The following is a 115,343-nucleotide window of genomic DNA, read 5'->3' as shown; positions in this document are numbered from 1 at the left end:
CGATTTTGTTTGGAGCATGGACTGGTAATTCTTAGCTGTGGAGGATATGGAAATGTGATTCGCCTTCTTATGCCGCTTTCTACTGATGTAAACGATTTGGAAATTGGACTTTCTATCATTGAAAAAGGACTCAAGACATTATAAAGACAGCGTAGGTTTTTATTCCGATGGTTTTTGCAATAAAATTTCTTTCCCCAATGGATAAAGGGGGGGCCGGTTCGATTTCCAAATTTTTTTGGAACTGATGATGAAGGTCTGCCTTAATACGTAGGTTTATTCTCATCTGGATCAGAGGTTGCATCTTTATGCATCTCTTTACTTGTTTGCGAAATATGCAAGCCATCAGTAAAATCCAAATAGCTCGCAATGATGCGAGCAACATCTTTTGACAACGCATTTCCCTTAAACAGTCCCATAAGTGCATGTTGGGTCAAATTATTGAGTTTCTCTTCTTCTTTACTCAGAAAATCCTTCATTTCCTGGCCAGTTGCCAAATCAATTGGTTTTGAGGAGTAGCCTTGGCTAAAATCTCTATCTTGAGTAAAGGGATGAATGTAGAAAGGGAGCTTAAGTAACGCCCGTTTTTGTACTTTAGATAGATTTTTAAAGAGGCTTTTAATTTCCGCTACATTACCTTCTTCGATTGACTTAATATAACCTTCAATAGTTGATTTCTTCAGTTTCAATGGTTCGATAAATATTGGCTGGCTTATAAGTTCTCCCTTAGAGTATTTATAAGTACATTCATCTGCAAAATATTGGCCACCATTCAAACTAATAATTTCATTAACTGATTTGGGAATTGCAATTACTGGCCTACTATTTTCTAATACTAAAGATTTTTCACAAAAACCATTCTTTTTAATATAAAGTCCAATATTCACATTAGTAGACTGACTAATTTTTAGAGACATCACCCAAGAATGCGAGCTATTCACTGTTCCAAGGGAAAAAATAAATGTTCCAATTGGCTTATATGTCAGAGCTTTTTCAATTTGCTGTTCATTAAGATCCAATTGTTTCCACGTCATTGACAGCAAAGAAGAGCCTCGCAGACTGTCCATTCCTTTCACTGCTTCAATTTGATTAAAGGGAATCCAGTTTCTCTCCCTGGTAAGTCGTAACACCATCGTTTTGAGATCTTGGAAATTGCCTGGATAATTTTGTAGGGTAAGCGTTTGCTCATCAGCTGGATTTTGGGTGACTAACAAATGAAGCACCTTAATTTCCGAAGATTTTCCTCTTATCACAATACTCAATGCAGCAACGGCATCTTGTTGACTAGTGGGCCGCAATAAAAAGGTTCCAAAGGGCATATTCATGAGACGCTTTTCAGCTTCTTTGCGGTCAATATTATAATAACATGCGGGGGTGTCATAATGATCTTTCTCTGGCATCAAAGATAACCCAATGTAGTTGGTTTTGTATCATGTTAGTATATTACATGATTTTAATTTAATCAATTTGTTCTTTTTTGGTTGCTAGAAAAAGTAAAATAGAACAGCAAAAAATATTTAATCATCATCGTTAGTGGATCTGGTTAGATACGGCCTTTAAAACAAGTCGAATTTTCCAAAAATGCTCTCTTGTTTTTAAGACCTCTAACAGAATATGAGCAATATTATCTATTTTGAGGGATTTCAGGGTTAACATCGGTAAAAGGAAAAGCATTTATTTCCAGATTAAGTTGACCATGTGCTTGAATCATAATTTTGTCGAACTCACCTAAAAAAGGTTTTCCTTCTTCCCTATAGTTTTCGTGTAATTCTTTTTGCCTTTGGGCAAGTATTTTTGAAATTTGCCCTAACTCATTCCCGTGACCAGCCTCATCGAGTTCTCTTAATCCCAAATAAAATGTTATGTGCTAACTCTGATTTTTTTGATGAAAAAAATGGTGGAAGAGTAATTACATTAGATAAGAGTTTATGAACACTATCCCAAAACTGATTGCGCAAATAATAAGCTTCAAATTTCTTCGCAATATCGCTCGCTACACTCATTTCAGAAAAGCCAGGGGCATTTAACTCATTTAACGACTTTAATAGTGTGGGAATGGTATATTTTTCAGTAGGAAAAAAGTTTTCTGCAGATAAATTATACATGAACTCTTGATCATCAGAAGATTGCAGGTGTAATGAAAGGCTACTGACTTTAGATTTAGCTAATTTCATTTTTTCCATATAATTTAGTTTAGGATCATCTTTGATTGCACTCAGTTCTGTTTTGAGGTCTGTAATATAATCTCGTTGAGTAGGATTAAGTGTACGATTATTGTCTGAATGAGCAGTAAGCAAATCAATGACCTCCTCAATATATTGGAATGAGTGACACACTTTACGTAACTGGCGATATAAATAAGATTCTTGCTGATTGTAATTTTTTAAAAACAGAACAACTCTCATTAGTTCATTTTTTAAAATTGGTGTTGCACTGTTGTCATCCATATTGGCGGTTTTATCCAAACAGTTCTGTAGACGGTCTAAGGCAAATTTGATGGGGACTGAATTATTTTCCTTGAGATGTTTTTCATAATTAGTTACCGAAATTATTGCTTGCTCAAGAAAAGAACGCTCATCATCGACTAAAGTGGCTCCCAATGGACGACGAAAATAGAGTGTTACTTTTCGTGGTTGAGGTAAAGGGCTTTTCTCTTTAATATGATTAACTTTGCAAAATTTTTGGTAAAACGCTTCGTGTTCCTCACACAATTGATTTAACTCCCTACGTACGTCTGTTGCATCAATAGTCTTTCCTTCATAGAACCTTTGATATAGCTTAGGATACAGTTCCTGGAACAATTCGCCATGTTCCTGATTCACAAATAAGCGATGATCCTGACTATAATGCCTATGGTTACTTAGAACTTGTCGGGCGTGGAAGGCAGTGCCTTTCGAGTAGAGCCACCAGCAATCCCGCATCTCATTGTAATATTCAAAACGTTTCTCCCGGGATAAGGACTCAGCTGGAATATCTTGAAATTCTGTCCATTGATTATTCATGACCATCTTATAGGGGGGACGGAGGGCGTTTTTAGCCAAACTACCTGTTTCCTGACAAAAGCGATACAAATCATCATGTAATAATTTGGGGACATGATTCGTTTTTTCCTCTGGAGTTAACAACATCGCTTTACCATGCCAACCAGGATATACTTTTATAGCAACTTTTGTCGTATGCAGGCTTGCAAAAACATACCTGCTTCTATCTTGAGGATCAAAACCAGGTTTATATTCATGCAACATTACTGCTGCCTCGAGTCTTTGTACGTTTTTAGGAATAATGTAGGAATTGGGATCATCGGCCCTCCCGGCACCCGGTACATGATCGACCAAAAATAAATTTACTTTGACATCAGGGTACAAATTATCCAGTAAATTAGCCAACCTCACACAGGCATCAGCGCTTAGTAAACGTGGCCCTGCTTTTTAAATTTTCCCGATTGGCAAAATATACAAAGGTTCTTCTTGGATACCCAAGATTGTTTTAACTTGATTTCCATCAAATGCACCTATGGATACAGTCCCAAGATTTAATGATACAGATTGTAAGCGCTCCAAGAACCACAGGCTTACAATTTACAACTTAGGGGTATAATCTAAGCCAATATTCCAAGGCAACAGTTTTTCATAATCATCAACACTGTTGCAAAGAGGAGCGTTCTTTAACAACATGACATAGTAATGATAAGGGTCGAGATTGTGTAATTTAGCCGTTCTGATGATACTGAAGTGTAAACACAAGGCCTCAGCACCTTCAACAGAGGCGCAAAACAAGAAGTTCTTTCGAGCAATGACCAAGGGTTTGATTTCTTGTTCAGTAAGATTGTTATCGATTTCCAGACGCCCATCATCTAAAAAGCGCATCAGTCCATCTCTATATTTAACACAGTAATTGAGTGCTTTCCCAAGCGGTGATTGGGGCAAAGTTGTAGGATAGACCTTATCAACCCATGTATTAAAGGCTTCCATGAGTGGTTTGGATTTTTCCTGACGCAACTGGTGACGTTGGTCTGGATTCAGTTGATTATTTTTAGCCTCACGCTCTATTTTATAAAGCTCTTTAAAAAAGCGCATGGCTTCTTTGGCAATGCCTTTGCCTTTATTAGATTGGGCAATAGGTTCAAATTTTCTGCGCGCATGCGCGTTGCAATTGACAATGTGCGCATTGCTGCTACCCACAAGTTCAAAAAAATTGTCACCATCGACATGTAAATAGCCATTGAATCCGACAAACCAATCGTAAATAAATTGTTTGTGCTCCACATCGTTGTAGTCATAAAGAATAACGGATTTATCCGGTGGTCCACCCCGAATGCAATACACATAGGATTTGGTTTCTGCTTTTCTTCCAGGCTCATGCAAGACCTGCAAGGTCGTTGCATCACAACTGGCCACATCATACTCAATCACACTGTCTTTCAACAGATTATAAATGGGACGCAGTGGTGTCATTAACTCAATGAGCCAGCGCGCCATGGTTTGGCGTGAGCAATCAATACCATGTCGTTCGCTGAGTTGTCGCTCCAGATGGTACAGTGGTTGCCTGTCATCCAGCTTGCTGACCACCAGGAATGATAAAAACTCTTCTGTTGCTTTAATTTTGGGGAGAATTTGTTTGGGCGCTGCTGCGGTTACGATTTGATTCTCGCATCCTTTAGTGCAAGCAACTACTTCACGTCGTTGCTCCACAATTTCGATGACGCAAGGTTGGTAATGCAGTAGCTCTTTGGTTTCATAACGAATCACTGTTTTGCATGCACCACAGGCACATTGCTTGTCTTCATCAGATACCGGAATAATTTCAATGCGACGGGGTAGTTCTTTCTGCGCTTTTTTATTCTTCTTTCTTGTATGGGCAGCCACTGGTGTCATTTCTTCGGTCTGCTCACCGCTTGCTTCAGCCTGAGAAAAAATGCTCTGATTATTTTCAAACAAAGACAGCTGAGGATTTTCAGGGTCAATATAACGCTCAGAGCGCTTGCCAAAACGGTGACGGCGTAGCTCCATGATTTGTGCTTTTAAAGAATCATAGGCTTCCGCGTAGTGTTCATTGCGTGCTTGAGATAGAGCAAGCTCTGCTTTTAATGCGAGTATTTCGTTACTTAATTGCTCTATTTTTTCTTCGTACATCATGTTGAAATGGCACCTGTTTGCTGAGTCAATTATATCACATTACGTTGATTTTAAAAACAAATTAATCGTTTTTTGTAAATTATTTCTAATAGAAATTCGTAGCCAATACTTCCGGCAACAATGTGTGTTTTGCAAAATCCAATCCTGAGAGCAGCCAGCTTAATTGGTCATTGGTAAGGCTCATGACCGCGTCATCGTGTTTGGGAAATTTTAGTTTTCCTTGCTCCAATCGCTTATAACAGAGCCAAAACCCATTTCGCTCCCACCACAGCATTTTTATTTTATTGGCTTGGCGGTTTCTGAAAAGAAAAATTTGCCCTGATGTGGGGTTCAACTGAAGATGGTCGGAAATCAACATCACCAGTCCATCAATTTGTCGCCTAAAATCAATAGGCTTTGGATAGAGCCATATGCTTGCATTAAATGATAAAAACATGGCTAACCCCACAAGGACAACAACATTGGCAATAAAGTCTGGTCGTGAATTTTTAGCTCATGCCCATTGTTCAATACCAAGGTGCATACTGTCTCTGGAGCTCTTTGTGTCAGCTTATTTAATTGAATCGGTACTAATTTGGATGAAGCTATTTCTTCCCGATACTTTCGCTCCCAATAGCCAAATTGATGGTAGTTTAATTGATGCTTTCGACAGTACGTTACTCGCGACAAACCACTTTCTTTTTGATGCGTTACATGCTCCATCCATCTCTGTTCTTTCGTGCCATCTGTTTCTTGGGGGGATATAATTTGTGGGGATATATTCATCGTACTCTCCTCTCTAAATTGATGTTGCAGAGTATGACGAAACGGAGATAATTATTAAATTATGTAGTTGCTGGCGCGCTTACTACAGATTGCAAATAAATATTTTGTGCCGCATGGCCTGCTTCCATAAAAACAAAGGATGTTCCTTTATCACCATATTTATTTATTGTTCGAGAAAATTCAGCTGTTATGACAATATCGACAGCCCCTAATTGGATAGCCTTTTGTCCCCAGGCTGCTTTAGCAAGTTGATTCCGTACATCCTCTTCTTTTAACTTTTGCAAAAGATGCTTTGCGGGTATGTAGTGGTATATGCCTGGAGGTAATTTTTCTATGTTTCCACTCACTAAATATACTTCCAATGGATAGAGAGCTCCTGCTGAAGGAGCTGTACGCAAGCCATTATTAGAGGTTACCCCTTGTGAAGCCCAGAGTAATTGTGCAACGTGCTGTAGTGTTATTGCTTCATTTTTATACTGTCTTACTGAACGACGTTTTTTCAATGCTTCCTCAATTGAGATATGACTTGTGTATGCGGGTTTAGGTAGTTTTATTTCAATTGGAGGTTTTGATTGTGGGTTTATTTTAGGCTCTTTTGATAATTTTTTTGGCATTAGAATTAAGTAAAGACAAATCAGGACTGCGATTATCAAGAGAAATATTCTTTTGCGCCGCAAAAATTCCATTGGTCATCTCCTGATACAATTCCTCAAAAAATTCAATATATTGATTTTGAAATCTATTCTTCAGTTAACATATTAAAATGCAGGGTAAATCAATAGACTTTGATTTAGTAAATAGTCCATGATTCATACATACCCTTAGCAATAGGAAGATCGGCATCATATTGATTTATTAACGATGCATAGCTCCAAGTATAAAAAGCTAACTCATCGTCCCTTAAAATGATTACATACATTTGCTTATATTCATTATTCTTATATTTATAAGTAAATATTAAATATTCTCCATGAAATCTCTTGGGATTTTGGGGCAGCTCCATCTCCCCTTGAGCTAATAATTTGGGTTCGGTGGTATTCGCAAAAATTTGTGATTTTAAATCATCTTTCAGTTCTTGAGTAAGCGCGCCAGCAACTACATAATTTAATAATTATCTCCGTTTCGTCATACTCTGCAACATCAATTTAGAGAGGAGAGTACGATGAATATATCCCCACAAATTATATCCCCCCAAGAAACAGATGGCACGAAAGAACAGAGATGGATGGAGCATGTAACGCATCAAAAAGAAAGTGGTTTGTCGCGAGTAACGTACTGTCGAAAGCATCAATTAAACTACCATCAATTTGGCTATTGGGAGCGAAAGTATCGGGAAGAAATAGCTTCATCCAAATTAGTACCGATTCAATTAAATAAGCTGACACAAAGAGCTCCAGAGACAGTATGCACCTTGGTATTGAACAATGGGCATGAGCTAAAAATTCACGACCAGACTTTATTGCCAATGTTGTTGTCCTTGTGGGGTTAGCCATGTTTTTATCATTTAATGCAAGCATATGGCTCTATCCAAAGCCTATTGATTTTAGGCGACAAATTGATGGACTGGTGATGTTGATTTCCGACCATCTTCAGTTGAACCCCACATCAGGGCAAATTTTTCTTTTCAGAAACCGCCAAGCCAATAAAATAAAAATGCTGTGGTGGGAGCGAAATGGGTTTTGGCTCTGTTATAAGCGATTGGAGCAAGGAAAACTAAAATTTCCCAAACACGATGACGCGGTCATGAGCCTTACCAATGACCAATTAAGCTGGCTGCTCTCAGGATTGGATTTTGCAAAACACACATTGTTGCCGGAAGTATTGGCTACGAATTTCTATTAGAAATAATTTACAAAAAACGATTAATTTGTTTTTAAAATCAACGTAATGTGATATAATTGACTCAGCAAACAGGTGCCATTTCAACATGATGTACGAAGAAAAAATAGAGCAATTAAGTAACGAAATACTCGCATTAAAAGCAGAGCTTGCTCTATCTCAAGCACGCAATGAACACTACGCGGAAGCCTATGATTCTTTAAAAGCACAAATCATGGAGCTACGCCGTCACCGTTTTGGCAAGCGCTCTGAGCGTTATATTGACCCTGAAAATCCTCAGCTGTCTTTGTTTGAAAATAATCAGAGCATTTTTTCTCAGGCTGAAGCAAGCGGTGAGCAGACCGAAGAAATGACACCAGTGGCTGCCCATACAAGAAAGAAGAATAAAAAAGCGCAGAAAGAACTACCCCGTCGCATTGAAATTATTCCGGTATCTGATGAAGACAAGCAATGTGCCTGTGGTGCATGCAAAACAGTGATTCGTTATGAAACCAAAGAGCTACTGCATTACCAACCTTGCGTCATCGAAATTGTGGAGCAACGACGTGAAGTAGTTGCTTGCACTAAAGGATGCGAGAATCAAATCGTAACCGCAGCAGCGCCCAAACAAATTCTCCCCAAAATTAAAGCAACAGAAGAGTTTTTATCATTCCTGGTGGTCAGCAAGCTGGATGACAGGCAACCACTGTACCATCTGGAGCGACAACTCAGCGAACGACATGGTATTGATTGCTCACGCCAAACCATGGCGCGCTGGCTCATTGAGTTAATGACACCACTGCGTCCCATTTATAATCTGTTGAAAGACAGTGTGATTGAGTATGATGTGGCCAGTTGTGATGCAACGACCTTGCAGGTCTTGCATGAGCCTGGAAGAAAAGCAGAAACCAAATCCTATGTGTATTGCATTCGGGGTGGACCACCGGATAAATCCGTTATTCTTTATGACTACAACGATGTGGAGCACAAACAATTTATTTACGATTGGTTTGTCGGATTCAATGGCTATTTACATGTCGATGGTGACAATTTTTTTGAACTTGTGGGTAGCAGCAATGCGCACATTGTCAATTGCAACGCGCATGCGCGCAGAAAATTTGAACCTATTGCCCAATCTAATAAAGGCAAAGGCATTGCCAAAGAAGCCATGCGCTTTTTTAAAGAGCTTTATAAAATAGAGCGTGAGGCTAAAAATAATCAACTGAATCCAGACCAACGTCACCAGTTGCGTCAGGAAAAATCCAAACCACTCATGGAAGCCTTTAATACATGGGTTGATAAGGTCTATCCTACAACTTTGCCCCAATCACCGCTTGGGAAAGCACTCAATTACTGTGTTAAATATAGAGATGGACTGATGCGCTTTTTAGATGATGGGCGTCTGGAAATCGATAACAATCTTACTGAACAAGAAATCAAACCCTTGGTCATTGCTCGAAAGAACTTCTTGTTTTGCGCCTCTGTTGAAGGTGCTGAGGCCTTGTGTTTACACTTCAGTATCATCAGAACGGCTAAATTACACAATCTCGACCCTTATCATTACTATGTCATGTTGTTAAAGAACGCTCCTCTTTGCAACAGTGTTGATGATTATGAAAAACTGTTGCCTTGGAATATTGGCTTAGATTATACCCCTAAGTTGTAAATTGTAAGCCTGTGGTTCTTGGAGCGCTTACGTTCTTGAACGGTTGAGTATTGACCCTTATTTTTTTTAGTCAAAAGAGTTTGGATAGTAATCGTTGTATGATTAGTATCCTTTTTACCTCTAAAGACGACCGTTCCTTTCCCTGTTTTAATATACTCCCAGGTACTTGGATATTTAAGAGAGTATTTATTACCTTTATTTTCGAAATCGATCCATGCAGATCCCTGAGGTGTCGGATCCGTTAATAAAGCGAAGGAGTTAAGCACTATATTTACTCCTGCTCCTGTAGAACTTACCTTAATATTTAAAATCTTCCATGCTCCATCTTCCCATATTAAGCGATATTCAATCGGTGTTTTTGCACCATCTTTTGCAGTCAGGGTCCCTTTCACAATGCCTATATTATTTTCAATGATGCGCTCGTTGAAAAATGTACTCTCATTATTTTTTAATGAAGGATACTGATTTATAAATTTTTTAAAATCAGCAAGAGAAGTCGTTTTCTGGAAATCCTTTGAAGTATAGGAGTATGCTTTTTCAATGTCTCCAGTCTTTAATGCACTGAGTTGTTGATTAATAGGGTAAGTCAAGCCACTCATCAGGTAGAATAAGATTATAAATATCGTTCCTACATAGAGTAACAACCAGGCAAAAACTGCTCCAATCACCATCATTACTTTTTTAAATGGGGATGGATTTTGGGTTAGTTGAATCAAGTTGCCGTTTTTATCTTCAAACTTGTTCGTCACTAAAAGGATTAAATCGACTAAATACCAAATACCAAACCCTCCTCCGGTAATGAGCATTAATAAACCCGTATATATTTTCCCTACATAAATTCGGTGAATCCCTAAAACTCCTAAAAATAATCCGAAAATAAGAACAACGGCGGGGGATTTCTGATGGTTTGCTTGGGTGGAATATGACTTTTGTATCTGAGAAAAAGAATCTGTTTCTATTTTTGCGCCGCAATGACTACAGAACGAAGCATCTGATATGAGGTTATTTCCGCAATGTTTACAAAATTTAGGTGCGTCCATGCTTATTCTCCAATTTAATGGGTCATTCTGAATAAGCTCTAAATTCTATAGACAAGCCCCAGAATGTCAGCGCATAAAAGAAAATCTAAATAAGCTATTCTTTTTATAATAGAATAAATTTTAATAAACTCAATTAACCATTAATTGATACTGCCGAAATTACATTAATCTTAAAGAAATAAAATATAGGGCTTAAAAATTATTTTTGATCTAAACTAAGTTTATTATGGTAATTAAGAATAGCTCATTCTATTAATTTTTCAGAGATTGTTTTACGGTTATTGAATGCATCCATAATGCATTCAATAAAAAAGGATTACTAAGCATATTAATTTATAAATGGATTTTGTAATGCCACAAATTCCGGCATTTATTATTCGAAATTTGACTAAAACGTATTTAATGGGCGAGGTGGTAATTCATGCTTTGCGATCCGTTAGCCTTGACTTATATCAAGGGGAACTTGTTGTATTTTTAGGGCCATCTGGAAGTGGTAAGTCTACACTCTTAAATATAATAGGCGGATTGGATGTGCCTTCATCTGGTGAAGTCATTTATAAAGATCATATGATTACTTCATCGAGCCAACATGATTTAACCCGCTATCGACGCGAGCATGTAGGATTTGTTTTTCAATTTTATAATCTTATTTCCAACCTTACTGCTTTAGAGAATGTCTCTATCGTTACCGAAATTGCAGACAATCCAATGCATCCTGAGGATGCAATTAAATTACTTGGCTTAGAAAGTCGTATGAATCACTTCCCTTCGCAGTTATCTGGGGGAGAGCAACAACGCGTTGCAATAGCTCGTGCTATAGCTAAGAATCCAGATGTCCTTTTATGTGATGAACCTACAGGAGCACTTGATTGCGAAACCGGTAAAATTGTTTTAGGAACACTTGCTTTAGCGAACAAAAAGTTGAATACCACCGTAGTCATTATTACCCATAATATAGTGATCAGTGAGATGGCCGATCGAGTAATTCATATAGCAGATGGTTCAATCAGCAAGATATTAAAAAATAAATACAAACGAAAACCAGAAGAATTGCAATGGTAACCGTATTAAACAAAAAATTGTGGCGTGATGTTATAACACTCAAAAGCCAAATTATTACCATCGCATTGGTTGTTTGCAGTGGAGTTAGTGTTTTAATCGCATCAGTTAATACCTATGTATCATTAAAAAACGCGCAACAGGAATTTTATTCCAATTATCATTTTGCCGATGTATTTGCTTCACTGAAAAGAGCGCCGAACTATTTAGAAAAGCGAATAACAGAAATTTCAGGGGTAGCCCAAGTAGAAACTCGAATTGTAGAGGATGTTGTGCTTGACTTACCTTGGATGCCAGAGCCTGCAGTAGGTCGTTTTATATCAATATCGGATAAGCATACATCAGGTCTTAATCAATTATTTTTGCGCCAGGGAAGACTGCCCGATGCTAATCGCCAGGATGAAATATTAGTCAATGAAAGTTTTGCAAAGAGTCATAATTTAAAACCTGGTGATAGTATTTTTGCGTTATTAAATGGCTATAGAGAAAAGCTAAAAATTGTTGGTATTGTTTTATCACCTGAATATGTGTATGCCATTCGTGGGGAAGATTTGCTGCCTGACAATCGCCATTTCGGCGTATTTTGGATGAGTCGAAAGGCGCTAAGTGCTGCATTTGGAATGGAGGATGCTTTTAATGACATTAATATTAAGCTTGCGCCTAATGCCTCAGAACAATATGTAATGACTCAATTAGAAAGAATTTTTCATTCGTATGGTTTGACTATTAGCTATACACGAAAAGATCAAATATCTGATCGATTTGTAACGAATGAAATAAAACAACAAAAAATTATTGCGACCTATATTCCTCCTGTTTTCTTAATCGTGGCAGCATTTTTATTAAATTTAGTTATAGGACGTATGATAAGTAAAGAGCGCGGGCAAATAGCAACTTTAAAGGCCCTGGGCTATCGTGACCTGGCCATTGCATACCACTATATTAAAATAATTCTGGTTATTATTTTCATTGGAGCACTTGGTGGGGTGTCATTAGGAGCATGGTTTGGTAATCTAATGACCCATTTATATACCGAATATTTTATATTCCCAAAGTTTCCCTATATTTTTTCATATCTTGCAGCCATCATCGGAGTCTTAATTTGCTTTTTAGCGGCCATGTTGGGGGCATTGCGAGCGATTCATCAGGTAATAAGTCTTATGCCTGCAGTAGCGATGAAACCGCCAATCCCTATGATGTATCGAGCAACTATGATTGAAAAAATCAAATTTTTTTCCAGACTTCCCAGCAGTGTGAAAATGGTGTATCGCTATATTTTCCGCCATTTTTTACGCACGATATTAACCTGTGTGGGTATTGCATTAGCAATGGCCATCGTAATCCTCGGATTATTTTGGCAAGATGCGATAAGTTATCTCATAAATACCCAATTTATTATGGCTCAACGGGAACATGCTGTTGTTAGCTTTGTTAATCCCATCAATAAAATAGCTTTAATGGAATTGAATCAAATTATCGGGATCACGAATAGTGAAGGTTATCGTATTGTACCCACCCGATTTACTTATCAACATCGAAGCGAACTGTCTTCGCTGTTTGGTATCTCTGAAAGTGCAAAATTAAAAGTATTATTAGACAAAAATCTTCATCGCATGACTATCCCCAAACATGCGGTGTTAATCAGTGAGGGGTTAGCAGAACGATTGCATTTGGCTGTTGGCGATCGACTGGATATTGAACTGCTTGAAGGGAACAAAGCGAAAACGCAATTGAAAGTACAAGGAATTATAAATGACTATGTAGGAATGTTCGCTTATATTGAAATTGAGACACTTAACCGTTTATTAAATGAAGATTGGTTAATCAACTCAGCAGCCATTACTGTAGACACAAAACATGTCAAAAATTTATATAAAGAGGTAAAAGAAATACCTAAGATAGGTACTATTACTTTTAAGACATCGATTATTAAGACATTTGAAGAAACTTTTGCGAAGCATATCCTTGTTTTTACCACTATTCTTGCAAGTTTTGCCATCATTATTGCGGTTAGCGTTGTTTATAATAATGCGAGCATTACCTTGGCGGAACGAGCCCGAGAGTTAACGACACTACAAGTTTTAGGATTTACTCAGGGAGAGGTATCTACTTTACTTTTTTTAAATCATCTGTTTGAGATAATACTTTCTACCCCTTTAGGATTAATTATTGGGTATTTTTTGTCCTGGTCTATACTGCAATTAATGCAAACAGATTGGTTTAAAATTCCTTTTGTTATTGAGCCTAGAACTTATATTATCTCCATTATGGTTATATTTTTTTCTAGTTTAATTAGTTTTTATATTATTCAGCGTAAAGCCGGTCATCTCAATTTAACCTCTGTATTAAAGGTAGCAGACTGATGAAGATAATGAGCCTGAATCTGAAAAAACTATTGTGGTATTCGCTTGTAATCATTGTAGTTTTTGTTGTTATTCTGTGGTTCTTTTCTCATAAGGGTATTGACGTTGAAACAGCGAAAGTAAAGTATGAGCACTTTGTTCAGTACATTGAAGATGATGCGAAAACACGCGCTATAAAAATATATACTATTGTTTCTCCGGTTTCTGGCGAACTATTACGCATTAATCTGACTGAGGGTGATAAAGTAAATAAAGACGAAGTCATTGCGATCATCAAACCGAAAATCCCAACCTTGCTTGATGTTCGGACAAAGCAAGAATTAGAGCAAGAGTTAGGTACTGCCGAAGCTTTATATGAACAGGCCAATGCTGAGTCAATTCGTGCTGAAGCAGCACTTAAGACCGCTGAGTCGGATTTAAAAAGAAAGCAACCGTTGCTAAAAAAAGGGTTTGTTTCGGAAACAGAGTTAGAACATACCCAATTGGAATATCAATTAAGACAAAAAGAATACAATGCTGCATTACGTAAACTGCATGCAGCAGAGCATTATATTTTAAAAGTTAAAGCATCACTCTCCGGTACAGTTGATAATGAAAAGAACCAGCAGGATAAGGTTGAAATTCACTCTCCTGTTGCTGGCTCCGTTTTAAGGGTTATTGAAAAAAGTGAGACTACTGTAGCGCCTGGTACAAAAATTATGGATATCGCTAATGTTGTAGGCCTTGAAGTCGTCGCTGATATATTAAGCGAAGATGCAGCAAAAATTCCTCCTTATGCACGAGTAATTATAAAACGATGGGGTGGCTCTTACCCCTTGAAAGGTCGTGTGCGAGTTGTTGAACCCAGTGGTTATATGAAAATATCTGCGCTTGGAGTTGAAGAACAACGAGTCAATGTGATTATTGATATCAGTACACCCCATGAATTATGGAAGAACCTTGGGGATGGATATAGGGTCGATGTAGAAATCATTCTTTTTGAATCGGCTCATTCTCTTGTGGTGCCGATGAGTGCTTTATTTAGAGATGAAGACAATTGGGCTGTTTTTGTTGTCAAGAAGCATAGAGCTTATAAGCAGAGAATCGTTATAGAACATCATAATCCAGATTTGGCGGTAATAGAAAAAGGTTTGAAAGCTGGAGATGAGGTAATTCTTTATCCTAGCTCTTTAATCCATGAAGGGGTCTTAATTAAACAATGATGAGATGAGTCATCAATTAAATATTAATCATAAATAAATTTATCGCATTTTAATTATTTGTTGCGGGTTGGTACTCTCCATTTGAGGGGCTTTGCTGAAACCTTGTCTGTTATTCTTGCCCCGCAGCAATGACAAATATTGGCTAAATGAGCAACGACGGACTATGCTAATTTAAAGTACTACTCAGGAAGAGTCATCATGAAACATACCGTTCAGGATCGGGCTAAATCCATACACATTGCGGTAAATACTTTTATAACCCTGTTGTTATCTATAGTACTTTTATTGATCATGAATCAGGCGATTGCTCAAGGTGATCAGGTTGTCACTAAATCTGACACTGGAGCACCGCGTATCGCAGGTATTTTGATTAGTGATGTAGGGAATAGCGACGGTTATGTGAGCCAAGGCAAAGCGACTTTACCACCAACCCAAGCGATATACGTTACAGTGCAGATTTTCCATGCAATAGCTGGACTGAAGGTACAGGTATTTATAATTAATCCATCAAAAAATATTCACGAACATGGTGAAAATGTTGCCAGTATCAGTGGCAATATTGCTAAAGCCTTTAAGTTTAATGATGCTTCGGGTAACTGGCCGGCAGGTACCTATAAGGTTGAAGTAAAATTATCAACAGGCGATACTCGAATCACCAGTTTTGAGCTCAAAAAATAGAGTTTTGACCACAACTTTCTAGCTACGTCCTTTGATAGTAGGTAGCTAGAAAGTTGCATGAATTTTAAATCTAAACGTTATCACAGCTTAGAGCTGACCGAATAATTTGAATAATTTTTTTACTTACAGGATTACTATGTTTTTCTGGTCTGTAGACTAAACAAATCTCATCTCTAAATACAGGCGCATTATCTAATCGTCTAAGATGTTTGTATTGATAGGTGACCCTTGAAGGGAGAATCCCATATCCAAGACCTAAGGCTGTTAGCTTGGCTATCACCTCCAGACTGGTCGAGTTAATCACACCATTAAAAGCGGTTTTTTTATCAATTTGCTTCAGTATATATTGTGATTGAGCAAGCTTTATATCAAAAATAAGTTTATTTTGGGCATTGTTGGCGTAAAAGATTGAGACTTCATCAGTAGATAGCTTGATGATAACGAGATCAGGATGTTGTATGGGGTTAACAACTATACCAAAATCGGCTTCCCAACTGATTACTTTTTCAGTCATTTCTCTTGAATGGCCATGAATAAAATTAAAGCCAAGCTTTGGAAACTGAACCTGAAGTTTTGGCATAAAGTACTGGAGCGCGTAAAGAGCAACTGAAGGGTGAAGGGCAATGGTATAATTTCCTTGTACAAGCCCTGATTCAGGATTGGCGATGTTTTGAACCTGCTCCCATTCATATACGAGTCGATGAGCGCGTTGCTTAAACTCCTCTCCAAGTTTCGTTAGTTGAATCCCATTTTTAAGCCTGATAAAGAGCAGTCCACCCAGTTTGTTTTCTAGTCTCTTTATAGAATAACTAAGTGCAGGTTGAGATATCCCGATAATTTCGGACGCTCGGGTCACATTGAGGGTATCACTAGCCGCGATAAAATATTTTATATCATCCAATAATAGAGACATGAATCATCAAGGGAACACCTGCCATAAATAAAATTTATCACAACCATTAAAATAAATCATTTTAATTATTTATTGAGGATCGTTACTCTCTAGTTGAGGGGCTTTGTTGAAAAAGTGTCTGTCATTCCCGCGAAAGCGGAATTACATCCATCAATCAGGCACCATGCCACATTCGTGTGTCGATTCCTGCCTCTGCAGGAGTGACAGATATTCAGTTTGGCAAAAATTTTATTTTCCAAGCAATTTAGTCAACAAAATCATTTTGATGAGAGAAGGAAAATGAACAATACCGCATTTACTTTAATTACAGAGAATCTTGGCGCCGAAGGAATTGCCCAAAGAATATTAGCCGAATTAATGATTTATCGTCGTGTCCCAGAAATGATTCGCTTATGTCCTAGGGATTGTCAAAAGTGTGCTTCGTCCCATTTGCCAAAAATCATTGCCGCAGTTGAAAAAAATGAACCCGTTACGTTTATATTACCGGCTTTTCCAGGCAAGTCTCCTAATCCTGAAAAAGTTCTGGGTCCCCTGCCAGATTATGCTGAACGACTTTCTCTTAATTTTTTGGGCACACTCTGTCAGCGAATAAAACACTTTTATGTCCCCGGAATTAAAATTATTTTGTGTTCCGATGGAAGGGTTTTTAGTGATGTGATTGGAATGAAAGAAAGTAATGTGACTGCCTACCAAGTTGAACTGGATAGACTAATAAAGGAAATGTCCCTTTCAGACCTATCAATTTTTAATCTGGATGCCTTTTATAAGAATCTTCACTTTGAGCAAATGCGTGAGGAACTGATCAAACGCTATGGACAGTCCTTAGACGCGCTTAAGCTCAAGATTCGCAATGGTGCTAAATCGTCAGCAAGAGTTGATGAGCAAGAAGCAAATCGTATGTACAGTGGAATCACCCGTTTTTTATTTGAAGACGCCATGCATAAAGGGCGAATAAAAAGTCGCGCGGCCATCCAAAAAGAGTCTCGCTCTAAAGCCTATGAGGTGATCAGAAGAAGTAATGCTTGGAGTAACCTAATCTCTGAGCGTTTTCCTGAGGCAGTTCGATTGTCCATTCATCCGCAATCATGTGGCTCAAAAAAATTAGGAATTCGCTTAATAGGAAATGAAAACTGGATGACCCCTTGGCATGGCGTTGCGGTTGAAAGCAAGAAAGGGTATGTCTTGCTGAAGCGCTCGGAAGCCGAGGCTTTAGGGGCAAAATTGATTTATGCTGCTGATGGACGGCACAGTCATTATCAATTAATGGCCGAGGTGTAATATGAATTATGAAGTGACTCATCTAAAACCCTTTGGTGTGCTCATAGAATCTGTAAGCGAAAAAACGAAAGTGAACGAGTTGGATATAGAGAACTTACGTCATTTATTCAGGGAGAATCAACTCGTTGTCTTAAGAGGGTTTGAAACATTTCTAAATGGCGAGGATTTTTCCAGCTATTGTGAATTTTGGGGCGAAGTAAGTCTTTGGCCATTTGGCAAGGTACTTGAGTTAATTGAGCAAGAAGAGCCGGAAGATCATATTTTTGATCACAGTTACATGCCGCTCCATTGGGATGGCATGTATCGACCCCAAGTCCCGGAATATCAGATTTTTCATTGTGTCAAAGCGCCTTTGCCTGGACAAGGGGGAAGGACAACCTTTTCAAACACCATTTTAGCGTTAAAGTTTGCATCTCCTGAAGTCAAAGAATTTTGGACGAAAGTGACGGGTATCTATCAACGAACAATGGAATTTTATAACAGTAAGACGGTATCGCCAATTATCACCAAGCATCCTCAAAAGGATTACTTCGTTATTCGCTACAATGAACCTCCTTCTGCAGATAAAGGTCATTTTGTAAATCCACCTGATCTTCAATTTACTGGTATCAACCAGGGAGAGTTAGAGCGCTTCCATCGAAGTATAAAAACAGCACTTTATTCACCCGATAATTTCTATGCCCACGAGTGGCAAACTGGAGACATCGTCATTGCAGATAATTTTTCACTATTACATGGTCGAGAAGGATTTGTCTCTAAGTCTCCTCGCCATATTCAACGCGTCCATGTGTTGAGTCATCCTCCCTTTGATAACCCGGGTCTGGAGTCTTACGAATGAATGCCCAAGTTGCGGATGTTGTGATTGTGGGGGCTGGTCCGGTAGGGCTTATGTGTGCCTACCTCGGACAACTTTCTGGTATCCATACGATTATCATTGATAAATCGGATGGTCCTTTGGAAGTCGGTAGAGCGGATGCACTGAATGCACGCACGTTACAGCTTCTGGAGTTAGTCGATTTATTTGATGAACTCTATCCTTTAGGAAAGACCTGCAACACCAGCTCGGTGTGGGCAGACGGAAAATTTATTTCCCGGCAATCGTCATGGTGGGAGGAACTGGAAGGGTGTTTGCATAAACATTTCTTGATGCTGGGGCAGTCTTATATAGAAAAACTGTTAGATAAGAAACTTCAAGAGATTTCTGCAGCTGTAAAACGTTCAACAACTCTAGTCAATATTGAGCTAAATCAAGCGGGATGTCTCACCACCCTTGCCAATGGAGCGCATATTCAGTCACGTTATGTCATTGGCGCAGATGGCGCCCATTCGTTTGTCCGCAATCACTTTGCAATACCTTTTGAGATCATCCGCCCACAAATGGTATGGGCCGTAATTGATGGCATTATCGCCACAGATTTTCCAAAAGTTCCTGAAATCATCGTATTTCAGGCCGAAACCTCTGATGTGGCGTGGATACCAAGGGAGGGGAAAATCGACAGGTTTTACGTCAGAATGGATACTCAAGACTTTACCTTGCATGAAGCCATCGGCAAAATTAATCAAGCAATGCAGCCTCATACCTTATATTTTAAGGAGATTGTTTGGTTTTCACAATTTTCGGTTAAGGAGTCTGTCGCCGAAAATTTCTTCGTGCAGGATCGTATTTTTCTAGCCGGTGATGCATGTCATATTCATTCAGTAAATGGCGGGCAAGGGCTTAATACCGGTCTTGCAGATGCATTTAATCTCATGTGGAAGTTAAACATGGTCATGCGTTTCGCTGCCCCCAAAGAACTGTTACTAAGTTATGAAGCGGAGCGCAAACCAGTCGCTTGCGAGGTGATCAAGACTTCTGGGGAACTTGTCCGTTCGACTAAGTATTCAGCTAATGGGACCCATGCCGAAGACTATGTAACGATTATACAAAAACGTGCTGGGAATATTACGGGCATGGGGATTCGTTATGGGGGTCTAGAACTTCGTGGCTCTCGACTCTTTGATTTTGAAATTTTTAATGGCCTCGTCAAAACACGACTTTACTCTCTTTTGGACTACCGGAAATTTACCTTACTCATCTTTGGTTCTTATGAACTGGATCTCAAGGTGCCAGAAGTTGTAAACGTCATTCCAATTTATCTGAAACCATGTCATAACCATTTTTGGACAAATAACATGCAATATAAAAACCTAGCAATTTTAGTAAGACCTGATTCTTATATTCAATCCTCCGCGCCACTCGATAAAATTGAGTCCTTATTGGAGTTGATAAGGAGCATAGTCCATGAATAGGCCCGTAGTAATTGTCGATCCACTCTCATCAGGAATAGAGTTGGCTCCTGCTTTTAAAGCACGTGGGATACCTGCTATTGCCATCATGCATAAGCCAGTAGATTGGGATGGATTTGGTACAAAAATTCGAACCAACGATTTTATCGAAATCATTCCAGAGCAACCCAATTTAGTTGAGGTGCTTAGAAAGTACAACCCACTTGCCATTATTCCCGGTGCTGAGGAGGGAGTTCCCCTTGCGGACGTTTTGGCTAGTGCTTTAACCCCTCATTTCGCCAATGATCCCAAAAAATCAGCGCACAGATTGCACAAGGCACTAATGCAAAAAGCGTTACAGGAAGCCGGAGTTCCAGCCCTCAAGACGTGCAATACCTCATCGGAAGATGAAGCGGAAACTTGGATTAAGACAAACGGATTGATTCACTCGCCACTGATAATTAAACCTCCAGCTTCTGCTGGCAGCGATAAGGTCTTTCACATTCAAGCAAGAGGTGATTGGAAAAAGGCATTTAACTGCGTTTTATCTGAGCCATCTAAACTGACTGGGAAAATGAATGAATCCGTTGTTGTGCAGGAGCAGGCTATTGGAACTGAATTTGCTGTAGGTACCGTGAGTGCCCATGGAAAACATTATTTAGCGCATTTAATTAAATACAATAAGACCTTGTTTAATCGTCGCAAAACGGTTTACGACTATGTTGAGTTTGTACCTTATAGTGAAGAAATGTACGGTGAATTATTTGCTTATACTCAAAAAGCATTAGATGCTCTGGGGATTCGCTGGGGAGCGGCTCATAATGAAATAATGCTTACTAAGGACGGGCCTCGTCTCATAGAAACAGGGACCAGAATGTGTGGCGGCCCAGTGGTTGGCTTCGCTCGAGAGGCAACGGGTAGTAGTCAAGCAGATAAATTAGTTGAGATCTATACCGAAGGCGATGTGGTAACGAAAACAATGATATTCAAAAAAACAGTTATGCCTGTTTTTTTGAAATCACCCGCTCAAGGGAATATAGTGAATCTCGAAGCCCTTGCTGACATTTCTAAATTGCATACATTTTTTAATCAGCATATTTGGTTTAAAAATGGTGACCATGTTCCACAAACAGTAGATTATCTAACAAGCATTGGAATTGTTGGATTGGCTGGAGATCGAGAGTTGATTTTATTAGATTATGAAAGAATTCGAACTATGGAATCGAAATTAGTTATCCAAGAATCTTAGAATTTTCTCATGTTGAATTTGCTGAAGATTTTTTTTCAATGGTATGGCGCGTTACACTAACAAACTTCGTTATTCTAAAGCAATCGTAGTGGTTGCTTCAACCAGGATTTACCCATAGCAGAGAAATAAAGGACATTAAATTCTGGATTGGCGAGCAACCAAGCGACACTTGGTGATAGAAAATTAGATTATTGTTAATAAAGTGTTACAATTGGTCTGAAAAAAAACAGCATGAATTTAAAATTAAACATGTCAGGAATGAATTGATGGATAACGCAACTTTAAATCAAACACTCTCTACCATCCATACCTTCGAAGACTATGAACAGCTCAAGCAACATATTGAAGAAGATCTGACTAGAGCGATTATTCATAGACACCAATTCGCAGCGCAATCATTAACGCTATTTTCTGAAGGGACAAATATTGTCTTTTCGTACGGGGATAGTCACGTGATTAAAATTTTTCCGCCATTTCATCAAAGTCAATTTGAAAGTGAGCGATTAGTATTAAAGCATGTGGCTGGCAAGCTTTCGATAAAAACCCCCACTCTTGAGTATGAAGGGGAACTTTTGGGCTGGCCTTATCTAATCATCAGCAAACTTGAAGGGACTCTTTTGGAAACCCTGTGGGAAACAATGCCCCACAATAATAAACTGATCATCCTTCGCGAATTAGGAGAACTCATTCGAGAAGTTCATGCTTTACCCACAGATGGACTTGAGGCTATTGATTGTTATTGGCCGCAATTTCTGGAAAAACAAATAGCGCATTGCGTGGAGCAACATCGAACTAAAGGACTTTCAATGCCTTTATTGCAACAGCTGCCTGCTTACCTTGACTCAATCAAAGAAGCCTTACCTGAGATCAAAAAGCCAGTTATCTTGACAGGGGAATATACCCCGATGAATTTTTTAGTTCAGCAAGTGGATGGCATTTGGCACATTAGTGGATTGATTGACTTTGGAGATGCGATGTTAGGCTTACCAGAGTATGATTTGCTTGGCCCAGGTGCCTTTCTTATACAAGGTGACAAGCAATTACTTCGCACGTTTTTAATGGCTTATGGCTATTTACCAAATGAGTTGACGAACATGTTGAGTCATCAACTGACCGCATTAATGCTGCTCCATCAATACAGCAATTTGAATATTCAGGTAAGAATTCCAAATTGGAAGGATAAAGTAAGAAGCTTGAAGGATTTAGAAAATTTAGTGTGGGGCTTTTAAGCAGTAACTCGGAGGCTTAATAAAGGGATAGCATACCCAGGCTGCTTATTTTGAGCCTGGACTGACGTGCATCGTTAATCCCTCAAATAAATTGAGCGGGGCAGCTTGAGCAGCTACTACTGGCTCTGCTCTAACTTCCCACAATAAGCTTTGAGCATGGGTGACTGCGTCCCGGCTAAGAACGTTATTAATGATAACAGACGGAACCCCAGTAAACATCGGTTCTATACCTTCTTCCGCGCATTTATCCTCATAATTTTGGATTGATTGCCGAAGTAGTATCACTTGCTCGCTTACTTGATCAAAAATATCATCTGAGCTCGCCTTCAGAAGGTCTATCCCGCTTTTTTCGAACTTTCTTAATTGGTACGTTACATTTGCCATAAATTCGACATCTAATCTATGCGGCCCCATTTCACGCCCTTCGGGAACACGGTCCCCATACTGTAGCGTAATAGCAGTAGCCTCGTTGTGTCGATTATTAAGGTATCGAGTGAGTAATCCTCCCACTTCGATAGAAGAATTTTTTAGCCAATCTTCTGAAACATTCATAAAACAGCCACGCAGAATCATCTTTCCTGCGTTGTTGGGTCCAATTTTATCCCCAGGTTGGATTCGATTAGGCATAACTACATCCTTAAGTTATGTATTTAATTTAAAGTATAGGAAAGATAAAAAAATATACAAAAAATCCCGATTTATCTTGTTTGACATGTTGAGTTCAACTTGATTTAATTCACATTAAGAAAATCGTTAGGGTTCGGTACTCTTTAAGTCATCCTGACCGACCTGTCTTAAGCAGATTTTTGGTGATGGCTTTTATTGTTGACTCAATAGGAGCCATGAGCATGCCTCAAAACAAGCAGGTTAGGAAAATAACTGGTTTTAATTATCTTAAAGCTCTGTTATTGGTTGGATTATCGTTACAGGGATTTGCGGCTGAGTCTCCTGAACCACATAAACTTTTTTTGGACAAAACATTTCAACTGGCACGATTGGCTCGTCAAAAAGGAAATCATCCTTTTGGAGCGATATTAGTGTATCGAGGACGGATAATTTTAACTGCAGAAAACCTAGTTATATCCTCTCATGACGTAACAGCACATGCTGAAATGGTGCTTTTAAGAAAAGCTTCCCAAAAATTTTCTAAAAAAATTTTAAAAGACTCAATCCTTTATACCAGCACAGAGCCTTGTGCGATGTGTTCTGGAGCCATCTATTGGTCAGGAGTACCTCGCGTTGTTTATGGGTGTTCCGCGCAAGCACTAGAAGCACTTGCGCATGGAGGATTCGTCATTCCAAGTCATAAGATATTGAAGCAAGGAAAAAGGACCGTGCGGGTAAATGGTCCTTATTTTGAGCACGAGGCGATTAAAGTACATGAAGGATTTTGGGGGGCTTCTAGCTAAGATTAGACTAGAAGTTGATACTCTGTTAATCCCTTAAAAAATCTCCATGGATTTTTTAATTACAGATGAGGCAATTTGAAGTGCTGCGTCATACTCCCTTGTTAATACTTATTTAAGCTAGTTGGCCTATAATTGGACATTGTATTTTTAATCTAACACAAAGCGATGACAGACTCTAAACTAGAAACGAGTAATAATGGGGTTGCTGGAGAAGCACGTGGATCAACTACTCCAGAAATGATTGCAAAAGCAGCCTGTGCTTATTCCCGATCGTTTATCTTAAAAGGATCTTCACAACTCGTTAATAATACTTATGACAAAGCGCAGCGAGGTTCGCTATTTAGAGCCATCCTCGATTTGAGAGCACTTTGTGGTGAGTATCCGGGTTATCGTTTAGAAATTAATGAGGTGTATCAGGAGTTTTATTTTACAATTCAACAGTGCAAAAAATTTTCTCTTGGTAATTGTTATGAAATGGCACTCATGGCTCTTGATTATGTGCTTCAACATGCTTCCCCATCGGTTAATGCAGAAGTTTATGAAATTGAAGGAGGCGACCATGCCTTTCTAGTTGTGGGGAGAAAAAAAAATAGCCATCCGAAACAACCGGAAACTTGGGGTGAGGACGCTGTTATTTGTGATCCATGGTCCAATAAAGTTTATCCCGCTTCTGAATATTTAGCCCAGACAAAAAATTTTTATGAAGTAATCCATGATGGTGATTATTCTAATTGCATTGAACAGTTTGACACGAGGCGACATAAACTTAGTCCTATTCCGTGGCGCAATACGGAATACCTGAGAACAATAAACTCCCGCCCTCATCTCGATAAAATCATCGAGCTTTTTCATAAAAAGATGACCCTCATTATTAATGCATTAGAGAAGCTTGAGGGTAAATTGCGGGCTATCATGCGACGGCTTGCGCAAGAGTATCCTGATAACCCAGAAAAAAAAGTAATCATTGAACGAATGGTAAATCAGTTACATGCAACCGTTGATAAAATTAAAGAGGACATTAATCAAGACTGTAATACATTACCTTATGAGGTACTCCGTTCAACGTTAGAAAAAACATGGGGAAAAAGCATTCGTTCTTTTCAAGAATCAGTTGCAGTAAGTGAGGCGGATAAATCAATTCTAAAAAAATACAACAATGAGGATTCATGGAAAACACAACTGCTTCGTTTCTTTAACATTTTACCTAAAACAGCACGAGATACATCTAATGCATTGCACGAAGCACAGAAACAAATTGAGAAAACACTCAAGAAATAAATGCTTCATTAAGCAAACAGCTACAAGTTCGTTTGTAACCATTTAGGATGTTTTGTTACCATTTTATCCAAAATTACTTTGGGGCCAAGCAGTCCTATGCTGATGGCAACGGTAATAACCAGAGCATTTAAGCCATCATAAATTGTTTGGCTTAGTAAAGTAAAAGTAATATGTTGGCTATTCGTTAATGCCACAATCCCACTGGCCATCCGGAATAAATAGACCCCCGGGATCATAGAAACAACGGCAGCGAAGGCCAAGGCAGCGAAAGGCATCCGCTGCTTATAAGCAACCAAGGTCAGCACGATACCTACTAAAAAGCAAGCCAAGAAAGAGGCTGCAGCAATACTGGCACCAAAACTCACTAAAGCTTGCCAGCGCAACATATGCGCAAGTACTCCAACTATCATTGGCCAGACAATTAATTTTAAAGGAGTAGAGAAAAAAATGCTGTACGCTACGATAGCAATTCCCGCTGCGATCATATCTTGCCAAAGAGGGACTATATGGTGCGTAATCGGCTCAACAGGTAAACTTGCTCCCAGCAATGTCGTTCCCAGTAATACCCCCAGAGAAATGCTCACACAGATTAATCCGGCTAAAGTCAAACGCGCAATTCCCAGGTGCAAACGACTATGAATAAAATCCAAAGCGCTATTGAGGAAGTGTGGGCCTGGGACTAATACCATGCAGGGGCATAATGCGACGAGACGTAATGAAGAGCTTAAATGATAATGGACTGCCATCGCTCCAACAATCCCTGCAATTCCGGCGGCTACTAGAGGTTGAACAAACAAATTGGGTGTAATTGTTAGCAAATAACGTCGTGTTACTGCACCTAAAGCAGCACTTAAGAAGATCAAACACGCAGCTGACCATTCATTTAGGCCAAAAATCACACCCAATGCTACTGCCCCCATGGCTGCTGCTAAGGTAAATAACCACGTTTTAGAGGGGGGGTGACGATTAATTTGTAAAAGCGCTTCATAAGCATGTTCTAAGGTGATCGCTCCTTGATAAAAGGCATCTAAGGTTTGGCGCGCGGCAATAACCTTACCCATATGAACACTGGCTGGTTCTGTGACGACAATACACTCAAATCGGGCTCCGCTGGGTTCCGTCACATGTAGCCATAATTCGCCCCATCGTGTTCCAAGTAAGACATTCAGATGCAATACATGCGCTATTTTTTTTACTTCGCGAATTACTTGCGTTGTTGTTTGTCCATTGACAAAAAGCACTTTAGCGAAAGCCAAAATGATCTCCGCTTGTTTTGCAAGAGTGAGTGATTGCGTGCCTGCTGAAGGATTATTTTTTTGAGACATAGGGTGCTACCATTTTTTTCGGATCAACAATACGATCAAATTCTGCCTCGCTAATATACTTTAATTGCAATGCAGCTTCTTTCAAAGAAAGATCATGGTCCATTGCATAATGGGCGATCGCCGAGGCTTTATCGTAGCCAATCACTGGTGACAAAGCGGTGACCAGCATGAGCGAGCGATCTACGAAGGCTTGAATTTGTTGCAAATTGGGCTCCGTACCTTCGATTAAGAATTGGCGAAAATTGGTCATCCCATCTGTGAGTAAGGTAATTGATTGCATGAGATTGTAAATGATGAGTGGCTTATAGACATTCATTTCCAGATATCCTCCTGCCCCTCCAAAACCAATAGCCACATCATTTGCCATCACCTGAACACAAATCATGGTCAGTGCCTCACATTGTGTAGGATTGACTTTGCCTGGCATGATGGAGGATCCTGGCTCATTGGCAGGGATCTTAAGTTCAGCGAAACCGGCACGTGGGCCACAAGACAGGATGCGAATGTCATTCGCGATTTTATATAAAGAAACAGCAAGAGTACGTAAGGTGCCTGATAATTGTACCAGCGCATCATGTGCACCTTGGACGGTGAACTTATTGGGGGCACTGATAAAAGGTAAACCCGTGAGTTTGGCAATGGCTTCTGCCGCTTTTTCTGCGAAATCTGGTGCAGAGTTTAATCCCGTACCCACTGCTGTTCCGCCTAAGGCCAAATGATACACATTGGTTAGGGCAGACTCGAGATGGTGCAGATTATCGGTAAGCATTCCTACATAGCCAGACCATTCCTGCCCAAGCGTCAGGGGCGTTGCATCTTGCATATGGGTGCGTCCAATTTTGACAATGTCTTTCCAGTCTTTCGCTTTAACCTGCATCGCTTTCGATAATGCCTCTAATGCAGGAATCAATCGCTGTTTCATTTGTACTGCGGAAGCGATGTACATTGCTGAAGGAAAAGAATCATTAGAAGATTGTGCCATATTCACATGATCATTCGGATGCACCGGCGTTTTACTGCCTAATGGGGAGCCTGCAATCTGACTGCAACGATTGGCAATCACTTCATTAACATTCATATTAAATTGGGTCCCACTCCCAGTCATCCACACATGCAATGGGAACATATCGTGATGTTGGCCTGACAAAATTTCATCGCAGACCTCTACAATTAATTTTTTTTGTTTGGCATCCAAACGAGAACTGGCATGATTCGCTAATGCTGCAGCTTTTTTTAAAATGGCATAGGCAGTTATCATTTCTCGGGGGATTAAATCATGACCAATACTAAAATGCTGTAGAGAACGTTGTGTTTGTGCTCCCCACAACTTATCTGCTTCTACGGCAATTTCACCCATACTGTCTTTTTCAATACGTGTTACTGGCATGATTGACACTCCTTGTTCATCCATAGCCGCCAAGCTATGGGTATCTAGTCTTTCATTCTACTCTCATAAGTAAATCAGTCATCCCAATATGGGGATCGATTTTATGTTGGCAATGTTCACTGGCTGGACTCCTGCTTGTACAGCAAGGAATCCAGCTAGTGTTCCCTGCAGCAAGATTACTTTGTTGCAGGCCTAATTTAACGCCAATTTGGTATTTTCATTGAGTGATAATTTTCGGGTCCTTGATAAGTCAAAGCAACTGATTCCGGAAATAATGATGAAACAACACCACTATTAATAAAGCCACCAGTACTAAAATCCAAGGGTAAAGTCTTACTCGCATCGATGGAGTAAATCCAGGTTGCGCCGCCATCTTGGCTATTGGCTACCAGGGGATATTGAATCGAGTTGCCGAAATATAACCCGCTTGCGATACAGCGTGATCCAGAGCAATGCACACGAAGAAAAGTACCAATATCAGTAAATCCTGAAGGTAAGTTCTTGTTCTTTGCAATTGTGTAAGTCCAGGTGGTCCCCCCATCTAGGCTGGAGGCTAATAAAGGATAAAGGATAGAACCGTCGGAATATTGTCCCCCCGCGACACAATTTAACCCCGAGCAGTTCACAGTGAAAAAGAGACCGCCATCAGCAAAACCTGCAGGCAAATTCTTACCTTTCTCAATCGTGTAAGTCCAAGTCGCGCCACCATCTTGGCTTGAGGCTAATAAGGGATATATAGCAAGGCCATCGGAGTATTGCCCTCCTGCGACACAAGTTAATCCCGAGCAGCTCACACCGTAAAAAATACCGGAACCAGTATAGCCTGTAGGTAAGGTTTTGCTCTTGTCAATCACGTAAGTCCAACTGGCTCCCCCATTCTGGCTATAGGCTAATAAGGGATATTTAATAGAGCTGTCAACATATTGTCCGCCTGCAACACAATGTAATCCAGAGCAACTCACACCATTAAAAATTCCGGAACCAGTATAGCCTGAAGGTAAGGTTTTGCTCTTGTCAATTACGTAAGTCCAGCTGGTTCCTCCATTCTGGCTATTGGCCAACATAGGGTATTGAGTCAAAAGGTTATCGGTATAAAACCCTCCTGCGACACAGTTTAATCCTGAGCAACTCACCGTGCCAAGATTACTAAAATCAGAAAATCCAGAAGGTAAGTTTTTGCTCTCGTCAATCACGTAAGTCCAGGTGGCCCCGCCATTTTGGCTGTTGGCTAATAAGGGATAAAGCTTAGAAGAACTGCCGATATATTGGCCCACAGCGTTACAATTTAACCCAGAGCAACTTATACTTTCAAAATTAGCGAGTCCAGAAAATCCTGAAGGCAGAGTCGAGTTCTTATCCACCGAATAAGTCCAGGTTTCTCCGCCATTTGGACTGTAGGCTAATAAGGGGTAAAAGATAGATCCGTCGACATAACTCCCTCCCGCGATACAATTTAATCCTGAGCAGCTCGTAGTGAAAAAAGCACCTAAATTAGTTAGTCCTGAAGGCAAGTTCTTGTTCTTCTCAATCACGTAAGTCCAAGTGGAGCCTCCATTTTGGCTGTTGGCTAACAAGGGGTAAAGGATGGCACCATCGGAGTATTGTCCTCCAGCCACTTCAGGGGCTAAAAAAGTTGATTGTTTTACATTCAAAGGGGTATCAGCAGTGGTACAGCTATTTCCTTTACACAAAGCGAAAGAAGACTTCACCGGTTTTGAAATGCTAAGTAGCAGAGTACAACTACTACCGGCTGTTAAGATAATTTGATTTTGGCAATAGGCAGGGTTCGCATTTGTGACTTGAGTCACAGAAGCAGGCAGTCCTTGTATCCTATAGCCTGAACGCGTGGATGAGGTCTTATTGGTAATGGTGTAATAGGCATAAACCGTCTCGCCAGAATAAATAGAGCTTGGGAATACAGGGCCGTTCATGGGCGTAATGCTAAAATTTGCTGCAGCATAAACGAGTGAACCAGGCAGGGCACTGCATAGGGCTAACGCCAAAGATAAGTGCTTAAGATGGTATTTGTTGTTCATAAAAAACGTCCTCTGTTTCATGAGTCATTAGATAAATTAAGCCACGTAAGACAGCTGTACAATGAACTGATTGGCATAAGTGTGCGCTGTACTTAATGCAAAATCTACCGGGGCTTTGTATTGTTTGAACACCACTTGCCCTTCATCAAGAGAGGCTTTACCGAAATCGGAGAAACGATATCCCACACCAAAGCGCATTTGTTGGTTGATTGAGGTATCGACCCCAATACCCAAAGTGTAAGAAAAAGCGGATTGGGTATGATCATTAAAAGTGGGGGTGATATTGATGCTGCCTGTTTCTTCGGTGGTGGTGCTAAATTCATTGGCGTTATTAAAAGCAGCCCCTAATCCAACAGAAAGGTAAGGAAAGAACTGATGCGGGGTCCCTAAGGTCAGCTCGGTGGTAGTAAAGAGTTTCGCTACAGCCAGTACTTGTTGTGTTTGAATACGCCAAGAGTAGTGGTAAAACGTACTGGTATCTGGCTCGATACCTGCCGCATTTAGACCCTTGATGCGCACATTACCGAAGTAGTCGTATTCAATACCCGCTTGCAGAAAAAGACCATGGTGGGGAAGCTGATATTCAGAGCCAAGAAATCCCCCCACGAAACCCGTGGTTTGATTATTCTTTTTGCTGAAATAAATGAACTGCTCGTCATCCGTTCCGCTAAAAGATTGAGTCGAATTTGTTTTCACATCAAGGCCGGCAACACCGCCAAAGAGAGTAACGACCGGATGGAAACCTTGGGCTGGGGGTATTGAGCCCATGCTGCCGGCGCTGGCAAGACAAGACAGTGAAAGGCAACTGACCAAGCTAAAAAAAAAGCTCCTTGCTGACATAATTTTGGTCCTTTTATGAAATAGTAATGTTGATTGGTTTAGAAATAAATGTGTCCATTAAATGAAGTGGTTTTGAGTTTCAGCTGTTGCTCTGGATGCTGCAATTAGAAATATTAGAGCAGGATAATACATCATTTTCAATATATTAGCGGTAATCCTTTAATTAAAATAATTTGCTCTGGTGCAAACAAAAAATTGGCTAAAGCTCCACGATAAAGCGTCTATGATCATTGATTTTAAGTGCTTTATTGATTGTGATAACATGATCTTAACTATTGGTATGGATAATAGATGCAACCGTTTTAAGAGTACATTTTTTAAACGAGATGATGGCACATTGCACCAAAGGAGTCATTGCAAATCATTTTTTACAAGGAGTTTAACGGTCGTGAAACGATTTAACATCGCATTTGGATTGATTATAAGTATTTTTTCTGGGGGGGCATTAGCCGTTGAGCCAGTAAAATTGATGATCTCGGAAGTGAAACACGATGTTTCGGAACCATTAAAAAGTATGGCTTCGACTGTCCAAACAGTTCAACCATCACGCTACATCGTTCCTATGTATAGAAAACCACTAAAACTGAAGCCGATAGAAGCTAATTTTATAGACGAGGCGATTCAACCTAATACAGAGTTGCCTCTAGTGACAAGCCCTGGTCTTAGTTTTTTAGGTTTAGGGGCGGGCTTTTCAAACTTTCAACCTCAAGTTTCTCCTCCAGATCCTAATGCCTCAGTAGGCTTGACGCAAGTTGTGCAGTGGGTTAATACAAGTTTTGCTATTTTTGATAAAGCGACTGGAAACCTCATTATGGGGCCAACAGCAGGCAATGCATTATGGGCTGGGTTTGGGGGGCCATGTGAAAATCAGAATAGTGGCGACCCTATTGTAAAATATGACCAACTCGCTAATCGCTGGGTTATGACCCAATTTGCGATTCAAGACAAACAACATCAGACGCAATGCATTGCGGTTTCCACTACAGCGGATGCGACGGGGACATATTATCGCTATGCATTTGATTTTGGCACCAACTTTAATGATTATGGGAAGTTGGGCGTTTGGCCAGATGCTTATTATATGATGTTAGTCATGTTTCCCAACGAACCTCTTGAAGACCTCAGCCCTACGTTACCTACTCAGTCAGGGCCTGCTGCCTGTGCATTTGATCGTTCAAGCATGTTAGCTGGGGCTCCAGCAACGATACAATGTTTTCAACCACAACCAGAGGCAGGGATCTTCCTCCCCTCCGATCTTGATGGGAGAACACCTCCTCCTAAAGGCGAGCCAAACTATTTTGTCGGGCTGCTTCAGGATGCAAATGGGGTTACATCGCGTAACCACCTGGCAGTATGGAAGTTCCATGTGGATTGGCAAAATCCGAATAACAGCCGTTTTTGGGGGCCTACTGCACTGAGAGTGAAACCGTTCAACCCAACTATATGCAATAAAACCCCTGATAATGTAGATGGTGATTGCGCCGTGCAACAAGGAACGAATGCGAAACTTGAGGTGGTATCCGACCGACCGATGTATCGATTGGCTTATCGTAATTTTGTTACGCATCAATCCTTAGTTTTTAATCATGTTGTTCAAGTTGGCAATCAAATTGCGGCCACCCGTTGGTATGAACTCAGGGTAAATTATAGAGGCAACTTAGTTGTTCATCAGCAAGGTACATACACTCAACCTGATGGAAATGGGCGCTGGATGGGGAGTATTGCAATGGATAAACAGGGAAATATGGCATTAGGCTTTAGCGTCTCTGGCCCCGCACTGTTCCCCTCCATTCATTATACTGGGCGTAGACATTACGACCCACGTGGTATGATGCGTGGTGAACAGATCATTATGAATGGCGGTGGACATCAATTACCGTCTATAACAGGTAGGAGCAACCGTTGGGGGGATTACAGCAGTATGGCCATTGACCCGAGTGATGATTGCACGTTTTGGTATACCAATGAGTTTTTGCAGGCATCGGGAAGTAGAAACTGGAGTACTCAGATTACCTCATTCAAGTATCCAACGTGTAAGTAGATTCTAATTTTTAGTAAAGAGACAGCATGAAGGACACCTCATGCTGTTTCGTTCAGAATGAACGGTTTAATTTTTAACTTTCCGAACGGTTAACCCATGTTACAAAGCGTTTTGCCTGCTTAATCCATAACTCGGGATAGAGTAATGTAAAATGGCCATGTGAAGACGCTGTCCCCTTTTGCAAAATCCATCGCCCGTGTTTTACTTGATTCATTAAAGCGGGCATACGATAAAATTCAGGTGAATTTAAAGCATCATCAGTGAAATCTAGAGCAAATACCTTTGTTTTAATCATAGATAACAAAGGTTCTGGATTATAGTCTCTGGAGGCTGACATCACATAAATGATGTCGTTCGCGTCTTTTTTCGTGCTCTCCATGATTGCTGAATGGATGTAATGAGTTGCTTCCTTCACAGTGGGGATAATCTGCTGCATATGAGCAACCCCGTCAACCATCATCGTAACTAATGGCCAAATAGCTTTTACTCCATAAGGAGGAGTCTTATAATTTCCATTGTTCCAAGAGGGGTCATTTTTTATGCTGTTAATGACGATTTGTCGCCAAAGCAAATTTCGTCCATCAATGATTCGCGGGAGGCATACAATAGGCATAATCCCATCCATAAATTCAGGATATAATTGACTCCATATCCAGCTGTGCATGCCTCCCATAGAAGTACCGACAATCATTTTTAAATGGGAAATTTTTAAATGGTCAGAGACTAACTGATGCTGCAGTTCGACCATGTCCTGATAATTATAATTGGGGAATTGCATCCGTAAGCCATCACTGGGTTTACTTGATTGTCCTTGGCCAATGTTGTCTGGAAAAATTAAGAAATATTTGTTTGCATCAAAAGGTTTTCCTGGAGCCAATAATGCCTGTTTAAAACGCGCAAACAATTCACTACCACTGCCTCCGGTCCAATGCAAAAATAAAACCGCATTCGTTATTTCACCTTGACTGTTTATTTGGGGCGTGCCCGCAATGATATAATGGAGGCGAAGATGAGTTAATGTTTGGCCATTTTTAAAAGCATACTTAGGGAGAATAAAATGACTTTCTTTATACCCAACTATGCCTTGTGTTTTGAATGCAGGATGCATGGTATTTATTTTTCCATAAGTTGGTTGTAATTGAAAAATAAGGTAATGCCAAGGGATATTTATTTTCCCTCATTTGAATGCTTTCATTTTGATTCATTGTTATTGTTGTATCAAATCAAATAACTCTTGTCTTCAATTATCGCTATTTCCCAGAATGATTGATGTTATCAATAATTCTATCTCATGCTCTTTTCCTTATGTTTTGTCTAGAAAAATTTAGTGCACCATTATAAGATGTACTTCTGTCGAGTAGCCAATCCTGTGGGCAAAAATGATTTCAATGTTTGCAATTCCCAATTGTGATACGGTAAAAAAAGCACGTACGTTTTTAGAAAACAATAAAATTGCTTATGAGTTTATTGATTTAAAAAAAATTCCACCAACCAAAGCTCAAATACAAGCATGGGGTGAGTATTTAGGTGAACTTCCTGTCAACAAAAAGGGAACGACTTACCGAAAATATAAAGACAATTATGAGGCATTGAATATGGCGGAAAAAGTGGATTTTATTATCGCAAATCCGTCACTCATCAAGAGACCGGTTTTGGTACAAAATGGCAAAACGATCGCATTGGGCTTTGACGAAAAACAGTATAGAGCGCTCATCATAAACTCTTGAGGATAAATTGAACGCACGTTGTTGATGCATGGAGGCAGGGTTTTTTTCATTATGGAGGATGCAAGCGTGTTGTTAAATAGAACATTTAAATGGATAGGGGCAAGTTTCTTTTTCGCTTTTTTTTCATTAAGTTTTGCTGGGAAAAATAGTGGAGTTGAGCCCGCGGCGGTTATTACGTTTAATAATCCTGCGAAGTTGATTGTTTACTCCGCATATAAAACAATTACGCATCTGGATAAGCCACTTGATAAACTATTAAATTTGGCCATGAAATCAATCACAGAAGCCGATTCTCCTTCCACAGATTTCGATTATCTTAATTTGAAATTCCAAGCGAAAAAACAGGAAATAGCGCAGGTGTTGTACAAATCAAGGATATTGATGCCCCCACTTTTTCGTTATGAAATAGGTATTGAAATTAAAGAGGATGGATTTGGAAATCATGTAATGTTTGACGTGCCGTCAATCGATTTTTCTGTCTTGCTGCTAGGTAATATCCGCTCTGTAAATAGTGCAAATAACGCGATGAATCAGTTAGCCGTACTCATCCAAAAGATAGAGAGTTTGTTGCCCTCTGATACGTCAATGAGTCAATTAAATAAATTTACCAAGCCACAGGTTTTGCAGCATCCGAGTGTAAATGAAATGAGTCGCCTAACGATAATGCACGCAGAAGATGGTCGGGCTATTTTGAAGACCCTCATCGCACTTCAGCAGAATATGAAAATGGAATTACAACAACTGGTTGATCTGGCACAACTTGCCGCAAACGGTACACATACTGAACAGGAGCTGGAGGTGTTAGATAATGAATATGGACAAAAGTGTTGGTCCGTGTTTATGAGTACGTTCTCAGATGAGTATAATCCCCTTAAAAATATTAAATTGTTTCATGATATTACTTTAAATTTCGAAATGAATGGTAAAACTCGTGAGTACTTCTTCCCCCAAATCGATTTAGCGACATTAAATTTAGATACCGATAATATTCTTGATATTGAGGCATCGGCTATCTCAATACGTCATATAATATTTGCGATGACATGGATAATGGACTGGTCAATTACAGGTACCACTCGCTTATCAGAAATAGACAACCATAGTCCATTTAAAACCATATCATTACTCCATTTAGACCCTAGATTGATGGTGTTGTTAGAGAAACATTTCGGAACTCAGCATTAGGAACCAGCAAGCAATCAGCGTGCTGTTTATAAGCTATGATAAAGATTATGAACAATAAAACGAATACCAATCCAGGATACGGGTATGCCATTCTTTCTGCTGTACTGTTTGGTGCGGCGACACCAGCGGCTAAATTTTTATTAGACAAGATTGCTCCATTATTGCTAGCGGGATTACTTTATCTTGGGTCTGCGGTGGGTTTATTCATTATATTTTTCTTTCAACGATACGTAACTAAATCAAAAGCAAAAGAGGCATCTTTAAGATCCAGTGACATACTCTGGCTTAGTAGTGCCGTAGTGCTTGGAGGGATTTTGGGGCCTGTTTTTTTGATGTTAGGATTAGTGAGACTTCCTGCAGCATCTGCCTCATTATTGTTAAATCTCGAATCGGTATTTACAGCCATAATTGCATGGTTTGCATTTAAAGAACATGTTGATCGCAATATAGCTTTAGGCATGATGTCTATTGTGATTGGAAGTTTTATGCTGTCATGGAAAGGGAGTTTAACTTATCAAGGTTTTTCAGGTCCTTTACTTATCGCCGGAGCGTGTATGTGTTGGGCAATGGACAATAACCTAACAAGAAAAATCTCTGCCGCTAATCCCTTGCAAATCGCAATGATCAAAAGTCTCATTGCTGGATTAACCAATACAACAATTGCTATGGTTTTCGGAGCTATACTACCCGCATCGGTGTTTATAATTTCTGCAGGAATCGTGGGGTTTTTAGGCTATGGAGTCAGTTTATTATTGTTCATTCTAGGATTACGCCATATTGGTACGGCCAGGACTGGAGCTTATTTTGCAATGGCACCGTTTGTTGGTGCCGGATTTGCAATTATTTTTTTAAATGAGTCAGTGAGCTTGCAACAGATTCTTGCATTCCTTTTCATGGGGATTGGAATTTGGTTGCACCTTTCAGAGTATCATTCACATGCTCATCAACATGAAGTAATGGAACATGAGCATCGACATACACATGATGCGCATCATCAACATGAGCATCAACCCACAGATCCATCTGGTGAACCTCATACTCATTGGCATAAACATAAGCCGTTATATCATACTCATCCCCATTTCCCGGATATTCATCATCGACATAAACACTAGATTCAATACTCCGCTTACAAAAGGATTTCAACCCTTGCATTTGGGAATAAATTGAGTCGGTGGATAGTTTTTTAAGGGGAACAACACTAGCGCAACAAGTACTATGTTTACGGTGATGCCATGCAAAGACACTTGATGTAGAAGTTGCGAGGATTACAGCCAGTGTAGACTGGGAGCTGTATCCCTCAGCTACAAAAATTTTTATTGTAATGTATATCTTATCGAAGATAATATCCCCTGCTCCGATTGAATCAGATCGACACCCTCTCCACGCATGGCTTGTAATACGTGTTGCAATGTAAGGAATTGTTCACTAAGTTGAATAAACAAATCTGCCGTATGCTTTCCTTCTAACTCACTGATAGTGAGGTAAGCTGCTTGCCCCATTCCAGAGAAATACTCAAGGCTGACATGGCGTCTCTTGGCAATTCCTGGGAATAGCCCACAAAAAAGTAAGCTTTTATCACCCACATCCCGTAACAATTCCATTTGTAAGTTTTTTGGTCGATGCATGGACTCCAGAAAATCAAGGGCAACAACCGATTCAATCAATTTAGGCCCTTGAGCGAAACGCATTAATAAAAATACCAAATAACTTTCAGTATTCTCAGTTAGTATCAATTGAGTTGCGGCTTGCGCCTCATTAACCAATGCATGCCATTGGCTAATATCAGTGGGATGTAAAATTAGTTTTTTCATAATTACTCCCTATTTTTAACCCCTCATTATTATTTTAGCAGTTAAAAAATAATTGGTAGATTAAAGAGCAGTAATTTGTAGCGTTATCGGTTATAGCCTGGTTACGTGTAAGCCGCTGAATCTTCGATACATCTCGAAAATCAGTTCTCGGGTTTATCTCAGGAGGCAAGGGAGTTGCTATGTAAACCACACCCCGCGGGATCCAGGCAAAGATCGATGGGCAGCGGTAATAGCCAGGATATAAGTGCAGTTTACTGCTAAAATACAATAAGCAGATAGGTTTTAGCTGCTTATTGATGTATAATGTCAAATCTATGAACAAACACTCAGCTTTTTCCTTCAAAGGTTATTTATGATTGATCAGATTCGCAATATCGCCATTATCGCCCACGTTGACCATGGTAAAACCACGCTAGTAGATAAATTACTGCAACAAACAGGTACGCTTAATGAGAGAGCACCTAAAGTTGAACGCGTGATGGATTCCAATGCTTTAGAAAAGGAGCGGGGCATTACCATTCTTGCAAAAAATACTTGTGTGTATTGGAAAAATCATCAAATTAATATTGTTGATACCCCGGGACATGCTGACTTTGGTGGTGAAGTAGAGCGTATCTTATCAATGGTTGACAGTGTATTGTTGTTGGTTGATGCCGTGGATGGACCAATGCCTCAAACACGTTTCGTGACCCAGAAAGCTTTTGCGCGGGGGTTAAATCCTATTGTGGTGATTAATAAAATTGATCGTCCCGGAGCACGGCCTCATTGGGTTATGGATCAAGTTTTTGATCTTTTCGATAATTTGGGTGCCACAGATGCCCAATTGGATTTTCCTGTTGTTTATACTTCTGCCTTAAATGGTTACGCTAAATTAAATTTGGAAGATGAAGCGACCGATATGAGTGCTTTATTGCAGACCATTATCGATAAAGTAGAAGCGCCTAAAGTGGATGCGGATGGTCCTTTCCAAATGCAAATCAGTTCTTTAGATTATTCCTCTTATGTAGGGACAATTGGTATAGGCCGCATTACTCGCGGACAAATTAAAGCAAAATCTGCAGTGAAGATTATTGATAAAGATGGCAATATTCGCTCAGGTCGCTTATTGCAATTATTAGGCTTTAAAGGGCTTGAACGAGTTGAAGTGGAAGAAGCCAGTGCTGGTAATATTATTGCGATTACCGGTATTGAGGGCATCAAAATTTCCGATACGATTTGTGATCCTAATATTGTTGAAGGATTACCCGTGCTTTCGGTTGATGAGCCAACAATTAGCATGACCTTCCAAGTAAATGATTCACCTTTTGCAGGTCAAGAAGGAAAATTTGTTACTTCGCGCAAAATTCGGGAACGTTTGGAAACGGAATTATTACATAATGTGGCGTTACGGGTTGAAGATTGTGATGATCCAGACAAGTTTCGTGTTTCTGGTCGTGGCGAATTGCATTTATCTATTCTGATTGAAACAATGCGTCGTGAGGGATATGAATTAGCGATCAGTAAACCAGAAGTAATTATTCGTGAAGTCGATGGGGAACAACAAGAACCTTATGAACATCTAACGGTAGATGTGGAAGAAAATCATCAAGGCTCCATTATGGAAAAATTGGGTGAGCGTCGTGGTGAATTACAAAATATGGTTCCCGATGGCAAAGGTCGCGTACGTCTTGACTATATGATTCCTACTCGCGGTCTTATCGGTTTTCATAATGAATTTTTGTCCTCTACCTCTGGTACTGGGTTAATGTACCATGTTTACGATCATTATGGTCCAGCTATTAAAGGACGCATAGGAAAGCGAGCTAACGGGGTGCTGATTGCTAATTGTCAGGGCATGGCTCGAGGTTTTGCGCTATTTAATTTGCAAGAGCGTGGTAGATTATTTGTTGAACCGCAAACCGTGTGTTATGAAGGGATGATCGTTGGAATTCATGCTCGTGATAATGATTTGGTGGTGAATGTTACGAAAGAAAAACAATTAACCAATATCCGTGCCTCCGGTTCTGACGAAAACATTATATTAACTCCTGCCGTCAAGTTAACTTTAGAGCAGGCTTTGGAATTTATTGATGACGATGAATTAGTTGAGGTAACTCCTGATTCTATCCGGTTACGAAAAAAATCATTGAAAGAACATGAACGAAAAAAAGCATCAAGAACAGCAAATATTGAAGAATAAAGTTCAATTCAAACGGACCATCTTGTATGCACGCCAGCACAGGGCGAATCAAGGGGTGAATGAAACCTTATATCGTTTGATTGATTTTTTGCAAAAACAAAATGTTCAAGTCTATCAAGATATCGACACGGCTACGGGATTTGAGGTGAAAATCCCGGTCCTAGCCAGAGAAGATATGGGTGAAAAAAATGATTTGATTATCGTTGTTGGCGGTGATGGAAGTCTGCTCTCAGCAGCCCGTATGGCAATTAAGGTCGATACGCCAGTCATTGGGATTAACCGAGGACGCTTAGGATTCCTCACCGATATTCTGCCTCATGAGTTGGAGTCCCAGCTGAGTGCGGTTTTAACGGGTCATTATGAAGAAGAAAAACGCTTTCTTCTCCATACGCGGATATACGATGAAGACCATACTTATTTTGAAGGTGATGCCCTCAATGATGTGGTTTTAGGTCGTGGAAGGGAAACACATCTGGTAGAATTTTCCGTATACATCAATCAACAATTGGTCAGTCATTACCGCTCTGATGGGATGATTTTATCAACACCCACAGGCTCGACGGCCTATGCTTTATCTGCAGGTGGTCCAATCATGCATCCGCACTTGAATGCCATCGTTTTGGTGCCTATGTTTTCCCATAGCTTGAGTTCACGTCCATTGGTTATTGATGGAGAGGCTAATATTGAACTGCATATCAGCCAGTTTAACGAATCTGATTTGCGAGTAAGTTGTGATGGTCATGAGTCAAGAATGGTAAAACCTGGACAAAAGGTCATGATTCAAAAAAATGGCCACCAATTACGACTGTTGCATCCTCTTGATTATCATTATTATGATACATTACGATCAAAGCTTGGTTGGGAATCCAAACATCAAGGATAGAACATGCTCACTACTTTGTGCATTGAACAGTTTGCGATTGTGCAGCACCTGGAGTTAGATTTTACTCAAGGGATGACCGCTTTCACGGGTGAAACTGGTGCGGGTAAGTCGATTATGATCGATGCGTTGATGTTGGCATTAGGTGATAGAGCAGATGCTTCAGTGATTCGGCCTGGTCAAGAAAAATGTGACATCACTGCAGGATTTTTTGTGGGGCAAGGTTCTGAACCGGCCCTATGGTTAGAAGAGCATGATGTTCCATGCGATGATGGTGACATTTATTTACGGCGAGTGATTTATGCCGAAGGCCGCTCCAAATCTTATATTAACGGCCAACCTTTTCCATTACAAAAGGTAAAAGAGTTAAGTGAAAAACTGGTCCATATTCACGGACAACACCAGCATCAAACATTGATGCATCATACAACACATCGTCAACAGTTAGATCAATATGGCAAGAACCAGCTCTTGCTGGAAGAGGTGGCTCGGCTCTATAAACAATGTCAAAAAATTCAGCAAGAAATTGATGTATTGCAGGGGCAGGAGCAGCAAGCGGATAGGATTGCATTATTACAATTCCAAATTGAAGAATTATCTGCGTTGAATTTGCATGAAAATGAAATTGAAACGTTGTATCAAGAACATCAAATGCTGCATCACGCTAAAGAGTATTTGCAAAAAAGTCAGCAAATACATGGATTATTGAATTCCGAAGATGAGCCTAACCTTTGTACTGGCTTAAATCAGATTCTGCAGCTCCTAAGTCAATTACCAACAGAACAAGCACCGATTAAAAATACATTTGAATTAATTAATGGTGCATTGATTCAATGCGAAGAAGCAATCGATGAAATGCAGCAATTTGTGGATCGTGTCCATCTGGATCCTGAACGGTTACATGAAATAGAAACGCGGATGAGTGTACTCCACCAGCTCGCTCGTAAATATCATATTGATAGCAGCCAACTTCATGAGCATGCATCGAACTTGCAAAAAGAGCTAGATACTTTGCAAGACAGCGAGAGCAGATTGGCCCAATTAAAAATAGAACATCGTCAGCTGGTTGCCGCCTATGAAGAAGCTGCCCTTAAATTAAGAAAAGAGCGGCAAGGACAAGCAAAAAAATTGGCTAAGGAAATTACAGGCAGCATTCAGCAGCTTGGTATGCCTAAAGGCTGGGTAGAAATCGAAATTACTCCACTAGAAAAAATGCAGGTTCATGGCATGGATAAAGTGGAATATAAAGTATGCACTAATCCGGGTATGGAACTCGATTCGCTCAGTAAAGTAGCTTCAGGCGGTGAACTTTCTCGAATTAGCTTGTCCATACAAATGATTACTGCCCAACAGGGGACAACACCTACTTTATTGTTTGATGAAGTGGATGTAGGTATTGGTGGTGCTACAGCCGCCCTAGTAGGTCAGATGCTTCGTAAATTAGGTGAACGGTTACAAGTGTTTTGTGTCACACACCAACCACAGGTTGCCGCCTCAGCGCATAACCATTTTATGGTTGAAAAGCGAAGCGATAATAAAGAAACCTTTACCAGGATTTCCTTGTTACAGTCTGCTGAAAAAGTTGATGAAATTGCGCGTATGTTGGGAGGCTTGACCATAACAGAGCAAACGCGTTCTCATGCTAAGGAATTATTACTACAGAGTAATTAAATCGATCTGCCTTGTCGCCTGGGGATAGCGTCGCAGATCCCTGGCTGCAATAAGTCAATTAATAATTTTTAATAAAAATGATATTGATTTCCACCCGCATATTTAGCGGTATACATTGCACTATCCGCTTTTTTCATTAACTCAGTAATATCATGCCCATGTTTAGGATAGGTAACAATGCCAATACTGGCTCCAATTTGCATGGATTGGTTGCAAATAATGATGGGCTTTCTGATGATTTCCAGGGTTTTCTCCGCAACAATCCCTGCGTCTTGAGGTGCTTTGATTTCTGTGAGCACCAGAATGAACTCATCGCCTCCTGTACGTGCAAGCAGATCACTAGCACGAAAGGATTTATTTAATCTTGATGTCACTTCTTTAAGCAGATTATCGCCTACATCATGACCAAATGTATCATTAATATTTTTGAACTTATCAAGATCAATAAACAGAATCGCAAAAATGCGCTCATACCGTTTAGCAAGGGCAAGTGTCTTTATTAATTGTTCATACAAAAGCTGACGGTTGGGTAAACCCGTTAAGATATCATGATAAGCGAGATAGCGAATTTTCTCCCTGTTTAGTATCTGTTCATTGATGTCTTCTACTTGAACAATAAAATATAATGGGGCACCCGTTTGGGTATTGCGCAAAATAGATCGGGTAATTTCTACCCAGGCAAAGCTCCCATTGTTACGGATGCGTTTTTCAATTTGATAATAACGATCTTTGCCTTCAATCAGGCGCTGTATTGGATTACTCTCGTTTACTAAGTCATCAGGATAGACAATATCATCCAGGCTTAATTTTTCTAACGCTTCCTTTTTATAGCCGGTGAGCTCACAAAGTGCACGGTTTACTTGTAAAAATTGACCATCTAACGATTGGATAGCCATACCTATTGGTGCGTTGTCCATAATGGAGCGGAGTCGTGCTTCACTTTCTCTTAGCATGTGCTCTGCTTTTTTGCGCTCAGTAATATCTACAACTTGCGCAATAAAATATAACGGGTCATCTGTGTCACTATCACGAACAAGTGAGCGAATTGCCAATACCCAAATAATCGTTTCATCTCTACGTACGTAACGTTTTTCAAGTTGATAAGAAGCAATTTTGCCAGCCAGCAATTCGTGTACTTTTAATGCATCAATTGAAAAATCTTCAACATAAGTGAGCTGTTTATAATTCATCCGTTCAAGCTCGTCTTTATCGTAACCCGTAATTCTGCAATAAGCAGGATTAATATCTAATAATTGACCATCAAGTGAGATAGTGACAATCCCTGCTGGCGCATGCTCGACTATGTTTCTGAGATAAGCTTCATTGGTTTTTAGGGTATTTTCAGCCTCTTTACGCAAGGTAATGTCTTCTACTTGGGCAATAAAATAAAGTGGATTATTCGTGGAATCATCTCTTAGGAGTGAGCGAGTGACTTGTACCCATATAATTTTACTATCTTTTCGGAGGTAACGTTTTTCAAGCCTATAGGAGTTAATTTTTCCTTCAAGTAATTGCTGCACATTATAGTTATCTACTGCGAGATCATCATCCAAGCTCAATACTCTATAATTCATGCCTTCTAACTCTTCCTTGAAATAACCAGTAATCTCACAGTAAGCGGGGTTAACTTGCAATAGCTCCCCGTTAATAGACATAGTTACAATGCCGGTGGGGGCATGTTCAATGATATTCCGAAGATGTTGCTCCGTTTGCAGAAATACGTGTTCAGGGGTATTCTCTGCAGATCGGCGTGAGTCTTCGGAATTTTCATTTCTTTTTGCACACATTTATTTTCGTGCGTCCCCAAATTTATGGTAACTGTTTAAAGCCCACCTGCCCACACTGGCCGTTGTAGAAATAGTCGTAAAGGTACAATGGTCGTCGACCGGTATTCACGAAGATTTGGCCGCTCGTTGTACTATCAATCCATTGCACTACAGTAGGAGTTGCACTATTGCTCGGGGGATTACCGTCAACTGCGCTAAAATGGTATTGCATTGCTGGTGTAGTTAATGCCCCCATTAAAATCGCCATATTTATTCCTGCAGGCACCTCATCTCTTGAGTTATAAGTTCCTGCTGGCCATTGGGCTTTGGGCAAGTCTATGAACATCGAGTCAATGCCGACATCGAGAAGCGCTGTGCCACAGAACTGATTGGGCAGCGGAGAGTTGGGAAAACTGTAACACCCGGCCTGAGGATAAAAGTCTCCCGGCACGCTTGGGTTAGGTGTTAATTGGACCACATTGTATTGATTATTGGTAGTAATTCCCAGAGCTAATCCTGTAGCGGTCATACCATCATTTGGGGTGAGGTAATAACCTGGACTTAGATTGGTTCCATTTTGTGCATTGGTTAAATGAAGAAAAGCATTAGCCGTAGGCGAGTTAAATAAATCTCCAGCGGTAGTACTGTTTCGGTTAAAACCAACACCCAGGTAATGCAGATCGGGCAAGGGTGGGTTTGAATAGCACGACCTGGTGGTGGGGCCACTACAGTAGGCTTTGTCAATTCCAAGAACCATAATAGGGTAAGTTTGCACTGTTCCATTGGCTGTTTTTACTCTTACCGGTGCAAGGTAGTAATTTCCTGAATAAGTATTGCCACTGCTATCATAATATTTAACACCCGGTGCCCCTGGGCCGATTACGCTAGGATTTCTAGGAAGCTCATCGCTCGGAACAATAACTCCCAAAGAGCCCGTATCAATCGTGAAATGAGTAAGAGTATCTGTTGCCGACGTCACATTGTAGCCTACATCAGCCATTATCTGTAAGGCATTCGGTAGTGTTTGTACTAATGGTACTTGATAACTTGTACTGCCATAAGTACACGGTGGCGTATTTTGTTTTAGCACCTGGGTTACTCCAAGCGCGGCACCATTATTGGTACTATCACTAATCCAAGCATTGATCGAAATGTTGTTCGGAAATGCTTGGCCACTGTAGGCAAAAGTTACTGATCCAGTGCTTGTCGTTGTTGATGTTGGCGCAATCACTCCGTCTGGTGCACCATAAACATCCACATGGATTGGGTTGCTCTCGCTGGGAATAATTGGCTTTCCTTGCGAATTACACATGGTCATACTGATTGTAAATTGCTGTGAGGGGTTTGGGGTATTACCAATAGGATTGTTAACTTGGGTTACTGTTGGCGTAAAAGCAATTACATCCGCCTGGCATGTCGGCGGTGTCAGCGGAATAATTGCTGCTTTGGTGTTACTCACCGAAAAGAGGCAATATCCATTGCCTTGCAATTGACAACCTGAGAGCGCATAGCCTGGTGTATTTATTTTGATCCCAGCTTGTGGATAAGTATGATTGGGTATGGTTGTAAGAATACTTAATGTTAAGGCTGAAACATTATAATTTTGACACGAAACAGCTCTTTTTCCGTTTAAGCATAGGGTAAGATTCACTTGGGCTGGAATCCCTGTTGCAGAAACATTAAAAAACGTACTCCCTCCAGAGTAAACGTTGTGACACCCCATCAATGCAAACGCAACGACTATATCCCTTAAATATTTTATCATCATCAGTTAATCCATAAACTATAAGTTGAGTTAAAAAGTAGTTGGTCCCATTCAGTTTTTTCGCATAGCTACTTTCTCAGCATTAAGTACTTACTAGGGAGTTTTCACTGAAAGAATCTTGACATAAATAAAAGAGTTTGTAACTACAACTGATGTGACTTAGCAGAAATTGATTTGATTTGATTTCGATGCCAACTCTTTTTGTAAGCATCCATGCTGGGTTTTTGACAAGCAGGCGCGCATGATATGGGCTGTTATTTGCCTAAAGGCCAATGATGTGAACAGCTGGCTTTATGATGAATGACATAAACCAACTAGACTCAGCCAAATAGCGTTTAGGCACTGGTGAGCAACACAAGAAAATGCCGGCAAATCACTGATGAATTATGGGATCAGGTCAATAGTTTATAGTGGATTATATTCTTAAAAATGACTGGTTATTAGTTATCATCCTCTGGCGATATCCAGTTCTATTTGGTCTATAATTTAGTACGTAGTCTATTTATAAGCACTTCCCCTATCAAACAACATGGAATGAGTTGATTATGTCAAATAATGATCCTGCGTCACAGAAACCGATACTAACGAAATCAGTACCCTATGAAGGCATTACTACATTCTTCAGATCGGAGTACACACGAAATCTCCAAGGTGTAGATCTTGCCGTTTATGGAGTCCCCTTTGATTTAAGTACTTTCAATCGCTCAGGTGCACGATTTGGACCTCGAAGCATTCGAGATCTTTCATGCTATCTAAGTATACTTGGGACTTGTTGGCCCCATACCTATCGATTAAATGAAAAATTTAAAATTATTGATTATGGGGATATTGGCTTTTATCCTGGTCAAATTAATCATATGTTGGAAAACGTTGAAGCCGCTATCAGTGAACTGTGCTCACACGGTATTTTTGCCTTGGGATTGGGGGGTGATCACTTAGTTGCTTATCCCGCTATAAAAGCGCTGGCAGGTCAGCATGGAAAGCTATCATTAATCCATTTTGATGCACATACCGATACAGTTCAAATGCCTCATTTGACTCATGGAAGCATGTTTTATTACGCAGCTAAAGAGGGACTTATCGATCCTGAGTCTTCTGTTCAAATTGGCATTCGTACCAGTGTTCCAGAAACCCCCAAATTACATGTAATTACTGCAAATCAATGTTTCCAAATGGAGAGCCAAGGTGTAGTAGAACAAATAAAAAGAATAGTTGGCGATCGAAAATGTTATATAAGCCTTGATGTGGATTGCATGGATCCTGCATTCACCCCTGGTACAGGAACTCCCATGCCCGGTGGATTATCCTCTGCAATGCAGCGAGAAATTTTATGGGGCCTAGTGGGATTGAACATGGTTGGCGGGGATGTTGTTGAGGTATCTCCGCCCTATGATGTAGCTCAAACAACTGCTTTAGTAGGTGCCACCGTTGCGATAGATATGCTACATATTCTCGGTGATGCAAAATTACGCCTTGGTTAAAGTGCCCGCTGCGTTATCCATCCCCGATGGGCCTATAACCATGACAGTTCGACATGGTTATAGGCCTAATGAAATGGCAACACAGCACAAATTGTCAGCGAGTCGGCTCATGGCATGGCATTTTCTAAGCTAAGGATGGGCCTTTTCTAGTGGACTTAAGCCCTATATTATTACGGTTTTAATGCGTCACCTAGTGAAATAAAATGATAGCCATGCTCTTCAAACATATGCAATAAGTCATCTAAAAAATAACTGTTTAGTAAATTTGCATGGATAAGTAAGACTTGTTTTCCAGGAGTATTTTTTTCAGCAGTTAATGTTCGTTTCCAAACATATTCAAGATAACGTGTTTTAAAATCAGTTATCGAGGCAGATGGATTTTGTTTCAGGCGTGTAACTAATTCTACGTTAAACTCAAAGTCTCTACTGTCAATTGTGACTGGGGCAACAATATAATGATTCTCATTGAGATAGTGACGAATAACACTTTTCCGCCACAATTTACCTTCAGAAAGGTATGGGTAACGAAAGTATTTAGGCTTTGACATATAATGGGTTAGAATTACATCTGCTTTAATCAAATCATCAATGTATTTTTCGCAAGAAACATGCTTTAAATTCAAATGGGAATAAGTATGATTTCCCAACTCTAATCCATTTTGTTGAAACAGTTTAAATTGCGCTACGGTTTCTTGGTTGACTCGGTTGCCAATGATAAACGCGATTGCAGGAACTTTATGTTTCACAAGGCTATGGACCATCTGTTCAATGGCCTGGGGGGGCGCATCAACTAGAGGCAAATCATCAATGGTAATTACAATGTCACGTTGTTGTGCACAGCAAATACCAATAAATAGAAAAAATAAAGCGATACTGTGAGGTAGAATTTTTTGCAACAGATTCCTCCAAAAGCTTATTTGAGCTAACAACATCATATTCAATTCATAGTGTATAAATGACTTAGACAATGAATTGAAGGATCTCAATTTTAGTGCATTATTACTTATATAAGAACACAAGTCATTTGCTTTATAGCCAAATTAAATTGTGGGTTTAACTGACATCTAAGATTTTGATGCCTTTGTTTTCCTCGATTGAATAGGATAATTCAGTTCGAGTTGCCGTCGTCCCTATAGAAAATCCAGTGAGTTGTTTTGTAGAATAAAAAAATGAAAGTAAGGAATGTGACTCAAATTCCCAACCCTACCAATTGAGTTGATAGGGATTTTTAAAGAAAGAAAATGCATTAAATTGCATTAACGCGCTCTGGTAAGTCTGCAATAAATTCTTGTGTTGCAGTGAGCTCATCTTCTTGTAGCGCAAATAATCGATGTTGATTATAAACAGGATTCATTTTTGCCTTCGCAAGTACGCTCGCTAATGAGGAACCATTTGTTTGGCGAATTTCTGTTTTCAAGTTCTCGAGTGCTGCTTTTTTCTCTCCAGCAATTTCATCGCCAAGCCAAACCGTATCTAAATGCTTTCTTTGATATTTTTCAATCAGAGAAACAGTATGTTCAGTCTGCCATTCTGCCGATGGACGTTCTACATCTTGGGCTAATTTGACTTCTACTTCTTTTTCAATACCTAATTGTTTATTCAATGCTTCTGCCAGAGTAAGTATCTTGGGTTGCGAGGGGGCATCACCAGAGACGGAAGGATTCATTTTACTTGCCAAACAATCCCAACCTGCGGCGAGAAAATACAAAGGTGAAGCCAGAACTTTGAGCAGAAAAGTTGGAATATCTGCGTTTTGATGGTCTGCTTCAGAACCTAGACGCTCTTCCAATAATGTTTTTGCTTTTTGATTCACGCCAACAAAATAATGAGCATCTTCGAAGCCCTCACAGATAATTGCTACAAGTGCAGACACTATTTGAGGCACCCCGGGCATGCGATCTGAAGTGAGTGCAACACTCACTAAATGCCCCAGAAAAAGCAGGATGCGTAGTGGTGTAATCGTTAATTTTAATAGGAGGCGGAATGGGTTAAGTAGCTGCAACCAATTCTCAGTATTCCATACCTGGGCGAATACATCAGCGATTCCCTGGTATGTGCGCTGGAATATATTGGTATTTTTTTTGGCATCCGTATCTGCATCTGGAGCGGTGGCCTCATAGACCATTTCCAGGGATTCTAATGAGTTTTGTATGTTAAAAAATATAGCGGATAATCCAGTAATGATGGGATTAATCACGCCCATAACAAAACTGGGCATTCTTTTCATCCACTCAAATAAAGGACGTGCACTGGTCGCTACAGTCCACCAGGTACCTGCGGTACAAACAGTAAGTGCAATGGCTAAGCTTACTAAAAGAACAGCCATGGCAGTCATAAATAGATTACGAACTGTTAGGCCTTGGTTCAAATCATTGCGAAGTCGAGTATACCATTTGCTGAGGGTATCATTGTTAATGAGATCGGTAACTGTATTATAAATCAACATTCCATAAGCAGCCCCAGCAACAATAGCCATGGGCACAATGAAAATGGGCCAAAAAGCAAAGGGGATGGCGGCTATCAAAGGAATCACGCTAAAGGCTTCAACAATGAGGTAGGTGCTACCAAGTCCCATAAATGTTGCAGCGAGAAGACTAAACCCTCTAACAATCTGAAATGTGGACTGGCGTTTTTGTAAACGTGCTTGCCATTCATTTTGTTCATGGTCTTTAAGCCATTGACTTAATTCTTCAGTGTAAGCCGATTGTTTTTTCTTTTCTTTGGTTGTAAATAATTGCAAGGCGAACCATTTTTCCATATCCGCGAGTGTTTTTTCTATTTGTTTTTTGCGTTTTCTGCTCTCTTTATTGAGTGGTTTATGATTAAACTCACTGAGCAGTTTGAGTTGGATATCATAATCTCTGAAAAATTGAGGGGTTTCCTTAGAATCAAGATGTTGAGGGAAATGCTCCAGCAAATATTCTTTGGCCAAGTGATTCTCTAAGTAATTTTGTTTAAATAACTTTTTAAAAGCCCCTTTAATATTTTGTAAATATATTTCACCCTCATAGGCTACTGAAAGGCCAAAAGTAGCAAATGCTAAAAATAAAGCAGGATATAATGCATACATCCCTCCAAAACTTAAAAAGCCAAGAATTAAACTAGCTCCTACAGTAAGGGAACCCAGAGCAAGGTAACGAGGAATTTTTTTCAACTTTTTTTTATTTACTGCCATTTATTTGCTCAGCTAATGGATTGGGCTTAAAACTGTATCTCAAATGAAAATGATTATCAATAGCGAAAAGATTAAAAATAAGTCATGTGGTTATTTTTTTATTGAAGAAAACGTAAATTAAACAGTAGATCCAACTGCGGAATTTAGGTAAAGTGGATTTTTACGATAAAATCACCTTTCAGAATTTAATTTAACCTAGGAGTAGAAATGCGTTTGAATCAATGGATGACTTATATTGCGGTGGGATCGGTGCTTGCTAGTACCGCTGTTTCAGCAGCAAAACCCCCTGTTCATGAACAGTTGCAAGTCCCTCAATGTCTTGCAGCAAAAATTACTACTCCTTATGAAGTCTTGGCAGAAAATAAACAATTTAAGATTATTGATATTTCTGCAGCTGATGTAAATGCGCTAACTCATCTGGCCGATCAAGCAAATTGTGGCCGTTTTGTGAATGTAAGCCACCACATCATCGGTTCTTTACTGCCGGCAAAAAAGCAATCCGCACAAAGAATCCTCCAGAAAAAAACCATTAAAGTAGCGCAACCATCAAGCACTGTTTATGAAATCAAACATCAAGATGAAGTTAATGCAGCATTACAGAATGTGCTGCCGTCTAATATCTGGAATACTTTAATACGCCTGACTTCATTTCATAACCGTTCAGCGACCAAGGATACGGGCGTCGATGCAGCAAAATGGTTGAAAAAAACCTTTGATGATATGGCTGAAGCGAGTGGTCGCACCGATACAAGCTCATTTTTCGTGAAAACAGGCAGTTATTATAAGCAACCCTCCTTAGTGACGGTCATCGGTAAAGACATCAATGCGCCTGCTGTGGTGATTGGTGCCCATATGGATACACTTGATGGTCGTATGCCAGGTGCTGGAGATGATGGAAGTGGTTCCTCATCAATTATGGAAATGACACGGGTTTTATTATCGTCAAATACCAACTTTAAACGTCCGATTTACATTATTTGGTATGCTGCTGAGGAACGAGGTTTAGTAGGCTCCCAATATGTCGTCGAACACTTTATGGATAACTCCATCCCAGTAAAAGCCGCGATTCAGTTTGATATGACCGGCTATCGTGTAAATCCTAAAGATCCAACCATGTGGGTATTTACCGATTACACCGACCAGAGCTTAAGCAATTTTGTGGCCGAATTAATTAGCACCTATGTTCAGGTTCCAGTTGCTTATTCAGAATGTGGTTATGGTTGCAGCGACCATGCTTCTTGGGATGAGGTGGGAATTCCAGCCGCGTTCCCCTGTGAGTCTAATTTTGAAGACCACAATCCTTACATTCATAGTTCACAAGATACTATGGACCGATTAAGCCTTGAGCACATGACTAATTTCTCTAAATTAGCCTTGGCTTTTGCTATTGAAATGGCTTCTGAGTAACTTTGTTCCGGCGTCCCGCGGCTTGTCCGCGGGATCCGAATGCTGTGTTAAATATGAGACCCACGAACAAGTTGAGGGGTGTAGGCAGCAGTGATTGAGAAACAGATAAATGCATAGAGGTGGTTGTTTTCTTTAATAACATGTGAGATGTAATGATGAATCGAGCAGTAAATAAACTAGGGCTATTTCTGGGTATTATATTAAGCAGTATGACGTTCGCCGCAAGTGCGGGTAAGCTTCTTCCTCCCTGGTACCTATTAAATAATCAGTTAAGTGCGACCTTAAATGCTGATCCATGTGTTAAGGTGAGTGATTTAACTGGTGATGGGCTTGAAATGGAAATCAAAGTCACTGTTTGTAATGAGGATAAAGCACATGCATTAGCCTCTTTCATCAATCGTGTTCATGAATATGGGGATAAATTAGCAGTTACTGTAAAGGTTTATTCATCTGATTCTGTGCCTGTCGAAGCAAATGTCCCCAGTTCTCCAGATGAAGCTGCGGAGTTGCTTAATCAAGCACTCAAAGTGAACACATATTTTGTGAGAGCAGGCGTTGGCACAAGATACTTCGATGAGGCTGCATTTGCACTCTTTAAGCCGATGATTGTTCAATATTATTCTGATGATCTTAGTGATTGGTATCTCTATACAAATGAAGTAGCCGCTAAAGCCTTCGGGGCTGTGCTTAATCTGGATCCTTATCTGGAGGGGGCTATTAAGGTGTATGCGAGTACTGAAATTCCTGAAGAAGTTAAAACTAATTAAGTATTTTTGTAGTCTGGGTTAGGCGAAGCCGTAACCTGGATTTTCAGATGGCAATTTTCCAAGCCCCTGCCTCTTGAGCACATCTTGGCTCAAGAGGCAGCAGTCTAAATCCCTTCAACGCGTTACACACCTAAAAAAGCCAACCACAAACTTGCCTAACGCTTAATATATTAATAATATTATTGTGATAGAATATATAAAAAACAGTTGGCTTTCATTTTGTCCAGCAAACTAATGACCGTATGTATTTAGGAATTTGCTATGCCCAAATGTAATCTTGGATTATTACTCAGCGCTGCACATCTTGTTTATCGTGTTGTGGGGGAAAATAATGATTTGCGGGAAGAGCCTCGTGAGGGGTATGTCTCTACCAAGCAATTAACAGATGATATTGCTGAATCAGGCTATGAAATAGCTGTTAAAACAAATGCCCAGGTAAAAAATTCTAATGGCTTAACTGCAGTTCGTCTTGAACCAAAAGATAACGAATCACCTATTATCATTTCTTTTAGAGGGACGGATTCTATGAGAGATGTGTTTGCTAATATGAATTTAATGTTGACAGGTACCGTAGGAAAAAAATTACAGGAAGAGGCTTTTTCATTTTATACAAAAACAAAAGAAAAATATCCAAACAGAGAAATAATCCTGGTAGGACATTCTCTAGGAGGACACTTGGCTCAATATGTAGGAGCTCGAGCGTATGACGAAGATTCAGACTTGAAAAAATCAAGGCGTTTACATGTTCGAACGTTTAATACCGCACCTGTCGATTCATTTCACGGTCGAAGGTTGTATAGCAGTTCTTCCGCGTCTGTTTTTAATCAATTTTGTAACTATAGGCTGGAAAGTGACACAGTTAGTCGAACCTCGACGCAACGCTATTTTATTCAGCCCGTTAGACAATATTATGGAAACACCTATTCTTTTCGTACAGATAAAAATACGCTTGCGGCTCATCCTTTGAGGGCGATGAGAGAAGTTCTCCCTGATTCAGTAAAGAATCTGGAAATAGGGGGAACCGATAAAGTGCAGAGGGATTTGAATACCCTGAAAGAAGCTGTTATAGGTGTAAAAGAAGCCTATGCTGTGCACATCAAAGGACAATGGTTTTCTAAGTATAGAATGGGTAGTCATAATAAAATAAATATAGATAAAGCGTTAGACAAAGTTACTGAGGCATTAAATGAGACTCCCCCCAATTTCAAAGCCGCAGAAGAGGAGTTAGAATCTGCCCAGAACAAAGTGCGTGGACCTACATCGCAACATTGCCTGCAATGTTTACTGGACTATGTTCATGATGTTCAAAGGCAAGATGAATTGTCTAAACTCTCGAAACTGGCAAGTGAGGATGTTCAGGCTACTGAAGAGCAGCCATCCACGTCCTATTTACAGATGTAATAGCCCAGGAGCTTCAAAAGCATGTCATCCAGAGGAGCTTAGGACGAAGGGGCTCCTCAATAGGGTAAGTATTTGTCCATAACGTATATGCCGCACCCCTGAGATCCCTCGCTTTGTTCGGGATGACTAGCTTGGCACGAAGGATTTGTTGTCTGTTTAAATTGGTGCATTAGCCAATGGTGGACAATGATATTCTTCAGTGATCTCATTTTCCGGGTTGACTGCTTGCAAAACGATGGGAAATTTCCATAAGGAATAAAGATGCTTCAGCACATCCACGGTAGTATTACCTAAAGGCACTCTGTTTTGCTGAGTGTATCGTAAGGTCATTGAGCGATCACCTTGCAAGTCAACAGAATAAACTTGAATATCAGGTTCTAAGTAACCTAAATTGTATTGCCGTGATAATGCTTCTCTTATTTTTTGATACCCTATCTCATTATGAATTGCATTAACATACAAATCCGGGCTGCGATCATCATCTACGATATGAAATAATTTTAAATCGCGAATTAATTTAGGTGATAAATATTGGGCAATAAAACTTTCATCCTTGAAATGGCGCATGGCGTTATCCAGGCTGCTTAGCCAATCGGTATTGGCTAAATAAGGGAACCATGCTTTATCCTCTTCTGTAGGATTTTCACAAATCCGTTTGATGTCCTGCATCATATGATATCCCAAAGTGTAGGGATTAATGCCACTATAATAAGGACTATTATAAGACGGTTGCATTATGACGTTGGTATGGCTTTGTAAGATTTCCAACATAAACTCATCGGTAACCAACCCTTCATCATACAGTGCGTGTAAAATGGTATAATGCCAAAAGCAGGCCCATCCTTCATTCATCACCTTGGTTTGGCCTTGTGGATAAAAATATTGGGCCATCTTGCGTACGATACGCACGATCTCTCTTTGCCATGGTTCTAACAAGGGCGCATTTTTTTCAATAAAATATAAAATATTTTCTTGTGGTTCTTCAGGGAAGCGTTTTTTCTTTGTCTCTTCGGCGACTTGTCTACTTTGTGGGATAGTTCGCCATAATTCATTGACTTGGGATTGCATGTAAATTTCGCGGTTTTGTTGGCGAATTTTTTCTTCCTGTATGGATAAAGGAGCAGGGTGCTTGTAACGATCCACACCATAGTTCATCAGTGCATGACAGGCATCCAGAATTGCTTCCACTTCATTGATGCCATAGCGTTGTTCGCAATCACTGATGTATTTTCGTGCAAATACTAAATAATCAATGATCGCATCTGCAGAGGTCCACATCTTAAACAAATAATTATTTTTAAAAAAAGAGTTATGGCCATAACAAGCATGAGCAATCACTAAAGCTTGCATGGCCATAGTATTTTCTTCCATGAGATAAGAAATACATGGATTTGAATTAATCACCAGTTCATAGGCCAAACCCATTTGCCCCCGTTTATAACTTTTTTCAACACCGACAAAATGTTTGCCAAAAGACCAATGATGATAACCAATAGGCATGCCTACGGAAGCGTACGCATCCATCATTTGCTCAGCAGTAATCACTTCTATTTGATTGGGATAGGTATCCAACTTAAAATCTTTAGCAATGCGCGCAATTTCGCGATCGTAGTCTTGAATTAATTCAAAGGTCCATTCTGCACCAGTGGATAATGGCTTCTTCTTTTTCATGCAGTTTTCCTTTTAAATAGCTCATGAAATACGGGATAGATGTCTGCGACCGTATCAATGTTCTCCATAGCAAAATTAGGGTAGCACTCTTTCACCAGTTGATAGACTTCCCATAAACTTTGATGATGGCGTGGCATGATTTCTATGTATGCAAAATATTGTAATAAAGGCATAATTTTATCTTGCAGTAATTCCTGGCAATAGGGGGAATCTGCATTCCAATTATCCCCATCCGATGCTTGGGCTACATAAATATTCCAAGCCTCTGGAGGATAACGTGTCTCAATAATCGTACTCAAAAGCTCCAAGGCGCTGGAAACTACAGTGCCTCCTGTTTCGCGAGAATAAAAAAACTCTTCTTCATTCACTTCTTTAGCGGATGTATGGTGCCGGATAAATACCAATTCTATTTTTTCATAATTTTTGGTAAGGAACATGTAAAGCAGAATAAAAAAGCGTTTTGCGATGTCTTTTTTCGCTTCATCCATGGAGCCGGATACATCCATAACACAAAACATGACGGCTTGAGTGGATGGTGAAGGCACACGAACCCGAAAGTTATAGCGGAGGTCGATGGTATCGATAAACGGCACGGTTTGTATTTTCCTCTTCAGGAATTCAATTTTTTTGTGCAGGTCTTTCAGGAGTTCAGTGTCTTGAATGGGTTGTGCTTGCAGTTGCTCTAATTCTTCTATCGCTTCTTTTAATTGTCTTTTATATGGTGAGGCTAAGGCAACTCGGCGCCCAGTTGCTTGTTTCATTGAGCGAAGCACATTAATATTGTTCGGAATACCGCTGGTGGTTACACCTGCCCGTACTGTTTTGAAGGTGCTAACGCGGGCCAATTCTTTCTTAATTAAATCGGGTAATTCCAGATCTTCAAAGTACAGATCGAGAAATTCCTCCCGAGACAATTCAAAAACAAAATTATCTTCGCCTTCACCACTGTCGCTGGCATTAGAACCATCTCCGCCACTACCCGAGCTGCCACTGGGTCTTCTAATTCTATCGCCAGTAATAAAATTATCATTTCCTGGGAGCACTCGTTCTATATGTCCACCTTGGCCCCGGTGAAATATAGGCTCAGAAATATCTTTGGCTGGAATCGTTATTTGCTCACCTTGATCAATTTCGGTGATACTTCGTTTGCCCACAGCATCGGAGACGGCTCGTTTGATCTGATTTTTATAACGACGAAGAAAGCGTTGGCGATTAACCGTACTCTTTTTCCCTGCATTTTGTCGTCTATCAATCAATTGCGACATAATTTAGCCCCAAATAATCTTTTATCTTGCACCTATTTGTAGTTGAGTAAGGGAAAGAGCCTACTCAAGTAAGCGTCATCACGTAGATCCCCAACTACAAATGGCAGTACCCTTGGCTTTCTCTCATGGGAGTGAAAGTGTTTTATTATTGTGACTTACGTACTCGCAAATACCATTCACAAAGCAAGCGTACTTGTTTGCGTGTATACCCTTTATCAATCATTCGAGAAATAAACTCTTCATGTTTTTTCTTATCATCTTCAGATGCTTTGGCATTGAAGGAAATTACTGGTAATAAATCCTCAGTATTGGTAAACATCTTTTTCTCAATGACGGATCTTAATTTTTCATAACTATTCCACACTGGGTTCTTACCACGATTATTGGCACGAGCACGTAAAACAAAGTTTACGACTTCATTACGAAAATCTTTCGGATTAGATATTCCTGCGGGTTTTTCTATTTTTTCAAGTTCTTGATTTAATAAAGCACGGTCAAATATTTCTCCGGTATCAGGATCTCGATAATCCTGATCTTGAATCCAGAAATCAGCATAGGTGATGTAACGGTCAAAGATATTTTGTCCGTATTCAGAATAGGATTCTAAATAGGCTGTTTGAATTTCCTTACCAATAAATTCGACATACTTGGGTGCCAAATATTCTTTGATGAAACCTAAGTAAGACTCCTGTACTTCCTGGGGAAATTGTTCTTGCTCAATTTGGCGTTCTAATACATACATTAAATGGACAGGGTTTGCAGCAACTTCACTGTGATCAAAATTGAACACCTTGGAAAGAATTTTGAAAGCAAAGCGAGTGGATACCCCACTCATTCCTTCATCAACGCCGGCAAAATCACGATATTCTTGATATGATTTTGCTTTGGGATCAGTATCTTTTAAGCTTTCTCCATTGTACACACGCATTTTAGAATAAATGCTGGAGTTTTGTGGCTCTTTTAAGCGGGTTAAGACTGAAAATTGCGCTAACATGTCCAAAGTCCCTGGAGCGCATTGAGCATGAGTTAGCGAGCTGTTATCAATAAGTTTTTGATAAATTTTAATTTCTTCAGAAACCCGGAGACAATAAGGCACTTTCACTATATTAATACGATCTATAAATGCTTCATTGTTTTTATTGTTTCTAAATGATTGCCATTCAGATTCATTCGAATGCGCTAAAATAATTCCCTCGAATGGAATGGAAGATAAACCTTCAGTCGCATTGTAATTGCCTTCCTGCGTTGCCGTTAATAAGGGATGCAATACTTTGATTGGTGCTTTGAACATCTCGACAAATTCTAAAAGACCACGGTTTGCGCGACACAGTCCACCAGAGTAGCTGTATGCATCCGCATCGTCTTGGGAAAAGTTTTCTAATTTACGAATATCAACTTTACCGACCAAAGATGAAATGTCCTGATTGTTTTCATCACCAGGCTCTGTTTTGGATACAGCGATTTGTTTTAAACGAGAAGGTCTGACTTTAACGACTCTAAATTGGCTAATATCCCCATTGAATTCATGTAATCTTTTAACTGCCCAAGGCGACATCAAGTAACGCAAGTATCGAGAAGGAATGCCAAAACGTTCTTGGAGTAACTCGGCATCTTCAGTTGGATTAAATAAAGACAATGGCGATTCAAAAACCGGCGAACCTTTAATGGCATAGAAAGGGATTTTCTCCATTAAATCTTTTAATTTTTCAGCAATAGACGATTTACCGCCTCCTACAGGTCCTAAAAGATAAAGTACTTGTTTGGTTTCTTCCAGGCCTTGAGCGGCGTGTTTTAGGAAACCGACAATTTGCTCTATCGGTTCTTCCATACCATAAAAATCTTGGAATACCGTATATCGAGGAATGATTTTATTGGAAAAAATTCGTGATAAAATAGGATCATGACGTGTATCAATCATTTCAGGCTCGCCTATAGCCATGAGCAAGCGCTCCGCTGGATTGGCATAAGCAGACGGGTCATTTTTACACAATTCCAGGTATTCCTCCAAACTCATCTCTTCTTCTTTGTTATCTACAAAGCGTTTGGTATAGCTGGTTAAAAAGTCTTGAGTATTCATATGCCATCCCCTTTTATCCTTATGAAGGATATCTTGTGTTTCTTTACATTTATTGCATTTTATTGGTAAAAGCAATAAGTGAAATTTTCAGCTAACTTCGTAATACTTATAAAGATTGACCTAAGAAGTTACCCCTTTATAATCATTATAGGCTAAACTAAGAAAATTGTTATATAACTCAATAAACTTAATCGCTTTTTTCAAAGGATGTACTAATCATGCCTGACACGACCGTTTATTTAAAAAACTACCAGCCCCCTTTTTTTGCAATTGAGACTGTAAATTTAAATTTTGACCTCTATGATGATCATGCTTTAGTCAGTAATGAACTTAAATTAATTCGACAACATGAAGGTCCTTTGCACTTATATGGTGATGAGCTGGAATTGGTTAGTGTGCATATGAATGGTCAAAAACTGGAGCCTTCCAACTATGTCCTGCAACCTGATGCACTCATTATTGAAAATTGTCCGGATGAGTTTACATTAAAGACAGTCACGCGTATTTACCCACAAAACAACACCCAATTATCTGGACTTTATCGTTCCAATCATTTGTTTTGTACCCAATGTGAGGCAGAGGGGTTTCGCCGCATTACTTATTTTCTTGACCGTCCAGATGTACTTACGACTTATACAACGCGTATTTCAGCGGATAAAAAGCAGTATCCAATTTTATTATCTAATGGAAATTTGATCGACACCGGGGCGACTGCGGATGGGCGTCATTGGGTGATTTGGCAGGATCCCTTTAAAAAACCATCCTATTTGTTTGCTTTAGTTGCAGGTGATTTAGCTTGGATATGCGATAAATTCGTGACCAGCTCTGGGCGTACCATTGATTTACGTATTTATGTTGAGCCAGGAAATGAAGATAAGTGCATGCACGCGATGGAATCATTGAAAAAATCCATGCGCTGGGATGAAGAGGTCTATGGTCGTGAATATGACCTCGATATTTTTATGATTGTCGCAGTCAGCGATTTTAATATGGGGGCGATGGAGAACAAAGGATTAAATATTTTTAATTCTAAATACATTCTCGCCCGACCCGATACCGCTACGGATCAGGATTTCGCTGATGTTGAAGGGGTTGTTGCCCATGAATATTTCCATAATTGGACCGGCAATCGGGTCACCTGCCGCGATTGGTTTCAGTTAAGTTTGAAAGAAGGCTTAACTGTTTTTCGTGATCAGGAGTTTTCTCGAGATATGAATTCCCGAGATGTTAACCGAATTATGGATGTTAGGGCGTTACGAAGTGCGCAATTTCCTGAGGATGCAAGTGCTATGGCACATCCTGTCCGACCAGAGTCTTATCAAGAAATCAATAATTTTTATACCGCAACCGTTTATAATAAAGGTGCTGAAGTTATTCGTATGCAACATACATTACTTGGAAAAGACGGTTTTCGACGGGGTATGGATTTATATTTTAAGCGTCACGATGGTCAGGCAGTCACTATTGATGATTTTGTTGCGGCGATGGAAGATGCCAATCACATTGAATTAACTCAGTTTAAACGATGGTATAGTCAAGCGGGAACCCCAGAAGTACTTGTGAGCAGTGAATATGCACAAGGACAGCTTACCCTCAAGATGCAACAAAATTGCCCGCCAACTCCTGAGTGCCACGATAAAAAACCATTTCATATCCCCATTCGGTTTGCACTATTTGATGCTCATGGTCATCAGATACCAGTCGATAAAGATATTTTGGAATTAAAGGAAAAAGAACAAAGTTTTACTTTTACAGACTTGAAGGAAAAACCCGTCATTTCATTATTACGTGAATTTTCTGCGCCGATTAAATTAAAACAGGATTTGAGTCAAGACGAGTTACTCTTTTTATTACGTTATGAAACGGATGGGTTTGCCAAGTGGGATGCAGCGCAAAATCTGATTCTAAACTGCATAAAAGAATGTTTGACGCAACCCGCTAACACATGGAAAATTCCTGCTGCTTTAATTTCTGCTTTGCAGCATGTATTGCTTGATGATTCTCTGGATGCTGATTTACGGGCAGAATTACTCACTCCCCCTGGTTTTGAGGATGTTGCTACGCAATTAGATAGTCTGGATGTGAGTGCCGTGGAAAATGTTCGTGATTTTTTCCATCAGCAATTAGGATGGTATTTATATGAAACAGTCCAATCACTCTACCAACAGTTGTGGCAAATTGAAGATCATCGCATGAATGGCCTTGCTTATGGGCGAAGAAAATTGCGTAATGTGTGTTTATGGCTCATGATGAAAGCTAAAGAAGCTGCTACTTTAGAACGGTGTGAGCAGCAGTTTATCGCCGCACAAACTATGACTGATCAAATCGCCAGTTTTGCTTTATTGGTTAATTCCACGAATCAAGGGTTGCGTGAACAGGTCATTGAAGATTTTTATAAGCAATGGTCTAAAAATGATCTGGTATTGGATAAATGGTTTGCCATTCAAGCGATGAGTGAGCTCCCCGAAACATTAACCCATGTAAAGGTGTTACTCAAACATTCTGCTTTTTGTATTAAGAATCCAAATAAAGTCCGCGCATTGATCGGCGCATTTTGTATGGGAAATCCCCGAAACTTTCATGCCTTAGATGGAAGTGGCTATCGTTTTCTAACTGAAATGTTAGTGACGCTGGATAAAATTAACCCACAAATTGCCGCCCGTTTAGCCAATCCATTTACGCGCTGGAAACGTTATGACCAATCCAGACAAGAGCTGATGCGAGAGCAACTGCAACAGTTGGCAAAGCTGGAGTTATCACGTGATTTAGCGGAGGTCGTTTCTAAAAGTTTGCTGGTAGGCTAGCAAACCGATTGGTGCTAGAGCCTGAGTTATGCGAAGCCGTAACCCAGGCTAGAAGCTTCATTTCCTATCCCAAAATCAATACGGCTTCGAACCAGGCTACAATAGCTTGGTATCTCCATTGAACCATAATAGGAGGATAAGGTGTCTCAACGTTTTGCAGTTATTGGTAATCCTATTGCACATAGTTTATCTCCGGTTATTCATCAATGTTTTGCTAAACAAGTGAACATACAACTGACTTATGAAAAGATTAAGGCCGATGACCCATCCTTTGAACGGTTAGTATCTGATTTTTTTGCTCAAGAGGGTAAGGGACTCAATATTACTTTACCTTTCAAACAACGAGCTTTTGAAATGGCGATGCAGCGTAGTTTTCGTTGTAATCAAGCTGGAGCAGCGAATACCTTATGGATGGAAGGCAACCAATTGCATGCAGATAATACCGATGGTATTGGGCTTATTCGTGATCTGAATCATTATATTTCTGTGGAAGGCAAGCGTATCTTGATATTAGGTGCTGGAGGGGCTTCACGTGGGATAGTGCATCCCTTATTGGAAAATAGTCCTAAGGAACTGATTATTGCCAATCGTAGCTTAGCTAAGGCGGAAGAATTTCAACGAGCTTTTCCACAAACAAAATGTGTGGGTTTTAATGAGATTAAAGGGCACTTTGATATAGTGATTAACGCAACTTCCGCGAGTTTGGCCGGGGAATTTATAGCTTTACCTGATGAGTGCATGTCAGCCAAGCCATTTTGTTATGATTTGTCCTACAAACAACACAGCACAACTGCTTTTGTTCAATACGCTAGATCACTTAATTGTGATGCGGCAGATGGTTTAGGAATGTTGGTTGAACAGGCTGCAGAGGCTTTTTTTATTTGGCATAAGATTATGCCTGAAACCAAAGAGGTCCTGACGCTTTTACGTACATCAACTCAGCTGTGATACATGTGTGGCCTGGGTTAGATGAAGCCGTAACCCGGGGCCCTAGAGCAAGTTACTCAAAAAAGGCAATAACTTCTTTGGCATTATTAATCGTATCTTGGAATCCTAGCTCAAGCAATTCTCGTGTGTAGTCTCGTTCAAACAGCACAAAACTTAAAAGATCGCCGGAATGTTTTTTTTCTCCTAAGAAATTGAGAAGATACCGAAGCAATGTCGGTAATGCTTTAAAGTGTGCTTGTGCTAAAGGAGCAAGGTCTTTACTAGGACGTAAATGCAATGTGGTAATCGGACGCCATGGGGAGCGGCGCTTTTTCCATATAGAAAGCAGCATGGCAATTTCGTTCATGCGATTGACCATTTCAATGTCACGGTCAAGATTATCCAAAAAAAGCGCATTTAACATGTTTCCAAAAATATGAGAAAAGGGGATGTCGTCATGATTGCGTAAATTTTCTTGTTCAACAAATGCAGGCAGTGCTCGAGTTCCTACAATTAGAATTTTATCTACTTCGAAACGAATGGAGCCACGAAGAGGGGCCGCCAAGCCTACACTCCCATCTCCATAATGAAAGCCATCAAGCAAAACTGTGGGAAAAAATAAAGGCAAGGCACTGGATGCTAAAATATGTTCTGCCTGGAAACTAACCCGTTTGCTGCCATGTCGTGGATAATTCCAGTCTACGAACTCAGGACGGTTGTGTTCATAAAAAGAAACAGTTTGACGTGTCTCATAACAGTTACTGATTATTTCTAAAGTATCGAGGTATCCATTATTTATATTTTGCGCGATCTTGTTGAAATCAAGTCCATCAGCAATCATTTCTCTCAGTGGCGTCGTGTCCAGAAGATGAGCCGCCTGTCGTTGTTTAATCATCATTGTGCTCATATTGCGCACAACAGATTTGCTTAATGCTAAATTACTGGCTCGGTATACTTGTTGGCAATGAATTTCACTCCAAATGGTTTCCAGTTTATCAAGTGCAGTTGGGAAGTCATCGGCGTTTTCTGCAAGTACTGCCGCATTCATACTCCCGACGCTAACCCCACTCACCATTTCAAAAGGTAATGTTTTTACTTGTAAAATATGACCAATTGCTTTCAAAACACCTGCTTGATAGGCGCCTCGAGCGCCGCCACCTGCCAAATAAAGGGCTTTTTTAGACATAATGATTATTTTTATCGCATTTATTTAGTATCTATCTGAAATATAGTTGAACTTACGCCAGATTAGCAAGTTCTCATTTTTAGTGTGAAAAAAATTTACACAAGTGCAGCGAAATCGGATATTATATCTTTTCATCAAAATGAGCTATTACTAATCATGATAGAGTCTGAGATTGCGAATACGATACATGAAGCAGCTGTAATTCTTAAGGAGATACAGCGCTCAATCGATTATGATGCAGAACTTTCGATTTCTAAGTTCGACTCTGACAAAGTCTCAAAAAAAGTAGTATTGATCTCACAGATTATCAAAGCTACAGGTGATTCAAGCAAAGCAATGATGCAGATTGGTTCTTCCGCTAGAACCTTTCAGAATATTCCACCTACAGAATCACTGACTAGCGGATTGAGTGCCGGCTCAATTATTGTAGCTGTATTAGATTTTCTACTTATTCCTTTTATTTATCTTTCCTGTTATCTGCTCAATACAAAAATTCCGGTAACCCGGGAGAATAATGCGAAGTGGTTTATTTCTGGGGTATTGTTTGCCCTGGCCATCACGTCGATTGCTGTCCCTGCCATAGCCGTAGGCATTGCCTTTACAACAGTTTCAATCTCCTTAGCTTTGAGTTTGTTTTTATTGGCGAAGACCCTTCATGAATACTATCAAGTAAGTAAAGAAATAAGGGCAATTAGAAAATTGCTTGCCAGTGCTGAAATTGAAATGGAAGAGATTCAGAGGAAGGCAGTCGGATTGACAATTGCATTAAAAGAAGTGGGTACTAAGTCTGAGTTGATTTCGCTATGTACTGAAATTGGAGTGCTTCAAGAAGCTTTTGCGGCACAAAAAAAACACTTACTTGAACTTAAGTTAAAAGAATTCGATTTAAATAATAAACTAGAGAATGCCAATTTGATGCAAGTAATGACTAAAAGCGTTGCTTTTAGTTTATCTGCACTGGGCTTGATTGGTTTGATTGTCTCTCTATTTTCCCCGCTAGCAGGTTTAGGAATACTAACCGCAGTATCCGCTATTTCACTTGCCTTTGTTGTGGTTCGTTTGGCAATACCGTTGTCGCAATTTATAAGTGGATGGATTCCTAGTACGTTCAACTCCAATGCAGCAAAAAGTGAGCACGCTGATACGTATGACCTTGATCATGAACTTTCAACGGATGTGATGTTAGAGCGTTTTTGGGGCAGCAAAGAAAATGCACATGATATTTTAAAAATAGCGCCGCCCCGAGATATCGATTATTCATTAACGAGTACAGCACCACTATTTCAGACTAGAAAGAACGCTGCTGACCCTTCAATCATCAGTGGGTATCAACCCAATATGAATGGCTTGTCTTAACTTTTTCAACCGATAACCATTACATTGATGTATTTTTGTTTATCTATTTTTTTAGACTAAAGCGCATTGCAAAAAATTAAAAACTCCTTTAATTTAAAAACATACCCCTCAAAGGAAGAAAACTCATGGTGAATATACTTCGCGAGCAACCTCGTGCATTCCACATGATTTTTATGTTGGAGTTATGGGAGCGGTTTGGGTTTTATACTGTACAAGGGATTTTGACTTTATTTTTTATTCGTTACTTGGGTTACAGCGATACGATTTCTTATTATACGTTCGGTGCTTATTCAGCATTAGTTTACGGTATGGTGGTTGTCGGCGGCTATTTGGGCGATAGGCTATTAGGTACCAAGCGCACCATCGTTCTTGGTCTTATTGTTTTGGCTGCAGGTTATTTTTCTTTAGCGATTACTGATAAAGCCCATGTTTTCTTTGCGCTGGGTCTAATTTGTGTTGGCAATGGCTTATTTAAAGCAAATCCATCGAATTTGCTGGCAAAGTGTTATCAAGAAAATGATCCCCGCTTGCATGGCGGCTTTACCCTATACTATATGGCCATCAACTTAGGCAGTATGATTGCGTTATTTGCAGGCCCAGCCATAGCGAGTCGCTATGGCTATTCCTATGCTTATTTGATGAGTGCAATCGGTTTGTTAATTGGATTGGCTAACTATTGGCTGCAACGTCAATTTATTGAGCACATCAATACAGATGCTGACAAACGGAAAATATCCTTTTCTCAATGGCTGATGATATTAATTGGGATATTCATTCTTACTGACTGTTCTGCTTATTTATTACAACATGTGATGCTGGCTAAAAATTTATTTTGGTTTATTACCATTGCGGTCATTGCTTATTATCTTTTTATGACTCGTAAAGAAAGTAAAATTGTCCGGAGACGCATGCTGGTCGCCTTGGCCTTGATGTTGGAAGCAATCATATTCTTTACTTTATATCAACAGATGCCAACTTCGTTAAATTTATTTGCAGTACATAATGTAATCCCCGTTTTCTTTGGTATCACTATTGATGCACAAAGTTTTCAGGCATTAAATCCCATCTGGATTGTATTAATGAGTCCTGTTTTGGCCTATTTTTATGATCTGCTCAATAAGAAAGGCATCCAGTTTTCTATTCCTTATAAATTTTCTTTAGGGATGACCATGTGCGGGGTGAGCTTTTTAATGCTCTTTTTTGCACGTTATTTTTATACAGACCAGGGCATGGTTTCTTCTTGGTGGTTAATCATAAGTTATTTGTTTCAAAGTCTTGGTGAATTGCTGGTATCTGCACTGGGTGTCGCGATGGTTGCAGAATTAGTACCCACGCAAATCGTCGGTTTTGTGATGGGGATGTGGTTTTTAACTTCCGCGATAGCAGGATTTATTGGCGCTACCGTCGCTTCTTACACAGCACTTCCCGAACACATTAAACCTGGGGTAGACTCATTGATGATTTATACCCATGTATTTGCCTATATTGGTCTTGTCACCTTAATTATTGCGTTGCTGATGTGGTTATTATCGCCGCGATTAAGTCGCTATATTGCGGTGAAAAAGACAGACTTACACCAAGAAGCACAACAAGTAGAGTTCTCTGTGTCTAAGTGCTTTATGGTAGAACCATGAGTTGAGTCATTTCATGAACAAATAATTACAGACTAGCACCATGATTTTAATCAAGGTCCCAATTTGGCAGAATAATGTTAACCTAAATTCACTCGCGAATTTAGGTTAACTGATTTAATATTATCTCCAGTGGCCGTGGCCGCCGTGCCAACCATGCCAGCCGCCATGCCAGCCACCACCGTGCCAACCGTGACCACCATACCAGCCACGACCACCCCAATAACCCCAGTTTCCTCGATGACCCCAGCCAGAATAGTAGTAACCACCACTTGGATAATAGTAGCTTGAGTAGTAACTTGGATAATAGCCAGAATAATAGTAGCCTCCGGGATAAGTGGAAACATAACAACCACTTAATAGGAGTGAAGGTACAAACACTAGTGCTGCGATAACAAGTTTTTTCATGTTCGCTTCCTTAGTCAATGTTCGTACATTAATTATGCTGCATGCTCATATGTTAATCAAAAAAGTTGTATAATTTGCAATCTTATTGCTGAGAACCCCATATTTATCAAGGAGTTTTTAAGATAAATTGGATAAACTGTGTTCATATGGATGGATTCTATTGTACTATTGTGCAGTACTAGGTAATAAAGTTGAAAAATTGTAATCGAGGTGAAGCGTGGTAACGTCCAGATTCCATATTAGACCCTGGGGCTATCGTTTACTGCCATTAAACTGAGGATCGTTAAGCTTATTCCACTTCTACGTTCTGTGGCCAGTCCTCGGAATCCAAGAATAATTCAACATCACTGGCTCATGGGAACAAGGCACGGGACGTAGACAAGATTTTTTAAAGCACTGAGTTTGTCTTCACCCAACTGCGATAATGAGAAAGAAATGAACATCTTAATTGGCCTACGTTCTCAAAAATTGATAAGGAAGTATTGGTTAGCATCTGGTGTCCAACGCGATGAACTTCCTTCTATTACGTCGTCTGTTGATCTGACCACGTTGATAAGCTGGTTAAAAAAAGAACAATTAAGTCATTCCAATAAGTCAAAAGCAGAGCAACAAAAAATCGAATTTATTATGGTCTCCCTAAGAAAGGAGCTGTTGAACGATTTATTTGCAGCTATGAAAGGGGATGACATCAAATTGCCCAAAGAAGATAAAGACGAGTCGGTGACAGACAAAATCAAGTTTGCATTACTTACCGCGGCAGGTATTTTGGTCGCTGCTTGTCAGGGATTTGATGGTATCGTTACCATGTTGAGCGTTTTCGAGTTGTCCTCGTCAGTGATTCTTGCTGCTGGATTTGTATTTTCATTTCTTTCTGTAATCGTTTTTTGTGGGTTTGATTTAGTCAAAGTATCAAATGCCTTGGGAGTTAAGCTTAGCGAAGCTTATAAATTATTAGATGCCTACTTGTCGCAATTGCAGTTGATTAAATCCATCAGAAAAAAAATCGAGAGATACGATTTTTCAGAGTTGTCTCCAAGTGATTTACAACAATTAGAAAAAATAATATCCATGTTGCAAACACGTTTTAAATCGCTGACAGAGGCCAGTAAGCAATTTGATCAGGCGCTTCATAGTGATGACATGCAAATGGCCAAGACTCTAATTTCAGGAGCGTCCGCAGTCCTTTTTTTGGGCGGCGGTTTTTTTGCAGGCCAATCAGTAGCACTTTTCATATCCAGTCTCTTTGTCACTTCAATAATTCAGACTTTTTGGCCGGTAATTATTTTTAGTACTCTAGTTGGAATAGCCGCATTAAGTCTTTATTGGTATGTTGAGCGTCCTGGACTAAATAAGTTAATGAGCAGCTGGTTTGGCCTGAATGAAGAAAATGTGCAGAAATTATGTGATCAGGATTTGATAATAAAGGAAACAAAAAAGCTCGCCAATTTAGAGAAAAAAATAATTAACGCATCCAGATTAGCAAATAGACTGGCTCAGTTAGGGGACCGTGTTGGCGTTAGCGAGGATGAGCCTACGGTGGAACGGGCAGCCATTAAAATAACAGCAAGCACTAATTATTATTCCTTCCTTAAATCTCCGGATTTATTACCGTCTAATTTCAGTGAGCAGGAAAATTTAGATGAGACCCTGTGTTTTTGCATCTAGAGCTTGTTGACATTCGGTTCAAGCAATCCACTCATTAGAATTTAGTCTGCTTTTTGAAGTTATATATTTAAGATATCTTTTACAAAAGGAATGGTTATTTTTCGTTGCGCGGCAAGTGAGGCATCATCCAAACGATTAAGCAAATTTTGCAAATCATGCATGTTTCGCGAACACCGATTCAGGAGGAATTGCCCTACACTATTGGGTAAATCAAATCCGCGTTTTAAAGCATGCAGTTTTAAGGTATTAATTTTATCTTCATCGTTTAATTCCATTAACTGGATGACCAACCCCCAGCTTAATCTAGAGCGTAAGTCAGCTAACTGGATGGGGATTGTGGTTGGTGATTGATTTCCCGAAATGATTAAAGTACTTTTTTCCATATCTTTGATTTTATTGTATAAATGGAATAAAGCTTCTTCCCATTCAGGATTTTTGGCAATCATGTCTATATCATCGATACAGATTAATTCTTGTTCTTCCACACCTTCTATGGTTTGCGGTCCCCATTCTTTAAGAAGAGTCAAAGGGAGATAGATGGCGGTTTGAGTGGAATTAACGGCTTGACAACATGCCTGCAATAAGTGAGTTTTTCCACTACCTTTATTGCCCCACAGATAAAGCAACCGATCTTCTCTATGCGTGAGCATGTTATGCAATTGTTGCTGCAGGAGTTTATTCGAACCCCAATTGAAATCAGCCAGGGTTGATTCATCATTTAATTTTATAGCCAGTGCTAATTGCTTATTCATTATGATGGTTCTTTTTTGGGCCAAGCTTTTCTGCCCCATGTCCAGATATAATCAATATATGTAATGGCTGTAGTAAACGTCGTTAATAGGATCAAGACATTAAGGAGGTAGGGAGGAAATTCAAAATAAGCTAATTCAAATAAACACGAGGTAACAAGCGTTAATTGTAATGCTGTATTAATCTTACTGAGTAATGTGGGTTGAAAGTCCAGTTTGCGGCGAATAAATTGATACCAAGCCAGGACCCCTAAGGAAATTGTCAAATCTCTGAAGAAAACTAAAATGACTAGCCACCAAGGCAAAACGCCAATTAAGGCTAAAGAGATGAAGCTGGTGGCAATTAATAATTTATCAGCGAGCGGATCAATGAACGAACCAAAAAAACTTTGCCAGTTAAAACTTCGGGCTAAAAAGCCATCCAAACCATCACTTAATCCAGCAAATATAAATAAATAAAAAGCAATCGTGTACTCATGATGGTATAAATAAAATATAAAAGGCCCAATTAATAGGAGACGTAATAAAGTCAGAGCATTTGGAATGTATTTTAATATCATAGGCCATACGATAATTTAATAACCCTTATTTGCCCGCACCTTTCACAATTAATTTAGGGATTGGATTTTGAAGGGAATATGTGTTTTGCTAAACAATAATCTAGTGTATACAATACTCGCAGTTCTGTCACTTATGTTTCTCTTCATTTTTACGGTACATAATCACGGTATTACCTATAATTTGTATCAGTTCTGCATGCAGTTGCTGGCATAGCTCACCGGCCATAATCAGTCGGTCTTCTTTTTCTGCGCCGTTAATTTTTACCTTAATTAATTCGTGCGAAAGCAATGCAACATCTGTTTCTGCAATCACTGCTTCAGTTAATCCTTTGGCTCCAAGAAGTACGACAGGTTTTAAGTGATGTGCTTGGGCTTTAAGCGCTTTTTTGAGTGCAGTATCCACTGTAACGTTTCCTTAATACCCTCCAATAATTCAATTATTTTGGAGGTTGATTGATAAAATGGCAAATTATTGCACGTTTTGCTGGGAAAAGGTAGTGAAATTCAGTATCATAGATTTAACTGATACTCATAAATAAATTTATGAAGCGTACGAAAAGCAGTAAACGGTGGTTGCAAGAGCACTTTGATGATGTTTATGTAAAAAAAGCACAAGCAGAAGGCTATCGTAGCCGTGCAGTATACAAATTAAAAGAGGTAGACGAGAAAGAGTCTTTGCTTAAACCTGGGATGACTGTAGTTGATCTAGGGGCGGCCCCTGGAGGGTGGACTCAGTATGTATCTGAACGGTTACAAGGACGCGGCCGCATCGTCGCTTTGGATATATTGCCTATGGATGCTTTACCTGATGTCGATGTTATTCTCGGTGATTTTCGAGAAGATGAAGTGTTGCAAAAACTGATGGATCTAATTCCAGAGCGCAGTGTTGACTTGTTATTATCAGATATGGCCCCAAATATGAGTGGCTCCGCAGCAATTGATATTCCCCGGGCCATGTATTTGGTGGAACTGGCTTTTGATTTTGCGGAAAAAATGTTAAAGCCTGGTGGGTCCATGCTTATTAAAATCTTTCATGGAGTTGGCTTTGATGATTTAGTAAAACAGGCGAGAGCTTCTTTTGAGAAAGTCGTGATTCGGAAGCCTTCAGCTTCGCGAGCTCGCTCAAAAGAAACCTATTTGCTGGCAAAGGGATACAATTTATAGTAACTTTATGATCTAAAGGAATTCGATCATAAAATAAAGCTGTACGTCACTAACGAGGTTAATACTTTGAACGACATGGTTAAGAATTTATTTTTATGGCTGATTATAGCAATTGTGCTTGTTTCAGTTTTCAGTAATTTCGGCCCTCGAAACTCGGTCGCTGAGAAACTCTCTTACAGCCAGTTTTTGAAAGAAGTCGATCAAGGTATGGTTAACTCAGTCACCATTGAGGATGATAAAATCATCAAAGGGATGACGAAAAATAACAAACGTTTTGTTACATACATGCCGATGCAAGATAACGCTTTGCTTGGTGAATTATTGAAAAGCAAAGTCGATGTAAGTGGCCAAGAAAAGCAACAAGAAAGCTTCCTTCTCCATTTATTCATCAACTGGTTCCCTATGCTGCTTTTAATTGGGGTATGGGTTTTTTTCATGCGCCAGATGCAAGGCGGGGGTGGCCGAGGGGCAATGTCTTTTGGCCGTTCACGTGCACGCTTGCTTGGTGAAGATCAAGTTAAAGTAACTTTTGCGGATGTAGCTGGAGTCGACGAAGCGAAAGAAGAAGTGAAAGAGTTAGTTGATTTTTTACGCGACCCGACCAAATTCCAAAATCTGGGTGGACGTATTCCGCGCGGTGTATTATTAGTTGGTTCTCCTGGAACTGGTAAAACTCTTTTAGCCCGAGCTGTTGCTGGTGAAGCTAAGGTACCATTCTTTACCATTTCAGGTTCTGATTTTGTTGAAATGTTTGTTGGTGTGGGTGCATCTCGTGTTCGTGATATGTTTGAACAAGCTAAAAAACACGCGCCCTGCATAATTTTCATTGATGAAATTGATGCCGTAGGCCGCCACCGTGGTGCTGGTCTTGGCGGAGGTCATGATGAACGTGAACAAACGCTAAACCAATTGCTGGTTGAGATGGATGGTTTTGAAGGCAGTGAAGGGGTTATTGTTGTTGCAGCAACAAACCGTCCGGATGTTTTGGACCCTGCATTATTACGTCCAGGCCGCTTTGATCGCCAGGTTGTAGTTCCTTTACCGGATATTCGAGGTCGGGAACAAATATTAAGAGTGCATTTGCAAAAGGTTCCAGTTGATGGCAATGTCGATATTATGGCGATTGCTCGAGGTACTCCAGGATTCTCAGGAGCAGATTTAGCCAATCTTGTGAACGAAGCCGCTTTATTTGCCGCTCGTGCTAATAAACGTAAAGTCAGCATGATAGAGCTGGATAAAGCAAAAGATAAAATCATGATGGGGGCTGAACGGCGCTCTATGGTGATGGATGATAATGAGAAAAAATTGACTGCTTACCATGAAGCAGGTCATGCGATTGTAGGTTTAAGTGTCCCAGAGCATGATCCTGTTTATAAAGTCTCTATAATTCCACGAGGCCGTGCTCTGGGTGTGACGATGTTCTTACCAGAACAAGATAGATACAGTCACAGTAAACGACGTCTGGAAAGCCAATTATCCAGTTTATTTGGTGGCCGAATTGCAGAAGAGCTTATCTTTGGTGTGGATAGCGTGACCACCGGTGCATCGAATGACATTATGCGTTCCACTGAAATCGCGCGTAAAATGGTCACAACTTGGGGCTTATCAACTTTGGGGCCGCTTACTTTTGGCGAAGAAGAAGAAGAAGTATTTTTAGGTCGCTCAATGAATAAACATAAGGAAATGTCAGATAGAACGGCGCAACAAATTGATGATGAAGTACGTGCAATCATTGATAGAAATTATAAGCGTGCCAAGGAAATTCTGGTTTCGAATATGGATAAATTGCACTTAATGGCTCAAAGCCTAATTAAATACGAAACTATAGACTTCAAGCAAATACAAGAGATTATGTCCGGTAAAGAGCCTTCTCCTCCGGAAGATTGGGGTTCATCAAAACCTTTAGATGGTGCCGAAGTGGTAAATAACTCGCCAGAAAAACCATCAGAGCATGAAGTCATTGTAAATCCTGCTGAAGAGCACTGATACTATTAGTGAGAGAAGCAGGTGAACATAAAGCAATTTTCAGGTTGGCTTGAACGCCAACCTATTTTAAAAAATTCCCCAGAAAAACCACTTATTATGGGTATATTAAATGTCACTCCAGACTCTTTTTCTGATGGAGGCAAATTTTTATCCATGGGCAGGGCTTGTGAGCATGCATTTCACTTAATTAGCCAGGGAGCTGATTTAATTGATATTGGGGGACAATCTACTCGACCTGGAGCGCAGTCTGTTCCAATAGATGCTGAATTAAAGCGTGTTATTCCTGTTATCGAACAAATCCGTGCTCATTCAGATGTTTGCATCTCAATTGATACAAATAAACCCGAAGTAATGGAGGCTGCAGTATCCGCGGGCGCTAACCTAATTAATGATGTTTATGCTTTACGTAGTCAAGGAGCGCTTGAAATGGCTGCGAAACTTGCAGTTCCAGTTTGCTTGATGCACATGCAAGGAGAGCCTCACAATATGCAACACCAGCCCTATTATCCACATGGTGTGCTTACAGAAGTGACGCAGTTTTTTTCAGAACGTATTGCTGAGTGTGAGCGTGTGGGGATCAAAAAAAGAAATATAATCCTAGATCCAGGCTTTGGATTTGGAAAACAAGTACAAGATAATTTGCTCTTAGTCAAAAATCTTGATAGCTTTGCAACATTTGCAATGCCGCTGCTTTTAGGGGTTTCACGTAAAAGCACAATTGGGGCAGTACTTGCTAAAGAGGTGGGTGAGCGGTTGATAGGAAGTATAGCGGTCGCAGTTTATGCAGCATTGAAAGGTGCGAGTATCATAAGAACGCATGATGTAGATGAAACAAATCAAGCGTTGCATATGATCACCATGATTGGTAAGGCGGACGTTTAGCAGCTCACGCGAGCTATAAATTCTTAATAAGAAGGTGGTTAAGGATGAGTCAACGTAAATATTTTGGTACTGATGGGATACGGGGGCATGTGGGTTTATCCAATATTAACCCTGAATTTGTGTTGAAATTAGGCTGGGCGGTTGGCCGCGTACTGGCTAATGGTCATCGCAAAAAAGTAGTTATTGGAAAAGATACAAGGGTATCAGGTTACATGTTAGAGTCTGCTTTAGAAGCAGGACTCTCAGCTGCTGGCGTCGATGTTGCTTTATTAGGGCCTATGCCAACGCCTGCTATCGCTTATCTGACTCAAACACTTAGAGCCAATGCAGGGATTGTGATCAGTGCATCTCATAACCTTTTTGAAGATAATGGAATCAAGTTTTTTTCTTCAGAGGGGGGTAAACTACCCGATAGTGTTGAGTTGGCAATTGAAGCAGAACTCGAAAAGAAAATGCAGACAGTACCCTCACAAAATTTAGGTAAGGCAACGCGAATAAACGATGCAAGCGGACGTTACATCGAATTTTGCAAATCCACTATTCCATCATTAACAAGACTTTCTGGTTTAAAAATTGTAGTTGATTGTGCAAATGGGGCGACCTATCACATTGCACCTAATGTTTTTTCAGAGCTTGGTGCGCAAGTTATTTCCATTGGCAATCGTCCTGATGGTTTTAATATCAATGAAGATTGCGGCTCAACGTCTCCCGAGCTTTTAAGGCAAAAAGTTGTGAGCACGGGTGCAGATATTGGCATTGGCTTAGATGGCGATGGGGATCGTGTGGTATTAATCGACGCTAATGGTCGTTTACTTGACGGAGATCAGATCCTTTATATTATTGCTAAAGATAGGCATCAGCGTGGTGTCTTAAATGGCGGTGTAGTTGGTACTCAAATGAGCAACTATGGCCTAGAAATCGCGATTAAAAGTTTAGGTATTCCTTTCGTAAGAACACGGGTCGGCGACCGATATGTGTTAGAGGCTTTGCGAGAAAAGGATTGGAAAATTGGTGGTGAAACATCGGGTCATATCGTTTGTTTGGATAAAACCACCACAGGCGATGGGATCGTGGCGGCCTTACAAGTACTTTCTATTATGGTAAAACAGGGGAAATCCCTGCAGCAGCTCATTGAAGGGATTAATTTATTACCGCAAAGCTTAGTAAATTTAAAAACCAATTACGCCACCTTACTTGCAGAACATACGCAAGTGATTGAAGTAGTTAGGGCCTTAGAGTCAAGCCTAAATGGTGAAGGAAGAGTGCTACTCAGGCCCTCAGGTACCGAGCCCTTATTACGTGTTATGGTAGAAGGCATGAATGAATCTATAGTAAAACAGCATGCACAAAAGCTCTGTGAGGATATAAGCCAAATTGAGAGAAATTTGGTTTTTCAGTAATAAAAATGATCGGATAGGCTTTTTATCTACCAAAGCTTTAAATAAAAAAATCGCTTTAGGGCTACACATCAGCAATGACTTTGGGTATAGTCCGGAATTGAAAGCGTGGGGGCATAGATGAGACATAAGATAGTTGCTGGCAACTGGAAGATGAATGGTCAGCTGCAGCAGGTGATTCAACTAAGTAAAGAGCTTAGAGAATTACTTAATTCTATTAATGATGTCCAAGTTATTGTCATGCCACCAGCTATTTATATCCCGAAGGTTCGAGATATACTTGCTGATTGTAAAATTGAAATAGGTGCCCAGAATATCTATCCAAAAGATTTTGGGGCGTATACTGGGGAGATATCAGCACCTATGCTAAAGGATTTCAACTGTCGCTATGTATTGGTTGGACATTCTGAGAGAAGACACTGTTTTCACGAGGATGAAAATTTTGTAGCGCAAAAATTCCACCATGTAAAAGAACATGGTATGATACCGGTTCTTTGCGTCGGTGAAACGCTAAAAGAACGTGAAGCAGGACAAACAGAGCAAGTAATTGCCAAGCAATTGCTCGCAATAAGCGAACACGATAAAAATTGCTTTCGTGATTGTGTTATAGCTTATGAACCCGTTTGGGCGATAGGCACAGGAAAAACTGCATCACCGGAACAAGCGCAGGAAGTACATCAGTTTATTAGAAGACGGGTTGCAGAGATTAATCATAGCGATGCCGAACGTTTATCACTTCTCTATGGAGGTAGTGTAAATGAAAACAATGCCAGGGCATTATTTACCATGCCAGATGTAGATGGTGGTTTGGTAGGCGGTGCATCGTTGAACGCGAAACAGTTTGTGGAAATTGTGAAATGTATCAATTGATATTAATGATTCATGTAATCGTTGCTGTGGTTTTAATAGGCTTGGTTCTTATCCAACATGGCAAAGGCGCTGATATCGGTGCAGCTTTTGGATCTGGGGCTTCAAATACATTATTTGGAAGCCAAGGAACAGGTGGGTTTTTATTCAAGTTAACAGGTGGCTTGGCATTGACCTTTTTTGTCACCAGTTTATTGTTATCTTACTTGGTGTCTGTACAATATCAAAAAACAGAGCAACAAGTAATTCCTCAGCAAACTAGTGCACCTGCGAATTCAATTCCAGTGCCAGTAGATAACAGTAAAAAGAATAAATAAGATTCTTTGAGTTACGCTGAAGAGCGTACCCCAAGAGTTAAAATAGAATTAATGGAGCTTGTTCACGTTAGGCTGGCTGGACTTAAAAGACTTGATTTTAGGATAGTGAAGTGCAGAAATTAAGGCAGATAGGTCAAGAAGTAGAACTGTAAACAGTCCAAAAAAGAATATGCCGAAGTGGTGGAATTGGTAGACACGCCGTCTTGAGGGGGCGGTGGCGAAAGCCGTGCCGGTTCGAGTCCGGCCTTCGGCACCATTTTAATCCGTGCAAGGTGAAAAAATGCTATCTCAATATTTACCTGTTCTCATTTTCATAATTGTCGGATTGGCATTAGGTATCGCAATGATTGGGGCAGGCGCCTTATTTTCAAAGCATAAGCCTGATAGTGCCAAGAATTCTCCCTATGAATGTGGATTTGGAGCTTTTGAAAATTCACACATTCCATTTGATGTTCGTTTTTATCTTGTAGCCATTTTATTTATTATTTTTGATTTGGAAACAGCATTTTTCTTTCCATGGGCCTTAGTTTTACGCAAAATTGGCTGGTTTGGTTTTGCTGGAATGATGTTATTTTTAGGATTATTGGTTATTGGTTTTATTTATGAATGGAAACGAGGCGCACTCGAGTGGGAATAGATAATAAGAGTGCGGAGTAGAGCTTGTTGACAATACGCTAGATTGAGCCTATTGCCTGATTTTTGAATAAATAGAAGCGTATTTAAAAATCGATGGATGATGACCAAGACACTAGCGTTGTAAACAGGTTCCAAATTCACTTCTGAACGCAACTTCGAACAAGAAGAAGCAGTCAGAGGTGATTTTTTATTAATATTTATCTGCTTAGAGGCTAGCTATGGCGGTTGCAGAATTGCAAAAAAGTGGCTTTGTAACGACTTCAGTCGAGAAACTTCTCGGATGGGCACGTAGTGGTTCTATGTGGCCTATGACTTTTGGATTAGCATGTTGTGCAGTAGAAATGATGCACGTTGGTGCGGCACGTTATGACCTGGATCGATTCGGAATTATTTTCCGTCCCAGTCCACGTCAATCCGATGTAATGATAGTTGCCGGTACCTTATGCAATAAAATGGCTCCTGCTTTACGTAAAGTGTATGATCAAATGCCCGACCCTCGATGGGTTATTTCTATGGGTTCTTGTGCGAACGGTGGAGGATATTATCATTACTCTTACTCGGTAGTTCGAGGGTGTGATCGTATTGTCCCAGTAGATGTATACGTGCCAGGTTGTCCTCCAACTGCGGAAGCATTGCTGTATGGGATTATTCAATTGCAGAACAAAATCAGGCATAAAAAAGTCTTAGAAGCTTAAGATCATCAAAGGTGCAAATAGATGACAAAAAATGATTCTTTGGTTGAACAACTCAAAAGTGAACTATCAAGCCATATTAATGATATTACTGTAGCTTATGATGAAGTAACTATTGAGTGTGGTATATCAAATTTAAAAGCAATGATGTTGGAATTGCGTGATCTCGACGCATTTTCTTTTGATCAACTTATCGATCTTTGTGCTGTAGATTACCTGCTCTATGGTGAATATGATTGGGAAACAGAATCAGCTACAGAAAGTGGTTTCTCTCGAGGCGTGGAACGCCAAGAAGCTAAAGCGTATACTTTGGATAGACCCCGTTTTGCAGTAGTTTACCATTTACTTTCAACCAAAAAAAATCATCGTTTACGCGTTAAAGTATTTGTAGATGAGTCTCATTTAATTGTTCCTTCTGTACATCATTTGTGGAAAGGCGCGAATTGGTTTGAGCGTGAAGCTTATGACTTATTTGGTATTTTGTTTGAAGGACATCCTGATTTAAGACGCATTTTGACTGATTATGGATTTATCGGACACCCATTCCGTAAAGATTTCCCACTTAGTGGTCATGTTGAAATGCGCTATGACGCAAAACTCGAAAAAGTTATCTATGAGCCTGTAGATATCGAGCCCAGAATTTTGGTGCCCAAGGTTATCCGCGAAGATAACCGGTATATTGGTGATAAAAGGGGCAAAAAATGATTGAATTGAAGAATTACACTCTAAACTTTGGTCCACAACATCCAGCAGCACATGGTGTATTGCGCTTGGTTCTTGAACTTGAAGGAGAGACGATTGTTCGCGCAGACCCACATATAGGATTACTTCATAGAGCAACAGAAAAATTGGCAGAGACAAAGCCTTATCTTCAATCTATTGGTTACATGGACCGATTGGATTATGTGTCTATGATGTGTAATGAGCACGCCTACGTACGAGCTATAGAGAAGCTTTTAGGTATTGAGGCCCCACTTCGTGCTCAATACATTCGTACCATGTTTGATGAAATAACCCGAATTTTGAATCACCTGTTATGGTTAGGTGCTATTGCATTAGATATTGGAGCAATGACTGTATTTTTGTATTGTTTCAGGGAGCGCGAAGACCTTTTTGATTGCTATGAAGCCGTATCAGGGGCTCGTATGCATGCTAAATATTATCGACCTGGCGGCGTTGCTCGTGATCTGCCAGACACCATGCCTCAATATAAAGCATCAAGATGGCATAATGATCGTGAAATTGAAAAACTAAATGAAGATCGAAGCGGAACTTTGCTTGATTTTCTATGGGCATTTACTGAGCGTTTTTCTCATTGTGTTGATGAATATGAAACCTTGTTAACTGACAATAGAATATGGAAACAACGTACTGTAGATATCGGTATTGTTTCCCCGGAAGAAGCCTTGCAATGGGGTTTTACTGGCCCAATGCTTCGTGGTTCTGGAATTGCATGGGATCTACGCAAGAAACAGAGTTATGCTGTATATGATCGTGTGGATTTTGATATTCCAGTAGGTAAAACTGGTGACTGCTATGATCGTTATTTAGTTCGCGTAGAAGAGTTAAGGCAGTCTAATCGCATCGTGAGACAATGTATTGAATGGCTTGAAGCAAATCCCGGTCCGGTTCGCATTGATGATCATAAGATTACCCCGCCGCGCCGCGTTGAAATGAAAGAAGATATGGAAGCCTTAATCCATCACTTTAAACTGTTTACTGAAGGTTTTTGTTTGCCAGCTGGAGAAGTGTATAGCGCTGTTGAGGCACCTAAAGGTGAATTTGGTATTTATATGGTATCTGATGGTGCTAATAAACCCTATAGAATGAAAATTCGTGCTCCTGGATTTGCGCATCTGTCCAGCTACGATGCGATGACAAGAGGACATATGATCGCTGATGGTGTCGCAATTTTGGCGAGCCAGGATATAGTATTTGGTGAAATCGATCGTTAATTTGTGGGATATCATTTTTGATAATTGTTAAAAGATGTCCCAGAAAATTACAATTTAAAAAGGTTTTTAGAAATGTCTGATAATTCAGCAAAAATATTAAATCAATTGGTGTCAGCTCAAAGAATAAAGGACATAGATCATTGGGTAGCAAAATATCCACAGGATCAAAAGCAATCTGCGGTAATGAGCGCATTGAGAATCGTCCAAGAAGAACATGGCCACCTAAGCACCGAACTAATGGATGCTGTAGCTGATTATCTTGATATGCCGCCTATTGCTGTTTACGAGGTTGCCAGTTTCTATACGATGTATGAACTCAAACAAGTCGGCAGACATTCAATTAATGTTTGTACAAATATTTCATGTATGCTGCGTGACTCAGCTGCAGTTGTTGAGCATTTAGAAAAAAAATTAGGCATTAAATTAGGTCAAACAACAGATGATGGGCGCTTTACCTTAAGATCTGTTGAATGCTTAGGTGCTTGTGTTAACGCACCAATGATGCAAGTGGACAAGGATTATCATGAGAATCTGACTCCTGAATCTATAGATAAAGTATTGGAACAATACCAATAAAAAGATAGAGGTGGTTGCCGTGGTTGAACTAAATCAAGTTTGTTATCGAACATTTCATCTACCAGAGCCCTGGACACTATCTGCTTATGAAAGTGTTGGCGGATACAGCGCATGGAGAAAAATATTAAAAGAGCAAACTTCTCCACAATCGATTATTGATGAATTAAAAACTTCTGCTTTGCGTGGACGAGGCGGTGCCGGATTCCCTACAGGATTAAAATGGAGTTTTATGAACCGTAACACTCCTGTGCAAAAATATGTAGTCTGTAATTCCGACGAAGGTGAGCCAGGTACATGTAAGGACCGAGAAATACTCACCTTAAATCCACACCAACTCATCGAAGGAATGGCAATAGCCGGATATACCATGGGTTCCACTATCGGCTATAACTACATTCGCGGCGAATTCTGGTTGCCTTATGAGCGTACAGAAGCTGCATTAAAAGAAGCTTATGCAGCCGGTCTACTCGGTAAGAATATTTTAGGTTCGGGTATTGATTTTGATTTGTACAATCATTTGGGAGCCGGTGCGTATATCTGCGGGGAAGAAACGGCACTGCTCAACTCTTTAGAAGGAAAAAAAGGTCAGCCAAGATTTAAACCGCCATTTCCAGCGAATTATGGTTTATATGGCAAACCTACAACGATTAATAATACAGAAACTTTTGCCTCTGTACCGGTGATTATGGAAAAAGGCGGTGAGTGGTTTCTAAAATTAGGTAAGCCAAATAATGGCGGCACTAAGTGTTTTAGTGTGAGTGGCCATGTTAATAAACCTGGTAATTATGAAATTCCTTTGGGAACACCATTTAAAACACTGCTTGAGTTGGCTGGTGGCGTTATAAAAGGCCGAAAAATTAAAGCAGTAATTCCTGGCGGTACCTCTATGCGTGTTTTACCTGGTGATGTCATGATGGAACTCGATATGGATTATGACAGCATTCAAAAAGCAGGCTCAGGCCTAGGTTCAGGTGCTGTAATAATTATGGATGAAACAACCTGTATGGTTGACGCCTTATATCGCATTTCTGAATTCTATATGGATGAGTCTTGCGGTCAATGCACACCGTGCCGCGAAGGTACCGGCTGGTTAGTCCGATTATTACATCGTATTAAAGAAGGTCATGGAGAACCTAGAGATGTAGAGAAATTAATCAATGTTGCGAATAATATCGAAGGACGCACTATTTGTGCATTAGGTGAGGCAGCTGCTTGGCCTGTACAAAGTTTTGTTAAGCATTTCCGCGATGAATTTGAATATTTCGTTAAGCATAAACGCTCAATTGTCGCAGCATAATTAAAAGGTTTGACCATGACTACTACTATTGAAATCGACGGTAAAACATTTGAAGCAGAAAACGGTAAAATGATTATTGAAGTTGCCGATGAAGCAGGCATTCATATTCCACGTTTTTGTTATCATAAAAAATTATCTGTGGCTGCAAACTGCCGCATGTGCCTAGTTGAAGTAGAAAATGGCCGCAAGCCAGTTCCTGCCTGTGCTACTCCAATTACTGACGGAATGAAGGTGTTTACTAAATCAAAAGAAGCCTTACATTCTCAAAAAGTGGTTATGGAATTTCTCCTGATTAATCACCCATTGGATTGTCCTATTTGCGATCAAGGCGGTGAGTGCGAGCTGCAAGATGTATCTATGGGATATGGTGCGGATGCATCAGAATATACTGAAACAAAGCGTTCAGTAGATGATGATAATTTAGGTGAGCTGATTTCAACAGAAATGACTCGCTGCATCCATTGTACTCGTTGTGTTCGTTTTGGCGAGGAAATTGCGGGATTAAGAGAGTTGGGTGCAACCGGTCGTGGCGAACACATGCAAATTGGAACTTATGTCCAGCACAGCATGAAATCAGAAGTCTCTGGCAATATTATCGATTTGTGCCCGGTAGGCGCTTTAACGTCAAAACCATATCGTTTTACAGCGAGAGCTTGGGAACTCACCCAGCATGACGGTGTCGCGCCCCATGACTGCCTGGGTTCTAATATCTATATACATACACGCCGCAATCAGTTAATGCGAGTTGTTCCTAAAGAGAATGAAGTAATTAATGAAACATGGTTATCCGATCGCGACCGATTTAGCTACCTTGGATTAACGAGTTCATTAAGAGCAAGCCAGCCACAAATTAAACGTAATGGCCAATGGGAAATCGTAGATTGGGAAACTGCTTTAAAATTTGCAGCAGAGGGCATAGCACGAGTCATAAAACAAAATGGCCCAGAACAAGTGGCAGCATTTGCATCAAGCTCTTCTACATTAGAAGAACTGTACTTGCTTCAAAAATTAATGCGTGCAATAGGTGTTCATAATTTAGATCACCGGTTGCAACAAGTAGATTTTAGAGATCAAGAAACTCAGGCAACGACTCCAAAAAGTTCATTGACTTATGCAGAAGTAGAACAACAAAATACGATTGTATTGATTGGATGTAATATTGATCGTGAAGTCCCGCTTGCAGGGGTAAGGGTGCGTAAGGCTTATCGTAATGGTGCCGACATTTATGCCATAAACCCAGTAGATTTTGAATATCGTTTCGATCTAAGCGAGCGTTTCATTGTCTCACCATTAGAAATGCCAATGCAACTTGCCAAGCTTGCTTTAGCGCTTACTGATGATCTCAAGACGCTACCCTCGCCAGTACAAAAATTATTAATAGGCCTTGAACCAGACAAGGCAACTCAAAAAGTTGCCAAAGCATTGAAAAACGATAAAGCGTGCTTAATTACGGGTGCCCTCTGTGAAAATCACCCTGAAGCTGCGCTACTGCGTACTTTAATTTCCCATATTGAAAAATTAAGCGGTGCCAAAGTGCTCCGGCTTACTCATGGTGCCAATACAGCTGGTGCTTGGATGGCGGGTATGGTTCCGCATCGTACAACTGCTGGTAAGGCTGATTCCACTCCAGGCATGGATGTACAGGCTGCGTTAAATGCCAAACTTAAAGGATATTTTCTAATGGGAGTAGAGCCAGGGTTTGATTTTGCTAATCCTTATGGTGCAAGACAATCGATGCTTGCTTCCGAGTTTGTCGTATTAATGTCTGCTTACAATCATGAATCAATGCATGACTATGCGGATGTTATTTTACCGATGGCTCCTTATGCTGAAACCTCAGGCACCTACATTAATGTTGATAATACTTGGCAAACTGTCAAGGGAGCCTTGACTCCGTATGGCGAGTCAAGACCAGCATGGAAGATATTGAGAGTATTAGGTAATTTATTGCATTGTGATGGCTTTGATTATTTGTCAACAGAAGATATTTTGTCTGAAATTAAAAATAGTGTTGCAATCACAATGGAGCAAGAATATAAACCATATTATCCTGAGAGCCTACCTATGATGAATCAATCGTTAGTTCGAGTAGGAGAGTGGCCACTCTATCGCAGCGATGCAATTGTCAGAAATAGTAAAGAACTGCAATTATGCGCAGCTGCTGAGCAAGCATGCATACGCATCAATCCTCTAACAGCAGATCGATTGAAATTAGAAGATGTTGCTACTGTATCTCAGGGAGATATTGAGATAACATTGCCGCTAAAACGTGATGAACGCATTGCGGCAGATGTTGTATGGGTAGCAAACGCGATGCCTGAAACAGTAGATTTGGGTCATTCATTTGCTGCAATAACTATTAAGCGCTAGGCAGGTAAGAAAATGCTGCAAGATATTAGCATATTAATTTGGGTCATCATTAAAATATTAGTAATCGTAGTACCTTTGCTACTATGTGTTGCATATTTAATATACGCAGAGCGTAAGGTTATTGGGTATATACAAACACGTATAGGACCGAATCGTGTTGGGTTAAGGGGGTTGCTCCAACCCATTGCGGATTTAATTAAATTAATCACTAAAGAAATTATTATCCCTACCCGTTCCAATAAATATCTTTTTATTGCCGCACCCTTATTCGCATTGGTTCCGGCTTTGGCTGGTTGGGCGGTGGTTCCTTTTCAAGAAGGTATGGTTCTCGCCAATATTAATGCAGGGGTACTTTACGTTTTTGCTATGAGTTCACTGGGGGTGTACGGTGTTCTGATCGCAGGTTGGGCATCCAACTCGAAGTATGCAATGTTTGGTGCTTTAAGGAGTACAGCGCAAACTGTTTCTTATGAAATTGCTATGGGTTTTGCTTTAGTGGGCGTACTATTAGCTGCCGGAAGCATGAATTTCACAGATATTGTTAATTCACAAAGAGGTGGAATTTTACACTGGTGGTTTATTCCTCTTCTTCCATTATTTTTTGTATTCTGGATTGCTGGAATTGCTGAAACCAATAGAGCGCCTTTCGATCTGGCAGAAGGCGAATCTGAAATCGTTGCTGGTTTCCATGTCGAGTATTCAGGGATAGGATTCGCACTATTCTTCTTGTCAGAATACGCAAGCATGATTCTTGTCTCTGTACTGCTCAGCATTATGTTTATGGGTGGATGGATGTCACCTTTTGAAGGAATTCCCTTCTTAGAAAATATATTTTTTGTTGTACCTGGCTTTGTTTGGTTACTCGTAAAAGTGAGCTTTTTCCTATATGTGTATTTATGGATAAGAGCTACTTTTCCTCGTTATCGTTATGACCAACTTATGCGCTTAGGTTGGAAAGTACTCATTCCGGTCACCATTGTTTGGATTATTGTAACTGCGCTAATGGTGGTTACACATGTTAAACCTTGGTTTTAATGGTTAATAGAGAAGCCGATGAAAAAAGCATATCAATATATTAAATACTACGTACGCAGTTTTCTTTTAATAGAATTATTGCAGGGTTTAAAATTAACTGGTAAATATTTCTTTAAGAAAAAGACCACAGTTCAATTCCCTGAAGAGCAAACACCCATATCTCCTCGCTTTAGAGGAGCGCTAGCTCTACGCCGCTATCCTAATGGGGAAGAGCGCTGTATCGCCTGCAAATTATGTGAAGCTGTTTGTCCTGCATTGGCAATTACTATCGAAGCAGAACCTCGTGAAGATGGGTCTCGACGAACTACGAGATATGATATCGATGTCTTTAAATGCATTAATTGTGGTTTATGTGAAGAATCTTGCCCTGTAGATTCCATAGTAGTTACACCGGTACTTCACTACCATATTAGCGAACGTGGTCAGAATATTATGACTAAGGAAAAGCTCTTGGCGCTTGGTGATTTGCTGGAGCCAAGACTTGCAGCAGATCGAGCTGCTGACGAAAAATACCGATAACGGGGTACAGTATGCATGAATTATTAGTTCCAATTATCTTTTATATTTTTGCGGCTATAGCAGTCGGTGCTGCCTTTATGGTGATCATACAAGACAACCCTGTGCGTAGTGTTTTATTCCTTGTACTTACTTTTTTTGCCAGTGCCATTTTATGGATACTTGCAGAAGCAGAATTTCTTGCCTTGATTCTGGTACTGGTTTATGTGGGGGCAGTGATGACACTGTTTCTCTTCGTGGTCATGATGCTCAATATTGATATTGAAGTAATTAAAAACCATTACAAACGTTATTTACCCTTTGGCTTGATTCTGGTTGCGTTATTAACAGGTCTTTTAATGGTATCTATACCTGCAGGTACATTTAAGTCGAATGTTGAAACACAAAACCAAGCGCCCATAAGTACCCAGTTTTTTGATGTGGCACAAAACAATCCTGCAGGACAGCCATTATCAAATACCGAAGCCTTAGGTATGGTTTTGTACACCGATTATTTACTGGCTTTTGAGATTGCCGCTGCATTGTTGCTTATTGCAATTATTTCTGCAATTACCCTGGTGCATAGAGGTCCGAGAAAGTCGAAGAGACAGAATGTGAAACAACAGATTCTGACAAGTCGAAATGAACGGGTTGAATTAATTAATATGAAAGCAGAAAAATAATGTTGGGGAATTCTATATGATACCGGTTAATAATTACCTAATTTTAGGTGCGATTTTATTCGGGTTTGGTCTTATTGGCATAATGATGAATCGTAGGAACATCATCTTATTGCTGGTATGTATCGAATTAATGTTACTTGCAGTGAATACTAATTTTATTGCATTTTCTCATTATTATAGTGAGATTAGTGGTCAGGTTTTTGTCTTTTTCATTTTAACAGTTGCTGCTGCAGAAGCAGCAATAGGATTGGCGATAGTGATGTTGCTTTATAGAAATAGAGGCAATATTGACGTAGATAAGATGAATCATTTAAAAGGTTAACATTGTGAGTATCCAACAACTTTGTTTAATAATTGTTTTAGCTCCCTTGGCAGGCTCCATAATTGCTGGCTTTCTCCGTAATCAAATAGGACGCGTCGGGGCCCATAGTGCTACTATTCTTGGTGTCACCATTTCTTTTGTCGTATCGCTGTATGTTGCTTGGCAACTGTTTTCTGGTGCCGTTCCAACTGAAAACACAGTTCTTTATCATTGGGCCAGCGGTGGCTTAATCCTTCCTTTTGAATTTAACATAGGTTTTTTGATTGACCCCCTAAGTGTTGTTATGCTGGTGACTGTTAATTTTGTCTCGTTGCTGGTGCATATCTACAGTATTGGCTATATGGCAGATGATGACGGATACCAACGCTTTTTTAGTTACATCTCTCTATTTACCTTTATGATGCTTATGCTGGTCAGCGCAAATAACTTTTTGCAATTGTTCTTTGGCTGGGAAGGTGTAGGTCTTGTTTCATACCTCCTTATCGGCTTCTGGTATCAAAAGGAGTCAGCAATTGAAGGTAGCCTCAAAGCATTTATTGTAAACCGAGTTGGTGATTTCGGTTTTCTAATAGGTATTGCGTTGGTTTTCGCATATACCGGTAGCGTCGATTATGAAACGGTGTTTAAAAGCGTAAGTTACTTATCAAGCCAAAGCATCGAGTTATTTCATGGACATCCTTGGTCTTTAGTGACCGTGATTTGTTTGGCTTTATATGTGGGTGCTATGGGTAAGTCTGCACAAGTACCTCTGCATGTATGGTTACCTGAGTCAATGGAAGGTCCAACACCTATTTCCGCACTGATTCACGCTGCAACCATGGTTACCGCAGGCGTATTTATGATTGCGCGTATTTCACCGTTAATTGAATTTTCTACTACTGCGTTAAGCGTGGTCTTGGTGATTGGTGCCACGGGTGCACTGTTTACAGGCATTTTAGCATTGGTAATGAATGATATTAAGCGAGTGGTGGCTTATTCAACCTTATCTCAGTTAGGTTATATGATGGTTGGAATGGGTGCCTCTGCATATAGTGCAGGAATGTTTCACCTTCTCACTCATGCATGTTTTAAAGCGCTCTTATTCCTTGGTGCAGGTTCAGTAATTATTGGCATGCACCATGAACAAGATATGCGAAAAATGGGCGGCTTATGGAACAAAATGCCGATCACATACTTAACCTATGTGATCGGATCACTGGCACTCTGTGCGTTGCCGCCATTGGCAGGGTTTTATTCAAAAGATACTATTATCGAAGCAGCACAGTTATCCCATATACCTGGAAGTGGCTATGCCTATTTCTGTGTACTTATTGGAGCCGGCGTAACCGCATTGTATACCTTTAGATCTCTATTTATGACCTTCCATGGTAAACCACGAATGGATGAGCATACCTTGAGTCATGTTCATGAATCACCATGGGTCGTATGGTTGCCGCTCGTTCTTCTTGCTATTCCTTCAATAATCTTGGGTTACGTGCTGTATATGCCTATGCTATACGATAATCCGACAATTTTAGGTTCATCTTTGTTTGTTCTTCCTGAACATAATGTTTTGGCTGAGCTTGCTCATGAAGTGACTTCTCCTTTTGAAAGTATGTTGCATTCGGTTTATTCACTTACCCTTTGGATAACTTTAGCGGGGATTGCTGTTGCATGGATTTGTTATATTGCTGTTCCCTCAATCCCAGGTTATCTGGCACGCAAATTTTCACTCATTTATAAGATACTTGTTAATAAATATGGATTTGATGCATTTAACAACTTATTCTTTGTGAAAGGTTCTAAGGGTATAGGAACTGTATTTTACAGTCTGGGTGATCAAAAGCTCATCGATGGAATGTTTGTTAACGGCAGCAGTCGACTGGTTAGATGGTTTTCAGCTAAAGGTCGCGCTATACAAAGTGGTTATCTGTATCATTATGCAGCAGTAATGGTTTTTGGATTGCTTGGATTTTTATGCTGGTTAATACTCGGCTGAATATAGGGTGAAGGTATGCATTATTTGCTCAATTTACTAATTTGGTTGCCAGTAATAGGCGGTGTTTTTGTTCTTCTCGCTGGAGATGATCGGAGCCCGAATATTTCCCGTTATTTGGCATTATTTACTGTAATACTTTGTTTGCTGCTTTGTATCCCCCTGGTTGCAGGTTTTGATCCCAAAGTATTGGGAATGCAATATCTGGAGGAATTTCAATGGATGCCTACCTTAGGGATCAGCTATAGCTTAGGTATTGATGGGATGTCTTTACTCTTAATCGTGCTGAGTATTTTTACCAATTTAGTGGTGATCTTGGCGACCTGGGAAAGTATTACCAATAGGGTGGCACAATATTTAGCTGCATTTTTAATTATGCAAGGTTTATTAGTCGGTGTTTTCTCGGCTTTAGATGCAATTTTATTCTATGTCTTCTGGGAAGCAACGCTTATTCCTATGTACCTCATTATTGGAATATGGGGGTCAGATAACCGAGTTTATGCTGCCATAAAATTTTTCTTGTATACCTTCTTAGGGTCAGTGCTTATGTTGGCTAGCTTTTTGTATATGGGCTATATAGCCGGCACGTTTAATATCGAAGCACTCTATTCGATTAAATTAGGAATGACGGCACAAACACTGATTTTCATTGCCTTTTTTCTTGGTTTTGCAATTAAAATCCCAATGTTCCCAGTTCACACCTGGTTACCGGATGCACATACCGAAGCCCCTGCAGGCGGTTCAGTAGTACTGGCAGCAATTTTATTAAAGCTCGGTGCTTATGGATTTATTCGTTTTTCATTACCAATAGTTCCTGACGCATGCAGTCGCTATGCAGGGGTCATGATTGCCTTGTCTTTAATTGCAATTGTCTACATTGCGCTAGTCGCAATTATTCAAAAGGATATGAAGCGGCTGATTGCCTACTCCTCTATTTCGCATATGGGATTTGTAACATTGGGCTCTTTTGCTATCTTTGCTATAGCCAAGCAAACAGGGTTGAGTGCTGCGGGCCTGATATTAGAAGGTGCGATAGTAGTCATGATCTCCCATGCCTTTGTCTCAAGCGCACTGTTTGCCGGTGTAGGTTATATTTATGACCGCATGCATACTCGCCGCCTGGCAGATATGGGCGGAATAGTGAATACCATGCCAATGTTTGCCTCTTTCTTTATGTTGTTTTGTATGGCAAATGCCGGTTTGCCAGGAACCTCGGGTTTTGTTGGTGAGTTCATGGTGATTTTAGGGTCCATGAAGGCCGGTTTTTGGATTACATTTTGGGCTGCTACGACTCTAATTACTGCAGCCGGCTATAATCTTTGGATGTATAAACGAGTCATTTTTGGTCCCGTAGCAAATGAAAAGGTTGCTGCATTAAAAGACCTCTCGGGCTTTGAGTTAAGTGCTTACGTTCTACTTGCTTTGATGGTTATCGCTATGGGGGTTTATCCTAAGCCATTGTTAGAGTACATACATCAAACAGTAAGCCATACTCTAGCATTAGCAAGTCAATCAAAATTGTAATCAAGGTTAATCAATATGACAGCATTACTTGAAAATATCCATGTAGCCCTTCCGGAAATGATCGTGTTAGTTGCAGCGTGTGTTGCGCTGCTTGCTGATTTATTTTTACGGCATCGGTATAAATCAATAGCCTATATTATATCGTGTATTGGCTTGGTTTTAGGTGCTGTTGTTAGCTTCCTTTATATCGGCATGTATAAAGTCATTACTCTTCATGGTCTGTTTATTAGTGATGACGTTGCCAATTTAATGAAAGTCTTTATCTATCTGACGGTATTATTGAGCTTTATCTATTCAAAAAATTATATCGATGAGCGTCAAATGCCTTCAGGGGATTACTATATTTTGGGAATGTTTTCTACTTTAGGGATGATGCTTCTTGTTTCGGCACATTCTCTGTTGACTATTTTCCTTGGTTTGGAATTATTGTCATTGCCTTTATATGCTATGACTGCCATTCGTCGAACTGATAGTGATGCTTCTGAAGCCGCAATGAAGTACTTTGTTATGGGCTCAATTGCATCTGCAATGCTTTTATATGGTATTTCCCTAATTTATGGTGCGACTGGAAAACTTGATTTAATGGAGGTTGCTAATGCAATTGCCGCGAATTGGCAACAGCAGAGTACCTTAGTTGTTTTTGCTCTAGTGTTTATCCTATCTGGAATTGCATTTAAATTAGCGGCAGTTCCCTTTCATATGTGGGTTCCAGATGTATATCAGGGAGCACCGACGTCAGTTACCTTATTCATCAGTGCTGCTCCCAAAATTGCTGCTGTAGGTATGACTTTTAGATTATTAACTATTGGCCTAGTGGATGTCAGCACGCAATGGCAACAAATCTTATTGGTCATGACACTGCTTTCAACTGGCTTAGGGAATTTATTTGCGGTGGTACAGAACAGTATTAAACGGCTGCTAGCCTATTCAGCGATTTCACATATGGGATATGCTTTGTTTGGTATTTTAGCCGCCACTGCCGCAGGGTATTCTGCCGCCCTGTATTATATTTTGATCTATGCAATAACTTCAGCAGCATCTTTTGGCTTGATTGTTTTAATGTCTAGTCAAGGAATGGAAATTGATAACGTTGATGATTTGAAAGGTCTCAACAAAAGAAGCCCATGGTTAGCATTTATGATGTTAATCATTTTGTTTTCTTTGGCAGGAGTTCCTCCCACTGTTGGTTTTTTTGCTAAATTACTTGTACTTAAAGCATTGGTCGATGCACAAATGACCTGGATTGCAGTAGTAGGTTTATTCTTTACAGTAATTGGTGCTTATTATTATTTACGAATTGTTAAAATCATGTATTTTGACAAACCAACACAAGTTGAACCAGTTATTATGAATAAAGGGAATACTTTAGTATTTTCTTTAAATTGCTTGTCACTTCTTTATCTAGGTATTTTTCCAGGCACACTAATTGTCGCGTGTATCAATGCTTTTGGTTCCTAAAAGTAAATATTCCGCTTCTGCATTAGAAAAAACCCATTTTTTGTAATGCAGAACAATATTTATTTGTAATCTGTACGAAAGTACTTGCTAAGCGTACCGACTCTAAGTATACTTGCCATCAGTTGACGCGGGGTGGAGCAGCCTGGTAGCTCGTCGGGCTCATAACCCGAAGGTCGTAGGTTCAAATCCTGCCCCCGCTACCACTTATTAAGAACCCCATTTATGGGGTTTTTTATTATGTATAATTTGTAACTGCACTAAAAAAATAGTAGTAGCCCAGTAAAGTCAAGGCCGTACTCGGAAACATAGTTTTATCAGCAATCACTTTCTAGAGTTAAGTCCTTCCCTGAACTTAGGTTACTATATTGTATTTGTATTAGGCATGTACCCTTTTTTGGTTTGTTAATACTATGATACAAGATGAATTGGAACAAATATTAGAGCCTGCAATCAATGATATGGGCTATGAACTTTGGGGATGTGAATATCTTTCGCAAGGTAAGCATTCTTTATTGCGTATATACATTGATAAGGCCGATGGAATAGGAATTGATGACTGTGAAGCGGTGAGTCATCAAGTTAGTGCTTTGCTTGATGTTGAAGATCCAATTCCTGGGAATTACAGCTTGGAAGTATCATCACCTGGTATTCCAAGACCTCTATTTAAAAGTTGGCAATATCAACGTTATATAGGGAATGAAATACAAGTAAAAACTTTTAAACCAGTTGATGGTAAGCGTAAATTTACAGGTACTATTGTCTCAGTATCTGAGAGTTCTTTGGTACTTAATGTAAATAACGAAGATCAAGAATTACTTTTTTCAAATATTGTGAAAGCAAGTTTGACAGTATAGAGAGGCGAACAATGAGCAAAGAATTGTTACTAGTTGCAGAGGCGTTATCAAACGAAAGAGGTGTAAGTAAAGATGTAATTATACTTGCCATTCAGGCCGCACTGGAGTCTGCAACTCGCAAGATCTTTGGTTTAGATATAGGCGTGCGAATTAAACTAGATCCTCGTACAGGTGACTATGAAACGTTTCGGTATTGGGATGTAGTGAATGATGATGAGTTAGAACACACTGACCGCCAATTAACTCTCGAACAAGCAAAAGAACGTAATCCGACAGCAAAAATTGGAGATCGTATCGAAGAATCGATCCCTTCAATTGAATTTGGCAGAATTGAAGCTCAGGCTGCCCGCCAAGTGATCATGCAAAAGGTTAGAGAAGCTGAGCGTGAGCTCGTCATTGACCAATTTAGAAGCAAATTAGGCCAGTTGATTTATGGTACTGTTAAAAAAGTAACACGAGATAATATTATCATTGACTTAGGTGGTAAAGCAGAGGCTTTTTTACCTCGCACGGAGATGCTTCCTCATGAAATGTTCCGTCCGAATGATAGAGTGCGTGCTTATTTATATGAGATAACCCCGCAAGCGCGAGGTCCGCAGTTATTTGTAAGCCGTACTCGTAATGAAATGCTTATTGAGCTTTTCCGGATCGAAGTACCCGAAATTGGTGAGAACGTTATTGAGGTTAAAGCGGCTGCTCGTGATCCAGGAAACCGGGCAAAGATTGCAGTAAAAACTAACGACGGACGGATTGACCCTGTAGGCGCCTGTGTTGGTATGCGTGGGGCACGTGTTCAAGCTGTTTCTAGTGAACTCGGTGGTGAGCGTGTAGACATTATTTTATGGGATGACAATCCTGCGCAATTAGTCATTAATGCGATGGCTCCAGCAGAGATTTCTTCAATTGTTGTTGATGAAGACACTCATACAATGGATTTAGCTGTAGAAAAAGATCAATTATCCCAGGCAATTGGTCGCAATGGTCAAAACGTTCGATTGGCAAGCCAATTAACGGGATGGACTTTGAATGTAATGACTACGGACGAATTTGAAAATAAGAATTTGGAAGAGTCCAGTAAAATAGTGAAGTTATTTACAACTGCACTGGAAATTGATGAAGAAATTGCTACATTATTAGTAGCACATGGCTTTTCTTCGCTTGAGGAAATCGCTTATGTTCCTAAGGAAGAGTTGCTTGCAATTGATGAATTCGATGAAGAAATTGTTGAAGAACTAAGAAATCGAGCAAACGATAAATTACTCACTATGGCTCTTTCTTCGGGTAAAGAGCTATCTGGTTCACCTGATGAATCACTACTCTCAATGGAAGGCATGACTGAAGAGCTAGCTAATAAATTAGCTGCGAAGGGAATTACCTCTATGGAAGATTTAGCGGAGCAATCTGTAGATGAGTTGTTAGAAATTGATGGGATAACAGAAGAAAAGGCCGGAGCTTTAATTATGAAGGCCAGAGAACCATGGTTTTTATGAGACTATGGATTTATTATAAATTAATGTAGTGCAATTATGCAGCTCTGTCTTTGAAGATGAATAGAACTGCTGAAAGGGGATCAAAATATGGCGGATGTGACGGTTAAACAATTAGCTCAAGTCGTTGGTATTCCGGTTGAACGCTTATTGAACCAGTTACAGGAAGCAGGGTTATCTTTTACCGATGACCAACAGACTGTGAATGAAGAGCAAAAGCGAATCCTACTCAATCATTTGAAGAGGGCTTCGCTGCGTGACGTGAATGCTTCACCTGAAAGAATTACTTTACGACGAAAAAGTTTATCCCAAGTCACGGTTGGCCATGATGCTCATAGTGGAAAAACTGTAAATGTTGAAGTTCGTAAGAAAAAAGTATTTGTAAAGCGAGCTCCAGTCATAGAGCAGCATGAGGTTGAAGAACCCGAGGTTTTACCTGAAGAAAATCAAATCGCTACCGAACAGCATCCAGCTGAAGTTGCGCCAGAGGTTTTATCTGAAGCTCCTGCTGAGGCAGTTGACCAATCTGTTGAAGCTACGGAGACCCCGGTGCAGATGCAGGAAGAGCTTGAGTCGGAAGCAAAGCCACAGGAAGAAAATACTGATAATCTCTTGGAAACCTTGGCTACAGAATCTGTTGAAAATACAACTGCTCCTGAAGATATTGAAGCGATAGCAGTCAAAGAAGAACATCGATTAGAAAAACAATCGAAAAAGAAGCATATTGATCAAGGCCCCGAATCAGAGGCATCAGATTTTAGAAAAGTTAAGAAAAAACCAAAATATCAAGCATCTTATGAACGAGATGATGAAGAGCAAGAAGGACATAGACGCGGCGGACGTAGTAAATTTAAAAAGCGTAAGGGTATTGAGAAATCAGACAAACTCAGAGAGGCCGAAGAGTCATTAAAGCATGGCTTTGCTTTGCCTACAGCACCTGTAGTAAGAGAAGTTTTAATCCCAGAAACCGTTACTGTAGCTGAGCTGGCAAAAAGAATGTCTGTAAAAGCTGCCGAAGTCATTAAGATAATGATGTCCCTTGGGGCAATGGCAACCATAAACCAGGTTATTGATCAAGAAACAGCAGTCATTGTTGTTGAAGAGATGGGACATAAGGCGCATGTAATTAAAGAGGATGCAATTGAAGTCGGTCTAGGAGAGTCGATTACTAAGGGGAGTCGTACCGAATCCAGAGCCCCAGTAGTTACAATTATGGGACATGTGGACCATGGTAAAACCTCTTTACTGGATTATATCCGTCGGACGAAAGTTGCTATTGGTGAAGCCGGTGGTATTACCCAACATATTGGTGCTTACCATGTGAGCACGCCTAAAGGGGATATTACTTTCTTAGACACCCCAGGCCATGCTGCATTTACGGCAATGAGAGCTCGAGGAGCAAAAGTCACAGATATCGTTATCTTGATCGTAGCTGCCGATGATGGCGTTAAGCCACAAACAGTAGAAGCGATTCAACATGCGAAAGCGGCCAAGGTACCGATCATCGTTGCCATTAATAAAATGGATAAACCAGATGCTGATCCTGATCGCGTCATGAATGAATTAACTGTGCATGAAGTAATTCCAGAAGCATGGGGTGGTGATACGATGTTTATCAACATCTCAGCCAAATCAGGTATGGGTATTGATGAGTTACTTGATGCAATATTATTGCAATCGGAAGTTTTAGAGTTGACCGCGGTTACTGATGGTGCCGCTAAAGGCGTAGTCATTGAATCACGCTTGGATAAGGGTAGAGGACCCGTAGCAACAGTGTTGGTACAAAGTGGAACCTTACACAAAGGGGATATTTTACTTGCTGGTTTTCAGTATGGTCGAGTGCGGGCTCTTGTTGGTGATAATGGGGATATGGTTGATACTGCTGGCCCATCAATTCCAGTAGAAGTTCTTGGTCTATCAGCAATTCCTCACGCTGGAGATGAAGCGGTTGTTGTTCCCGACGAGAAAAAAGCACGGGAAGTGGCTTTATTCCGTCAAGGTAAATTCCGTGATGTAAAACTTGCCAGACGCCAAAAATCAACCATTGAAGGCATCATGGAAAACATGGCTGCCGGAGAATCTAAGGTTCTAAATGTAGTGCTTAAAGCGGATGTTCAAGGTTCCCTTGAAGCAATTTCAGATGCTTTAGTGAAATTATCTACTGATGAAGTTAAAGTTGAAGTTATTTCAAGTGGTGTAGGCGGTATCACTGAATCGGATGTACATTTAGCTATAGCCTCTAATGCGCTTCTAGTTGGTTTTAATGTCAGAGCCGATAGCAGTGCGAAGAAATTGGCAGAGCATGAATCAGTGCCGCTGCATTATTACAGTGTTATTTACGATATCGTTGATCAGATCAAGGGTGCTTTGACAGGCATGCTTGCGCCACAATTTAAAGAAGAAATTATTGGTATTGCCGAAGTTCGAGATGTGTTTAAATCACCAAAAATTGGTGCAATTGCAGGTTGTATGGTCGTTGAAGGTGTTATTAAGCGTAATAATCCTATTCGTGTACTACGTGCTAACGTGGTCATCTATGAGGGGACTTTGGAATCACTGAGAAGATTTAAAGATGATGTGGTTGAAGTCCGTCAAGGGTTTGAATGTGGTATTGGCGTCAAAAATTACAATGATGTAAAACCAGGCGATCTAATAGAAGTATATGAAACAGTAGAAATTAAGCGTGATTTATAAAAATGGGTCATAATTTTAAACGTACAGATCGTGTCGCTGAGATGATTCAGCGGAAGCTAGCTCAGATAATACCTATGGAAGTAAAAGATCCGCGCTTAACCGGATTTGTGACTATATCAGCAGTCAAAGTGGCTGCTGATTTAGGGCATGCCAAAGTATATTTTACCGTGCTTAATGATGATAAAAAAATGGTTACAGCTATTTTAAATGCTGCTGCCAGTTATTTGCGCAGTGCTTTAGCACGAAGTATTACCTTGCGCACAGTTCCTCAATTGCATTTTGTATATGATGAATCAATAGAGTACGGGCAACGTTTAAGTCGACTCATTGATGAAGTAAATCCGCCGACTTCAGAAGATAATGAAAGCGAATAAATCTTTAGCAATAGATGGAATTTTATTGCTGAACAAACCGGAAGGGATGACCTCTAATGCTGCCTTACAGAAAGCAAAAAGGCTGCTAGGGGCACAAAAAGCAGGGCATACGGGAAGTTTAGATCCATTAGCTACCGGTATGTTACCACTTTGTTTCGGTGAAGCGACGAAAGTATGTCAGTTTTTACTTGATGCAGATAAATGTTACCAAACTACGGGACTACTGGGTGTTAAAACGAATACTGCTGATGCTACAGGAGTAATGACTGCGCGTGTGGATGCATTTACTATTTCTGAAGCGCAATTATTGGATGTACTGGAGCAACACACGGGACATATAAAGCAGATTCCTTCGATGTTTTCCGCTTTAAAACACAATGGGACCCCTCTTTATCGTTTGGCTCGAGAAGGGATCAATATTGAGAGGAAAGCACGAGAGATCCTGATTAGTAACTTACAGCTTACTGCTTTCGATGGAGTTCACTTCTCCTTAACAGTGACTTGTAGCAAAGGAACTTATATTCGTAACTTAGTTGAGGATATAGGTGACGTTTTAGGTGTAGGGGCTCATGTGACTCGATTACATAGAGTTTATACATCAGGCTTAGATCATATGCCCATGTACTCACTCGATGCATTAGAGGCAATGTCTGTGTCCGAAAGAATGGATTGCTTAATTCCTATGGATATCGCAGTAAAACATTTACAGCAAGTAACTCTTTTGGATGACGAGGTCGTTACTATCCGTCAAGGCAGAACAGTAATAAATAAAATAGATGTTGGAGAAGCTGATTGTGTACGTCTTTATGATGAGAATGCACAATTTATTGGGTTAGGTGAACGAAATACACAAGGTGATATTAAAGCGAAACGATTGCTTTCTTTTTAGTCGTAATCACGTGATAAAAGAAACAATCGCAGTTAAATATGAAATTTTTTGCACAAAAATAATTTTCAGTACTTGTTTCGTTGGACATGCCTTGGTAGAATGTTCGCCTTTAAATGAATACTTAGTAGTTCCGGGAGTGTATAATGTCGCTAAGCAGCGCGGATAAAGCAGCAATCGTTAAAGAATACAAGCGTTCCGATAAAGATACTGGTTCGCCTGAAGTTCAGGTTTCTATCATTACAAGCCGCATTAAATATTTAACTGACCATTTTAAAGAGCACAAAAAAGATTTCCATTCTCGTCGTGGACTACAAGAACTCGTTAATAAGCGTCGTAAGCTGTTAAAATATTTAAAGCGAAACGATGAAGCTCGCTATCAAACATTAATCCAAAGTTTGGAACTGAGAGATTCTTATTGATTGATGAGCAAACACATTTCTTTAGAAATGTACTTTTTAAAAAATACTTTAAATAAAGGCGCAATTTTCTGCGCCTTTTTTTCGTTATAATTACTTAATGAGGAAGATTACGTGGCTAAGTTTACAAAAGAAATAGCATTTGGAGACCACACTCTTATATTGGAAACAGGTGAAATTGCGCGACAAGCTGATGGAGCAGTATTAGCCAGTATGAATGGCACCCAAGTATTAGCTACGGTAGTTGGTAAAAAAGAAGGTGCGGAAGGAAATGATTTTTTTCCTCTGACCGTAAATTATCAAGAAAAATTTTATGCTGTTGGTAAAATACCCGGCGGATTTAACAAACGAGAAGGTAGGCCTTCTGATAATGAGACATTAATTTCACGATTGATCGATCGCCCCATTCGACCTTTATTCCCTGATGGTTTTTGTAACGAAGTCCAAGTCATCGCGACAGTGCTTTCTTTAAATCCTGAAGTTTCAGCAGATATTGTGGCAATGGTTGCCTCTTCTGCAGCATTAGCACTTTCTGGCGTACCTTTTAATGGGCCAATTGGCGCTGCACGTGTGGGTTATAAGGATGGGATTTACCTATTGAATCCGAGTCGTAAAGACTTAGAGCAATCCAGACTGGATTTAGTTGTTGCCGGAACTAAAGATGCTATTTTGATGGTAGAGTCAGAAGCAAAAGAATTAAGCGAAGACATTATGCGTGGCGCGATTATGTTCGGTCATGAAATGATGAAGAACGTAATCAAGGCAATCGAAGAACTGGCAGCGCAAGGTGGTAAAGCCCGTTGGGAATGGACCCCACCAGAAGTGGATACTCATTTGCAACAACGAGTTGCTGATATGGTTAAACAGGATGTTGAGGCAGCATACTTGATTAGAGACAAACAAGAGCGCTACCAACGTTTGGGTGAATTAAAAGATCAAACAATCGCAGCCCTGCAAGCTGAAAATGATGAGTTAAAGGCAGATGTTATTGGTTCTATGTTTGTTGAAATAGAACGTGCCACTGTGCGCAATCGAATTCTTGATGGCGAGCCACGAATTGATGGACGTGATCATAACACAGTTCGTCCGATTGCGATTCGTACAAAACTTTTGGAAAGAACACATGGCTCCGTTTTATTTACTCGCGGCGAAACACAAGCGATTGTTGTTGCTACTTTAGGAAATGAACGTGATGCACAACTTCTCGATAATATTATTGGAGAAACAAAAGATCGCTTTATGCTGCATTACAATTTCCCTCCCTATTCAGTAGGCGAGACTGGTATGGTTGGCAGCCCGAAACGTAGAGAAATTGGGCATGGTCGTTTAGCCAAACGAGCTATTATGGCGGTATTACCAGAAGCAAATGAATTTCCTTATGTATTAAGAGTTGTCTCTGAAATCACTGAATCTAACGGTTCCAGCTCAATGGCTACAGTGTGTGGTACCAGCCTTGCGTTGATGGATGCAGGCGTTCCATTGAAAGCCCCTGTTGCTGGAGTAGCAATGGGTTTGATTAAAGAGGGTGACCGCTACGCTGTATTAACGGATATATTAGGTGATGAAGACCATTTAGGTGATATGGATTTTAAAGTTGCTGGAACAGAGCAGGGAATTACAGCATTACAAATGGACATTAAAATCCACGGAATAACCAGTGAAATTATGGAGCAAGCCCTGGATCAAGCTTTAGCTGGTCGCCTGCATATTCTTGGTGTCATGAATAATGCATTAGCAGAGCATAGAGAAGAATTATCGCAACATGCACCTCGAATTACTACCATGAAAGTTGCTGAAGACAAGATTCGAACTATTATTGGTAAAGGCGGGGCAACAATTAAAGGATTGATTGATAGCACTGGTGTTTCTATAGATATCGATGATACAGGTGTAGTTCAATTATTTTCTCCGGATATGAATGCATTGGAAGAGGCACAAAAGCAAATTAAAGCATTAATTGCCGAAATCGAGGTTGGTCATACTTATCAGGGTAAGGTAAGTAAGATTGTTGATTTTGGTGCTTTTATCAATCTTTTACCTGGAAAAGACGGTTTACTCCATATTTCTCAAATCTGCAGTGATCGATCACAAAAAGTTGAATCTGTACTGCAAGAAGGCCAAGAAATTGAAGTCTTTGTTGCTGGTATCGATAAACAAGGTCGTGTGAAGCTTGAGTGGAAAGATAAGCCGCAAGCAGAAGGAGCAACAGACGCTCCAGCTACACCAGCTGCAGCGGAGCATCTTGAGGAAGTACATCAAGATGTGTCCAGTGTAAGTGATCGTGTAGGCGAAGAAGAGTAAACTTTGATTGTTAAGCTCTCTGACATCTTGATGTTGGAGAGCTTGATTTCATTGAAGAGAGTGCTGTGCCGTTAGGAGACATTCCGCATCAAATCCAATTGCAGGTCAATATTTAATCTTAGACACTTCCATTATCCTGAGACGTTTTCGATGAAGGGGCTCCTGCTTTTAGCATCATATTTTATAATAATGCGCATATTCTCAGGGTACAGCATCTTCCGTAAATGCTTACCGCTGGAATAATGTTCGACATGAAATTTAAGCAGGATTACTTGCTTTGGGTCAAAGTTAAGAATTCAGCACGACTTGTTGGGTTATTACGCATTTCACCTAGCATCACCGAAGTGGTCATTACTGAGTTTTGCTTTTCAACACCCCGCATCATCATGCACAGATGCTTTGCTTCAATAACTACCGCCACACCTCGTGCACCAGTAATTGATTCCAGGCATTTTGCAATTTCGGTGGTTAAGCGCTCCTGAATTTGCAAGCGTCGAGCGTAGTAATCAACGATGCGTGCCATTTTTGATAATCCGATTACTTTGCCGTCAGGAATATATCCCACATGGCATTTGCCAAGGAATGGGAGTAAATGGTGTTCGCACATTGAATACATTTCTATATCCTTCACGATAACCATTTCGTTCATGTCCGAATCAAAAAGTGCATCATTGATGATGTCATCTAGATTTTCGTGATAGCCTTTGGTCAAATAACGGATAGCATTGGCTGCACGCGCAGGCGTGTCAACCAATCCTTGCCGAGTTATATCTTCACCTAATTGTGTTAGCAGTTCTTTATATAGTTTTTCCATAGTGAATTCCTAGCCTGGGGGCCAAGTCATATGACGTCCGCCCAGTAAATGTAAATGAATATGATATACTGTTTGGCCACCGTCGGGATTAATATTGAAAACTAATCGATATCCTGCGTCACTTATTCCTTCAGTTTGAGCAATTTTTTTTGCCCCTAAAATCATTTTTCCCAACAGGGCCTGGTTCACATCGCTGGCTTCATTCAGTGTAGCAATATGTTGCTTTGGAATAATCAGCAGATGTTTAGGAGCTTGCGGGTTGAGATCATGAAAAGCCATTATCTCATTATCTTCATAAACTACTGATGCAGGGATTGCACCTTGTGCAATTTTGCAAAACAAGCAATTCATAGGCAATCTCATTTGAATTAAAAGGGCTATTATACATTGCATTACTTATAATGCGACAGCTTCTCTTTGCCTTTTAATGTGTTTTTTCGCATAATAGCCGCTTTATAGCGTCATTCTACATGTGGGCAATGATCATTTTTAAAATGAAAATCGCTTTGTATGAGGAGAATTGCTTTTATAGTAAGTGCGCTAATAAGACATATTTTATGCTTTTATTTCAAGCAAAATTAATGCTGAGTTATTTTTACTTCGACAAGAGGGGAGATGGATAAATGAGTTTAATGAAGATTAGCAGTGGTCGTGATTTGCCAAAAGAAATTAATGTAATTATTGAAATCCCTATGCACAGTGAACCTGTAAAATATGAAGTGAATAAAGAGTCTGGGGTTTTATTCGTTGACCGCTTTTTATCAACACCAATGTTCTATCCTGTCAATTATGGCTATGTTCCTAACACCTTATCGGAAGATGGAGATCCTGTTGATGTCCTCGTTGTAACTCCAGTGCCTCTAGTCGGTGGCTCAGTAATTCCATGTCGACCAGTTGGAATGTTAAAAATGACTGATGAGTCTGGTGTGGACGCTAAAATTTTAGCTGTTCCGACAAACAAACTTACTAAAATTTATGAAGCAATCAAAACTCATGAAGACATTCCACAGCATTTATTAAACTCCTTAGAGCACTTTTTTAGCCATTATAAAGATCTAGAAGAGGGCAAATGGGTTAAACTGAATGGCTGGGTTGGTCCTGAAGCCGCTTATGAAGAAATTATGGCTAGTGTGGATCGTTTTAACGATAAAGAGAAAAAATAGGTAATTGTTTTTTCCTTTTACGAAAAATCTATTGCCTGTGATGCCGTATAGTCTAGATATTGTCATTCCGGCGAAGGCAGGAATCCATCACTGAATTGGCCCAGTTGTCTGATTAGAGATGGATCCCCGCCTCCAAGAAAATGGTGATATTATGTACAAATGGCTAAACGTAATGAACAACAAGTCAAATTTTGAGGAATGGGCGCAAAAACTTTTTACACAAGGTGTCGAGTATAAAGCGCAGTACCTGAAGGCGTTAAAAATTTTTTAACGCCTTCAAAGACCAACACTGACTTAGGTTATTCCATCACTCTTGTTGCTTGCTCTATCTCGCTTTCTTTGAAACCATATGGTACTTTATTCCGGGTGATAAAAGCTTAAGGAAATTCGGTGGCATACCATCTTTCTACATTGTTCATCATACTTCTTCTTTTAGTTTTTTTGGCTGCTTTTTTTTCAGGCACTGAAATCGGTATGATGTCGATAAACCGCTATAAGTTAAAACATTTGGTCAAGAAAGAAAACAAACAGGCAATAAGAGTGAATCAAATACTCTCTCGACCTGATCGATTATTGAGTGTGGTGTTAATCGGTAATACCTTGGCTAATATTCTTGCTTCAACAATAGCAACATTGATCGGCCAACATATTTATGGTGATGCGGGAATTGCCATAGCTACTGCCTTTTTAACCCTGGTGATTTTAGTATTTGCTGAAATGATCCCCAAAACATTTGCCGCAATTTATCCACAGCAAGTTGCATTTGCTACTTCGTTACCCTTGCAAATTTTACAATGGATTCTTGCGCCGCTGGTATATATAACCAGCTTTATGTCCAACGGAGTTTTACGTTTATTTCGAGTCTCAATCGATAAAATCCAAAAAGAATCATTGACGGGCGAAGAATTACGTTCCGTAGTCCATGAAGCAGGAGGTTTGCTACCTGTTGAGCACAAAAGTATGTTAATCAGCCTTCTGGATCTGGAACAAGCGACAGTCGAAGATATTATGATTCCTAAATCAGATATCGTAGGCATTGACATAGAGGAGCCTTGGTCGGAAATTCTATATCAATTAGAAACAGCTAAGCATACCCGCTTGCCCTTATACCGAGATTCGATAGATGATTTGGTCGGCATGATTCATGTACGTGATGTTCTTAATTTGGCAATTGAGAATGAGTTGGATCTTGATAGCCTATTGAATGCGGCTGATAAACCATACTATATTCCTGAAGCAACCCCTCTGAACCTTCAGATTTTAAATTTCAGGAAAATGAAAAGACGTAGTTCTTTTGTTGTGGATGAATATGGAAATATTCAGGGTCTAGTCACTATGGAGGATATACTTGAAGAAATCGTAGGCGAGTTTACCACGGATGTCGCTGCATTAAGTCGAGGGATTACGCCCCAAAGTGATGGCTCAGTTATTGTCGATGCCGGTCTTACATTACGTCATTTAAATCGTTTAATGGGATGGCACTTACCTTTGATAGGACCTAAAACCTTAAGTGGTTTAATCGTAGAACATCTTGGATATATTCCTCCAGCTGATTCATGTTTGGCTATAGAAAACTATCGTATGGAAATATTAAAAGTAGGCGATAATACGATTAAAAGTGTAAAAGTATTTAAAATGAGCAAAAAGCGTAAATAATGGCCTCATCCATTGAATGCTGTTCCGAGCCGATGCAGGATTGAGATTAGGTATGAGTATGATGATAAAATAAGGGTATTCTTCTTCTTCTTCTTCTTCTTCACAATCTTCTAGGGATGAGGTGATCGTGGTTGAGTGCAGTTATTTTCGTAAGTGTTCCAATACATTTTTACACTGATTAAGAAATTCTTTAAATTGTGTATCCTTGATAAAATATCCATCAATATTAAAATGCTCTGTCGCGATCTTATCTTTGTTGTTATTTGAGGTGGTAAGAACAAAAATTCGTATACTATTAAATTTTGCATGGGCGCGAAAAGATTGCAAAAATTCTAAACCATTCATTTTAGGCATCATTAAATCTAAAACAATGATCGCAGGCAGTACTTGGGTTTCAGTATTATCCTTCGTTAAGATATCTAAGGCTTCAATCCCATTTCGTGCTATTTGCAATGTAAGGGGCAAATTTAATTTGCCAAGTTCTCTTTCTACATAGATGCGATCAATTTCATCATCATCAACAACCAAGATATGGGGGACTGCTATTCTATGAGTCACGCCGCACCTCCTATTTGTTTAGGCCAAGTAAAATGAAATATTGCTCCTTGATTTTTATCTGATTTGACACCGATATTTCCTCCTTGAGCTTCAACAATTTTCTTAGCAATGCTAAGCCCAACCCCACAGCTTTCTAAAACATCACGGGGTTGCAGGGTTTGAAAAAGTTGGAAAATCCGATCTTGATATGCGCGCTCAATGCCAGGCCCATCATCGGCGACAAAAAACTCATAATAATCATTTTTTTCTGCAACACCCACTTGAATGTGCCCTTTTTGAAGATGGTGGTGTTTTACACCGTTATCAATCAGTTCATATATTACTTCTTGTAATAGTTTTTTTTCTGCCACGACCGTAAAATCACAATGCTCACAACAAATATTAAAGTCATTTGCAGCTTCTACTTTATGCGCGACAGAGTTTACTAATTCGGGAAAATTAATTTTTTCAACTTTTGAGTGCATGGTTCCCGCTTGTGTATATTTTAATAGCCCGTCTAATAAATTAGACATGCGATAAGCACGCTTTCGTAAGAAGGTTAGATATTTTCGAGATTGGGAAGTTAATTGATTGCCTACATCTTCCTCAATCCAAGAAACTAAATGTTCGATTGCTGGTAAGGGTGATTTTAAATCATGCGCGGCTAAATAAACAAAACGCTCCAATTCATCTTCTGCATGTTTGACTAAAATTAAATTGGCAACTCTTGCTTTAAACTCTTCAGTAGAGAAGGGTTTAATCATATAATCTTGAGCACCCTCTTGAAGCATACGCACACAAAGCTCATCGTCTGCTTTCGCCGTTACAATCATAATAGGGGTAGACAGGAGTGACGAATGCTCTCTTATTGCATGGACCATTTCTATTCCGTTCATATTGGGCATCATGATATCGCTAATGATTACTTGAGGATGTAAATTGATCGCCTTACCCAAACCTTCTTTACCATCTCGCGCACTGGCGATACGATACTCTTTGCTTAACAGTTCACACACAAATTCATTCATAGTCAAATTATCTTCTACTACTAAAACAAGAGGTAGATTTGCATGATTTTCTCTATTAAGCTGCTTCGTCACTATTTTACGTTGGCTTACAATGCGAGGGATTTCAATGGTTTTGTGCATGGTTTGTTCACTATGCACCAATTGATCTGCTGGAGCATTTAACGGGATTTGCATGATAAAAAGCGCACCACCTAATTTTGATTGCTGCACTTTAATTTTGCCCTGATGCAATTCGATAAAATTTTTTACAATTGCTAGCCCCAATCCGGTACCTTCAGAATGCCCCATGCTTTCCTCCATTTGAAAGAAACGTTCAAAAATCGCTTCTCTATATTCTGAAGGAATCCCTGGGCCATTATCTTCAATGGAAAACTCCGCATTCGCATTTATTTTATCGAGCTTCAGATTAATGGTGCCATGAAATGGACTAAATTTTATCGCATTGGAGAGCAAGTTGATAATCACACGCTCAATTTTTTCATAATCGATTTGAATGTATAATTTGCGGGGTAGAGAATAAGAAAGATGCAACCCTTTTGCTTCAATATCTGCCTCAAATAAAGAGAGAATCCTTTTAATAAGGTGGACAAAATCAATGTTGTAATAATTAATTTGTAATCTACCCGAATCAAATTTTGCAATATCTAATAAATCATTTACATGTTTTAATAAGAGAAGTGCATTCTGTTTCATTAATTGTATTTTTTTGACTTGTGATGGCGCTAAAGTTTTATCTCGTAACAAAGTATCTATGGGGCCCAAAATTAGCATGAGTGGGGTACGTAATTCATGACTAATATTCGCAAAAAATTGTGTTTTTAGTTGATCAAGCGATGCTAAATTGTAATTAGCAACTTGTAATTTTTTGTTAATGACTTGAATTTCTTGCGCTCGTTGATAAATTTCAATCTCCATTTCCCCGGCACGGGTACGCAACGCTTCCATTGCTTTTAGTTGATCATAGCGAGTTTTTTTTAGCTGAATGTATTCTGTGACGTCTTCGACTCGATGAATAATATATTTAATTTTCTTATGGCTATCGAAAACGGGTAGATTTATCGGACTCCAATAACGTTCTTCATATCCTCCGCCTTGTTCGGTAGGGCGGCGAATATCGTATTTTTGGATTGCCATGGTGTCATGAGTTTTATTTTTTAACACTCTATTTAATGAATCGTTTAAATTACTAACTCCAGTTGCCAGAGGATCTTCTGGATTATCTGGAAACACTTCAAATATATTTTTCCCAATAATTTGTTCTCTAGTTACCATAGTGGCGTGCAGATAATTATTGCTGGCAGCAATAATCTTAAAATCTCTATCTAAAACAAGATAGAGTCCAGGAGCAGACTCAAAAATAGACTTATAATCAATGGGCTCTTGTGTACTCTCCATTGCAGCACCTCACAATCCGTGTATACTAAGTATAAAATATATACAATATATTTAAAAGTAATTCAGCGGATGTGTTAACCTGCTATATTTCATCACTTTGTTTTAAGGTAACTACTTGTGCTGTGAACATATACCCTCCATTGCGAATGGTTTTGATTAAGGCGGGTTTTTTTGCATCAACTTCTATCTTTTGGCGAAGCCTGCTTATTTGCACATCAATTCTGCGATCAAAAGGATTTAAATCACTGTTTTTCGTGATCTGCAGGAGGAGTTCGCGATCCAAAATTCGTTGGGGTTGTTGCACAAAAGTAAGTAGCAAATCATATTCCCCAGCGCTTAATGATAATTCTTCATTCGCATTACTGAACACTTGCCTGGATGCAGGATAAAGCCGCCAATTGGCAAAAACAAGAACCTCTTTCTCATGATCCGATTGTTGTTGTGCACGTAACACCCGTCGATTAATTGCACTAACGCGTGCATGAAGTTCTCTTGGTAATAGTGGCTTTACAATAAAATCATCTGCCCCAGCTTCGAGTACTTTGATGCAGGCTTCCTCATCTGGTGTATCATTAATAATCAATAAAGGTACTGGATAATCTGTATAAAATTGATGAATTGCCTGCGGTCTATTTTTTAAAATAGACCAGCTAATTAAAATGGCAACAACTTTCCCTAACCCGTTTTGAATGGGAGTTAATTGATGTTGCTGCACGATATTTATATTAAATTGAGCAAAGTATTTTTTGAGATCCTCACTCACAGGATCGTTATCAATAAATAATAGATAACTGGGTTGCGGCATTAATTTATTCCCGATTTTTTAAGCACTATTCGCTATAATTTTGTCAAGATTAATATAGACTTGCAATTATTTTCGATATTATCCTAGAAAAAGTAGCTGAAAGCCCATCGATTTTCTATGCTGCTGTAAGTCGGTTCTATTATAAAATATTTCCTGAGAGGAATAGAGCATTACATTTTCCCCTGCTAAGAAAATACATTATCTGAAGACATCGCTCAAGGAGAGAGGATGAATCATAAAAGTGCTCCATTTTCAAATTGGTTTGTTGTAGAACAGGCCCGGAAACAAGTCCATCCTCAGTCGCAAGAAGCACATCAATTATTCTCGAAGCGACAATTTAATTTGTGGATGGAAGGACTGGTTGATTTTTTGAATAAAAATGATGAGGTGCTGGTTACTTGGACTACTCTATTTGATGAGTGGAATGTTGAGAAACTACAGATGGTATTGGAATATTTTTCTAATCCAGAGTTTGCTGCTTTGGTTAATGCCATTTTCTTCTACAAGTTCTACCCGGATAAATTATTTACTGATGTAATACATCCGGAAAAGCTCATTTCGGTGCAAATGCGTTTAGGGGTATTGCATCATTACATTGAATCAATACAACAACAATTATATAGAGTTGCCTTAAAAAATGATTTAACTCCAACTGTTGATTATTTCTTACATAATGAAGAACCTCCTCAAGATATCCTCATCGAGATCAATGAAGAGCACAGGCAACTGATACAGGCGGCTGTTAAAAAACTTAGAGTAAATGTGAGCCTAAGTCAGGAAAAAACTGAGGCTAGTGATTGGTTACATGATCTTAAGCGGGCCTATAAATTCTCATTTAATCCAAATCGTTTAATCGATGCCGTGATGATGCTACAGCAAAGTCTATTATCCGAAGTTATAGAACAAGAACAACGTGCCGTTATTTTTCGAGAAAAAATGGTGGTTTTGTACCATCAATGTTCTTCTGCAGAATGTTTGGATTTATACGGTTATTTTGCTAATGAGGATACTTGCTGTTTGCTTTATACTTTTTATAAAATCGTACAAGGCAGTGCATTCGACTGGTTACCCATTCTAAACACAGAAGAAAGAATTACGGTGCTGAAAGTATTTGATGCTTTATGCTGTGTTCTGGAAGCATTACGAATCGAATTAAAAAATAGACATTTGCTTGCTGCAACTTATACGTATGATTTAGCTAATCGAAACATCGATGTAGGTGATCGTAATCGCGATGCAGTGTTTAGAGTAATAAGAATTTATCAACAAACTCCCATCACTCCAGATAATGTGATCGAACAATTATTTCAATCTATTGAATGTTCTGATTAATTGAAGCCTGTTGGCAACGCTAATATTTTAGCAAATGAGGCGATTTAAGTACCGATATTCGAATACTTTATGTACTGTGTATCGGTGCTCTAAGGCCACATCATTTTATCTCAATCTTGAAAAGGCTTCACAGGTCTAGAGGATTAATTCGCTTGATTATTTTTTCTTTGCTTCTAAAAGAAATGAACGCAAATATTTAATGATTAAAGCGCCTAGCTTTCTTTCCCTACCTGATTGAGTCAGTGGAATACCAATTTTTCGTGAAATTTTAGCTTTAAGGGCCGAGATGCCAACCAATCTTTTCCATGAAAATCCACCACGATTCATTTTTTCACCTCCTCACTCATGTTACGCACATGACCTTGTAGTTTGAATAAAAAGCATTAGAATTTCGTCCTTATTTTAGGGAGGAAGTTAAATGGATATGCTTGATCTTTATAGTGATTATTTAATTTGTCAGAACAAATATGCGACAGCCACCGGATTATCTGATTTGGTTGATGGAGCATTTGCGTATGACAAGGTGACTCGATTTCTTCGTTTTGAGTCTTTTGATTCAAAATCCTTTGGCGCTATGTAAAAAAGCCAGTGAGGTCGCAAGAAACGGTTGGTGGTGTCTTAATACTGGATGACTCCATCGAAGAGAAACCCTACACGGATGAGAATGAAATTAATTGTTGGCATTACTCTCATGCTAAAGGGAGCGTGCTCAAAGGAATCAACATCTTGTCATGCATGGTTCGCTATGCTGACTTCAGTGTACCCATAGGGTATGAGGTGATTAAAAAAGATGTTGCCTATTGTGATATTAAAACCAAACAAGCCAGAAGAAAATCATCGGTTACCAAAAATCAATTATTTCAAAACCTGATTACTCAGGCCATTACCAATAAAGTGATGTTTGATTATGTGCTTGCAGACAACTGGTTTGGCTCGAAGGCCAATATGGTTCACATCCATAAAGACCTTCAAAAATCGTTTATCATTGGGATTAAATCTAACCGCACGTTAGCTTTATCTGAAAACGAGGCCAAAAACGGACGGTACCAACAAGTAAGAGCTTTAGAATTAGAAGAGGATGTAGCCCACAGTCTGGCTTAAAGGCCTAGACTTCCCCGTGAGGCTCCTGAAAAAAGTGTTCAAAAACGAAAACGGTTCAACAGGAATTCTCTATCTTGTTTCTAATGACATGCCAAGTAGTGCCGAACGTCTTTATGAAGTGTACCAGAAACGGTGGCGGATTGAAGAGTATCACAAATCAATTAAGCAAAATGCAAGCTTAACCAAGTCGCCCACTCGAACCGTTAAAACTCAGTGTAATCATATTTATGCTTCTATTATTGCATACTGCAAGCTGGAATTGTTGAAGATAAAAACTCAATTAAATCATTTTGCCATTAAGTACAGATTGATCCTTAGAGCAAATCAGCTTGCATGGCGGGAGCTTAAAAATATGGCTGCTTAAAATAGATCGTGCGTAACATGAGCTCCTCATGATAAATAGGCGAGTATACTCTTGTTTTTCTTAGTTTAAAGTAATTTTTATTGCGATTTTTAGAGCTATTTGCACTGGGTAAGATTGACCAAAATGATTTGATTTTAGCGTGTTGAACATCAGCTTTATCCCAAGTATAACGAGTAATCTTCTCTCAGTAGCGAAACGTTTGGAGGGAGATCCCTGTGATACTCGAGATGGCGTGAGTCTATCTATTCCAGATCATGAGAAGGGCTGTTTATATGCCAATTATAAATGTAACTGTCAATGGTGTTTATGTGTTTAAGTTGGCTTAGTAAAGGTTCTTTAGCGAATTGTACTAAATGAAAAATGATATCTTGTTTGCTTCCACCAAAATCCTCTTCATACCAATCGTATAATTTAGAGATAATGAGTTTTCCTTCAATTACATTAACTCCTCTAAGTGAGTTAATGTAATTTGAGGCAGCTTGATTTAATTGTTCTTCAAGCATTTTTCCTTGATAGATTTTTCTACTAAGATTAGGTGCGCCAATCGTGCCATTACTTAAGGTATAATGAGTGCGAGGATCATTCCAAATCGCTCTGATGATGCGGTTATTAATATCATCTAAAGTTAAAGAAGTGTCTTTTACCGTGATTAGATTAGCTCCCCAGGGGCCTATACTGAATAATCCGGGTGAAATATTAATTTCTTGGATTGAAGTAACTGGATAATAATTAGCTATAATTTGCACCGTAAGAGCATTGTATACATTAATCCAATACGCCAATTGTTCATCGCGATTGTAATTATCAATATTTACTTCAGACATGCTCTTTAAATAGTCCTTAAGTAAATTTAAGTCTGTTTGAGTCATGTGGGCATAATCAACCAGATTGATATTTTCTTCATTGGTAACAATACGACGATTTAGAAAATCTTGCCAAAGTTTATGAGAAATCACTTCGTTTGATAAAGGGTTATTTACTTCCCATTTTGGCCATAAATTTTTATAAAAAGATGCATTTGCTAACCCTGATATGAGAAGCATTAGTATAAGAAGATATTTACTGCGGAATACTGTTTTAAACATGAATTATTGCTCTGTTGCGAAGGGCGTTCCCTATGGTGTTGCCATCTAAAAACTCTAATTCTCCACCAGAAGGAATACCATGCGCCAATTGAGTAATATTGATTGGCAGATTATGCAAAAGCTGGTGAATAAAATGAATGGTCGTTTGTCCTTCTATACTGGGGCTTAACGCCAATATCACTTCTTTAACTTGTTCTTGGATGATAAGGTTTTTAAGTCGGGGTAATCCAATGTCTTCTGGTCCTAATCCATCAAGTGGAGATATTTTTCCCATGAGAACGAAGTACTTCCCTTGAAACGCGTTGCTTTGTTCTATAGCAGATACATCAGCTGGGCTTTCTACGACACAAAGTAAGGAGGAATCCCGATTTGGATTTTGGCAGAGAGTACAAACTGTTTGTTCTGTATAATTAGCACAGCGTTCACAATGATGAATGTTGTTCATCGCTTGCTCTAGACATGAGGCAAGGTGTAACCCTCTCTGTCTTTGATGCTGGAGTAAATGAAACACCATACGCTGTGCTGATTTGGGACCTACGCCTGGCAGACAGCGTAGCGCTTCTACCAGGCGGTTTAGCATATCCATCGTTAGGATTATTCCTTATCGCCTTCACCCATTAGGTCAGTTGGAATATTGAGACCCGCGGTTAATTGACTGATTTTTTCTTTAGATGCTTTTTCAATTTTTCGTACGGCATCATTAATTGCGGCAGCAACTAAATCTTCCAACATTTCTACATCTTCTTCCATCATTGTAGGTTTGATTTTCACTTCGGTAGCATCATGTCGGCCATTCATTTTAATAACAACCATACCACCACCAGCTTCACCAGTGACTACTAATTGACTTAGTTGTTGTTGCGCTTCTTGCATACGTTGTTGCATTTTTTGCGCTTCTTTCATCAGGTTGCCAAGATTTTGATTCATATCCATTATTAAGGCCTCATATATTTAGGTTTAAAAATTCATTATATTATAAGTCATCTTTTAGCGGGACAATAGAATTTTTGACCAGTTCCGCTGAAAATTCTTGCTGAAGTTGCTGGAACATCGGATCATTGCTCAATGCTATTTCTGCTTTGTGCTGTTTTTGTTGGGCTGCTTGCTCTTTCTGCTGAGCAGGAGAGGCTTGCACCGACTCATCACTGTTTAAAATAATTTTTATCGGATTCTGGTAATATTGACCTAGAGCTGCTTCAAGGCGTGAGAACACCGTTGGAGTAAATAAGGACTGATGTCCTTTGGCCACACGTAACGTGATTTCTCGTCCATCCTTTGCAATTAATTCCGCATTCTCTGCCGCATTGAGTGCTAAACCAGTAAGTTTCAGATGAGGGATAATATGGGCCCAATCTTTATCTTCATGATTCGTCTGCTGTGGCGTGTTTTCCTTTTCTTCTTGAACATCTTGAACATCGGAAGCAACACCATTATTGGCTAGGTTCTGAGTTTCTGTCTCTGGAACATTCACTGAAACTTGCGTTTGTGACAATGAATTTTGTGGGGGCGGCAAAATATTTGTATAGGACGCCAAAGGTGGAAACGCTTCCTTAGGAGCGGGTCTGAAAGTTAGCATGCGTAGCATGGTCATATTAAAGCCAATGACTAAAGTGGGGGCGAGATGTATTTCTTCGCGTCCCTTAAGCCCAATTTGATAAAAAAGTTGGATGTCCTCAGCTGAAATGTGTTGTGCTAGAGTTATCACTTCTGAAGGAGGCTTAATTAAGGGATTATTATCACCAATCATTTGGTAGATAGCTATTTGGTGAAGATAGTTAAGCAGCTCATCCAGAACATACTGAAAATGACCGCCTTCAATGGCGATCTGCTGGCTAATTTTTAAAACACTGGCGGCATTTTGTTCCGCTAAAGCGTGCAGCAGTAGCAGTGCATAATCGCTTTGGGTATAGCCTAATATCATTTTGATATCATGGGCTGTTAATTGAGTATCACAGCCGGTAATGGCTTGATCCAAAAGACTTAAGGCGTCTCGCATACTGCCGCGTGCCGCTTGAGCTAATATATCTACAGCTTGAATTTCAAAATCAAATTGTTCCTCTTTAAGAATCAACTGCAAATGTTGACTGATTAATTCCGTAGCTAAGTGCTTTAGATTAAATTGCAGACAACGAGATAAGACAGTCACTGGTAGTTTTTGAGGATCAGTTGTCGCTAAAATGAATTTAACATGTGCTGGTGGTTCTTCGAGTGTTTTTAGAAGGGCGTTAAAACTATGCTGAGAGAGCATATGCACTTCATCAATTAAATAAATTTTAAAACGACCAATAGCAGGTGCATATTGTACGTTATCTAATAAGTCACGCGTGTCTTCGACGCGAGTTTTGGATGCACCATCAATTTCGATTAAGTCAATAAATCGGCCCTGTTCAATTGCATTGCAGATGTTGCATTGCAAACAGGGTTCAGAGCTGATTCCTTTCTCGCAATTCAGTGATTTAGCTAAAATACGGGCAATACTCGTCTTGCCTACTCCGCGAGTGCCAGTAAAGAGATAGGCATGATGTAATCGCTGCAGATTCAGCGCATTAATTAATGCCTTATTTATGTGGTCTTGGCCAACCAGTTGGGAAAATGTGCGTGGTCGCCATTTACGGGCAAGTGCCAGATAGCTCATACATGTTTTCACAAGTTGGGCGGTAGCTCTAAGAGCCACACCTCGGCGCTCGAATCAATCGTTACCGCTGCTCCCTTCCGGGCCTGACGGGGTTCACGATCTATCGCCGCGAAGGGACCAATAGAGCCACCATAGTTGAATCGCGAAGATTAACAAAAAAAATTAAGGATAGCCAGTCTTGCTAGAAAATAATTCTCAATGACGCTTGAGATTTGAAAATTCACTACTACATTAATATATGTTCATCTATGGAATGAAGCGTATTTATAATTCATTTTTTTCAAAAAAAGAG

At 39.8% G+C, this 115,343-nt stretch carries 99 protein-coding genes, 2 tRNA genes, 1 other RNA gene and 3 pseudogenes (1 of these 105 running past the window's edge); 65 read left to right on the top strand and 40 right to left on the bottom strand.

Annotated elements, in window-relative coordinates; genetic code table 11:
* Positions 1-144 carry the end of a 4-aminobutyrate--2-oxoglutarate transaminase gene (gabT, locus tag OQJ26_RS09240; protein ID WP_265703565.1) on the top strand. The gene continues 1,173 nt to the left of window position 1, outside the view, so the window shows 144 of its 1,317 coding nt (coding positions 1,174-1,317); the start codon falls outside the window, past its left edge; it ends in the stop codon at positions 142-144.
* Positions 145-260: 116 nt separating this feature from the next.
* Here the strand turns inward: gabT and OQJ26_RS09235 are convergent, their stop codons facing one another.
* The 8 genes from OQJ26_RS09235 to OQJ26_RS09205 form a co-directional block, all read right to left on the bottom strand.
* Positions 261-1,397 carry an SH2 domain-containing protein gene (locus OQJ26_RS09235; RefSeq protein ID WP_265703564.1) on the bottom strand — a complete coding sequence of 379 codons (1,137 nt, stop codon included), beginning with the start codon at positions 1,395-1,397 and terminating at the stop codon, positions 261-263.
* 224 nt (positions 1,398-1,621) lie between these two features.
* Positions 1,622-1,849 (bottom strand): hypothetical protein, encoded by a 228-nt coding sequence (locus OQJ26_RS09230; RefSeq protein ID WP_265703563.1) that lies wholly within the window; start codon positions 1,847-1,849, stop codon positions 1,622-1,624.
* A complete protein-coding gene (locus OQJ26_RS09225) occupies positions 1,827-3,389 on the bottom strand; it encodes a DUF5621 domain-containing protein (protein WP_265703562.1) in 1,563 nt (520 codons plus the stop codon). The genes OQJ26_RS09230 and OQJ26_RS09225 overlap by 23 nt, the downstream gene beginning before the upstream one ends.
* Positions 3,390-3,425: 36 nt before the next feature.
* Positions 3,426-3,557: a nitroreductase family protein gene (locus tag OQJ26_RS19445; RefSeq protein WP_416209953.1), complete on the bottom strand. Its 132-nt coding sequence runs from the start codon at positions 3,555-3,557 to the stop codon at positions 3,426-3,428.
* Between the two features lie 18 nt (positions 3,558-3,575).
* Positions 3,576-5,132: an IS66 family transposase gene (gene tnpC / locus OQJ26_RS09220; RefSeq protein ID WP_265702303.1), complete on the bottom strand. Its 1,557-nt coding sequence runs from the start codon at positions 5,130-5,132 to the stop codon at positions 3,576-3,578.
* Between the two features lie 85 nt (positions 5,133-5,217).
* A complete protein-coding gene (gene tnpB / locus OQJ26_RS09215) occupies positions 5,218-5,568 on the bottom strand; it encodes an IS66 family insertion sequence element accessory protein TnpB (RefSeq protein ID WP_265702305.1) in 351 nt (116 codons plus the stop codon).
* A gap of 2 nt (positions 5,569-5,570) precedes the next feature.
* Entirely contained in the window at positions 5,571-5,897 is a 327-nt protein-coding gene (gene tnpA / locus OQJ26_RS09210) for an IS66 family insertion sequence element accessory protein TnpA (protein WP_265702306.1), read from the bottom strand.
* 59 nt (positions 5,898-5,956) lie between these two features.
* Entirely contained in the window at positions 5,957-6,583 is a 627-nt protein-coding gene (locus tag OQJ26_RS09205) for a SagB/ThcOx family dehydrogenase (protein ID WP_265703561.1), read from the bottom strand.
* 476 nt (positions 6,584-7,059) lie between these two features.
* Here OQJ26_RS09205 and tnpA (OQJ26_RS09200) point away from each other — a divergent pair, with 476 nt between their 5' ends.
* The 3 genes from tnpA (OQJ26_RS09200) (at position 7,060) to tnpC (OQJ26_RS09190) (ending at position 9,381) form a co-directional block, all read left to right on the top strand.
* Positions 7,060-7,386, top strand: a complete 327-nt coding sequence (gene tnpA, locus OQJ26_RS09200) for an IS66 family insertion sequence element accessory protein TnpA (protein ID WP_265702306.1) — start codon at positions 7,060-7,062, stop codon at positions 7,384-7,386.
* A 2-nt stretch (positions 7,387-7,388) separates the two neighbouring features.
* Complete coding sequence (gene tnpB / locus OQJ26_RS09195) at positions 7,389-7,739, top strand: IS66 family insertion sequence element accessory protein TnpB (protein ID WP_265702305.1); 351 nt, start codon at positions 7,389-7,391, stop codon at positions 7,737-7,739.
* 85 nt (positions 7,740-7,824) lie between these two features.
* Positions 7,825-9,381: an IS66 family transposase gene (gene tnpC / locus OQJ26_RS09190; RefSeq protein WP_265702303.1), complete on the top strand. Its 1,557-nt coding sequence runs from the start codon at positions 7,825-7,827 to the stop codon at positions 9,379-9,381.
* Here the strand turns inward: tnpC (OQJ26_RS09190) and OQJ26_RS09185 are convergent.
* Entirely contained in the window at positions 9,363-10,421 is a 1,059-nt protein-coding gene (locus OQJ26_RS09185; protein WP_265703560.1) for a DUF4864 domain-containing protein, read from the bottom strand. The two genes, tnpC (OQJ26_RS09190) and OQJ26_RS09185, sit on opposite strands and share 19 nt — an antisense overlap.
* A gap of 351 nt (positions 10,422-10,772) precedes the next feature.
* Here OQJ26_RS09185 and OQJ26_RS09180 point away from each other — a divergent pair, with 351 nt between their 5' ends.
* The 4 genes from OQJ26_RS09180 to OQJ26_RS09165 all read left to right on the top strand — a co-directional run bounded on the left by OQJ26_RS09180 (position 10,773) and on the right by OQJ26_RS09165 (position 15,723).
* Positions 10,773-11,483 carry an ABC transporter ATP-binding protein gene (locus tag OQJ26_RS09180; protein WP_265703559.1) on the top strand — a complete coding sequence of 237 codons (711 nt, stop codon included), beginning with the start codon at positions 10,773-10,775 and terminating at the stop codon, positions 11,481-11,483.
* Complete coding sequence (locus OQJ26_RS09175) at positions 11,477-13,843, top strand: ABC transporter permease (protein WP_265703558.1); 2,367 nt, start codon at positions 11,477-11,479, stop codon at positions 13,841-13,843. Before OQJ26_RS09180 ends, OQJ26_RS09175 begins: the two co-directional genes overlap by 7 nt.
* Entirely contained in the window at positions 13,843-15,045 is a 1,203-nt protein-coding gene (locus OQJ26_RS09170; RefSeq protein WP_265703557.1) for an efflux RND transporter periplasmic adaptor subunit, read from the top strand. The genes OQJ26_RS09175 and OQJ26_RS09170 overlap by 1 nt, the downstream gene beginning before the upstream one ends.
* Before the next feature lie 198 nt (positions 15,046-15,243).
* Positions 15,244-15,723: an ABC transporter permease gene (locus OQJ26_RS09165; protein WP_265703556.1), complete on the top strand. Its 480-nt coding sequence runs from the start codon at positions 15,244-15,246 to the stop codon at positions 15,721-15,723.
* 70 nt (positions 15,724-15,793) lie between these two features.
* Here OQJ26_RS09165 and OQJ26_RS09160 read toward each other — a convergent pair whose 3' ends face one another.
* Entirely contained in the window at positions 15,794-16,636 is an 843-nt protein-coding gene (locus OQJ26_RS09160; RefSeq protein WP_265703555.1) for a LysR family transcriptional regulator, read from the bottom strand.
* A gap of 279 nt (positions 16,637-16,915) precedes the next feature.
* Here OQJ26_RS09160 and OQJ26_RS09155 point away from each other — a divergent pair, with 279 nt between their 5' ends.
* The 5 genes from OQJ26_RS09155 to OQJ26_RS09135 all read left to right on the top strand — a co-directional run bounded on the left by OQJ26_RS09155 (position 16,916) and on the right by OQJ26_RS09135 (position 22,657).
* Positions 16,916-17,914, top strand: coding sequence for an isocyanide synthase family protein (locus OQJ26_RS09155; protein ID WP_265703554.1), 999 nt, complete (start codon positions 16,916-16,918; stop codon positions 17,912-17,914).
* 1 nt (position 17,915) lies between these two features.
* Positions 17,916-18,752: a TauD/TfdA dioxygenase family protein gene (locus OQJ26_RS09150; protein ID WP_265703553.1), complete on the top strand. Its 837-nt coding sequence runs from the start codon at positions 17,916-17,918 to the stop codon at positions 18,750-18,752.
* The gene (locus OQJ26_RS09145) at positions 18,749-20,203 is read left to right on the top strand and encodes an FAD-binding protein (protein ID WP_265703552.1); all 1,455 of its coding nucleotides are present in this window, start codon (positions 18,749-18,751) and stop codon (positions 20,201-20,203) included. Before OQJ26_RS09150 ends, OQJ26_RS09145 begins: the two co-directional genes overlap by 4 nt.
* Complete coding sequence (locus tag OQJ26_RS09140) at positions 20,196-21,428, top strand: ATP-grasp domain-containing protein (protein WP_265703551.1); 1,233 nt, start codon at positions 20,196-20,198, stop codon at positions 21,426-21,428. The genes OQJ26_RS09145 and OQJ26_RS09140 overlap by 8 nt, the downstream gene beginning before the upstream one ends.
* Before the next feature lie 266 nt (positions 21,429-21,694).
* Complete coding sequence (locus OQJ26_RS09135) at positions 21,695-22,657, top strand: phosphotransferase family protein (RefSeq protein WP_265703550.1); 963 nt, start codon at positions 21,695-21,697, stop codon at positions 22,655-22,657.
* Between the two features lie 45 nt (positions 22,658-22,702).
* Here OQJ26_RS09135 and OQJ26_RS09130 read toward each other — a convergent pair whose 3' ends face one another.
* On the bottom strand, positions 22,703-23,284 hold the full coding sequence (locus tag OQJ26_RS09130; protein ID WP_265703549.1) for a hypothetical protein: 582 nt from the start codon (positions 23,282-23,284) through the stop codon (positions 22,703-22,705).
* 221 nt (positions 23,285-23,505) lie between these two features.
* Here OQJ26_RS09130 and OQJ26_RS09125 point away from each other — a divergent pair, with 221 nt between their 5' ends.
* Together OQJ26_RS09125 and OQJ26_RS09120 are read left to right on the top strand one after the other, a co-directional pair.
* A complete protein-coding gene (locus OQJ26_RS09125) occupies positions 23,506-24,066 on the top strand; it encodes a nucleoside deaminase (RefSeq protein WP_265703548.1) in 561 nt (186 codons plus the stop codon).
* Between the two features lie 165 nt (positions 24,067-24,231).
* On the top strand, positions 24,232-25,344 hold the full coding sequence (locus OQJ26_RS09120; protein ID WP_265703547.1) for a hypothetical protein: 1,113 nt from the start codon (positions 24,232-24,234) through the stop codon (positions 25,342-25,344).
* 20 nt (positions 25,345-25,364) lie between these two features.
* On the opposite strand, the gene OQJ26_RS09115 is transcribed toward OQJ26_RS09120, so the two are convergent.
* The 4 genes from OQJ26_RS09115 to OQJ26_RS09100 form a co-directional block, all read right to left on the bottom strand.
* Positions 25,365-26,669, bottom strand: coding sequence for a threonine/serine exporter family protein (locus OQJ26_RS09115; protein WP_265703546.1), 1,305 nt, complete (start codon positions 26,667-26,669; stop codon positions 25,365-25,367).
* Positions 26,653-28,056 (bottom strand): class II fumarate hydratase, encoded by a 1,404-nt coding sequence (gene fumC, locus OQJ26_RS09110; protein ID WP_265703545.1) that lies wholly within the window; start codon positions 28,054-28,056, stop codon positions 26,653-26,655. The genes OQJ26_RS09115 and fumC overlap by 17 nt, the downstream gene beginning before the upstream one ends.
* 197 nt (positions 28,057-28,253) lie before the next feature.
* Complete coding sequence (locus OQJ26_RS09105) at positions 28,254-30,092, bottom strand: beta propeller repeat protein (RefSeq protein WP_265703544.1); 1,839 nt, start codon at positions 30,090-30,092, stop codon at positions 28,254-28,256.
* A 36-nt stretch (positions 30,093-30,128) separates the two neighbouring features.
* Positions 30,129-30,932 (bottom strand): outer membrane protein, encoded by an 804-nt coding sequence (locus OQJ26_RS09100; protein ID WP_265703543.1) that lies wholly within the window; start codon positions 30,930-30,932, stop codon positions 30,129-30,131.
* A gap of 388 nt (positions 30,933-31,320) precedes the next feature.
* On the opposite strand from OQJ26_RS09100, the gene OQJ26_RS09095 reads away from it, so the two are divergent.
* Positions 31,321-32,973, top strand: a complete 1,653-nt coding sequence (locus tag OQJ26_RS09095) for a hypothetical protein (RefSeq protein ID WP_265703542.1) — start codon at positions 31,321-31,323, stop codon at positions 32,971-32,973.
* A gap of 73 nt (positions 32,974-33,046) precedes the next feature.
* On the opposite strand, the gene OQJ26_RS09090 is transcribed toward OQJ26_RS09095, so the two are convergent.
* A complete protein-coding gene (locus OQJ26_RS09090; protein ID WP_265703541.1) occupies positions 33,047-34,081 on the bottom strand; it encodes an alpha/beta fold hydrolase in 1,035 nt (344 codons plus the stop codon).
* A 271-nt stretch (positions 34,082-34,352) separates the two neighbouring features.
* Between OQJ26_RS09090 and OQJ26_RS09085 the strand changes: the two genes are divergently transcribed.
* The 3 genes from OQJ26_RS09085 (at position 34,353) to OQJ26_RS09075 (ending at position 37,000) form a co-directional block, all read left to right on the top strand.
* Positions 34,353-34,700, top strand: coding sequence for an arsenate reductase family protein (locus OQJ26_RS09085; protein WP_265703540.1), 348 nt, complete (start codon positions 34,353-34,355; stop codon positions 34,698-34,700).
* 66 nt (positions 34,701-34,766) lie between these two features.
* Positions 34,767-35,885 (top strand): hypothetical protein, encoded by a 1,119-nt coding sequence (locus tag OQJ26_RS09080; RefSeq protein WP_265703539.1) that lies wholly within the window; start codon positions 34,767-34,769, stop codon positions 35,883-35,885.
* 47 nt (positions 35,886-35,932) lie between these two features.
* Positions 35,933-37,000 carry a DMT family transporter gene (locus OQJ26_RS09075; protein ID WP_265703538.1) on the top strand — a complete coding sequence of 356 codons (1,068 nt, stop codon included), beginning with the start codon at positions 35,933-35,935 and terminating at the stop codon, positions 36,998-37,000.
* A gap of 201 nt (positions 37,001-37,201) precedes the next feature.
* Here the strand turns inward: OQJ26_RS09075 and OQJ26_RS09070 are convergent, their stop codons facing one another.
* Complete coding sequence (locus OQJ26_RS09070) at positions 37,202-37,699, bottom strand: hypothetical protein (protein ID WP_265703537.1); 498 nt, start codon at positions 37,697-37,699, stop codon at positions 37,202-37,204.
* A 352-nt stretch (positions 37,700-38,051) separates the two neighbouring features.
* Between OQJ26_RS09070 and typA the strand changes: the two genes are divergently transcribed.
* The 3 genes from typA to recN are packed head-to-tail and all read left to right on the top strand — an operon-like array spanning position 38,052 to position 42,429.
* Positions 38,052-39,878 (top strand): translational GTPase TypA, encoded by a 1,827-nt coding sequence (gene typA, locus OQJ26_RS09065; protein WP_265703536.1) that lies wholly within the window; start codon positions 38,052-38,054, stop codon positions 39,876-39,878.
* Entirely contained in the window at positions 39,835-40,761 is a 927-nt protein-coding gene (locus tag OQJ26_RS09060; RefSeq protein WP_265703535.1) for an NAD(+) kinase, read from the top strand. The genes typA and OQJ26_RS09060 overlap by 44 nt, the downstream gene beginning before the upstream one ends.
* Positions 40,762-40,764: 3 nt before the next feature.
* Positions 40,765-42,429, top strand: a complete 1,665-nt coding sequence (gene recN / locus OQJ26_RS09055; RefSeq protein ID WP_265703534.1) for a DNA repair protein RecN — start codon at positions 40,765-40,767, stop codon at positions 42,427-42,429.
* A 68-nt stretch (positions 42,430-42,497) separates the two neighbouring features.
* Here recN and OQJ26_RS09050 read toward each other — a convergent pair whose 3' ends face one another.
* The gene (locus OQJ26_RS09050; RefSeq protein ID WP_265703533.1) at positions 42,498-44,216 is read right to left on the bottom strand and encodes a sensor domain-containing protein; all 1,719 of its coding nucleotides are present in this window, start codon (positions 44,214-44,216) and stop codon (positions 42,498-42,500) included.
* 22 nt (positions 44,217-44,238) lie between these two features.
* Positions 44,239-45,963 carry a hypothetical protein gene (locus OQJ26_RS09045; protein ID WP_265703532.1) on the bottom strand — a complete coding sequence of 575 codons (1,725 nt, stop codon included), beginning with the start codon at positions 45,961-45,963 and terminating at the stop codon, positions 44,239-44,241.
* A 542-nt stretch (positions 45,964-46,505) separates the two neighbouring features.
* Here OQJ26_RS09045 and speB point away from each other — a divergent pair.
* On the top strand, positions 46,506-47,441 hold the full coding sequence (speB, locus tag OQJ26_RS09040; protein WP_265703531.1) for an agmatinase: 936 nt from the start codon (positions 46,506-46,508) through the stop codon (positions 47,439-47,441).
* A 170-nt stretch (positions 47,442-47,611) separates the two neighbouring features.
* Here the strand turns inward: speB and OQJ26_RS09035 are convergent, their stop codons facing one another.
* Positions 47,612-48,337: a polysaccharide deacetylase family protein gene (locus tag OQJ26_RS09035; RefSeq protein WP_265703530.1), complete on the bottom strand. Its 726-nt coding sequence runs from the start codon at positions 48,335-48,337 to the stop codon at positions 47,612-47,614.
* A 350-nt stretch (positions 48,338-48,687) separates the two neighbouring features.
* Entirely contained in the window at positions 48,688-50,616 is a 1,929-nt protein-coding gene (locus OQJ26_RS09030) for a hypothetical protein (RefSeq protein ID WP_265703529.1), read from the bottom strand.
* 207 nt (positions 50,617-50,823) lie between these two features.
* Here OQJ26_RS09030 and lapA point away from each other — a divergent pair, with 207 nt between their 5' ends.
* From lapA to OQJ26_RS09015, 3 genes are all read left to right on the top strand, one after another.
* Positions 50,824-52,023 (top strand): aminopeptidase LapA, encoded by a 1,200-nt coding sequence (lapA, locus tag OQJ26_RS09025; protein WP_265703528.1) that lies wholly within the window; start codon positions 50,824-50,826, stop codon positions 52,021-52,023.
* Positions 52,024-52,175: 152 nt separating this feature from the next.
* On the top strand, positions 52,176-52,790 hold the full coding sequence (locus OQJ26_RS09020; protein WP_265703527.1) for a group-specific protein: 615 nt from the start codon (positions 52,176-52,178) through the stop codon (positions 52,788-52,790).
* A 261-nt stretch (positions 52,791-53,051) separates the two neighbouring features.
* Complete coding sequence (locus OQJ26_RS09015; RefSeq protein WP_265703526.1) at positions 53,052-54,191, top strand: lipase family protein; 1,140 nt, start codon at positions 53,052-53,054, stop codon at positions 54,189-54,191.
* Between the two features lie 156 nt (positions 54,192-54,347).
* Here OQJ26_RS09015 and OQJ26_RS09010 read toward each other — a convergent pair whose 3' ends face one another.
* From OQJ26_RS09010 to OQJ26_RS09000, 3 genes are all read right to left on the bottom strand, one after another.
* Complete coding sequence (locus OQJ26_RS09010; protein ID WP_265703525.1) at positions 54,348-55,862, bottom strand: SpoVR family protein; 1,515 nt, start codon at positions 55,860-55,862, stop codon at positions 54,348-54,350.
* Positions 55,859-57,127 carry a YeaH/YhbH family protein gene (locus OQJ26_RS09005; protein WP_265703524.1) on the bottom strand — a complete coding sequence of 423 codons (1,269 nt, stop codon included), beginning with the start codon at positions 57,125-57,127 and terminating at the stop codon, positions 55,859-55,861. Before OQJ26_RS09005 ends, OQJ26_RS09010 begins: the two co-directional genes overlap by 4 nt.
* 145 nt (positions 57,128-57,272) lie before the next feature.
* Positions 57,273-59,204: a PrkA family serine protein kinase gene (locus OQJ26_RS09000; RefSeq protein ID WP_265703523.1), complete on the bottom strand. Its 1,932-nt coding sequence runs from the start codon at positions 59,202-59,204 to the stop codon at positions 57,273-57,275.
* Between the two features lie 218 nt (positions 59,205-59,422).
* On the opposite strand from OQJ26_RS09000, the gene pepN reads away from it, so the two are divergent.
* Positions 59,423-62,008: an aminopeptidase N gene (pepN, locus tag OQJ26_RS08995; protein WP_265703522.1), complete on the top strand. Its 2,586-nt coding sequence runs from the start codon at positions 59,423-59,425 to the stop codon at positions 62,006-62,008.
* A gap of 141 nt (positions 62,009-62,149) precedes the next feature.
* Complete coding sequence (gene aroE, locus OQJ26_RS08990; protein ID WP_265703521.1) at positions 62,150-62,956, top strand: shikimate dehydrogenase; 807 nt, start codon at positions 62,150-62,152, stop codon at positions 62,954-62,956.
* Between the two features lie 52 nt (positions 62,957-63,008).
* On the opposite strand, the gene OQJ26_RS08985 is transcribed toward aroE, so the two are convergent.
* On the bottom strand, positions 63,009-64,121 hold the full coding sequence (locus tag OQJ26_RS08985) for a patatin-like phospholipase family protein (RefSeq protein ID WP_265703520.1): 1,113 nt from the start codon (positions 64,119-64,121) through the stop codon (positions 63,009-63,011).
* Between the two features lie 156 nt (positions 64,122-64,277).
* Here OQJ26_RS08985 and OQJ26_RS08980 point away from each other — a divergent pair, with 156 nt between their 5' ends.
* Both OQJ26_RS08980 and OQJ26_RS08975 read left to right on the top strand, forming a co-directional pair.
* A complete protein-coding gene (locus OQJ26_RS08980) occupies positions 64,278-65,477 on the top strand; it encodes a hypothetical protein (RefSeq protein ID WP_265703519.1) in 1,200 nt (399 codons plus the stop codon).
* 125 nt (positions 65,478-65,602) lie between these two features.
* Entirely contained in the window at positions 65,603-67,111 is a 1,509-nt protein-coding gene (locus tag OQJ26_RS08975; protein ID WP_265703518.1) for an oligopeptide:H+ symporter, read from the top strand.
* A 77-nt stretch (positions 67,112-67,188) separates the two neighbouring features.
* Here OQJ26_RS08975 and OQJ26_RS08970 read toward each other — a convergent pair whose 3' ends face one another.
* Positions 67,189-67,455, bottom strand: a complete 267-nt coding sequence (locus OQJ26_RS08970; protein WP_265703517.1) for a hypothetical protein — start codon at positions 67,453-67,455, stop codon at positions 67,189-67,191.
* A gap of 496 nt (positions 67,456-67,951) precedes the next feature.
* On the opposite strand from OQJ26_RS08970, the gene OQJ26_RS08965 reads away from it, so the two are divergent.
* Positions 67,952-69,181 carry a hypothetical protein gene (locus OQJ26_RS08965; RefSeq protein WP_265703516.1) on the top strand — a complete coding sequence of 410 codons (1,230 nt, stop codon included), beginning with the start codon at positions 67,952-67,954 and terminating at the stop codon, positions 69,179-69,181.
* Between the two features lie 59 nt (positions 69,182-69,240).
* On the opposite strand, the gene hda is transcribed toward OQJ26_RS08965, so the two are convergent.
* The 3 genes from hda to yhbY form a co-directional block, all read right to left on the bottom strand.
* Entirely contained in the window at positions 69,241-69,933 is a 693-nt protein-coding gene (hda, locus tag OQJ26_RS08960) for a DnaA regulatory inactivator Hda (RefSeq protein WP_265703515.1), read from the bottom strand.
* The gene (locus tag OQJ26_RS08955; RefSeq protein WP_265703514.1) at positions 69,933-70,490 is read right to left on the bottom strand and encodes a CDP-alcohol phosphatidyltransferase family protein; all 558 of its coding nucleotides are present in this window, start codon (positions 70,488-70,490) and stop codon (positions 69,933-69,935) included. Before OQJ26_RS08955 ends, hda begins: the two co-directional genes overlap by 1 nt.
* Positions 70,491-70,617: 127 nt before the next feature.
* Positions 70,618-70,893 (bottom strand): ribosome assembly RNA-binding protein YhbY, encoded by a 276-nt coding sequence (gene yhbY / locus OQJ26_RS08950; protein ID WP_265703513.1) that lies wholly within the window; start codon positions 70,891-70,893, stop codon positions 70,618-70,620.
* A gap of 140 nt (positions 70,894-71,033) precedes the next feature.
* On the opposite strand from yhbY, the gene rlmE reads away from it, so the two are divergent.
* The 30 genes and pseudogenes from rlmE to pnp all read left to right on the top strand — a co-directional run bounded on the left by rlmE (position 71,034) and on the right by pnp (position 101,136).
* Positions 71,034-71,654, top strand: coding sequence for a 23S rRNA (uridine(2552)-2'-O)-methyltransferase RlmE (gene rlmE / locus OQJ26_RS08945; protein ID WP_028381731.1), 621 nt, complete (start codon positions 71,034-71,036; stop codon positions 71,652-71,654).
* 75 nt (positions 71,655-71,729) lie between these two features.
* Positions 71,730-73,640 (top strand): ATP-dependent zinc metalloprotease FtsH, encoded by a 1,911-nt coding sequence (gene ftsH / locus OQJ26_RS08940; protein WP_265703655.1) that lies wholly within the window; start codon positions 71,730-71,732, stop codon positions 73,638-73,640.
* A gap of 21 nt (positions 73,641-73,661) precedes the next feature.
* Entirely contained in the window at positions 73,662-74,522 is an 861-nt protein-coding gene (gene folP, locus OQJ26_RS08935; protein ID WP_265703512.1) for a dihydropteroate synthase, read from the top strand.
* 44 nt (positions 74,523-74,566) lie between these two features.
* Positions 74,567-75,922 (top strand): phosphoglucosamine mutase, encoded by a 1,356-nt coding sequence (glmM, locus tag OQJ26_RS08930; RefSeq protein ID WP_265703511.1) that lies wholly within the window; start codon positions 74,567-74,569, stop codon positions 75,920-75,922.
* A gap of 117 nt (positions 75,923-76,039) precedes the next feature.
* Positions 76,040-76,789 (top strand): triose-phosphate isomerase, encoded by a 750-nt coding sequence (gene tpiA / locus OQJ26_RS08925; protein WP_265703510.1) that lies wholly within the window; start codon positions 76,040-76,042, stop codon positions 76,787-76,789.
* Complete coding sequence (secG, locus tag OQJ26_RS08920; RefSeq protein WP_265703509.1) at positions 76,777-77,103, top strand: preprotein translocase subunit SecG; 327 nt, start codon at positions 76,777-76,779, stop codon at positions 77,101-77,103. The genes tpiA and secG overlap by 13 nt, the downstream gene beginning before the upstream one ends.
* A gap of 171 nt (positions 77,104-77,274) precedes the next feature.
* A tRNA-Leu gene (locus OQJ26_RS08915) sits at positions 77,275-77,359 on the top strand.
* Positions 77,360-77,383: 24 nt separating this feature from the next.
* Positions 77,384-77,740, top strand: coding sequence for an NADH-quinone oxidoreductase subunit A (locus OQJ26_RS08910; RefSeq protein WP_028381737.1), 357 nt, complete (start codon positions 77,384-77,386; stop codon positions 77,738-77,740).
* A gap of 217 nt (positions 77,741-77,957) precedes the next feature.
* Entirely contained in the window at positions 77,958-78,434 is a 477-nt protein-coding gene (locus OQJ26_RS08905; protein WP_028381738.1) for a NuoB/complex I 20 kDa subunit family protein, read from the top strand.
* A gap of 21 nt (positions 78,435-78,455) precedes the next feature.
* A complete protein-coding gene (locus OQJ26_RS08900) occupies positions 78,456-79,136 on the top strand; it encodes an NADH-quinone oxidoreductase subunit C (protein ID WP_265703508.1) in 681 nt (226 codons plus the stop codon).
* Entirely contained in the window at positions 79,133-80,386 is a 1,254-nt protein-coding gene (locus OQJ26_RS08895; protein ID WP_265703507.1) for an NADH-quinone oxidoreductase subunit D, read from the top strand. The genes OQJ26_RS08900 and OQJ26_RS08895 overlap by 4 nt, the downstream gene beginning before the upstream one ends.
* A gap of 72 nt (positions 80,387-80,458) precedes the next feature.
* Positions 80,459-80,962: an NADH-quinone oxidoreductase subunit NuoE gene (gene nuoE, locus OQJ26_RS08890; protein ID WP_265703506.1), complete on the top strand. Its 504-nt coding sequence runs from the start codon at positions 80,459-80,461 to the stop codon at positions 80,960-80,962.
* A 19-nt stretch (positions 80,963-80,981) separates the two neighbouring features.
* The gene (gene nuoF / locus OQJ26_RS08885) at positions 80,982-82,259 is read left to right on the top strand and encodes an NADH-quinone oxidoreductase subunit NuoF (protein WP_265703505.1); all 1,278 of its coding nucleotides are present in this window, start codon (positions 80,982-80,984) and stop codon (positions 82,257-82,259) included.
* A gap of 15 nt (positions 82,260-82,274) precedes the next feature.
* The gene (gene nuoG, locus OQJ26_RS08880; protein WP_265703504.1) at positions 82,275-84,629 is read left to right on the top strand and encodes an NADH-quinone oxidoreductase subunit NuoG; all 2,355 of its coding nucleotides are present in this window, start codon (positions 82,275-82,277) and stop codon (positions 84,627-84,629) included.
* A gap of 12 nt (positions 84,630-84,641) precedes the next feature.
* Entirely contained in the window at positions 84,642-85,664 is a 1,023-nt protein-coding gene (gene nuoH / locus OQJ26_RS08875) for an NADH-quinone oxidoreductase subunit NuoH (RefSeq protein ID WP_028381744.1), read from the top strand.
* Between the two features lie 18 nt (positions 85,665-85,682).
* Positions 85,683-86,183: an NADH-quinone oxidoreductase subunit NuoI gene (gene nuoI, locus OQJ26_RS08870; RefSeq protein ID WP_265703503.1), complete on the top strand. Its 501-nt coding sequence runs from the start codon at positions 85,683-85,685 to the stop codon at positions 86,181-86,183.
* A gap of 11 nt (positions 86,184-86,194) precedes the next feature.
* Positions 86,195-86,842 carry an NADH-quinone oxidoreductase subunit J gene (locus OQJ26_RS08865; protein WP_265703502.1) on the top strand — a complete coding sequence of 216 codons (648 nt, stop codon included), beginning with the start codon at positions 86,195-86,197 and terminating at the stop codon, positions 86,840-86,842.
* Between the two features lie 16 nt (positions 86,843-86,858).
* On the top strand, positions 86,859-87,164 hold the full coding sequence (gene nuoK, locus OQJ26_RS08860) for an NADH-quinone oxidoreductase subunit NuoK (RefSeq protein WP_028381747.1): 306 nt from the start codon (positions 86,859-86,861) through the stop codon (positions 87,162-87,164).
* A gap of 4 nt (positions 87,165-87,168) precedes the next feature.
* Entirely contained in the window at positions 87,169-89,142 is a 1,974-nt protein-coding gene (nuoL, locus tag OQJ26_RS08855; protein WP_265703501.1) for an NADH-quinone oxidoreductase subunit L, read from the top strand.
* 15 nt (positions 89,143-89,157) lie between these two features.
* Positions 89,158-90,663, top strand: coding sequence for a complex I subunit 4 family protein (locus OQJ26_RS08850; protein WP_265703500.1), 1,506 nt, complete (start codon positions 89,158-89,160; stop codon positions 90,661-90,663).
* Positions 90,664-90,678: 15 nt separating this feature from the next.
* Entirely contained in the window at positions 90,679-92,121 is a 1,443-nt protein-coding gene (nuoN, locus tag OQJ26_RS08845; protein ID WP_265703499.1) for an NADH-quinone oxidoreductase subunit NuoN, read from the top strand.
* Positions 92,122-92,247: 126 nt separating this feature from the next.
* A tRNA-Met gene (locus OQJ26_RS08840) sits at positions 92,248-92,324 on the top strand.
* 207 nt (positions 92,325-92,531) lie between these two features.
* On the top strand, positions 92,532-92,975 hold the full coding sequence (rimP, locus tag OQJ26_RS08835; RefSeq protein WP_265703498.1) for a ribosome maturation factor RimP: 444 nt from the start codon (positions 92,532-92,534) through the stop codon (positions 92,973-92,975).
* An 11-nt stretch (positions 92,976-92,986) separates the two neighbouring features.
* On the top strand, positions 92,987-94,465 hold the full coding sequence (gene nusA / locus OQJ26_RS08830; RefSeq protein WP_265703497.1) for a transcription termination factor NusA: 1,479 nt from the start codon (positions 92,987-92,989) through the stop codon (positions 94,463-94,465).
* A gap of 87 nt (positions 94,466-94,552) precedes the next feature.
* A pseudogene (locus tag OQJ26_RS19440) lies at positions 94,553-94,901 on the top strand (translation initiation factor IF-2 associated domain-containing protein); the annotation flags it as partial.
* A gap of 239 nt (positions 94,902-95,140) precedes the next feature.
* Positions 95,141-97,156: pseudogene (gene infB, locus OQJ26_RS08825) on the top strand (translation initiation factor IF-2); the annotation flags it as partial.
* 2 nt (positions 97,157-97,158) lie between these two features.
* The gene (rbfA, locus tag OQJ26_RS08820; protein ID WP_265703495.1) at positions 97,159-97,530 is read left to right on the top strand and encodes a 30S ribosome-binding factor RbfA; all 372 of its coding nucleotides are present in this window, start codon (positions 97,159-97,161) and stop codon (positions 97,528-97,530) included.
* Positions 97,517-98,419, top strand: coding sequence for a tRNA pseudouridine(55) synthase TruB (truB, locus tag OQJ26_RS08815; RefSeq protein WP_265703494.1), 903 nt, complete (start codon positions 97,517-97,519; stop codon positions 98,417-98,419). Before rbfA ends, truB begins: the two co-directional genes overlap by 14 nt.
* Positions 98,420-98,562: 143 nt before the next feature.
* Positions 98,563-98,838 carry a 30S ribosomal protein S15 gene (gene rpsO / locus OQJ26_RS08810; RefSeq protein ID WP_028381756.1) on the top strand — a complete coding sequence of 92 codons (276 nt, stop codon included), beginning with the start codon at positions 98,563-98,565 and terminating at the stop codon, positions 98,836-98,838.
* Positions 98,839-98,949: 111 nt separating this feature from the next.
* Positions 98,950-101,136, top strand: a complete 2,187-nt coding sequence (gene pnp, locus OQJ26_RS08805) for a polyribonucleotide nucleotidyltransferase (protein WP_265703493.1) — start codon at positions 98,950-98,952, stop codon at positions 101,134-101,136.
* A gap of 268 nt (positions 101,137-101,404) precedes the next feature.
* Here pnp and folE read toward each other — a convergent pair whose 3' ends face one another.
* Entirely contained in the window at positions 101,405-101,950 is a 546-nt protein-coding gene (folE, locus tag OQJ26_RS08800; protein ID WP_265703492.1) for a GTP cyclohydrolase I FolE, read from the bottom strand.
* Between the two features lie 9 nt (positions 101,951-101,959).
* Complete coding sequence (locus OQJ26_RS08795; RefSeq protein WP_265703491.1) at positions 101,960-102,301, bottom strand: histidine triad nucleotide-binding protein; 342 nt, start codon at positions 102,299-102,301, stop codon at positions 101,960-101,962.
* A gap of 272 nt (positions 102,302-102,573) precedes the next feature.
* Between OQJ26_RS08795 and ppa the strand changes: the two genes are divergently transcribed.
* Positions 102,574-103,113: an inorganic diphosphatase gene (ppa, locus tag OQJ26_RS08790; protein WP_265703490.1), complete on the top strand. Its 540-nt coding sequence runs from the start codon at positions 102,574-102,576 to the stop codon at positions 103,111-103,113.
* Between the two features lie 390 nt (positions 103,114-103,503).
* Complete coding sequence (locus tag OQJ26_RS08785) at positions 103,504-104,769, top strand: HlyC/CorC family transporter (protein WP_265703489.1); 1,266 nt, start codon at positions 103,504-103,506, stop codon at positions 104,767-104,769.
* 141 nt (positions 104,770-104,910) lie between these two features.
* Here OQJ26_RS08785 and OQJ26_RS08780 read toward each other — a convergent pair whose 3' ends face one another.
* The 3 genes from OQJ26_RS08780 to OQJ26_RS08770 form a co-directional block, all read right to left on the bottom strand.
* Entirely contained in the window at positions 104,911-105,327 is a 417-nt protein-coding gene (locus tag OQJ26_RS08780) for a response regulator (protein WP_265703488.1), read from the bottom strand.
* Positions 105,324-107,729 carry an ATP-binding protein gene (locus OQJ26_RS08775; protein ID WP_265703487.1) on the bottom strand — a complete coding sequence of 802 codons (2,406 nt, stop codon included), beginning with the start codon at positions 107,727-107,729 and terminating at the stop codon, positions 105,324-105,326. The genes OQJ26_RS08780 and OQJ26_RS08775 overlap by 4 nt, the downstream gene beginning before the upstream one ends.
* 82 nt (positions 107,730-107,811) lie before the next feature.
* On the bottom strand, positions 107,812-108,534 hold the full coding sequence (locus OQJ26_RS08770) for a winged helix-turn-helix domain-containing protein (protein ID WP_265703486.1): 723 nt from the start codon (positions 108,532-108,534) through the stop codon (positions 107,812-107,814).
* A 228-nt stretch (positions 108,535-108,762) separates the two neighbouring features.
* Here OQJ26_RS08770 and OQJ26_RS08765 point away from each other — a divergent pair, with 228 nt between their 5' ends.
* A complete protein-coding gene (locus OQJ26_RS08765) occupies positions 108,763-109,866 on the top strand; it encodes a hypothetical protein (protein ID WP_265703485.1) in 1,104 nt (367 codons plus the stop codon).
* Between the two features lie 156 nt (positions 109,867-110,022).
* Here the strand turns inward: OQJ26_RS08765 and OQJ26_RS08760 are convergent, their stop codons facing one another.
* Complete coding sequence (locus tag OQJ26_RS08760) at positions 110,023-110,193, bottom strand: hypothetical protein (protein WP_265703484.1); 171 nt, start codon at positions 110,191-110,193, stop codon at positions 110,023-110,025.
* Between the two features lie 91 nt (positions 110,194-110,284).
* On the opposite strand from OQJ26_RS08760, the pseudogene OQJ26_RS19530 reads away from it, so the two are divergent.
* Positions 110,285-111,331: pseudogene (locus OQJ26_RS19530) on the top strand (IS701 family transposase).
* A gap of 242 nt (positions 111,332-111,573) precedes the next feature.
* Here OQJ26_RS19530 and OQJ26_RS08740 read toward each other — a convergent pair.
* The 5 genes from OQJ26_RS08740 to ffs all read right to left on the bottom strand — a co-directional run bounded on the left by OQJ26_RS08740 (position 111,574) and on the right by ffs (position 115,174).
* Complete coding sequence (locus tag OQJ26_RS08740) at positions 111,574-112,416, bottom strand: DUF547 domain-containing protein (RefSeq protein WP_265703480.1); 843 nt, start codon at positions 112,414-112,416, stop codon at positions 111,574-111,576.
* Positions 112,409-113,002 (bottom strand): recombination mediator RecR, encoded by a 594-nt coding sequence (gene recR, locus OQJ26_RS08735; protein ID WP_265703479.1) that lies wholly within the window; start codon positions 113,000-113,002, stop codon positions 112,409-112,411. The genes OQJ26_RS08740 and recR overlap by 8 nt, the downstream gene beginning before the upstream one ends.
* An 8-nt stretch (positions 113,003-113,010) precedes the next feature.
* Entirely contained in the window at positions 113,011-113,349 is a 339-nt protein-coding gene (locus tag OQJ26_RS08730; RefSeq protein ID WP_058476974.1) for a YbaB/EbfC family nucleoid-associated protein, read from the bottom strand.
* A 40-nt stretch (positions 113,350-113,389) separates the two neighbouring features.
* Positions 113,390-115,051: a DNA polymerase III subunit gamma/tau gene (gene dnaX, locus OQJ26_RS08725; protein WP_265703478.1), complete on the bottom strand. Its 1,662-nt coding sequence runs from the start codon at positions 115,049-115,051 to the stop codon at positions 113,390-113,392.
* A gap of 26 nt (positions 115,052-115,077) precedes the next feature.
* Positions 115,078-115,174: signal recognition particle sRNA small type (ffs, locus tag OQJ26_RS08720), an RNA gene on the bottom strand.
* Positions 115,175-115,343: the final 169 nt, after the last annotated feature.

The organism is Legionella sheltonii (assembly GCF_026191355.1).
Classification (GTDB): Bacteria; Pseudomonadota; Gammaproteobacteria; order Legionellales; family Legionellaceae; genus Legionella; species Legionella sheltonii.
The sequence above is the reverse complement of the archived record's forward strand: the minus strand, read 5'-3'. Positions and strand labels throughout refer to the sequence as shown.

Bases quoted from the DNA above. Each gene is read 5' to 3' on its own strand.
- OQJ26_RS09090 (WP_265703541.1), bottom strand. From the start codon at position 34,081: ATGCATCCTGCATTCAAAACACAAGGCATAGTTGGGTATAAAGAAAGT.
- OQJ26_RS08730 (WP_058476974.1), bottom strand. From the start codon at position 113,349: ATGGATATGAATCAAAATCTTGGCAACCTGATGAAAGAAGCGCAAAAA.
- tnpB (WP_265702305.1), top strand. From the start codon at position 7,389: ATGTTTTTATCATTTAATGCAAGCATATGGCTCTATCCAAAGCCTATT.
- OQJ26_RS09130 (WP_265703549.1), bottom strand. From the start codon at position 23,284: ATGCCTAATCGAATCCAACCTGGGGATAAAATTGGACCCAACAACGCA.
- OQJ26_RS08985 (WP_265703520.1), bottom strand. From the start codon at position 64,121: ATGTCTAAAAAAGCCCTTTATTTGGCAGGTGGCGGCGCTCGAGGCGCC.
- OQJ26_RS08900 (WP_265703508.1), top strand. From the start codon at position 78,456: ATGACAAAAAATGATTCTTTGGTTGAACAACTCAAAAGTGAACTATCA.
- OQJ26_RS09235 (WP_265703564.1), bottom strand. From the start codon at position 1,397: ATGCCAGAGAAAGATCATTATGACACCCCCGCATGTTATTATAATATT.
- tpiA (WP_265703510.1), top strand. From the start codon at position 76,040: ATGAGACATAAGATAGTTGCTGGCAACTGGAAGATGAATGGTCAGCTG.
- OQJ26_RS09085 (WP_265703540.1), top strand. From the start codon at position 34,353: ATGATTTCAATGTTTGCAATTCCCAATTGTGATACGGTAAAAAAAGCA.
- tnpB (WP_265702305.1), bottom strand. From the start codon at position 5,568: ATGTTTTTATCATTTAATGCAAGCATATGGCTCTATCCAAAGCCTATT.
- nuoI (WP_265703503.1), top strand. From the start codon at position 85,683: ATGAAAAAAGCATATCAATATATTAAATACTACGTACGCAGTTTTCTT.
- OQJ26_RS08965 (WP_265703516.1), top strand. From the start codon at position 67,952: ATGAACATCTTAATTGGCCTACGTTCTCAAAAATTGATAAGGAAGTAT.
- rbfA (WP_265703495.1), top strand. From the start codon at position 97,159: ATGGGTCATAATTTTAAACGTACAGATCGTGTCGCTGAGATGATTCAG.
- ppa (WP_265703490.1), top strand. From the start codon at position 102,574: ATGAGTTTAATGAAGATTAGCAGTGGTCGTGATTTGCCAAAAGAAATT.
- OQJ26_RS09205 (WP_265703561.1), bottom strand. From the start codon at position 6,583: ATGGAATTTTTGCGGCGCAAAAGAATATTTCTCTTGATAATCGCAGTC.
- OQJ26_RS09100 (WP_265703543.1), bottom strand. From the start codon at position 30,932: ATGTCAGCAAGGAGCTTTTTTTTTAGCTTGGTCAGTTGCCTTTCACTG.
- dnaX (WP_265703478.1), bottom strand. From the start codon at position 115,051: ATGAGCTATCTGGCACTTGCCCGTAAATGGCGACCACGCACATTTTCC.
- recR (WP_265703479.1), bottom strand. From the start codon at position 113,002: ATGGATATGCTAAACCGCCTGGTAGAAGCGCTACGCTGTCTGCCAGGC.
- OQJ26_RS08795 (WP_265703491.1), bottom strand. From the start codon at position 102,301: ATGAATTGCTTGTTTTGCAAAATTGCACAAGGTGCAATCCCTGCATCA.
- ftsH (WP_265703655.1), top strand. From the start codon at position 71,730: ATGGTTAAGAATTTATTTTTATGGCTGATTATAGCAATTGTGCTTGTT.
- OQJ26_RS08980 (WP_265703519.1), top strand. From the start codon at position 64,278: ATGATAGAGTCTGAGATTGCGAATACGATACATGAAGCAGCTGTAATT.
- OQJ26_RS08775 (WP_265703487.1), bottom strand. From the start codon at position 107,729: ATGGAGAGTACACAAGAGCCCATTGATTATAAGTCTATTTTTGAGTCT.
- tnpC (WP_265702303.1), bottom strand. From the start codon at position 5,132: ATGATGTACGAAGAAAAAATAGAGCAATTAAGTAACGAAATACTCGCA.
- secG (WP_265703509.1), top strand. From the start codon at position 76,777: ATGTATCAATTGATATTAATGATTCATGTAATCGTTGCTGTGGTTTTA.
- OQJ26_RS09070 (WP_265703537.1), bottom strand. From the start codon at position 37,699: ATGAAAAAACTAATTTTACATCCCACTGATATTAGCCAATGGCATGCA.
- OQJ26_RS08765 (WP_265703485.1), top strand. From the start codon at position 108,763: ATGAATCATAAAAGTGCTCCATTTTCAAATTGGTTTGTTGTAGAACAG.
- OQJ26_RS08905 (WP_028381738.1), top strand. From the start codon at position 77,958: ATGGCGGTTGCAGAATTGCAAAAAAGTGGCTTTGTAACGACTTCAGTC.
- OQJ26_RS08970 (WP_265703517.1), bottom strand. From the start codon at position 67,455: ATGTTTCCACTTATCCCGGAGGCTACTATTATTCTGGCTATTATCCAA.
- pepN (WP_265703522.1), top strand. From the start codon at position 59,423: ATGCCTGACACGACCGTTTATTTAAAAAACTACCAGCCCCCTTTTTTT.
- nuoG (WP_265703504.1), top strand. From the start codon at position 82,275: ATGACTACTACTATTGAAATCGACGGTAAAACATTTGAAGCAGAAAAC.
- rlmE (WP_028381731.1), top strand. From the start codon at position 71,034: ATGAAGCGTACGAAAAGCAGTAAACGGTGGTTGCAAGAGCACTTTGAT.
- OQJ26_RS09015 (WP_265703526.1), top strand. From the start codon at position 53,052: ATGCCCAAATGTAATCTTGGATTATTACTCAGCGCTGCACATCTTGTT.
- OQJ26_RS09105 (WP_265703544.1), bottom strand. From the start codon at position 30,092: ATGAACAACAAATACCATCTTAAGCACTTATCTTTGGCGTTAGCCCTA.
- OQJ26_RS08910 (WP_028381737.1), top strand. From the start codon at position 77,384: ATGCTATCTCAATATTTACCTGTTCTCATTTTCATAATTGTCGGATTG.
- folE (WP_265703492.1), bottom strand. From the start codon at position 101,950: ATGGAAAAACTATATAAAGAACTGCTAACACAATTAGGTGAAGATATA.
- typA (WP_265703536.1), top strand. From the start codon at position 38,052: ATGATTGATCAGATTCGCAATATCGCCATTATCGCCCACGTTGACCAT.
- OQJ26_RS09020 (WP_265703527.1), top strand. From the start codon at position 52,176: ATGATGAATCGAGCAGTAAATAAACTAGGGCTATTTCTGGGTATTATA.
- OQJ26_RS09180 (WP_265703559.1), top strand. From the start codon at position 10,773: ATGCCACAAATTCCGGCATTTATTATTCGAAATTTGACTAAAACGTAT.
- OQJ26_RS09045 (WP_265703532.1), bottom strand. From the start codon at position 45,963: ATGATGATAAAATATTTAAGGGATATAGTCGTTGCGTTTGCATTGATG.
- tnpA (WP_265702306.1), top strand. From the start codon at position 7,060: ATGAATATATCCCCACAAATTATATCCCCCCAAGAAACAGATGGCACG.
- speB (WP_265703531.1), top strand. From the start codon at position 46,506: ATGTCAAATAATGATCCTGCGTCACAGAAACCGATACTAACGAAATCA.
- OQJ26_RS09000 (WP_265703523.1), bottom strand. From the start codon at position 59,204: ATGAATACTCAAGACTTTTTAACCAGCTATACCAAACGCTTTGTAGAT.
- recN (WP_265703534.1), top strand. From the start codon at position 40,765: ATGCTCACTACTTTGTGCATTGAACAGTTTGCGATTGTGCAGCACCTG.
- OQJ26_RS09155 (WP_265703554.1), top strand. From the start codon at position 16,916: ATGAACAATACCGCATTTACTTTAATTACAGAGAATCTTGGCGCCGAA.
- nuoK (WP_028381747.1), top strand. From the start codon at position 86,859: ATGATACCGGTTAATAATTACCTAATTTTAGGTGCGATTTTATTCGGG.
- glmM (WP_265703511.1), top strand. From the start codon at position 74,567: ATGAGTCAACGTAAATATTTTGGTACTGATGGGATACGGGGGCATGTG.
- nuoE (WP_265703506.1), top strand. From the start codon at position 80,459: ATGTCTGATAATTCAGCAAAAATATTAAATCAATTGGTGTCAGCTCAA.
- OQJ26_RS09120 (WP_265703547.1), top strand. From the start codon at position 24,232: ATGACAGACTCTAAACTAGAAACGAGTAATAATGGGGTTGCTGGAGAA.
- OQJ26_RS08975 (WP_265703518.1), top strand. From the start codon at position 65,603: ATGGTGAATATACTTCGCGAGCAACCTCGTGCATTCCACATGATTTTT.
- lapA (WP_265703528.1), top strand. From the start codon at position 50,824: ATGCGTTTGAATCAATGGATGACTTATATTGCGGTGGGATCGGTGCTT.
- OQJ26_RS08850 (WP_265703500.1), top strand. From the start codon at position 89,158: ATGCATTATTTGCTCAATTTACTAATTTGGTTGCCAGTAATAGGCGGT.
- OQJ26_RS09170 (WP_265703557.1), top strand. From the start codon at position 13,843: ATGAAGATAATGAGCCTGAATCTGAAAAAACTATTGTGGTATTCGCTT.
- nusA (WP_265703497.1), top strand. From the start codon at position 92,987: ATGAGCAAAGAATTGTTACTAGTTGCAGAGGCGTTATCAAACGAAAGA.
- rpsO (WP_028381756.1), top strand. From the start codon at position 98,563: ATGTCGCTAAGCAGCGCGGATAAAGCAGCAATCGTTAAAGAATACAAG.
- nuoN (WP_265703499.1), top strand. From the start codon at position 90,679: ATGACAGCATTACTTGAAAATATCCATGTAGCCCTTCCGGAAATGATC.
- OQJ26_RS08770 (WP_265703486.1), bottom strand. From the start codon at position 108,534: ATGCCGCAACCCAGTTATCTATTATTTATTGATAACGATCCTGTGAGT.
- rimP (WP_265703498.1), top strand. From the start codon at position 92,532: ATGATACAAGATGAATTGGAACAAATATTAGAGCCTGCAATCAATGAT.
- OQJ26_RS09160 (WP_265703555.1), bottom strand. From the start codon at position 16,636: ATGTCTCTATTATTGGATGATATAAAATATTTTATCGCGGCTAGTGAT.
- OQJ26_RS09145 (WP_265703552.1), top strand. From the start codon at position 18,749: ATGAATGCCCAAGTTGCGGATGTTGTGATTGTGGGGGCTGGTCCGGTA.
- fumC (WP_265703545.1), bottom strand. From the start codon at position 28,056: ATGCCAGTAACACGTATTGAAAAAGACAGTATGGGTGAAATTGCCGTA.
- truB (WP_265703494.1), top strand. From the start codon at position 97,517: ATGAAAGCGAATAAATCTTTAGCAATAGATGGAATTTTATTGCTGAAC.
- OQJ26_RS08895 (WP_265703507.1), top strand. From the start codon at position 79,133: ATGATTGAATTGAAGAATTACACTCTAAACTTTGGTCCACAACATCCA.
- OQJ26_RS09030 (WP_265703529.1), bottom strand. From the start codon at position 50,616: ATGGCAGTAAATAAAAAAAAGTTGAAAAAAATTCCTCGTTACCTTGCT.
- OQJ26_RS09075 (WP_265703538.1), top strand. From the start codon at position 35,933: ATGAACAATAAAACGAATACCAATCCAGGATACGGGTATGCCATTCTT.
- OQJ26_RS08740 (WP_265703480.1), bottom strand. From the start codon at position 112,416: ATGTTTAAAACAGTATTCCGCAGTAAATATCTTCTTATACTAATGCTT.
- OQJ26_RS09010 (WP_265703525.1), bottom strand. From the start codon at position 55,862: ATGAAAAAGAAGAAGCCATTATCCACTGGTGCAGAATGGACCTTTGAA.
- tnpC (WP_265702303.1), top strand. From the start codon at position 7,825: ATGATGTACGAAGAAAAAATAGAGCAATTAAGTAACGAAATACTCGCA.
- OQJ26_RS09150 (WP_265703553.1), top strand. From the start codon at position 17,916: ATGAATTATGAAGTGACTCATCTAAAACCCTTTGGTGTGCTCATAGAA.
- OQJ26_RS09125 (WP_265703548.1), top strand. From the start codon at position 23,506: ATGCCTCAAAACAAGCAGGTTAGGAAAATAACTGGTTTTAATTATCTT.
- OQJ26_RS09165 (WP_265703556.1), top strand. From the start codon at position 15,244: ATGAAACATACCGTTCAGGATCGGGCTAAATCCATACACATTGCGGTA.
- OQJ26_RS08865 (WP_265703502.1), top strand. From the start codon at position 86,195: ATGCATGAATTATTAGTTCCAATTATCTTTTATATTTTTGCGGCTATA.
- OQJ26_RS09060 (WP_265703535.1), top strand. From the start codon at position 39,835: ATGAACGAAAAAAAGCATCAAGAACAGCAAATATTGAAGAATAAAGTT.
- OQJ26_RS09115 (WP_265703546.1), bottom strand. From the start codon at position 26,669: ATGTCTCAAAAAAATAATCCTTCAGCAGGCACGCAATCACTCACTCTT.
- OQJ26_RS09005 (WP_265703524.1), bottom strand. From the start codon at position 57,127: ATGTCGCAATTGATTGATAGACGACAAAATGCAGGGAAAAAGAGTACG.
- OQJ26_RS09050 (WP_265703533.1), bottom strand. From the start codon at position 44,216: ATGTGTGCAAAAAGAAATGAAAATTCCGAAGACTCACGCCGATCTGCA.
- OQJ26_RS08955 (WP_265703514.1), bottom strand. From the start codon at position 70,490: ATGATATTAAAATACATTCCAAATGCTCTGACTTTATTACGTCTCCTA.
- OQJ26_RS08760 (WP_265703484.1), bottom strand. From the start codon at position 110,193: ATGAATCGTGGTGGATTTTCATGGAAAAGATTGGTTGGCATCTCGGCC.
- OQJ26_RS09175 (WP_265703558.1), top strand. From the start codon at position 11,477: ATGGTAACCGTATTAAACAAAAAATTGTGGCGTGATGTTATAACACTC.
- tnpA (WP_265702306.1), bottom strand. From the start codon at position 5,897: ATGAATATATCCCCACAAATTATATCCCCCCAAGAAACAGATGGCACG.
- nuoH (WP_028381744.1), top strand. From the start codon at position 84,642: ATGCTGCAAGATATTAGCATATTAATTTGGGTCATCATTAAAATATTA.
- OQJ26_RS09185 (WP_265703560.1), bottom strand. From the start codon at position 10,421: ATGGACGCACCTAAATTTTGTAAACATTGCGGAAATAACCTCATATCA.
- hda (WP_265703515.1), bottom strand. From the start codon at position 69,933: ATGAATAAGCAATTAGCACTGGCTATAAAATTAAATGATGAATCAACC.
- OQJ26_RS09140 (WP_265703551.1), top strand. From the start codon at position 20,196: ATGAATAGGCCCGTAGTAATTGTCGATCCACTCTCATCAGGAATAGAG.
- OQJ26_RS09135 (WP_265703550.1), top strand. From the start codon at position 21,695: ATGGATAACGCAACTTTAAATCAAACACTCTCTACCATCCATACCTTC.